At 68.3% G+C, this 111,836-nt stretch carries 107 protein-coding genes (2 of these 107 only partly in view); 49 read left to right on the top strand and 58 right to left on the bottom strand.

All coding sequences use genetic code 11. The features are described from left to right. The 9 genes from AC3WOH_RS08760 to apbC all read right to left on the bottom strand — a co-directional run. Positions 1-1,248 carry the 5' portion of a 4Fe-4S binding protein gene (locus AC3WOH_RS08760; RefSeq protein ID WP_492229006.1) on the bottom strand. It extends 822 nt beyond the left edge of the window, so only the first 1,248 of its 2,070 coding nucleotides appear in the window; the start codon lies at positions 1,246-1,248; the stop codon falls past the left edge of the window. Then, positions 1,208-1,879 (bottom strand): DUF3306 domain-containing protein, encoded by a 672-nt coding sequence (locus tag AC3WOH_RS08755; RefSeq protein ID WP_492228972.1) that lies wholly within the window; start codon positions 1,877-1,879, stop codon positions 1,208-1,210. Before AC3WOH_RS08755 ends, AC3WOH_RS08760 begins: the two co-directional genes overlap by 41 nt. Next, positions 1,872-2,426: a DUF3305 domain-containing protein gene (locus AC3WOH_RS08750; protein WP_492228971.1), complete on the bottom strand. Its 555-nt coding sequence runs from the start codon at positions 2,424-2,426 to the stop codon at positions 1,872-1,874. Before AC3WOH_RS08750 ends, AC3WOH_RS08755 begins: the two co-directional genes overlap by 8 nt. 53 nt (positions 2,427-2,479) lie before the next feature. Then, positions 2,480-3,379 (bottom strand): formate dehydrogenase accessory sulfurtransferase FdhD, encoded by a 900-nt coding sequence (gene fdhD / locus AC3WOH_RS08745; RefSeq protein ID WP_492228970.1) that lies wholly within the window; start codon positions 3,377-3,379, stop codon positions 2,480-2,482. Further along, complete coding sequence (locus AC3WOH_RS08740) at positions 3,376-3,678, bottom strand: hypothetical protein (protein ID WP_492228969.1); 303 nt, start codon at positions 3,676-3,678, stop codon at positions 3,376-3,378. The genes fdhD and AC3WOH_RS08740 overlap by 4 nt, the downstream gene beginning before the upstream one ends. Further along, positions 3,675-6,011, bottom strand: a complete 2,337-nt coding sequence (locus tag AC3WOH_RS08735; RefSeq protein ID WP_492229005.1) for an FdhF/YdeP family oxidoreductase — start codon at positions 6,009-6,011, stop codon at positions 3,675-3,677. The genes AC3WOH_RS08740 and AC3WOH_RS08735 overlap by 4 nt, the downstream gene beginning before the upstream one ends. A 139-nt stretch (positions 6,012-6,150) precedes the next feature. Further along, the gene (locus AC3WOH_RS08730; protein ID WP_492228968.1) at positions 6,151-7,827 is read right to left on the bottom strand and encodes an OFA family MFS transporter; all 1,677 of its coding nucleotides are present in this window, start codon (positions 7,825-7,827) and stop codon (positions 6,151-6,153) included. 194 nt (positions 7,828-8,021) lie between these two features. Then, on the bottom strand, positions 8,022-8,966 hold the full coding sequence (locus AC3WOH_RS08725; protein WP_492228966.1) for a LysR substrate-binding domain-containing protein: 945 nt from the start codon (positions 8,964-8,966) through the stop codon (positions 8,022-8,024). Between the two features lie 40 nt (positions 8,967-9,006). Further along, positions 9,007-10,098 carry an iron-sulfur cluster carrier protein ApbC gene (gene apbC, locus AC3WOH_RS08720; RefSeq protein WP_492228965.1) on the bottom strand — a complete coding sequence of 364 codons (1,092 nt, stop codon included), beginning with the start codon at positions 10,096-10,098 and terminating at the stop codon, positions 9,007-9,009. Positions 10,099-10,494: 396 nt separating this feature from the next. Between apbC and AC3WOH_RS08715 the strand changes: the two genes are divergently transcribed. Further along, the gene (locus tag AC3WOH_RS08715) at positions 10,495-11,070 is read left to right on the top strand and encodes a restriction endonuclease (protein WP_492228964.1); all 576 of its coding nucleotides are present in this window, start codon (positions 10,495-10,497) and stop codon (positions 11,068-11,070) included. An 87-nt stretch (positions 11,071-11,157) separates the two neighbouring features. After that, positions 11,158-12,432 (top strand): patatin-like phospholipase family protein, encoded by a 1,275-nt coding sequence (locus AC3WOH_RS08710; RefSeq protein ID WP_492228963.1) that lies wholly within the window; start codon positions 11,158-11,160, stop codon positions 12,430-12,432. Here AC3WOH_RS08710 and AC3WOH_RS08705 read toward each other — a convergent pair. Next, positions 12,419-13,558 (bottom strand): SMP-30/gluconolactonase/LRE family protein, encoded by a 1,140-nt coding sequence (locus tag AC3WOH_RS08705; RefSeq protein WP_492228961.1) that lies wholly within the window; start codon positions 13,556-13,558, stop codon positions 12,419-12,421. The two genes, AC3WOH_RS08710 and AC3WOH_RS08705, sit on opposite strands and share 14 nt — an antisense overlap. Before the next feature lie 111 nt (positions 13,559-13,669). On the opposite strand from AC3WOH_RS08705, the gene metG reads away from it, so the two are divergent. Continuing rightward, on the top strand, positions 13,670-15,751 hold the full coding sequence (gene metG / locus AC3WOH_RS08700) for a methionine--tRNA ligase (RefSeq protein ID WP_492228960.1): 2,082 nt from the start codon (positions 13,670-13,672) through the stop codon (positions 15,749-15,751). Positions 15,752-15,754: 3 nt separating this feature from the next. Here metG and AC3WOH_RS08695 read toward each other — a convergent pair whose 3' ends face one another. The 3 genes from AC3WOH_RS08695 to AC3WOH_RS08685 all read right to left on the bottom strand — a co-directional run bounded on the left by AC3WOH_RS08695 (position 15,755) and on the right by AC3WOH_RS08685 (position 18,532). After that, a complete protein-coding gene (locus AC3WOH_RS08695; RefSeq protein WP_492228958.1) occupies positions 15,755-16,396 on the bottom strand; it encodes a DUF2306 domain-containing protein in 642 nt (213 codons plus the stop codon). Positions 16,397-16,457: 61 nt separating this feature from the next. Continuing rightward, on the bottom strand, positions 16,458-17,876 hold the full coding sequence (locus AC3WOH_RS08690; RefSeq protein WP_492228956.1) for a sensor histidine kinase: 1,419 nt from the start codon (positions 17,874-17,876) through the stop codon (positions 16,458-16,460). After that, positions 17,873-18,532 carry a response regulator gene (locus AC3WOH_RS08685; protein ID WP_492228955.1) on the bottom strand — a complete coding sequence of 220 codons (660 nt, stop codon included), beginning with the start codon at positions 18,530-18,532 and terminating at the stop codon, positions 17,873-17,875. The genes AC3WOH_RS08690 and AC3WOH_RS08685 overlap by 4 nt, the downstream gene beginning before the upstream one ends. A gap of 213 nt (positions 18,533-18,745) precedes the next feature. On the opposite strand from AC3WOH_RS08685, the gene AC3WOH_RS08680 reads away from it, so the two are divergent. Further along, positions 18,746-19,519 carry a MipA/OmpV family protein gene (locus AC3WOH_RS08680; RefSeq protein WP_492228953.1) on the top strand — a complete coding sequence of 258 codons (774 nt, stop codon included), beginning with the start codon at positions 18,746-18,748 and terminating at the stop codon, positions 19,517-19,519. A 4-nt stretch (positions 19,520-19,523) separates the two neighbouring features. Here AC3WOH_RS08680 and AC3WOH_RS08675 read toward each other — a convergent pair whose 3' ends face one another. The 4 genes from AC3WOH_RS08675 to AC3WOH_RS08660 form a co-directional block, all read right to left on the bottom strand. Continuing rightward, on the bottom strand, positions 19,524-20,504 hold the full coding sequence (locus AC3WOH_RS08675) for a Bug family tripartite tricarboxylate transporter substrate binding protein (protein ID WP_492228951.1): 981 nt from the start codon (positions 20,502-20,504) through the stop codon (positions 19,524-19,526). A gap of 85 nt (positions 20,505-20,589) precedes the next feature. Further along, on the bottom strand, positions 20,590-21,579 hold the full coding sequence (locus tag AC3WOH_RS08670) for a tripartite tricarboxylate transporter substrate binding protein (protein ID WP_492228949.1): 990 nt from the start codon (positions 21,577-21,579) through the stop codon (positions 20,590-20,592). Positions 21,580-21,620: 41 nt separating this feature from the next. Beyond that, complete coding sequence (locus AC3WOH_RS08665) at positions 21,621-22,559, bottom strand: hydroxymethylglutaryl-CoA lyase (RefSeq protein WP_492228947.1); 939 nt, start codon at positions 22,557-22,559, stop codon at positions 21,621-21,623. A gap of 10 nt (positions 22,560-22,569) precedes the next feature. Beyond that, positions 22,570-23,766 carry a CaiB/BaiF CoA transferase family protein gene (locus tag AC3WOH_RS08660; protein ID WP_492228945.1) on the bottom strand — a complete coding sequence of 399 codons (1,197 nt, stop codon included), beginning with the start codon at positions 23,764-23,766 and terminating at the stop codon, positions 22,570-22,572. A 166-nt stretch (positions 23,767-23,932) separates the two neighbouring features. Here AC3WOH_RS08660 and prpR point away from each other — a divergent pair, with 166 nt between their 5' ends. After that, positions 23,933-25,873 carry a propionate catabolism operon regulatory protein PrpR gene (gene prpR / locus AC3WOH_RS08655; RefSeq protein WP_492228943.1) on the top strand — a complete coding sequence of 647 codons (1,941 nt, stop codon included), beginning with the start codon at positions 23,933-23,935 and terminating at the stop codon, positions 25,871-25,873. On the opposite strand, the gene AC3WOH_RS08650 is transcribed toward prpR, so the two are convergent. After that, positions 25,867-26,508: a YitT family protein gene (locus AC3WOH_RS08650; RefSeq protein ID WP_492228942.1), complete on the bottom strand. Its 642-nt coding sequence runs from the start codon at positions 26,506-26,508 to the stop codon at positions 25,867-25,869. The two genes, prpR and AC3WOH_RS08650, sit on opposite strands and share 7 nt — an antisense overlap. A gap of 186 nt (positions 26,509-26,694) precedes the next feature. Between AC3WOH_RS08650 and AC3WOH_RS08645 the strand changes: the two genes are divergently transcribed. Then, entirely contained in the window at positions 26,695-28,344 is a 1,650-nt protein-coding gene (locus AC3WOH_RS08645; protein WP_492228941.1) for a SulP family inorganic anion transporter, read from the top strand. 18 nt (positions 28,345-28,362) lie between these two features. On the opposite strand, the gene AC3WOH_RS08640 is transcribed toward AC3WOH_RS08645, so the two are convergent. Continuing rightward, the gene (locus tag AC3WOH_RS08640) at positions 28,363-28,875 is read right to left on the bottom strand and encodes an outer membrane protein assembly factor BamE (protein WP_492228940.1); all 513 of its coding nucleotides are present in this window, start codon (positions 28,873-28,875) and stop codon (positions 28,363-28,365) included. A 43-nt stretch (positions 28,876-28,918) separates the two neighbouring features. Here AC3WOH_RS08640 and AC3WOH_RS08635 point away from each other — a divergent pair, with 43 nt between their 5' ends. From AC3WOH_RS08635 to bioF, 9 genes are all read left to right on the top strand, one after another. Then, positions 28,919-29,125 (top strand): DUF3460 family protein, encoded by a 207-nt coding sequence (locus AC3WOH_RS08635; protein ID WP_184862933.1) that lies wholly within the window; start codon positions 28,919-28,921, stop codon positions 29,123-29,125. A gap of 75 nt (positions 29,126-29,200) precedes the next feature. Further along, the gene (locus AC3WOH_RS08630) at positions 29,201-30,046 is read left to right on the top strand and encodes a segregation and condensation protein A (RefSeq protein ID WP_492228939.1); all 846 of its coding nucleotides are present in this window, start codon (positions 29,201-29,203) and stop codon (positions 30,044-30,046) included. A 73-nt stretch (positions 30,047-30,119) separates the two neighbouring features. Beyond that, positions 30,120-31,709 carry an L-aspartate oxidase gene (gene nadB / locus AC3WOH_RS08625; protein ID WP_492228938.1) on the top strand — a complete coding sequence of 530 codons (1,590 nt, stop codon included), beginning with the start codon at positions 30,120-30,122 and terminating at the stop codon, positions 31,707-31,709. Positions 31,710-31,721: 12 nt separating this feature from the next. Beyond that, the gene (gene queE / locus AC3WOH_RS08620) at positions 31,722-32,360 is read left to right on the top strand and encodes a 7-carboxy-7-deazaguanine synthase (protein ID WP_492228937.1); all 639 of its coding nucleotides are present in this window, start codon (positions 31,722-31,724) and stop codon (positions 32,358-32,360) included. Between the two features lie 20 nt (positions 32,361-32,380). After that, a complete protein-coding gene (locus AC3WOH_RS08615) occupies positions 32,381-32,755 on the top strand; it encodes a 6-carboxytetrahydropterin synthase (protein WP_184862926.1) in 375 nt (124 codons plus the stop codon). 77 nt (positions 32,756-32,832) lie between these two features. After that, positions 32,833-33,213 carry an aspartate 1-decarboxylase gene (gene panD / locus AC3WOH_RS08610; RefSeq protein ID WP_492228936.1) on the top strand — a complete coding sequence of 127 codons (381 nt, stop codon included), beginning with the start codon at positions 32,833-32,835 and terminating at the stop codon, positions 33,211-33,213. 2 nt (positions 33,214-33,215) lie between these two features. Further along, positions 33,216-34,559 (top strand): adenosylmethionine--8-amino-7-oxononanoate transaminase, encoded by a 1,344-nt coding sequence (bioA, locus tag AC3WOH_RS08605; RefSeq protein ID WP_492228935.1) that lies wholly within the window; start codon positions 33,216-33,218, stop codon positions 34,557-34,559. Continuing rightward, positions 34,559-35,233, top strand: a complete 675-nt coding sequence (gene bioD / locus AC3WOH_RS08600; RefSeq protein ID WP_492228934.1) for a dethiobiotin synthase — start codon at positions 34,559-34,561, stop codon at positions 35,231-35,233. Before bioA ends, bioD begins: the two co-directional genes overlap by 1 nt. Continuing rightward, positions 35,230-36,450 carry an 8-amino-7-oxononanoate synthase gene (gene bioF, locus AC3WOH_RS08595; RefSeq protein ID WP_492228933.1) on the top strand — a complete coding sequence of 407 codons (1,221 nt, stop codon included), beginning with the start codon at positions 35,230-35,232 and terminating at the stop codon, positions 36,448-36,450. The genes bioD and bioF overlap by 4 nt, the downstream gene beginning before the upstream one ends. Before the next feature lie 6 nt (positions 36,451-36,456). On the opposite strand, the gene AC3WOH_RS08590 is transcribed toward bioF, so the two are convergent. After that, entirely contained in the window at positions 36,457-37,215 is a 759-nt protein-coding gene (locus tag AC3WOH_RS08590; protein WP_492228932.1) for a carbonic anhydrase, read from the bottom strand. 294 nt (positions 37,216-37,509) lie between these two features. Here AC3WOH_RS08590 and AC3WOH_RS08585 point away from each other — a divergent pair, with 294 nt between their 5' ends. The 5 genes from AC3WOH_RS08585 (at position 37,510) to AC3WOH_RS08565 (ending at position 41,762) form a co-directional block, all read left to right on the top strand. After that, positions 37,510-38,115, top strand: coding sequence for a response regulator transcription factor (locus tag AC3WOH_RS08585; RefSeq protein WP_492228931.1), 606 nt, complete (start codon positions 37,510-37,512; stop codon positions 38,113-38,115). Beyond that, positions 38,116-39,900 (top strand): ATP-binding response regulator, encoded by a 1,785-nt coding sequence (locus tag AC3WOH_RS08580; RefSeq protein ID WP_492228930.1) that lies wholly within the window; start codon positions 38,116-38,118, stop codon positions 39,898-39,900. 103 nt (positions 39,901-40,003) lie between these two features. After that, a complete protein-coding gene (locus tag AC3WOH_RS08575) occupies positions 40,004-40,405 on the top strand; it encodes an MAPEG family protein (RefSeq protein WP_492228929.1) in 402 nt (133 codons plus the stop codon). Then, positions 40,393-41,313: an alpha/beta fold hydrolase gene (locus AC3WOH_RS08570; protein ID WP_492228928.1), complete on the top strand. Its 921-nt coding sequence runs from the start codon at positions 40,393-40,395 to the stop codon at positions 41,311-41,313. The genes AC3WOH_RS08575 and AC3WOH_RS08570 overlap by 13 nt, the downstream gene beginning before the upstream one ends. Positions 41,314-41,402: 89 nt before the next feature. Then, positions 41,403-41,762: a 5-carboxymethyl-2-hydroxymuconate Delta-isomerase gene (locus tag AC3WOH_RS08565; RefSeq protein WP_492228927.1), complete on the top strand. Its 360-nt coding sequence runs from the start codon at positions 41,403-41,405 to the stop codon at positions 41,760-41,762. A 177-nt stretch (positions 41,763-41,939) separates the two neighbouring features. On the opposite strand, the gene AC3WOH_RS08560 is transcribed toward AC3WOH_RS08565, so the two are convergent. From AC3WOH_RS08560 to nadC, 4 genes are all read right to left on the bottom strand, one after another. After that, positions 41,940-43,004 carry a porin gene (locus AC3WOH_RS08560; protein WP_492228926.1) on the bottom strand — a complete coding sequence of 355 codons (1,065 nt, stop codon included), beginning with the start codon at positions 43,002-43,004 and terminating at the stop codon, positions 41,940-41,942. 258 nt (positions 43,005-43,262) lie between these two features. After that, entirely contained in the window at positions 43,263-45,050 is a 1,788-nt protein-coding gene (locus AC3WOH_RS08555; protein WP_492228925.1) for a chorismate-binding protein, read from the bottom strand. 42 nt (positions 45,051-45,092) lie between these two features. After that, a complete protein-coding gene (gene nadA / locus AC3WOH_RS08550) occupies positions 45,093-46,235 on the bottom strand; it encodes a quinolinate synthase NadA (protein ID WP_492228924.1) in 1,143 nt (380 codons plus the stop codon). Next, the gene (gene nadC, locus AC3WOH_RS08545; protein ID WP_492228923.1) at positions 46,232-47,104 is read right to left on the bottom strand and encodes a carboxylating nicotinate-nucleotide diphosphorylase; all 873 of its coding nucleotides are present in this window, start codon (positions 47,102-47,104) and stop codon (positions 46,232-46,234) included. The genes nadA and nadC overlap by 4 nt, the downstream gene beginning before the upstream one ends. A 99-nt stretch (positions 47,105-47,203) precedes the next feature. Between nadC and panB the strand changes: the two genes are divergently transcribed. Both panB and panC read left to right on the top strand, forming a co-directional pair. Continuing rightward, on the top strand, positions 47,204-48,082 hold the full coding sequence (panB, locus tag AC3WOH_RS08540; RefSeq protein ID WP_492228922.1) for a 3-methyl-2-oxobutanoate hydroxymethyltransferase: 879 nt from the start codon (positions 47,204-47,206) through the stop codon (positions 48,080-48,082). 57 nt (positions 48,083-48,139) lie between these two features. Then, positions 48,140-48,982: a pantoate--beta-alanine ligase gene (gene panC, locus AC3WOH_RS08535; protein WP_492228921.1), complete on the top strand. Its 843-nt coding sequence runs from the start codon at positions 48,140-48,142 to the stop codon at positions 48,980-48,982. A gap of 90 nt (positions 48,983-49,072) precedes the next feature. On the opposite strand, the gene AC3WOH_RS08530 is transcribed toward panC, so the two are convergent. The 6 genes from AC3WOH_RS08530 to rpsP form a co-directional block, all read right to left on the bottom strand. After that, positions 49,073-50,059: a CobD/CbiB family protein gene (locus AC3WOH_RS08530; protein ID WP_492228920.1), complete on the bottom strand. Its 987-nt coding sequence runs from the start codon at positions 50,057-50,059 to the stop codon at positions 49,073-49,075. Between the two features lie 83 nt (positions 50,060-50,142). Then, a complete protein-coding gene (locus AC3WOH_RS08525; RefSeq protein WP_492228919.1) occupies positions 50,143-50,838 on the bottom strand; it encodes a CoA pyrophosphatase in 696 nt (231 codons plus the stop codon). 121 nt (positions 50,839-50,959) lie between these two features. After that, on the bottom strand, positions 50,960-51,346 hold the full coding sequence (rplS, locus tag AC3WOH_RS08520; RefSeq protein WP_492228918.1) for a 50S ribosomal protein L19: 387 nt from the start codon (positions 51,344-51,346) through the stop codon (positions 50,960-50,962). A 152-nt stretch (positions 51,347-51,498) separates the two neighbouring features. After that, a complete protein-coding gene (trmD, locus tag AC3WOH_RS08515) occupies positions 51,499-52,257 on the bottom strand; it encodes a tRNA (guanosine(37)-N1)-methyltransferase TrmD (protein WP_492228917.1) in 759 nt (252 codons plus the stop codon). Positions 52,258-52,276: 19 nt separating this feature from the next. Beyond that, positions 52,277-52,840, bottom strand: a complete 564-nt coding sequence (gene rimM, locus AC3WOH_RS08510) for a ribosome maturation factor RimM (RefSeq protein ID WP_492228916.1) — start codon at positions 52,838-52,840, stop codon at positions 52,277-52,279. A 77-nt stretch (positions 52,841-52,917) separates the two neighbouring features. Next, positions 52,918-53,169, bottom strand: coding sequence for a 30S ribosomal protein S16 (rpsP, locus tag AC3WOH_RS08505; RefSeq protein ID WP_110533007.1), 252 nt, complete (start codon positions 53,167-53,169; stop codon positions 52,918-52,920). A gap of 193 nt (positions 53,170-53,362) precedes the next feature. Between rpsP and AC3WOH_RS08500 the strand changes: the two genes are divergently transcribed. Beyond that, positions 53,363-53,884, top strand: a complete 522-nt coding sequence (locus tag AC3WOH_RS08500) for a GNAT family N-acetyltransferase (protein ID WP_492228915.1) — start codon at positions 53,363-53,365, stop codon at positions 53,882-53,884. Between the two features lie 8 nt (positions 53,885-53,892). Further along, positions 53,893-54,339 (top strand): TM2 domain-containing protein, encoded by a 447-nt coding sequence (locus AC3WOH_RS08495; protein ID WP_492228914.1) that lies wholly within the window; start codon positions 53,893-53,895, stop codon positions 54,337-54,339. 75 nt (positions 54,340-54,414) lie between these two features. Here AC3WOH_RS08495 and AC3WOH_RS08490 read toward each other — a convergent pair whose 3' ends face one another. Then, the gene (locus AC3WOH_RS08490; RefSeq protein ID WP_184863203.1) at positions 54,415-55,425 is read right to left on the bottom strand and encodes an inorganic phosphate transporter; all 1,011 of its coding nucleotides are present in this window, start codon (positions 55,423-55,425) and stop codon (positions 54,415-54,417) included. A gap of 18 nt (positions 55,426-55,443) precedes the next feature. Beyond that, positions 55,444-56,091, bottom strand: a complete 648-nt coding sequence (locus tag AC3WOH_RS08485) for a DUF47 domain-containing protein (protein ID WP_492228913.1) — start codon at positions 56,089-56,091, stop codon at positions 55,444-55,446. Between the two features lie 278 nt (positions 56,092-56,369). Here AC3WOH_RS08485 and AC3WOH_RS08480 point away from each other — a divergent pair, with 278 nt between their 5' ends. Next, a complete protein-coding gene (locus AC3WOH_RS08480) occupies positions 56,370-56,981 on the top strand; it encodes an outer membrane beta-barrel protein (protein ID WP_492228912.1) in 612 nt (203 codons plus the stop codon). A gap of 67 nt (positions 56,982-57,048) precedes the next feature. Here AC3WOH_RS08480 and AC3WOH_RS08475 read toward each other — a convergent pair whose 3' ends face one another. From AC3WOH_RS08475 to AC3WOH_RS08455, 5 genes are all read right to left on the bottom strand, one after another. Then, entirely contained in the window at positions 57,049-57,777 is a 729-nt protein-coding gene (locus tag AC3WOH_RS08475) for an ABC transporter ATP-binding protein (RefSeq protein ID WP_492228911.1), read from the bottom strand. Between the two features lie 2 nt (positions 57,778-57,779). Then, complete coding sequence (locus tag AC3WOH_RS08470) at positions 57,780-58,562, bottom strand: ABC transporter ATP-binding protein (protein ID WP_184863196.1); 783 nt, start codon at positions 58,560-58,562, stop codon at positions 57,780-57,782. Positions 58,563-58,585: 23 nt separating this feature from the next. After that, positions 58,586-59,665 carry an ABC transporter permease subunit gene (locus tag AC3WOH_RS08465; RefSeq protein WP_492228910.1) on the bottom strand — a complete coding sequence of 360 codons (1,080 nt, stop codon included), beginning with the start codon at positions 59,663-59,665 and terminating at the stop codon, positions 58,586-58,588. A 10-nt stretch (positions 59,666-59,675) separates the two neighbouring features. Further along, complete coding sequence (locus AC3WOH_RS08460) at positions 59,676-60,605, bottom strand: branched-chain amino acid ABC transporter permease (RefSeq protein ID WP_409954828.1); 930 nt, start codon at positions 60,603-60,605, stop codon at positions 59,676-59,678. A gap of 321 nt (positions 60,606-60,926) precedes the next feature. After that, on the bottom strand, positions 60,927-62,270 hold the full coding sequence (locus AC3WOH_RS08455) for a replication-associated recombination protein A (protein ID WP_492228909.1): 1,344 nt from the start codon (positions 62,268-62,270) through the stop codon (positions 60,927-60,929). A 220-nt stretch (positions 62,271-62,490) separates the two neighbouring features. Between AC3WOH_RS08455 and AC3WOH_RS08450 the strand changes: the two genes are divergently transcribed. Together AC3WOH_RS08450 and AC3WOH_RS08445 are read left to right on the top strand one after the other, a co-directional pair. Continuing rightward, positions 62,491-62,949: a hypothetical protein gene (locus AC3WOH_RS08450; protein WP_492228908.1), complete on the top strand. Its 459-nt coding sequence runs from the start codon at positions 62,491-62,493 to the stop codon at positions 62,947-62,949. A gap of 41 nt (positions 62,950-62,990) precedes the next feature. Further along, positions 62,991-63,359: a hypothetical protein gene (locus tag AC3WOH_RS08445; RefSeq protein ID WP_492228907.1), complete on the top strand. Its 369-nt coding sequence runs from the start codon at positions 62,991-62,993 to the stop codon at positions 63,357-63,359. 13 nt (positions 63,360-63,372) lie between these two features. Here the strand turns inward: AC3WOH_RS08445 and lolA are convergent, their stop codons facing one another. From lolA to AC3WOH_RS08430, 3 genes are read right to left on the bottom strand one after another with little or no spacing between them, the layout of a single operon-like run. Beyond that, complete coding sequence (lolA, locus tag AC3WOH_RS08440) at positions 63,373-64,005, bottom strand: outer membrane lipoprotein periplasmic chaperone LolA (protein WP_492228906.1); 633 nt, start codon at positions 64,003-64,005, stop codon at positions 63,373-63,375. A gap of 44 nt (positions 64,006-64,049) precedes the next feature. Next, positions 64,050-66,386 (bottom strand): DNA translocase FtsK, encoded by a 2,337-nt coding sequence (locus AC3WOH_RS08435; protein WP_492228905.1) that lies wholly within the window; start codon positions 66,384-66,386, stop codon positions 64,050-64,052. Positions 66,387-66,442: 56 nt separating this feature from the next. Next, the gene (locus tag AC3WOH_RS08430; protein ID WP_184863180.1) at positions 66,443-67,120 is read right to left on the bottom strand and encodes a Crp/Fnr family transcriptional regulator; all 678 of its coding nucleotides are present in this window, start codon (positions 67,118-67,120) and stop codon (positions 66,443-66,445) included. Positions 67,121-67,307: 187 nt separating this feature from the next. Between AC3WOH_RS08430 and trxB the strand changes: the two genes are divergently transcribed. From trxB to rpmG, 3 genes are all read left to right on the top strand, one after another. Next, a complete protein-coding gene (gene trxB / locus AC3WOH_RS08425; protein WP_184863178.1) occupies positions 67,308-68,261 on the top strand; it encodes a thioredoxin-disulfide reductase in 954 nt (317 codons plus the stop codon). 247 nt (positions 68,262-68,508) lie between these two features. Beyond that, positions 68,509-68,742 carry a 50S ribosomal protein L28 gene (gene rpmB, locus AC3WOH_RS08420; RefSeq protein WP_007859763.1) on the top strand — a complete coding sequence of 78 codons (234 nt, stop codon included), beginning with the start codon at positions 68,509-68,511 and terminating at the stop codon, positions 68,740-68,742. An 11-nt stretch (positions 68,743-68,753) separates the two neighbouring features. Continuing rightward, the gene (rpmG, locus tag AC3WOH_RS08415; RefSeq protein WP_007859760.1) at positions 68,754-68,924 is read left to right on the top strand and encodes a 50S ribosomal protein L33; all 171 of its coding nucleotides are present in this window, start codon (positions 68,754-68,756) and stop codon (positions 68,922-68,924) included. A gap of 138 nt (positions 68,925-69,062) precedes the next feature. On the opposite strand, the gene AC3WOH_RS08410 is transcribed toward rpmG, so the two are convergent. After that, positions 69,063-70,541, bottom strand: coding sequence for an aminotransferase-like domain-containing protein (locus tag AC3WOH_RS08410; protein WP_492228904.1), 1,479 nt, complete (start codon positions 70,539-70,541; stop codon positions 69,063-69,065). A gap of 202 nt (positions 70,542-70,743) precedes the next feature. Here AC3WOH_RS08410 and AC3WOH_RS08405 point away from each other — a divergent pair, with 202 nt between their 5' ends. Beyond that, positions 70,744-71,148 (top strand): hypothetical protein, encoded by a 405-nt coding sequence (locus AC3WOH_RS08405; protein ID WP_492228903.1) that lies wholly within the window; start codon positions 70,744-70,746, stop codon positions 71,146-71,148. A gap of 71 nt (positions 71,149-71,219) precedes the next feature. Here the strand turns inward: AC3WOH_RS08405 and AC3WOH_RS08400 are convergent, their stop codons facing one another. The 4 genes from AC3WOH_RS08400 to AC3WOH_RS08385 form a co-directional block, all read right to left on the bottom strand. After that, complete coding sequence (locus tag AC3WOH_RS08400; RefSeq protein WP_492228902.1) at positions 71,220-73,097, bottom strand: hypothetical protein; 1,878 nt, start codon at positions 73,095-73,097, stop codon at positions 71,220-71,222. A 97-nt stretch (positions 73,098-73,194) separates the two neighbouring features. Further along, positions 73,195-74,409: a DesA family fatty acid desaturase gene (locus AC3WOH_RS08395; protein WP_492228901.1), complete on the bottom strand. Its 1,215-nt coding sequence runs from the start codon at positions 74,407-74,409 to the stop codon at positions 73,195-73,197. A 196-nt stretch (positions 74,410-74,605) separates the two neighbouring features. Further along, complete coding sequence (locus AC3WOH_RS08390) at positions 74,606-75,877, bottom strand: RsmB/NOP family class I SAM-dependent RNA methyltransferase (protein WP_492228900.1); 1,272 nt, start codon at positions 75,875-75,877, stop codon at positions 74,606-74,608. A gap of 59 nt (positions 75,878-75,936) precedes the next feature. Next, positions 75,937-77,793, bottom strand: coding sequence for a M48 family metallopeptidase (locus AC3WOH_RS08385; RefSeq protein WP_492228899.1), 1,857 nt, complete (start codon positions 77,791-77,793; stop codon positions 75,937-75,939). 64 nt (positions 77,794-77,857) lie between these two features. On the opposite strand from AC3WOH_RS08385, the gene AC3WOH_RS08380 reads away from it, so the two are divergent. From AC3WOH_RS08380 to AC3WOH_RS08370, 3 genes are all read left to right on the top strand, one after another. Then, complete coding sequence (locus tag AC3WOH_RS08380) at positions 77,858-78,130, top strand: DUF1653 domain-containing protein (RefSeq protein ID WP_492228898.1); 273 nt, start codon at positions 77,858-77,860, stop codon at positions 78,128-78,130. 206 nt (positions 78,131-78,336) lie between these two features. Beyond that, positions 78,337-79,296, top strand: a complete 960-nt coding sequence (xopAW, locus tag AC3WOH_RS08375) for a XopAW family type III secretion system calcium-binding effector (RefSeq protein ID WP_492228897.1) — start codon at positions 78,337-78,339, stop codon at positions 79,294-79,296. A 170-nt stretch (positions 79,297-79,466) separates the two neighbouring features. Further along, complete coding sequence (locus tag AC3WOH_RS08370; RefSeq protein WP_492228896.1) at positions 79,467-80,021, top strand: hypothetical protein; 555 nt, start codon at positions 79,467-79,469, stop codon at positions 80,019-80,021. A 13-nt stretch (positions 80,022-80,034) separates the two neighbouring features. On the opposite strand, the gene purN is transcribed toward AC3WOH_RS08370, so the two are convergent. Next, positions 80,035-80,619: a phosphoribosylglycinamide formyltransferase gene (gene purN, locus AC3WOH_RS08365; protein ID WP_492228895.1), complete on the bottom strand. Its 585-nt coding sequence runs from the start codon at positions 80,617-80,619 to the stop codon at positions 80,035-80,037. A gap of 24 nt (positions 80,620-80,643) precedes the next feature. On the opposite strand from purN, the gene AC3WOH_RS08360 reads away from it, so the two are divergent. The 4 genes from AC3WOH_RS08360 (at position 80,644) to AC3WOH_RS08345 (ending at position 85,178) form a co-directional block, all read left to right on the top strand. Then, entirely contained in the window at positions 80,644-81,342 is a 699-nt protein-coding gene (locus AC3WOH_RS08360; protein ID WP_492228894.1) for a YceH family protein, read from the top strand. A 46-nt stretch (positions 81,343-81,388) separates the two neighbouring features. Further along, positions 81,389-82,570 carry an acyl-CoA dehydrogenase family protein gene (locus AC3WOH_RS08355; RefSeq protein WP_492228893.1) on the top strand — a complete coding sequence of 394 codons (1,182 nt, stop codon included), beginning with the start codon at positions 81,389-81,391 and terminating at the stop codon, positions 82,568-82,570. A 12-nt stretch (positions 82,571-82,582) separates the two neighbouring features. Then, positions 82,583-83,698, top strand: a complete 1,116-nt coding sequence (locus AC3WOH_RS08350; protein WP_492228892.1) for an acyl-CoA dehydrogenase family protein — start codon at positions 82,583-82,585, stop codon at positions 83,696-83,698. A gap of 79 nt (positions 83,699-83,777) precedes the next feature. Further along, positions 83,778-85,178 (top strand): alpha/beta fold hydrolase, encoded by a 1,401-nt coding sequence (locus AC3WOH_RS08345; RefSeq protein WP_492228891.1) that lies wholly within the window; start codon positions 83,778-83,780, stop codon positions 85,176-85,178. Positions 85,179-85,335: 157 nt separating this feature from the next. Here the strand turns inward: AC3WOH_RS08345 and AC3WOH_RS08340 are convergent, their stop codons facing one another. After that, positions 85,336-85,893, bottom strand: coding sequence for an HNH endonuclease (locus AC3WOH_RS08340; RefSeq protein ID WP_492228890.1), 558 nt, complete (start codon positions 85,891-85,893; stop codon positions 85,336-85,338). 169 nt (positions 85,894-86,062) lie between these two features. Between AC3WOH_RS08340 and AC3WOH_RS08335 the strand changes: the two genes are divergently transcribed. The 10 genes from AC3WOH_RS08335 to AC3WOH_RS08290 all read left to right on the top strand — a co-directional run bounded on the left by AC3WOH_RS08335 (position 86,063) and on the right by AC3WOH_RS08290 (position 98,250). Further along, positions 86,063-87,115, top strand: coding sequence for a bifunctional riboflavin kinase/FAD synthetase (locus AC3WOH_RS08335; protein WP_492228889.1), 1,053 nt, complete (start codon positions 86,063-86,065; stop codon positions 87,113-87,115). A gap of 112 nt (positions 87,116-87,227) precedes the next feature. Beyond that, positions 87,228-90,083, top strand: a complete 2,856-nt coding sequence (gene ileS, locus AC3WOH_RS08330; RefSeq protein WP_492228888.1) for an isoleucine--tRNA ligase — start codon at positions 87,228-87,230, stop codon at positions 90,081-90,083. Continuing rightward, positions 90,083-90,589, top strand: coding sequence for a signal peptidase II (gene lspA / locus AC3WOH_RS08325; RefSeq protein WP_492228887.1), 507 nt, complete (start codon positions 90,083-90,085; stop codon positions 90,587-90,589). The genes ileS and lspA overlap by 1 nt, the downstream gene beginning before the upstream one ends. A gap of 129 nt (positions 90,590-90,718) precedes the next feature. Next, positions 90,719-91,711: a LacI family DNA-binding transcriptional regulator gene (locus AC3WOH_RS08320; protein WP_492228886.1), complete on the top strand. Its 993-nt coding sequence runs from the start codon at positions 90,719-90,721 to the stop codon at positions 91,709-91,711. A gap of 38 nt (positions 91,712-91,749) precedes the next feature. Beyond that, a complete protein-coding gene (locus AC3WOH_RS08315; RefSeq protein WP_492228885.1) occupies positions 91,750-92,763 on the top strand; it encodes an ABC transporter substrate-binding protein in 1,014 nt (337 codons plus the stop codon). A 5-nt stretch (positions 92,764-92,768) separates the two neighbouring features. After that, positions 92,769-93,584 carry an ABC transporter permease gene (locus AC3WOH_RS08310; RefSeq protein ID WP_492228884.1) on the top strand — a complete coding sequence of 272 codons (816 nt, stop codon included), beginning with the start codon at positions 92,769-92,771 and terminating at the stop codon, positions 93,582-93,584. Positions 93,585-93,591: 7 nt separating this feature from the next. After that, the gene (locus AC3WOH_RS08305; RefSeq protein WP_492228883.1) at positions 93,592-94,392 is read left to right on the top strand and encodes an ABC transporter permease; all 801 of its coding nucleotides are present in this window, start codon (positions 93,592-93,594) and stop codon (positions 94,390-94,392) included. Further along, a complete protein-coding gene (locus tag AC3WOH_RS08300; protein WP_492228882.1) occupies positions 94,382-95,446 on the top strand; it encodes an ABC transporter ATP-binding protein in 1,065 nt (354 codons plus the stop codon). The genes AC3WOH_RS08305 and AC3WOH_RS08300 overlap by 11 nt, the downstream gene beginning before the upstream one ends. 15 nt (positions 95,447-95,461) lie before the next feature. Further along, a complete protein-coding gene (locus AC3WOH_RS08295; protein WP_492228881.1) occupies positions 95,462-96,289 on the top strand; it encodes a phosphodiesterase in 828 nt (275 codons plus the stop codon). A 305-nt stretch (positions 96,290-96,594) separates the two neighbouring features. Next, positions 96,595-98,250, top strand: a complete 1,656-nt coding sequence (locus AC3WOH_RS08290; RefSeq protein ID WP_492228880.1) for a Na/Pi cotransporter family protein — start codon at positions 96,595-96,597, stop codon at positions 98,248-98,250. Here the strand turns inward: AC3WOH_RS08290 and AC3WOH_RS08285 are convergent. Both AC3WOH_RS08285 and AC3WOH_RS08280 read right to left on the bottom strand, forming a co-directional pair. Continuing rightward, positions 98,237-99,085, bottom strand: coding sequence for an NUDIX hydrolase (locus AC3WOH_RS08285; protein ID WP_492228878.1), 849 nt, complete (start codon positions 99,083-99,085; stop codon positions 98,237-98,239). The genes AC3WOH_RS08290 and AC3WOH_RS08285 overlap by 14 nt on opposite strands. Further along, the gene (locus tag AC3WOH_RS08280) at positions 99,082-100,065 is read right to left on the bottom strand and encodes a quinone oxidoreductase family protein (RefSeq protein ID WP_492228877.1); all 984 of its coding nucleotides are present in this window, start codon (positions 100,063-100,065) and stop codon (positions 99,082-99,084) included. Before AC3WOH_RS08280 ends, AC3WOH_RS08285 begins: the two co-directional genes overlap by 4 nt. A gap of 90 nt (positions 100,066-100,155) precedes the next feature. Here AC3WOH_RS08280 and AC3WOH_RS08275 point away from each other — a divergent pair, with 90 nt between their 5' ends. Continuing rightward, complete coding sequence (locus AC3WOH_RS08275) at positions 100,156-101,055, top strand: DMT family transporter (protein WP_492228876.1); 900 nt, start codon at positions 100,156-100,158, stop codon at positions 101,053-101,055. A 49-nt stretch (positions 101,056-101,104) separates the two neighbouring features. Here AC3WOH_RS08275 and guaD read toward each other — a convergent pair whose 3' ends face one another. The 9 genes from guaD to AC3WOH_RS08230 all read right to left on the bottom strand — a co-directional run. After that, positions 101,105-102,412: a guanine deaminase gene (gene guaD / locus AC3WOH_RS08270; protein ID WP_492228875.1), complete on the bottom strand. Its 1,308-nt coding sequence runs from the start codon at positions 102,410-102,412 to the stop codon at positions 101,105-101,107. A gap of 58 nt (positions 102,413-102,470) precedes the next feature. After that, entirely contained in the window at positions 102,471-103,592 is a 1,122-nt protein-coding gene (locus tag AC3WOH_RS08265; RefSeq protein ID WP_492228874.1) for a BMP family ABC transporter substrate-binding protein, read from the bottom strand. Positions 103,593-103,691: 99 nt separating this feature from the next. Next, positions 103,692-105,266 carry a methyl-accepting chemotaxis protein gene (locus tag AC3WOH_RS08260; protein ID WP_492228873.1) on the bottom strand — a complete coding sequence of 525 codons (1,575 nt, stop codon included), beginning with the start codon at positions 105,264-105,266 and terminating at the stop codon, positions 103,692-103,694. A gap of 171 nt (positions 105,267-105,437) precedes the next feature. Continuing rightward, positions 105,438-106,490, bottom strand: a complete 1,053-nt coding sequence (locus AC3WOH_RS08255) for an adenosine deaminase (protein WP_492228872.1) — start codon at positions 106,488-106,490, stop codon at positions 105,438-105,440. After that, a complete protein-coding gene (locus tag AC3WOH_RS08250; protein ID WP_492228871.1) occupies positions 106,490-107,467 on the bottom strand; it encodes an aromatic ring-hydroxylating dioxygenase subunit alpha in 978 nt (325 codons plus the stop codon). Before AC3WOH_RS08250 ends, AC3WOH_RS08255 begins: the two co-directional genes overlap by 1 nt. A 132-nt stretch (positions 107,468-107,599) precedes the next feature. Then, a complete protein-coding gene (locus AC3WOH_RS08245; RefSeq protein ID WP_184856839.1) occupies positions 107,600-108,772 on the bottom strand; it encodes a BMP family ABC transporter substrate-binding protein in 1,173 nt (390 codons plus the stop codon). A 180-nt stretch (positions 108,773-108,952) separates the two neighbouring features. Then, entirely contained in the window at positions 108,953-109,873 is a 921-nt protein-coding gene (locus AC3WOH_RS08240) for an ABC transporter permease (RefSeq protein ID WP_492228870.1), read from the bottom strand. Positions 109,874-109,923: 50 nt separating this feature from the next. After that, positions 109,924-110,997, bottom strand: a complete 1,074-nt coding sequence (locus AC3WOH_RS08235) for an ABC transporter permease (RefSeq protein ID WP_492228869.1) — start codon at positions 110,995-110,997, stop codon at positions 109,924-109,926. Then, positions 110,990-111,836, bottom strand: the 3' portion of a protein-coding gene (locus AC3WOH_RS08230; RefSeq protein WP_492228868.1) for an ABC transporter ATP-binding protein. The gene runs 746 nt beyond the window's last position; only the last 847 of its 1,593 coding nucleotides appear in the window; its start codon lies beyond the right edge, outside the window; the stop codon is at positions 110,990-110,992. Before AC3WOH_RS08230 ends, AC3WOH_RS08235 begins: the two co-directional genes overlap by 8 nt.

Below are 111,836 nucleotides of genomic sequence, written 5' to 3'. Positions count from 1 at the left end.
CACAGGGATCACGTTGGCAGGCACCCCCTGGGCACGCCGCAGCTGGGCAGCGCGGCCCAGTGCATCGACCAGGGCCTGGCCGCGTTCCTGGCTGTGCAGCAGCAGCACGGCATCCTTGCCCCCTGCGGCCGCGTAGGTGGACAACAGGGTCTTGAAGCGCGCGCCCTGGTCCGTGGCACCCGGGTAGGCAAAGGACAGCGCCCCCGTGGGGCAGACCGTGCTGCAGGCGCCGCAGCCCACGCACAGGTGGGGGTTGACCTGGATCTGCTGGCGGCCCTTGTCGCTGGAAATGGCCTCGGCCGAGCAGATATCGATGCAGGCATGGCAGCCCACGGTCTCGTTGCGGCTGTGGGCGCAGAGCTTTTGCTTGTAGGCGAAGAAGCGGGGCTTGTCGAACTCACCCACCAGCTCGCGCAGCTTGAGCAGCACGGCCATGTCGCGCCCATCGCTGCGGAAGTAGCCTTGCGGCAGCGCGTGCAGGGTGAAGCCGGGCAGTGCCGTGGCCGGGCGCAGGTCCAGCACCAGGTCGAAGCGCTCCTGCTGCACGCTGGCCTCGCGGCCGAAGTCGATGGCACCGGCCACCTGGCAGGCGCGCACGCAGGCGCGGTGGGCGTCGCAGGCCGACATGTCCACCTGGTAGTCCAGGCCGATGGCGTTCTCGGGGCAGGCCACGATACAGGCATTGCAGCGCGTGCACAGGTCCAGGTCGATGGGGTTGTCGGCAGACCACTGCACGTCGAAGGCCCCGAGCCAGCCCGACAGGCCCGTGAGGCGCCCCCCCAGCACGGGAAAGCGCCGCGTCTGGGCACCGCCGGCCTGGCCCGGGCCCTGCGCGAACAGGGTCACGTCGAGCACATCGGCCACCAGCGCGGCGGCCTGCTCGGCGGCGTCGAGCGGGCCGATGACCATCAGGCGGCCCTGGCTCTTGTAGGTGACGGTGGCCACCGGCGGCGGCTCGGGCAGGCGGGCGGCGGCCAGCAGCGCGGCGATCTTGGGGCCTGCCGCGCGGGCGTCACGGCTCCAGCCCCCGGTCTCGCGGATGTTCACGAAGCGCACCGGCGAAACCGCGCCTTCGGTCTGCGCGCCGAGTTCGCCGAACAGGCGCTGTTCCTGGGTGCAGGCCACCACCACCTCCTGGCCGGTGCGGATGGCGCCCTGGAAGGCGCCGGCCTCGCGCCGGCACAGCGTGGAATGGAGCGTCAGATCCTCATGCAGGGCCGCGCCCAACGCCTTCGCGTCGAGGGGCATCGTCTGGTTGCAATCGCAGATCAGCGTGGTCATGTTCGGTATGGCTGGCTACCCTGGCCGCGCCGTCCCCTTGCGGGGGCGTTGCAGTCAGTACTGGCGAGCTAGGAATGGCGGTGCATACCCCGGACTGTGCCACGTCTGGCGGCGCAGCCGACTCCGCATCATCCCGAGGCTGAGCATCCTGCTGGGCCATTGCCGGCGCGGGCGTGCCGGCGGCCTCTTTTTCGTGGTCGAAGAAGCCCATGAAATGGGCGCTGGCCATCTGGCGCAGCATGCCTTCGGGCAGCGGGTCGGGCTTGGAATAGTCATCGATGTAGATGTCCAGGCCGTCCATGGCATTGAAATGGGGGTCGGCAAACAGCTTCTTCATGGCCGTGTTGCGCACCTCGGGCGCCACGCCGCGGCCCATGAAGGGCTTGAAGTCGGATGCGGGCGTCAGCGCCTGGGCGTCGGCCAGGGTGGGCGGTTCGGGCTCCACGGCGGCGGGCACGGGCTGCTGCTCTGCGGCAGGGATGGCCACCGGCGATGCCTGCACCTCGGGCGCGGGCGGAAGTTCCGACTCCTGCTCGGTCCGGCCTGCCGCCACCTCTTGCTTGCGGCGCGACCAGCGCGCGAGAAAGCCGTCAGCCATGCTGCGGCCCGCCCCGGCCACCGCGCTGCTTGTCGGTGGACACCGATGCCGGGTTGCCGAAGCGGTCGGTCAGCGACTGGAAGCTGTCGGGCCGCCGGCGGCGCTTGGGCTCGGGCGCGTAGTGCGCGTCGACAAAGGCCTGCAGCAGCGCCAGCACCTCCGGCGGCGCGGGCACCTGCTCCACCGTTTCCTGGGCATCGAGCCAGCGGCCGGCATCGTGGTAGCTCAGGCTCACAGCCACGGGGCGGGCCAGCGGCTCGCTCCCGGTGCCGTCTTCGTCCAGGCGCCACAGCACGAACCAGCAGGGCGCGGGTGCCGAGAGGTTCAGGTGGTAACCCTCGCCATCGTCCTTGAACAGCTCGACCACCAAGCCCGGGAACAGCCACAGGGCTTGGTCCGCGTCCTCGCGCAGCAGGCGCGGAGCCCCGCCGAAGGCGGCTTGGGCGGGCACCACATCGTCGAGCACCCAGCGCCAGGGCTGCCAGCGGTTGTCCAGGCGCTCGCGGCGCATGGTGACGGCGACTTCGAGGGTGGGGCGCTGGAACATGGCCCGACTGTACCCCGCAACCGGGCACCCGCACAGGCCGCGGGGCCCGGGTTTTACCCGGCTGCCTGCGCCCCTGGCGCATACAGCACCGCACGCGGCGCGCGGCACAGGCCCCACAGACGCAGGCCTGCGAGCTCGGCCACCTGCACGCCGGTGGCCGTGGGGGCCGAGATGGTGGCCAGCGCCGACAGGCCCACGCGCGCGCACTTGCGCACCAGTTCGTGGCTGCCCCGGCTGCTGAGCACAACAAAGCCGGGCTCGCCCAGGCGAGCGCTGCGCGACAGCCAGCCGATGAGCTTGTCCAGGGCGTTGTGCCGGCCCACGTCTTCGCAGACCCGGGCCAGGCGCCCGTCCAGCGTGGCCCAGCCGGCGGCATGCAGCGAACCCGACTGCGCGTTGTGCGGCTGCAGCGCCTTGAGATCGGCAAAGGCGCTCAGCACCGTGGGCAGGTCCACGCGCCCGATCCAGTCGCGCGCTGGCAGGCGCTCGGGCGCCAGGTCGAGCGCGGCAAAGCTCTCCACACCGCACACGCCGCAGCCCGTGCGGCCGGCCATGCTGCGGCGCCGGTCCTTGAGGCGCTCGAAGCTGCGCGCCGAGATCTCCAGGTGCACCTCGACCCCCGGCACGCCGGGCGGCAGGTGCGCGGCACTGGCGTCCGCCAGCTGCAGCGTGCTGCTGCGGCAGTCCTGCGCGTGGTCGAGGATGCCCTCGCTCAGCGCAAAGCCGAGTGCAAAATCTTCGAGGTGCTCGGGCGTGGCCATCATCACCGCGTGCGAGACGCCGTTGAACACCAGCGCCACGGGAATCTCCGCCGCCAGGGTATCGGAGCGCAGGGCCCCGTCCTGCGGCACGCCGGCCTCACCGAACACCCGCACGGGCCGCTGGGCCAGCGCCGGCAGCTCCAGGGCCACATCGGCCTCGCCGTCGGGCAGGGAGAACGGCTGCGCGCTCACGAGGCCTCCTCCCCCGCCGCCGGCAGTTCCCGCGCCACGGCGCGGCCGGCGTCGGTCAGGTGGGCCACCCAGCGCTCGCCGGCCTGCTCCACGCGCACCCAGCCGGGGCCGCGCTGGCCGCCCACGGCGGCATCGCTCATCAGCGTGAGCTCGCGCAGGAGCACGCTCACGCCCTGCCCCAGGCGCTTGCCCAGGCGCGGCAGCGACACGCCGGGCGCCACCACCCCATCCTGGCCGCCCGATTCTTCGGCCAGCGCACGCAGGATGGCGCAGGCCAGGGTTTCCTGCACTGCGCTCATGGCGCCTCGGCCTGCGCCGCCACCGCGGCGCCCGCCAGGGCCGCTCCGCCCGGCACGTGCGGCAACAGCAGCACCGGGATGGACTTGGAGGTGGGCGTGCCCGCCGTATCGGCCACGGCCGACAGCGGCACCAGCGGATTCGTCTCGGGGTAGTAGGCCGCGAGGTTGCCGCGCGGAATGTCGTAGGCCACGAGCTTGAAGCGCTCGGCACGGCGCTCCTGGCCGTCGCTCCACACGGTCTGGATGTCGACCCAGTCGCCATCCTGCATGCCCAGGGCGCGGATGTCCTTGTCGTTGATGAACACCACACGGCGCTGGCCGTAGACGCCGCGGTAGCGGTCGTCCATGCCATAGATGGTGGTGTTGTACTGGTCGTGCGAGCGCGTGGTCAGCAGCGTGAACACCACCGCGTCCTTGTAGCGTTCGCGCGCGATGTGCGAGGGCGTGTCACGCGGCACGGCATGGGCATGGAAGCTGGCCTTGCCCGAGGCCGTGGCCCAGACGCGCTCGCTGGCCGTGTTGCGCAGGCGAAAGCCGCCAGGCACGGCCACGCGCCGGTTGAAGTCCTTGAAGTCGGGGAAGACCTTTTCGATCTGGTCGCGGATGCGCGCATAGTCCTCCACCAGCCAGAGCCAGGGCACATTGCTGCGCGCGCCCAGCGTGGCCGCGGCGAGCCGTGCCACGATGGCCGGCTCGGACAGCAGGTGCTCGGAGGCAGGCGGGTTGATGCCCACCGAGATGTGCACCATGCTCATCGAGTCCTCCACCGTCACGCCCTGCGGGCCGCCGGCCTGCACGTCGATCTCGGTGCGGCCCAGGCAGGGCAGGATCAGCGCCTCCTTGCCGTGCACGATGTGGCTGCGGTTGAGCTTGGTGGTCACGTGCACCGTGAGGTCGCAGCGCTGCAGCGCCTTCCAGGTCTCGTAGGTGTCGGGGGTGGCGGCGGCGAAGTTGCCGCCCAGGGCGAAGAACACCTTGCCCTTGCCGTCCAGCATCTGGCGGATGGCCTCCACCGTGTCCACGCCGTTCTTGCGCGGCGGCTCGAAGCCGAACACGTCGCGCAGCCGGTCGAGCAGCGCCGCCGGGGGCTTCTCCCAGATGCCCATGGTGCGGTCGCCCTGCACGTTGCTGTGGCCGCGCACCGGGCAGGGGCCCGCGCCCTCCCTGCCGATGTTGCCGCGCATCATGAGCAGGCTGACGATGCCCTGGATGGTGGCCACCGCGTGCTTGTGCTGGGTGATGCCCATGCCCCAGCAAGCAATCACGCTCTTGGCGCCGATGTAGATGTCGGCGGCCGAGCGCATCTGCGCCTCGGTCAGGCCCGACTCCTGCTCCAGCAGTCCCCATGACTCGTCGCGCAAGTCGGCCGCCAGGGCGTCGAAGCCGGTGGTGTGCTCGGCGATGAAGGCGTGGTCGAGCACGCCGCCGCGGGCGTCCTCCTGCTCCAGCACATGCTTCATCATGCCCTTGACGGCCGGCAGGTCGCCGCCCACGCGCAGCTGGAAGTAGTGCGTGCTGATGGGCGTGGAGCCCAGGGTGGCCATCTCCAGCTTGTCCTGCGGATCGGCAAAGCGCTCCAGCCCGCGCTCGCGCAGCGGATTGAAGCTCACAATGCGCGCGCCGCGCTTGTGCGCCTCGCGCAGCTCGCCGAGCATGCGCGGGTGGTTGGTGCCCGGGTTCTGGCCGAAGATGAAGATCGCGTCGGCGCACTCGAAGTCGTGCAGGGTCACCGTGCCCTTGCCCACGCCGATCTGCGGGCGCATGCCGCTGCCGCTGGGCTCGTGGCACATGTTGGAGCAGTCGGGGAAGTTGTTCGTGCCGTACTGGCGCACGAACAGCTGGTACAGAAAGGCGGCCTCGTTGCTGGCCCGGCCCGAGGTGTAGAAGATGGCCTGGTTGGGGTCGGGCAGCGCGTTCAGGTGGCGCGCGATCAGCGCGAAGGCATCGTCCCACGCGATCGGGCGGTACTGGTCGCTGGGCGCGTGGTAGACCATGGGCTGGGTCAGCCGGCCCTGGTCTTCGAGCCAGAAATCGCTCTGCTCGGCCAGCTCGGCCACCGTGTACTGGGCGAACAGGCTGGGGCCGGCGCGCCGGGCCGTGGCTTCGGCGGCCACGGCCTTGACGCCGTTCTCGCAGAATTCGAAGGTGGAGGCATGGTTGCGGTCGGGCCAGGCGCAGCCGGGGCAGTCGAAACCATCGGGCTGGTTGGCCGAGAGCAGTGTCTTGGCGCCCTTCAGGGGAATGTCCTGGCGCAGCAGCGCATTCTTGACGCTGTTGAGCGCACCCCAGCCACCGGCCGGGCCTTTGTAGAACTCGATCTTTTCTTGCTTCATCATGGTCTCCTGGGCGGGAGCTGCCTCCGGTTGGACTGTGCCACGCGCCGGGCGTTCCCGGCCCCCCGCCCTGCGGGGGGCATGGACATGGCGGCGGCGGCGTGGTCCGCCAGGCCCCGCCCCATGCCATCCAATGCCTTTACTGGAAGAACTTGGCGGCGCTCACCAGGGTCTTGTAGATGCCCCAGATCAGCGGCAGGCCCACGGCCAGCCAGGCGAAGGCCACCAGCGCCGGGCTGGTCGTGCCGCCGCTGCTCGGGCCACCGCCCACTTCGGCCGCCACACTCTTCTCGTGGGCCAGCTTCTTCTCGTGCGCCAGTTCCTCGTCGCTCATGAACCACTTGTCGGCCAGCGGGCGCACCATGAGGTTGGCGATCAGGCCGATGACCAGCATGCCCACGAGGATGTACATGGTCTGGTTGTACACCTGTTCGCGCGGCAGGCCCAGGCCCAGCTGGTATTCACGCATGTAGTTCACGACCACCGGGCCCAGGATGCCGGCTGTGGCCCAGGCCGTCAGCAGGCGGCCATGGATGGCGCCCACGAACTGCGTGCCGAACAGGTCGGCCAGGTAGGCCGGCACCGTGGCGAAGCCGCCGCCGTACATCGACAGGATCACGCAGAAGGCGCCCACGAACAGGAGTTTGCTGCCCGCACCGGCCGAGCTCGGGATGCTGGCGTACATCAGGCCGCCCAGCACGAAGAAGATCACGTAGGTCATCTTGCGGCCGAACTTGTCGGACAGGCTGGCCCAGAAGAAGCGGCCGCCGATGTTGAACAGCGACAGCAGCGCCGTGAAGCCGCCCGCCACGGCCGCGATGGCCGCCAGCTGGGTCTTGTCGAGCTCGCCGAACTTCTGCGACACGCCGATCAGGCCGCCGCCGAAGACCTCCTGCAGCATGGGCGAGGCCATGCCGATCACGCCGATACCGGCGCTCACATTCATGCACAGCACGATCCAGATCAGCCAGAACTGGGGGATGCCCCAGACGCGCTTCACGTGCACGTGGCGCTGGGTGATCATGGCATTGGCCGAAGGGGGCGGCGGCGTCCAGCCGGCAGGCTTCCAGCCCGTGGGCGGCACGCGGTAGCCCAGGGCACCGGCCATCATGAACACGAAGTACACCAGCGCCATGACCACGAAGGTCTGCATCACGCCCACATCGGTGGGGCTGGAAAAGTGCTTCATCAGGTCCACGGCCAGGGGCGAGCCGATCATCGCGCCGCCGCCAAAGCCCATGATGGCCATGCCGGTGGCCATGCCGCGCCGGTCGGGGAACCACTTGATCAGCGTGGACACGGGCGAGATGTACCCAAGCCCCAGCCCGATGCCCCCGATCACGCCCGAGCCCAGGATCATGAGCCAGAACTGGTGCAGGTGGATGCCCAGTGCCGACAGCAGCATGCCGCCGCACCAGCACACGGCCGAGACCACGCCGGCCTTGCGCGGGCCGGCACGCTCCAGCCAGCCGCCCCAGATGGCGGCCGAGCAGCCCAGGAAGACGAAGAACAGGGTGTACATCCAGCCCAGCGTGGCCACGCGCCAGTCGCAGCCGCTGGCGAACAGCTCGGCGAAGAAGCTCATGTCCTTGGCACAGGCCGCGCCCGTGCCGGCCGTGCTCAGAGCCTTGGACAGCGGCAGCCAGAACACCGAGAAGCCATAGGCCATGCCGATGCACAGGTGGATGGCCAGGGCGGCCGGCGGCACCAGCCACCGGTTGAAGCCCGGTGCGGCAATGATGCGTTCCTTGTCGAGGAACCCGGGGGATGGCATGGCTCCGGGCGCCAGCACGGCGCCCGCTGATGAAGCTGTCATGTGTTCTCTCTCCTTGGATGGTGCGCAAGCGCTGTTGTTCTTGACCTCGGTCAATCGCGGACGGGAGTGTCCGAACAGGAGAGGGATAGCGTCAAATTGAATCGGCACATGCTGCGATTCAACAATTGAATGACGCGAATGGAAATCAGTCTCAGCCCAGCCAAAGGGATGGCAGGAAAGCTCTCGAAGGAGGATCAGTCCTTCAACTCTCCACAGTGCTGAGCGACGTGGTCACGCCATTCGGGCAGGTCCAGCAGCTCGAGCGCCGCCTCGAGCGCCCGGGACACGCGCGGGCCGCGCTGGGTCATGAAGCCGATGGGGGTGCGCACCTCGGGCGAGACCAATGGCAGGGCCTCCAGGCCACGCTCGCTGCGCGCGGCCGCCACCATGGCGCCTGGCAGCACGCTGAACACCTCGCCCGACAGCACCGACAGCACCAGGGTGAGCACCGAATTGGTCTCGATGGCCGGCGGCACGGGTGCGCCCGCCTCGCGCAGGGCCTCGTCGATGATGAAGCGGTTGTGCATGTCGGGGGTGAGCAGGCACAGCGGCAGTTGGCCGGCGTCCTTCCAGCGCATGGGGGGGCCGATGCGCAGGCGGTCCGGGTCGGGCGTGCGCGCGCGGCGCAGCAGGTAGTAGTGCTCGTTGCACTGCGGCCAGGAGCGCAGGTTCACGCGCTTGGCCTGCATGCGCTCGCTGTAGCCCACGGCCAGGTCCAGTGACAGGTCTTCGAGCCGCTGTTCGAGCTCCTGCGAGCTCATGGACAGCACCACGGGCAGGATGCCCGGGTGGCGCGCCTGCAGCATGGCGGCAAAACGCGAAAGAATCGGCACGGCCGTGGGCGTGGACGCCATGCGCAGCCGCCCCTGCGGCGCGATTTCGGTGCTGCGCAGCTCCTGGCGCAGCACCTCGTTGTCGCGCAGCATGCGCTGCGCCGTGGCCAGCACGGCCTCGCCCTCGTGGGTCAGGCCCACGTAGGTGCGCGCGCGCTGCACGATGACGACGCCGAACTCCTCCTCCAGCGCCCGCAGCGCGTTGGACAGCGCCGGCTGGGTGATGTGGCAGGCCTGCGCCGCCCGGCCGAAATGGCGGTGCTCGTCCAGCGAGACGAGGTAGCGCATGGCAGCCAGCAGGTTCATCGCAGACCCGCCCCGCTCCGTGCTGCGCGGGACGCTGCGCTCATGTGTCCTTGCTGACCGAGATGGTCGGGAACTTGGACGAGAAGTCCTTGGCCTGCTGGGCGATCTTCACGGCCACGGTGCGCGCCACCTTCTTGTAGATCTGCGCCACGTCGCCATCGGGGTCGGCCACCACCGTGGGCTTGCCGCTGTCGGCCTGCAGGCGGATCTGCATGTCCAGCGGCAGCGCGCCCAGGTAGTCCATGCCGTAGTCGGCCGCCATCTTCTTGCCGCCATCGGCGCCGAAGATGTGCTCCACATGGCCGCAGTTGCTGCACACGTGCACGGCCATGTTCTCGACGATGCCCAGGATGGGCACCCCCACCTTCTCGAACATCTTGATGCCCTTCTTGGCGTCGAGCAGGGCGATGTCCTGCGGCGTGGTGACGATCACCGCGCCCGTCATGGGCACGCGCTGCGACAGCGTGAGCTGGATGTCGCCCGTACCGGGCGGCATGTCGATGATGAGGTAGTCGAGGTCCTTCCAGTTGGTCTGGCGCAGCAGCTGCTCCAGCGCCTGCGTGGCCATGGGGCCGCGCCAGATCATTGCCTCGTCCTGGTCGACCAGGAAGCCAATGGACATGACCTGCACGCCGTAGTTCTCCAGCGGCTCCATGGTCTTGCCGTCCTCGCTCTCGGGGCGGCGGCTGATGCCCAGCATCATGGGCTGGCTCGGGCCGTAGATGTCGGCGTCGAGCACGCCGACGCTGGCGCCCTCGGCCGCCAGCGCCAGGGCCAGGTTGGCGGCCGTGGTGCTCTTGCCCACCCCGCCCTTGCCCGAGGCCACCGCAATGATGTTCTTCACCTGGGGCAGCAGCTGCACGCCGCGCTGCACCGCGTGGGCCACCACCTTGGTGGTGATGTTCACGGAGACGTTGTCCACCCCGGCCATGCCCTTGGCCGCGGCCACCAGGCTGCGGCGCAGCTCGGGCACCAGGCTCTTGGCCGGGTAGCCCAGTTCCACCTCGAAGGCCACGTCGCCACCACTGATCTGCACATTGCGCAGCGCACGCGTGCTGACATAGTCCTTGCCCGTGTGCGGGTCTTGTACGCTGGAAAGTGCGGCCAGAAGGCCTTGTTCGGTGACTGCCATCAATTAACTCCGGTAAGGCGGGTAGTCTATCTAAGAGCCTGTTCATAGTCTTTTTGAAGCCGCGCAAGCCCCTTTTCGGGATGGCATGCAAGGCGCGGTGCGCAGTTGATAGCTCGGCTATCAACAAGCGCCGCAACGCCGCAGACCGCCCGAAAACCAAAGGTTTCGCCGAAGGCAAAAGGCACTTGCCCGAAGGGTTGGGGCGAAATCGGGCGATTGGACGCCCCGGCTGCTTGCATGGGCATGAGCCCATGCGGCGCATCCGAAGCATCCACTCATCCCGATTGCGCCCCAACGCGGCTGCAAAAAGACTATGAACAGGCTCTCGGCCCCGCCCCGCGTAAGTGCGGGACAATGCGCGTTTCCCCCTCTGTTACAGACTCCCGAAAGCCCCCCGTGAAATTCAAGATGGCCGAGAAATCCCTGTTCGCCGTACTGCTGCGCTCGCCCTGGTGGGTCAGCTTCCTGGTGGTGGGGGTGATCGCACTGGCCGCCGGCGCGCTGCTGCCGCGCGAGTACGCCTATGTCGGCGCCGTGGGCACGCTGCCGATCTTCGTGGTGGGCTGCATCGCGGCCTGGCGCCAGCTCCGGGCGCCGAGCCCGGCCAAGGTCGAGGAAATGCTGGGTGCCGTCAACAGCATGCCCTGGCGCCAGTTTTCCGATGCGCTGGAGGCTGCCTGGGTGCGCGATGGCTGCACGGTGGAAAAGCCCAAATCCGGCCCCGTGGACCTGCGCGTGGCCAAGGGCGGCCAGGCCACCCTGGTCAGCGCCAGGCGCTGGAAGGCCGCCACCCATGGCATCGAGCCGATCCGCGAACTGCATGCCGCCATGCAGGCCGAAGGCGCCGCCACGGGCATCTACGTGGTGACCCAGGGCCAGCTCTCCGACAACGCCCGCCTCTTCGCGCGCGACAACGGCATCACGGTGCTGCAAGGCCCGGGCGTGGCCAACCTGCTCCTGACCAAGGCCTGACCGAGGCCAGTCGCCATGCGGGTTTCCCCAAGTGGCGGCACACGGGCAACGCAGCACACTGTGGCCTGATCCACAGCCTTGCCGCCGATGCAATCACCCGACAGCCCCGTCCCGCCCTCTGCCCCCGCCACGGGCCTGCTGCTGACAGGCGGCGGCGCCCGGGCCGCCTACCAGGTGGGGGTGCTCGAAGCCATTGCCGACCTGCGCCAGGCCTGTGGCGCGGGCGACGAGCCCAACCCGTTTCCCATCATCACCGGCACCTCGGCCGGTGCCATCAACGCGGCGGCGCTGGCCTGCGGGGCCGACAACTTCGACCGGGCGGTGCGCCGCATCGCCCGCGTGTGGCGCGATTTCCATGCGCAGCAGGTGTACCGCGCCGACTCGCTGAGCGTGCTGCGCAGCGGTGCGCGCTGGCTGTCGCTGCTGTCGCTGGGCTGGGCCCTGGCGCGCTGGCGCCGCATGCGGCCGCGCTCGCTGCTGGACAACTCGCCGCTCGAAAAACTGCTGGTGCGGCTGGTGCCGCTGGTGCGCCTGCCGCGCCTGCTGAAAAAGGGGCACCTCACGGCGCTGGCAGTCACGGCGTCAAGCTACAGCTCGGGCGAGCACGTGACCTTCTTCGAGACCAACGCCCCGCTGCAGCCCTGGGTGCGCTCGCAGCGCAAGGCGGCGCGCGACCGCATCACGCACGAGCACCTGCTCGCCTCCTCGGCCATTCCCTTCGTGTTTCCGGCCAAGGCCATCAGCATGGGCGACCACATGGAGTTCTTCGGCGACGGCTCCATGCGCCAGTCGGCGCCCATCGCGCCGGCCATCCACCTCGGAGCCGAGCGCATCCTGGTGGTGGGCGCCGGCCGCATGCACGAGCCCAAGGGCGACGCCTCGGCCAACCCCACACCGACCTACCCCTCGCTCGCACAGATCGCGGGGCATGCGCTGTCCAACATCTTCCTCGATGCACTCTCGGTGGACGTGGAGCGCGTGCAGCGCGTGAACCAGACACTCTCGCTGATCCCGCCCGAGGTGCGCGCCAAGAGCGCCCTGCGCCCCATCGAGCTCTTGGTGATCGCCCCCTCGCAGCGCCTGGACGCCGTGGCCGCCCGGCATGTGGGCAACCTGCCCACGCCCGTGCGCGCCATGCTGGGCGCCCTGGGCGTCACCTCCAACATGGCCGACGTGCGCGGCGCGGCCCTGGCCAGCTACCTGCTGTTCGAGTCGGGCTACACGCGCGAACTCATGGCCCTGGGCCGCGAGGACACGCTGGCCATGCGCGCCGAGGTCTGCAAATTCTTCGGCTGGACCGACACCGGCGCCGAGGTGCAGACCCGATTCCACACGACGGACACCGAGCCTACGGAGCCTTGAGCACATCCTTGGGCAGCCAGCCCAGGCCCTTGGCATGCAGGCTTTGCACATACAGCCGGTCCGCCGTCTCGGTGATGGCCGTGGTCTCGGGGTAGGCGCCCGCCGGGTCCTGCAGGTCGGCCACGACCTGGCCGTCGTCGGTGAAGGCGATCACATGGCCATAGGGCTGGGGAATCGGCCACAGCACACGCGGCAGGCGCAGCGTCAGGCTGCGCAGCCAGGGCTTGCCGGCCATGTTGTCGATGGCGGCGCCGCGTGGCTTGGCAAAACCCAGCCAGATCCGGCCGTCCTGCCCGCGCATCAGGTTGTCCGGGTAGCCGGGCAGGTTGTCGAGCAACACCCGCGCCTGCGCGGCCGCAGGTGCGTTGCCAATATCCAGGGCATTCGCGTCCACCGCGATCTTCCACACCCGGTACTTGCCGGTCTCGTTGACGAACAGGCTCTTTTCGTCCTGGCTCAGCGCCACGCCGTTGGCAAAGCTGATGCCGCGGGCCACCACGCGCGTAACGCGGGTGGCGGGGTCGTATTCGAGCACGCGGCCGGTGCTGGCCTGCTCCAGGATGTCGAGCACGCTGGCCTCGAAGGTGCCGCCCCAGTCCTTGGGCGCAAATCGGGTGGAGGCATCGCTCAGGTACATCCTGCCGCTTTTCGCCACCACCACGCCATCGGCGTAGCGGATGGGGTCGCCCGCGCCCACCTGGTCGGTGAGCAGGCTCACCTTGCCATCGGGGGCGATGGACAGCAGGCCCTTGACCGCATCGGCCGCGATCAAATGACCCGCCGCGTCGAAGTCGAAGCCCAGCACGCGCCCGCCGGTGTTGGCGAACACCTGCTGGTCCGAGCCATCGGGGTTCATGCGCAGGATATTGCCGCTCAGCACGGCGGCGTAGAGCCTGCCGTCACGGCCCAGGGCAATGTGCTCGGGGCCGATCTCGCCCTTCAGGTCGATCATGCGCAGCCCCGCCAGGCGCTGGTTGGGGGCATGCACGCCCTGGTAGCCGGGCGCCGCAGGCGCCGTCCAGGCCACCGGCGCGATGGGCACCGGCCACCAGGCCAGGTAGGCCGCGCCCGCCAGCACCACAATCCCCAATCCCCCTCCCAGCCTGCCCCAGCGCATCTTGGCCATGCCCGTCTCCCCCGTTGTTCTTGAGCCTGGCATTGTGGCATCTGCCCCCAGCCGGCGGCGGGCCGCTCCAAACGCCTAAAATCATGGGTTCCGCCTGAGAAAGTACGACCCATGACGTCATCCGCACGCAAGCTCTTCGTCACCACCGCCCTGCCGTATGCCAACGGCAACTTCCATATCGGCCACATCATGGAATACATCCAGGCCGACATCTGGGTGCGGTTCCAGCGCATGCAGGGCAACGCGGTGAACTTTGTGGGTGCCGACGACACGCACGGCGCACCCATCATGATCGCGGCCGAGAAGGCCGGCAAGACGCCCCAGCAGTTCGTCGCCGACATCGCGGCCGGCCGCAAGCAGTACCTGGACGGTTTTCACATCAGCTTCGACAACTGGCACAGCACCGACGGCCCGGAAAACCACGAGCTGGCACGCCAGATCTACCGCGACCTGCGCGACCGCGCCGACGGTTCGCTGATCGAGACCCGCACCATCGAGCAGTTCTTCGACCCCGAGAAGAACATGTTCCTGCCCGACCGCTTCATCAAGGGCGAGTGCCCCAAGTGCCACGCCAAGGACCAGTACGGCGACAACTGCGAGGTCTGCGGCTCGGTGTACGCGCCCACCGACCTGATCAACCCGTTCTCGGCCCTGTCGGGAGTGAAGCCCGAGCTCAAGAGCTCGGAGCACTTCTTCTTCAAGCTCTCGGACCCGCGCTGCGTGGAGTTCCTGGAGCGCTGGACCCAGGACGGCAAACTGCAGCCCGAGGTGGCCAACAAGATCAAGGAGTGGTTCACCGTCCGCACCAACCCGGACGGCACGATCAGCGAAGGCCTGGGCGACTGGGACATCTCGCGCGACGCACCCTACTTCGGCATCGAGATCCCCGATGCACCGGGCAAGTACTTCTACGTCTGGCTCGATGCGCCGGTGGGCTACCTGGCCTCGCTCAAGAACCTCCTGGAAAAGCGCGGCGAGAGCTACGACGCCTACATGGCCGACCCGGCCCTGGAGCAGTACCATTTCATCGGCAAGGACATCGTCACCTTCCACACGCTGTTCTGGCCTGCGATGCTGCATTTCAGCGGCCGCAAGACGCCCGACAACGTGTTCGTGCACGGCTTCCTCACCGTGAACAACGGCGAGAAGATGAGCAAGAGCCGCGGCACCGGGCTGGACCCGCTCAAGTACCTGGGCCTGAAGATGAACCCCGAGTGGCTGCGCTACTACCTGGCGGCCAAGCTGTCCAACCGCAACGAGGACATCGACTTCAACGCCGACGACTTCATGGCGCGCGTGAACAGCGACCTGATCGGCAAGTACGTGAACATCGCCAGCCGTGCGGCGGGCTTCCTGACCAAGCGCTTCGACGGCAAGCTGACCACGCAGTTCGGCACCGACGGTGCGGCCCTGCTGGCCGAGATCCGCGGCGCGGGCGACGCCCTGGCGCAGATGTACGAGGCGCGCGAGTTCGGCAAGGCCACGCGCGAGATCATGCTGCTGGCCGACAAGGTCAACGCCTACGTGGACCAGAACAAGCCCTGGGACCTGGCCAAGGATGCCGCCAACAACGAGGCCCTGCACCAGGTGTGCTCGGTGCTGATCAACGCCTTTGCCGTGCTCACGCGCTACCTGGCGCCCGTGCTGCCGGGCCTGGCCCGTGCGGTGGAAGCCTTTGTCGGCAGCGACATGCAGCGCTGGGCCGTGGCCGGCGACGTGCAGGCCATCGCCCCCTACCAGCACCTGATGCAGCGCGTGGCACCCGAGCAGCTCGACGCGCTGTTCGAAGCGCCCGCCCAGCCCGTGGCTGCAGCCCCCGAAGTGGCGGCGCCCGGCGGCGAAGAACTCGCGCCCACGATCGGCATCGACGACTTCACCAAGATCGACCTGCGCATCGCGCTGATCGTGAACTGCGAGCCCGTCGAAGGCTCGACCAAGCTGCTGCGCCTGACGCTGGACGTGGGCGAAGGCCGCACGCGCAACGTCTTCAGCGGCATCGCCAGCGCCTACCAGCCAGCCGACCTGATCGGCAAGCACACGGTGATGGTGGCCAACCTGGCACCGCGCAAGATGAAGTTCGGCGTCTCCGAAGGCATGGTGCTGGCCGCCAGCCATGGCGACGAGAAGGCCAACCCCGGCATCTACGTGCTCAACCCCTGGCCGGGCGCCACGCCGGGCATGCGCGTGCGCTGACCCTTACTGGAATCGCAGCGTCTGGGGGCGCTGCTTTGGATCCTTGCGCCGCAGATACCACTCTGCGGCCAGGGCATTGGGCACCCAGCACAGCCAGGCGATGAAGGGATAGGTCAGCGCTTCGTCGATGTCGGCTGCCATGCTGGCGCCCAGGTAGATGCGCAGCGTGATGGCAGCCGTCGTGAGCGCAAAGCTGCGCAGCATCCAGCGCCGGTGCTCGGCAAAGCGCCGCTGCAAGGCGAACGCCAGGCCCATACCGGTGGTCACGATCCATGCGGCGCCCAGTGCGAAGAAGCCCAGGGCCGCCACCCACCCTGACATCGCGTCCCATGCCAGGGGGAGCGAGCTCAGCCAGGCGACCGCGATGGACAGCACATAGGCTCGCCCCACCCAGCGGTGCAGCGCGGGAAACCGGCTGCGCCATGCCGGCACGAACTGCAGCGGCCCCAGCATCAGCGCCAGCGAGGCGCTGACCGCATGCACGACAAAGGGCTTTGGCCAGCGCTCCAGGCTGGGCAGGTCCGACGGGAAGGGCATGCCGGGCAGCGCGTAGCGCAGCGAAAACAGGCCGATGGCCAGCGCAGACAGGGCCAGAAAGGCCCAGGACCAGGCCAGGGCGGGGGAAGAGAAGAAGCGTGTCGTCATCGCAAAAACCTTGGGGAGGATGGAAGTCCATCCACTCTAGGAAGCGCGACTCAGCCCCGCATTAGCCCTCACTTACGCCAGCATGAGCAAGGTGCACCCTTGCCACCAGGCCCGTTGCACCGTCGTCCCGCGCCCGCAACTCCACCCGCAGCCCATGGCGCAGCGCCGTCGCCCGGGTGATGGCCAGGCCCAGGCCGCTGCCGTCGGCCGCGGCACCAGGCACGCGAAAGAAGCGGTCGAACACCCGCTCCAGCAGCTCGGGTGGAATACCGGGCCCGGTGTCGACGATGTCCACCACCGGCCCCTCGCCCAGTGCATGCAGGCGCACCTCGACGCTGCCGCCTTCGGGCGTGTAGCGCAGCGCGTTGTCCAACAGGTTGTCGAACACGCTGCGCAGGTCGCTGGCCACGGCCTCGACCTGCACGGCGCAGGTGCCGCTGAAACCCACCTCGATGCGCCGCTGGTCCGCCAGCGGCATGAGCTGGCCCACGCTCTCGCGCAGCAGCGCCGTGATGTCCACCGGCTCAGCCGCCAGCCCCGTGGAGGCCGGCGCCTCCTGGCGCGAGAGCCGCAGCAGCTGGCCGATCAGGTGCCGGGCGCGGCGCATGCCGGCATCGAGCTGGGCAAACTGCTGCTGAGCCTCGCCCGCGGGCAGCAAGGGCTGCAGGTTCTCCATCTGCAGCGCCATGGCGGCCATGGGGGTGCGCAGCTCGTGCGCGGCGTCCTGCACAAAGCGGCGCTGGGCGGCAAAGGCCTCGTCCAGCCGCCCGAGCAGGGCATTGAACGAGCCGACCAGGGGCACGATCTCCTCAGGCACGCGGCCCATGGGGATGGCGCCCAGGCTGCGGTCGTTGCGCTGGGCCACCTCGTCGGCCACGGCGCGCAGCGAGCGCGACGCGCGGCCCACCACGCGCCACAGCGTGAACAGCAGCGCAGGCACCAGCAAGGCCAGGGGCACGATGGCGTACAGGGTGCGCACGGCCACCTCCTCCTGCAGGAACTGCTCGCTTTGCAGCACCTGCACGCGGTGCTGCCCGGGGCCGGCCAGCGGCGTGGTGTAGGTGCGCCAGCCGGGTGCCCAGGCATCGCCGGTGCGCAGGCGCTGGTGGCCGGGAGCAGCCTGCAGGGGCACGCTGATGTCCGGGCCGGAGGTGGCGAGCAAACGCCCATCGGCCGACCAGACCTGCACGACGAAGGCACCCCATTCCACGATGTGGGTGCGGCTGAGCGGGGGCAGCGGCTCGGCCGCAGCCTCCGCCGGGCCTGCCCGCACCGGCCCGCCGGCCAGGTGCGAACGCGCCAGTATCTCCATCTGGTACTGCATGAAGGTGTGGATGAGCGCGCTGTAGCTGGCCCAGAAGGCCCCGCCCGCCACCACGGCACCCGCCAGCACCCACGGGGCCAGCCAGAGCACGATCTGCCCGCGCAGCGAGCGCGGGCGGTACCAGCGGGGCGCCGCCTCGGGCGCTGCGCCCGTCATGGTGCCGCCACCCGCCAGCCCAGGCCGCGCACGTTGCGGATGGCGTCGGGCCCGAGCTTGCGGCGCATGCCGTGGATGAGCACGTCCACGGCATTGCTGCTGACCTCCTCGCCCCAGCCGTAGATGCGGTTTTCGAGCTGCTCGCGCGAGAGGATGGCCCCGGGCCGCTCCAGCAGCGCATGCAGCAGGGCGAATTCGCGTGCCGTAAGGGCGCCGCGCACACCATCCTGCAGCACCTCGCGCGTGGCCAGGTCCAGTTGCACGGCGCCGTTGCCCAGCAGCGACTGGGCGGCACCGCTGCGCCGGCGCACCACGGCGCGCATGCGCGCCAGCAGCTCGCTCATCTCGAAGGGCTTGAGCAGGTAGTCGTCGGCCCCGGTATCGAGCCCGTTCACGCGGTCCTCGACCCCGTCGCGCGCCGTGAGCACCACCACCGGCGTGAGGTCGCCGCGTGCCCGCGCACGGCGCAGCACCTCGGTGCCGTCCAGCCCGGGCAGGCCCAGGTCCAGCAGCACGCAGCTGTAGTCGCCGTCGGCCAGGGCGCTGTGGGCCAGCTCGCCATTGCGCACCCAGTCCACCGACCAGCCCGCACCCTTGAGCGCATGCGTGAGGCCGCGCCCGATCATGTCGTCGTCTTCCACCAGCAATGCGCGCAACGGGGGTCTCCTTGAGGGAAATGGGGCAGCGCAAGCCTAGCGCGGGATTCTTAGCCGGCCGTGAGCAGCGCCATGCAGGGTGGCTAACGGCAGGCTAAGAAAGCCTTCCTACAGTCCACCGGCCTGCCGCGGCAAAGCTACCACCGCGGCGGCCCCCTGTCCACGCAGGTCCGCCCTGCCCCGCATCCCATTCTTCCTGTGGAACTTGAGACCATGACGCTTCGCCTCCCGCATCCATCCATCCGCCTCCTGGCGGCACTGGCCGCCACGCTGCCCTTGCTGGCGCCTGCCAGTGCCCAGGCGCAGGAGGCAGGTGCCTCCACCTGGGGCCTGGGTCTGGCCGTCAGCGCCGACCGCAAGCCCTACCGCGATTTCGACGACAAGCTGCAGCCGCTGCCCCTGCTGACCTACGAGAACCGCTGGATCAGCATTGCCGGCCCCGGGGTGGATTTCAAGCTGCCCTTGGCGGGACCCGTGGGCCTGCGGCTGCGCTCGCGCTTCGGCTTCGAGGGCTACGAGGCCGAGGACTCGCCCTGGCTGGCCGGCATGCACGAACGCAAGGGCAGCCTGTGGCTGGGCGCCGCCGCGACCTGGGACACGGGGCCGGTACAGCTCTCGGCCGAGCTGCTGGCCGATGCCTCGGGCCACAGCAAGGGGCGCCAGTTCACGCTCAAGGCCGAGCGCCGCTTCCAGCTGGGCGCCTGGGATGTGACGCCACGCCTGGCGCTGCAGCAGCAGGACCGCAAGACGGTGGACTACTACTACGGCGTGCAGGCCAGCGAGGCCCGGCTGGGCCGCCCGGCCTACGAGGGCAGCTCCACCGTGAACCTGCAGGCCGGCGTGCGCGTGGGCTACACGCTGGCGCCGCGGCAGTGGATGTTCGTGGACGTGAGCGCCACACGCCTGGGCAGCGCCATCAAGGACAGCCCGCTGGTCAACCGCAGCAGCCAGCCGGCCGTGACGGCCGGCTTCCTCTACCGCTTCTGAGCGCTCATTCGGCGCGGATGTTGGCCGCCTTCACCACCTCGCCGTACTTGCGCAGGTCGGCCTCGATCTCGCTGCGGAACTGGGCCGGCGTGTTGCCCGAGGCGACGATGCCCAGAGACGCCAGGCGCTCCTTGATGTCGGGCGACTGCACCACGGCATTGAGCTCGCGCTGCAGGCGCTCGACGATGGCCGTGGGCGTCTTCGCGGGCGCAAGGATGCCGATCCACGAATTCACTTCGAAGCCCGGCACGCCCGACTCGGCCACCGTGGGCACGGCCGACAGCGAGGGCAGGCGCTGCGCGGTGGACACCGCGATGGCCTGCACCTGGCCGCGCTGGATGAAGGGGTAGGCGCCCGCCACGGCGGTGTAGAGCATGGGCAGCGAGCCGCCCACCACGTCGGCCAGGGCCTGGCCGCCACCCTTGTAGGGCACGTGCACGAACTTCGCGCCCGTGCGCACGCGCAGCAGCTCGCCCGCCAGGTGCGGCGTGCTGCCCGTGCCCGCGCTGCCATAGGAGATGCCGCCCTCGGTGGCCTTGGAATGCGCGACCAGCGCCGCGAAGTCCTTGGCCGGCACCGAGGGGTGGGTGACGATGACCAGCGCCGCATCGCCGATCTTGCTGACCGGTGCGAAATCCTTGAGCGTATCGAAGGGCACCTTGGCGAACACATGGGGGTTGATGACCATGGTGCCGTCGAAGCCGACGACCAGGGTGTAGCCATCGGGCGCCGCTGTGGCGCCCATCTGCGTGCCGATGTTGCCCGAGGCGCCGGGCCGGTTGTCCACCACCACCTGCTGGCCCAGGCGGGCCCCCAGGCGCTCGGCCACCACGCGGGCGCCGGTGTCGGTCACGCCGCCCGGCGCAAAGGGCACGATGAGGCGGATGGGTTTGTTCGGGTAATCCTGGGCCAGGGCTGGCCCGGTCAGCAGGCACAGCGCGGCCAGGCCAGCGGCGGCGCGCCGCGACAGCAGTCGATTCGTCATGATTTTGTCTCCTTGGTTTTTTTAAAAAGGCCAACGTGCCCTGCGCTCTGGTGGCGCATGGTGCGGGCACGTGGCGTTGTCGGCCTTACTCGGCGCTGATACCGCCACGCTGGGCCACCTGGGCCCACTTGCGGGTCTCGCCCTCCACGAAGCGGCGGAACTCCGCGGGCGGCGTGAGCACGATGCTGGCGCCCTGATCCTGCATCTGCTTGGTCACGGCCGGGTCGGCCGCCACCTTGCGCAGGTCCTGGTTGATGCGCTCGACCACCGCGTCGGGCAGGCCGGCCGGGCCGAACATGCCGTACCAATTGAGCGACTGCACGCCGGCCAGGCCCGCCTCCTTGAAGGTCATGGCCTCGGGGAAGATGCCCATGCGCTGCTCGGCCGCCACGCCCACCACGCGCAGCTTGCCCGAGTGGATGTGCGGCAAGGCCGTGAGCACGCTGGTCACACCGGCCGGCAGGTGGCCGCCGATGATGTCCACCATAATGGGCGCGCCGCCCTTGTAGGGCACGCCCGTGATCTGCAGGTTGCCCGACTGGCGGATGAGCTCGCCGGTCAGGCGCGTCTGGCCTTCCGAGTAGCCCACGGCGACCTCCTTCTCGCGCGCCACCTTGAGCAGGTCGGGCAGCTGCTTGTAGGGGCCATCGGCCGCCACCACCAGCACCATGGGCGAGTTGGCGATGTTGGTCACCGGGGTGAAGGCCTTGGCCGTGTCGTAGGGCAGGCTCTTCATGAGCACGGGGTTGATGGCGTGCGAGCCCACCACCAGCAGCAGGGTGTGGCCGTCGGGCGCGGCCTTGGCGACGTAGCTCGAACCGATCACGCCGTTGGCGCCGGTGCGGTTGTCCACGATCACCGACTGGCCCCAGACCTCGGACAGGCGCTGCGCCATGAGGCGGCCCACGATGTCGGTGCCGCCGCCGGCCGAGTACGGCACGACGATGGTCACGGGCTTGCTGGGGTACTTGCGCTCCTGGGCATGGGCGCCGATGAGCGGGCTGGCGCCAAAGGCAGCGATGGCGGCCAGGGCCGCGCGGCGGTTGGTGCGTGAGAAGGGGGCTTGCATGTCCATGCGGTTTGTCTCCGGGTGTAGTTTGAATGGAATGGTCGGTTTCAGGCGGGCACTGGCTCGGCCTCGCGGCGCTTGTCACGCTGGCGCCGCAGCCAGGCGATGGAGCGGCCGCCCAGGGGGCGCTGCAGTTGGTCCTGCGCGAAGTCCACGGCCGTGAGCAGCCCGTCGAGCGACAGGCCGGTGGCAAAGCCGCTGCGCTCGGCCAGCAGCACCAGGTCCTCGGTCGCCAGGTTGCCGGCGGCGCCGGGCGCAAAGGGGCAGCCGCCGATGCCGCCCACGCTGGCGTCGAAGCGGCGCACGCCGGCCTCCAGCGCGGCCCAGGCGTTGGCCGCACCCATGCCGCGCGTGTCGTGCAGGTGCACGGCCAGGCGGTCCACGGGCACCACGCCACGCAGTGCCGCAAAGCGCTCCTTGACCATGCCCGGCGAAGCCGAGCCGATGGTGTCGGCAACCACCACCTCGCCCGCACCGGCCGCATGCATCCGCGCGGCCAGGCGCAGCACCTCGGCCAGCGGCGTCTCGCCCTCGAAGGGGCAGTCGAAGGCCACGGCCACATAGGCCCGCGTGCGCAGGCCCAGCGCCTGGGCCGCGGCCAGGGTCTGCTCGCTCACATCCAGCGCCTGGGCCAGGCCCATGTTGATGTTCTTGCGGTTCATGGTCTCCGTGGCGGAGAGCACCACGGCAATCTCTTGCGCCCCGGCGGCATGGGCGCGCTCCAGCCCCTTGAGGTTGGGCACCAGCACCGAGGTGCGCAGTTGCGGCCAGCGCGCGGCGATGCGCGGCACCAGCTCGCCCGCGTCGGCCATCTGCGGCACGGCCTTGGGCGAGACGAAGCTCGTGGCCTCCACGCTCTGCACGCCGGCCTCGGCCAGCAGGGCGATGAGCTGGAGCTTGGCATCGGTGGACAGGTGCACGGCCTGGTTCTGCAGGCCGTCGCGCGGGGAGACGTCGGTGATGTGGATGCGTTGGTGATCGCTCATGCTGCGGGCCTCACGCGATCACACCGTCTTCGCGCAGGCGCGTGAGGCGCTCGGCCGGGTAGCCCAGCCAGCCGCCCAGCACCTCGCTGGTCTGCTCGCCCAGCCGCGGCGGCGGCGTGAAGGCCCGGGGCTGCGCGGCCGACAGCTTGACCGGGTTGCCCGGCATACGCATGGCTTCACCGCTGGGCAGGGGCACCGTCACCACCATGTCGCGCGCCAGCACCTGCGGATCGGCCAGGGCCTGGGCGAAGTTGTTCACCGGCCCGCAGGGGATGCGTGCGGCGCGCAGCACCTCCAGCCAGTGCCCGGTGCTCTGCTTGCGCAGCTCGGCACCCACCAGTGCGTCGATCTCGGCCTTGGCCGCGAAGCGCACGGGCTGCTGGCGGTACTCGGGCTTGCGCAGGGCATCGAGGCCGATGCATTCGACAAAACGCTCGAAAAAGGCATCGCCGATGCAGGCGATGATGATGTGGCCGTCGGCCGTGGGGTAGCTGTTGTAGGGCACGTGCACGAAGTGGCCGTTGCCTATGCCCTCGGGCACATGGCCCGACATGAAGTACATGGTGGCCATGTAGTTGAGCAGCGAGATCTGCGCGTCCAGCATGGAGATGTCCACATGCTGGCCGCGCCCGGTGTGGTCGCGCTCCACCAGCGCAGCCAGCACGCCCACCGCGCCGAACATGCCGCCGCCCAGGTCGCCGATGGGAATGCCGCTGCGCGTGGGGCCGGTGGCCGGCGTGCCCGTGATGGACATGCCGCCGCCCATGGCCTGCACCACCTGGTCGAAGGCCGGGCGCTGGGTCTGCGGACCGGTCTGGCCGAAGCCCGTGACCGAGCAGGTGACGATGCGCGGGTTGACCTGCGACAGCGCCTTGTGGTCGATGCCCAGCCGCTCGGTCACGCCCACGCTGAAGTTGTCGAACACCACGTCGGCCTGGCGCACCAGGTCCAGGAACACCTCGCGCCCCGCGGGGGACTTGAGGTCCACGCACACGCTTTGCTTGTTGCGGTTGAGCGTGAGGTAGTAGGCGCCCATGCCTTCGCGCGAGTAATCGGGGTCGTTCTCCAGCAGGCGGCGCGTGCCTTCGCCGCTGCCGGGCGGCTCCACCTTGATGGTGCGGGCCCCCAGGTCGGCCAGCAGCATGGTGCCGTAGGGGCCGGACAGCATGTGGGTCAGGTCCAGCACGGTGATGTGTTCGAGTGCCACGTGGTGTGTCTCCTTGGTCGTTGAATGCCTCCCCTGTTTGCACAGGGCGTGCCAGCCTGGTGAAACGATGCAAGTGCTTGATTTCATTGAAATTCACAGAACCGATGCAGCGACAAAACGTTTCATGCGACACTCATGAAACAATCATTCGTTTCAGGAGACACGCGTGGCACTGCCCCCGTTTACGCCCACCGGCCTGCCGCGCCTGTGCTTCCTCAGCTACCGGCAGATCCGCGAGTTCGCCATGCCGGTGGTGGCCGAGTACGCGGGACGCGCGCAAATCGAGGTGGTGGACGGCACCTTCGGCGGGGCGCTGGCGATTGCCCAGGACCGGGTGGAGCGCGGCGTGGTGGACGCCTTCGTGAGCGCGGGCTCCAACGCCAGCATCCTGCGCGCCGGGCTGCGCGCGCCGGTGGCCACCATCCAGCTCGGTGGCTTCGACCTGCTGCAGGCACTGATCAAGGCCCGGCGCATCGCGGGGCGCGTGGGCGTGGTGATGTACGGGCAGACCATCCCGGAGCTCGACGCCGTGAAGGACCTGCTCAACATCGAGATCAGCCAGCACGCCTACCAGACGCCCGACGACGCGCGCCAGCGCTTCGAAGCGCTGCGGCGCGAGGGTTTCACGGTCATCGTCGGCTCCAGCCTGGTGGTGGAGCTGGCCGAGGAGGCGGGCCTGGTGGGCCTGTTGGCGTATTCGCTGGCCAGCATCCGCAAGGGCTTCGACGATGCGCTGGAGCTGGCGCGCGTGGCGCGGCTGGAGGCCGGCCGCTACGAGCAGCTGCACAGCGTGCTACACAACCTGCAGGAGGCCGTGGTCGCCGTGGACCGGCAGGACCGCATCATCGCCGTGAACCCGCCCATGCAGCAGTTGCTGGGCGGCCCTGGCCTGCGCGTGCAGGGCCAGGCGCTCGATGCACTGCAGCCCGCACTGTCGCTGCGCGCCACGCTGGACAGCGGCCTTGAGGAGCGTGCCGTGGCCCAGCGCTTCGCGCAGCGCGACTGGGTGGCCCACCGCACGCCCATCCGCGAGCATGGCGAGATCGTGGGCGCGGCGCTCACGCTGTACGACGCCGGCACCATCCAGGCGGCAGACACCAGCCTGCGCATGATGCAGCGGCGCCAGCAGCATGCGGCGCGCCACGGCTTCGGCAGTCTTGCAGGCACCAGCCCGGCGCTGCAGCGCGCCATCGCCAGCGCGCGGCGCTTTGCGCGCACCGACCTCGGCGTGCTGATCACGGGCGAGAGCGGCGTGGGCAAGGAGCTTTTCGCCCAGGCCATGCACAACGACAGCAGCCGCGCAGGAAGGCCCTTCGTGGCGGTGAACTGCGCGTCCTTCCCCGAATCACTGCTGGAGAGCGAGCTCTTCGGCTACGAGGAAGGCGCCTTCACCGGCTCGCGCCGCGGCGGCAAGCGCGGGCTGTTCGAAGCGGCGCACACGGGCACCCTGTTCCTGGACGAGATCGGCGACATGCCGCTGCCGCTGCAGACGCGCCTGCTGCGCGTGCTGCAAGAGCGCGAGATCATGCGCCTGGGCGCCACCGCGCCCATCCCCATCGACGTGCGCGTGATCGCCGCCACGCACCAGCCGCTGGCAGAACTGATCGCGGCGCAGCGCTTCCGCCAGGACCTGTACTACCGCCTGAACACGCTGCGCCTGGCCCTGCCCGCGCTGCGCGAGCGGCGCGAGGACATCCCCGCCATCGCCACGCCGCTGGTGGCGCGCTGCCTGACCCGGCTGGGCTCGCCCCTGGATGCGGCCAGCGCCCTGGCACCGCTGCTGCCGCTGCTCACTGCCTACGGCTGGCCGGGCAATGTACGCGAGCTGGAGAACCTGGCCGAGCGCATCGCCGTCTTTTTGCTGCAGTTCGACCGGGTGGGCGATGTGCGCTACGCCGAGCTGGCGCACGACTGCCCGGAACTGTTCGCGCAGCCCGGCGCAGCCGCAGGCAGCACGGACCAGCCGCTGGCCGAGCGCGTGGCCCAGGCCATGGAACTGGCAGGCGGGCGCCGGGCCGAGGCCGCGCAGCGCCTGGGCGTGAGCCGCTCCACGCTGTGGCGCTGGCTGCGCGAGCTGGAAGGTACGGAGCCGCCCACCGGTCAGTGACCGACGTAGCGCCCGGGGCGGTGGCTGATCCAGAGAAAGCCGCTCATCACCAGCACCGCGAGCACCGAGTACGCCACCCGCTCGGGCGGCACGATGAACAGCGCCATCAGCACCACGGCGCCGTCGATGCCCATCTGCACCTTGCCCGCGCGGATGCCGTAGCGGTCCTGCATGTACAGCGACAGCACCGTGGCGCCGCCCAGGCTGGAGCGGTGGCGTGCCAGGAACAGGCAGCCCGTGCCCAGCAGCAGGCCACCGAGCAGCGAGGCGAACAGCGGATTGAGGTAGTCCACGTGCATGACATGCGGAAACAGTTCGGTGAGCCCCGAGAGCAGCGCCACCGAGACAAAGGTCTTGAGCGTGAACTCGCGCCCCATGCGCGTCCAGGCGAACCAATAGAACGGCAGGTTCACCAGGAAGAACAGCTTGCCGAACGACACCCCGCTGACGTAATGCGCGAGGAAGGCGATGCCCGCCGTGCCGCCCACCAGCAGGCCGGCCTGGTTGAACAGCATGAGCGCCATGGCCACGAACAGGGTGCCCGCGAAGATGGCCTGGGCGTCCTCGTAGGTGCCGTGGCGCAAGGATTCGGGGGTGTCGGTTTCGGCAAGGGGCGAAGTGGAAGGGTCGGGCATGGGTCGGTGCATCAGCATACAGCGGCTATCGGACAACGGGAGTCTGCACGGGCACAAGCAAGCACCGCGCCAAGGGCCGGCACAGGAAATGCTTGCATTGCCGACACCTTCCACCCACCCCTGTGCGACACCGTGGCATGGTATTGCGCCTGCGCCGCCGGGGACTACACTGTTGCCCTCCTTGCCATGCAGCTGTCCTTCGCCTTCCACCCGCGGCTGATCGATGCCCTGAGCGGCTACAACCGCAGCCGTTGCCTGGCCGATGTGGGCGCAGGCATCACCGTGGGCATCGTGGCCCTGCCCCTGGCCATGGCCTTTGCGATCGCCAGCGGCCTGCCGCCCGGGGCCGGGCTGTGGACGGCCATCATCGCGGGTTTCCTGATCTCGGCGCTGGGCGGCACCAATGTGCAGATCGGCGGGCCTGCGGGGGCCTTCATCGTCATCGTGTACGGCATCGTCGAGCGCTATGGCGTGGCCAACCTGCTCATTTCCACCGCCTGCGCGGGCGTGCTGCTGGTGCTCTTGGGCCTGTTCCGCCTGGGCACGCTGGTGCGCTTCGTGCCGGTGAGCATCGTCATCGGTTTCACCAACGGCATCGCCGTGCTCATCGCCTTGTCGCAAGTCAAGGACTGGCTGGGCCTGTCCATCGCACGCATGCCGGGCGATTTCTTCTCGCAGGTGGGCACGCTGGCGCGCCACATCGACAGCTTCAACCCCTACGCCTTCGGCCTGGGCACGGCCTGCGTGGTGGGCCTGTTCGTGTGGCCGCGCCTGTTCATGAAGGGCTCGCCCGTGGTGCGGCTGATGGACGGCTACAGCGTGCGCAGCTTCGCGCGTGTGCCCGCCCCGGTGGTGGCCCTGGTCACGCTGAGCCTGCTGGCCTTTGCGCTGGAGTTTCCGGTGGAGACCATCGGCTCGCGCTTTGGCGGCATTCCGCAGGGGCTGCCGGCCTTCGAGCTGCCCGATTTCTCGTGGGAGACGGTGCGCCTCCTGGTCACGCCCACGCTCACCATCGCCCTGCTGGGGGCCATCGAATCGCTGCTGTGCGCGCGCGTGGCCGACCAGCTCGCCACTGACGCCCACCACCGCAAGCACGACCCCAACCAGGAGCTCATGGCCCAGGGCGTGGCCAACCTGGTCGTGCCCTTCTTCGGCGGCATGCCGGCCACGGGCACGATTGCGCGCACAGTCACCAACATCCGCTCGGGGGCGACCTCGCCGGTGGCCGGCATCGTGCATGCGGCCACGCTGGCCGTGATCGTGCTGGCCGCCGCCCCGCTCGCGCTGCACATCCCGCTGGCGGTGCTCGCGGGCATATTGCTCTTCGTGGCCTGGAACATGGGCGAGTGGCATGAGTTCGCGCGCCTGCGCCAGTTCAGCAACCACTACCGGCTGCTGATGCTGGGCACGTTCTTCCTCACCGTGGTGTTCGATCTCACGGTGGCGGTCGAGGTGGGGCTGCTCCTGGCCTGCGCGCTGTTCGTGCGGCGCATGAGCGGGCTGTTCAAGGCCGAGCTGCAAGCGCCGGCAACGGTGGCACCCGGCCGCCCCACCCAGACCTGGCGCCTGCACGGCGCGCTGTTCTTCGGCGCGGCGGCCAAGATCGACCCCATCGTGCAGGCGGTGGAGGCCAGCCCCGCGGGCACGGACGTGGTGCTCGATGCCAGCGAGCTCGTGGCCCTCGACACCACGGGCCTGGATGCGCTGGGCCAGGTCCTCAAGGCGGTGGAGCAGCGTGGCGGAACGCTGCGCATCGTGCACCTGCACGAGCAGCCGCGCTCGCTCATGGAGCGATCAGGTTTTGCCGCCCGGTGCCAGGCCAGCGGAGGGCCATGACGGCCCTTGGCTGGCGGCCTACTTGCCGCCCTTGAGCTCGGGCGCGTCCGTATCGGGCCCGGTCTCGGTGCGCAGCACCAGGGCGCCCGGCCCCTGGACCACGGTGAACACCTGCGGCTCGTTGCGCGCATTGGCAAAGCGCCACTGCACATGGATTTCATCCTTGAGCGGGTAGGGCACCACCTTGGCGGCCTTGCCCAGCAGGCGGCGCACGGCATCCATGGGCATGCCGGGCTGTACCTTGGCGAAGTTCTCGGGCGTGAGCACCTGGCGCACGGCAATCAGCTTGCCATCGGCCCCGATGGCGATCATGTAGTTGACCTGGCCGGCCGGCTGGCGGTTGTACTCGAAGGTGCGGCTGCCATCGGCTTCGTTCCAGGTGTTTTCGGGCACGCCGAAGCGGTCGCGCACGTCCGCCTCGGTGGACACGCCGGGCTGCAATTCGCTGATGCGCTGGGGGTCGCAGCCTGCGGCGGCGAGCAGCGCCAGGGTGGCGATGACCGCGGCGGCGGCACGGTGAAAAGAGGGCATGGAGAGCATCCCGGTAAAATCAGGGAAAAGAGGTTACCAGTCCATGTCCATTTTCCGCCGCCCCGACTACCAATCCGACGCCACGCAGTTCATCAACCAGCTCAAGGCGAGCCGGCCCGAACTCGATGCCCAGCAGCAAGCCGGCCGCGCCCTGCTGTGGGACAAGCAGGTGGACCGCAAGATCTGGGGCGACTACCGCGCCGGCCAGGTCGAGCAAAAGCCCTACGTCTACCAGACCAACGCCGACTGAGCGTATTTTCCGCATGAAAATGGCTTTGATCGCTTGTACCAAAAGCGTTCGAAGCTCTCCATTTCATAGCAATCGATGAGCAGCAGCGCGAGCGAAGCCGATGCCGCGGTCGAAGACCAGGGCATGCCCGACGTGGTGGACCAGGTCGCCCTGGCGCGCCTGTACGGCGAGCCCCTGTTCGCCCTGCCCACCGACCTGTACATCCCGCCGGATGCGCTCGAAGTCTTCCTCGAAGCCTTCGAAGGCCCGCTGGACCTGCTGCTGTACCTGATCCGCAAGCAGAACTTCAACATCCTCGACATCCCCATGGTGGGGGTGACGAAGCAGTACCTGGCGTATGTGGACGAGATCCGCAGCCGCAACCTGGAACTGGCCGCTGAGTACCTGCTCATGGCGGCGATGCTGATCGAGATCAAGTCGCGCATGCTGCTGCCGCCCAAGAAGCAGGAGGGCGGCGAGGAACCCGAAGACCCGCGCGCCGAGCTGGTGCGCCGCCTGCTCGAGTACGAGCAGATGAAAATGGCCGCAATGCGCCTGTCGCACCTGCCGCAGTACGGGCGCGACTTCCTCAAGGCCCAGGTCTACATCGAGCAAAGCCTGCAGCCGCGTTTTCCCGACGTGCACGTGGTGGAGCTGCAGGAGGCCTGGCGCGACATCATGAAACGCGCCAAGCTGGTGCAGCACCACAAGATCACGCGCGAGGAACTCTCGGTGCGCGAGTACATGAGCATGGTGCTCAAGACGCTGCAGGGCCGCCGCTTCGTGGAGTTCGAGGAGCTGTTCGAGCCCGAGCGCGGCAGCACCGTGCTGGTGGTGACCTTCATCGCCCTGCTGGAGCTGGCCAAGGAAACCCTGATCGAGATCACCCAGGCCGAGGCCTTTGCGCCGATCTACGTGCGCCTGGCGTACACGCCCGCCTGACAACGACGACCGCCACCCGATTTTCCGGCCATGGCGGGCGGCCATGGCCCTCCCACAACCTGCTCTGGTAGCCATGGCATCTCACGACTTCGACGTTCTCATCGTAGGCAGTGGCCTCGCCGGTCTCTCGGCTGCACTGCACCTGGCGCCCACGCACCGCGTGGCCGTGATCACCAAGCGCCAGCTGAACGACGGTGCCAGCGCCTGGGCCCAGGGCGGCATTGCCGCCGTGCTGGCCGAGGGCGACAGCTTCGGCGCCCATGTGGACGACACCCTGGTCGCAGGGGCCGGCCTGTGCGACCTGGCAGCCACCCGCTTCGTGGTGGAAAACGCGCCCGAAGCCATTGCCTGGCTGCAACAGCTGGGCGTGCCGTTCTCGCTCGAAGACGGGGCCCTGCACCTCACGCGCGAGGGCGGCCACAGTGCGCGGCGCATCGTGCACGCCACCGACGCCACGGGCGCGGCCGTGCAGCGCACCCTGATCGACGTGGTGCGCGCCACGCCGGGCATCACGCTGTTCGAGCAGCACACGCTGGTGGACCTGATCACCGCGCGCAAGCTCGGCGCCAAGGGCTCCGACCGCTGCCTGGGCCTGTATGCGCTGGACGAGGCCACCGACGAGGTGCTCACCTTCCGTGCGCCGCAGACCATCCTGGCCACGGGCGGCGCGGGCAAGGTCTACCTGTACACCACCAACCCCGACACCGCCACGGGCGACGGCATCGCGGCTGCGTGGCGTGCGGGCTGCCGCGTGGCCAACCTGGAGTTCATCCAGTTCCACCCGACCTGCCTGTACCACCCGCACGCCAAGTCCTTCCTGATCACCGAGGCCGTGCGGGGCGAGGGCGGCCTGCTCAAGCTGCCCGCTGCGGCCGGCGGCACGCGCTTCATGCCCCAGCACGATGAGCGCGCCGAACTCGCGCCGCGCGACGTGGTGGCCCGCGCCATCGACTACGAGATGAAGCGCCATGGCCTCGATTGCGTGCACCTCGATATCTCGCACCAGAGCCCGGCATTCCTGCAGGAGCACTTTCCCAACATCCTCGCGCGCTGCGCCGAGCTGGGGATCGACATCACGAAGGAGCCCATCCCCGTGGTGCCGGCCGCGCACTACACCTGCGGCGGCGTGCTCACCGACCTGGCAGGCCGCACCGACCTGCCCGGCCTGTTCGCCATCGGCGAGACGGCCTGCACCGGCCTGCACGGCGCCAACCGCCTGGCCAGCAACTCGCTGGTCGAATGCATGGTGTTCGCACGCGCGGCGGCCCAGGCCATCGCGGCCGCCCCAGCGGCCGAATTGCCCGCCCTGCCCCAATGGGACGACAGCCGCGTGACCGATGCCGACGAGTGCGTGGTCATCTCGCACAACTGGGACGAGCTGCGCCGCTTCATGTGGGACTATGTGGGCATCGTGCGCACCAACAAGCGGCTGGACCGCGCGGCCCACCGCATCACGCTGCTGCAGGCGGAGATCCAGGAGTTCTATGCGCACTTCCACGTCACGCGCGACCTGCTGGAGCTGCGCAACCTGGTGCAGGTGGCCGATCTCATCGTGCGCAGCGCGCAGATGCGCCGCGAAAGCCGGGGCCTGCACTACAGCCGCGACTACCCCGAGCTGGCAGCCCCGGCCGCGCCCACCATCCTGGTGCCACCGGTGGCCTGACGAGGGGTACCTATGACCTACAGCGTCAAGGAAATCTTCTACACCCTGCAGGGCGAGGGCGGCCAGGCGGGCATGCCCGCCGTGTTCTGCCGCTTTGCCGGCTGCAACCTGTGGACCGGCCGCGAGGCCGACCGCGCCAGCGCCATCTGCCGCTTCTGCGACACCGATTTCGTGGGCACCGATGGCACGCTGGGCGGCAAGTTCGGCACGGCCGATGCCCTGGCCGAGCGCATTGCCGCCCAGTGGCCGGCCCACGACGCGGCGCACCGCCTGGTGGTGCTCACGGGCGGCGAGCCCCTGCTGCAGGTGGATGCCGCGCTGATAGCCGCCCTGCACGCACGGCAGTTCCGCATTGCCGTGGAGACCAATGGCACGGTGGCCGCACCGCCGGGCATCGACTGGCTGTGCGTGAGCCCCAAGGCCGGCGCACCCTGGGTGCAGCAGCAAGGCCAGGAGCTCAAGCTGGTCTGGCCCCAGGCCGGCATGGACCTGGCGGCCATCGCCGCCACCGGGCAGTTCACCCACCGCTTCCTGCAGCCCATGGACGGGCCCGACCAGGCCGCCCACATCGCCCTGTGCATCGCCACCTGCATGGAGCAGCCCGCCTGGCGGCTGAGCCTGCAGACCCACAAGATCAGCGGCATCCGCTGATTGCTTTCCCTCCTTCTGCCATGCAGTTCACGATTTCCCAGCGCTTCTTCTTCGACGCGGCCCACACCCTGCGCCGCGAGATCGAGGCCGAAGGCAGCCGCCGCATCCACGGCCACACCTACCACGCCGAGGTCTCGCTCAGCGGCCCGCGCGACCCTGCCACCGGCATGGTGCTGGACCTGGGCCTGCTGCGCCGCGGGCTGGACCTGGTGCGCGAGCAACTCGACCACCACATGCTCGACGAGGTGCCCGGGCTGGGCATCCCCACGCTCGAGAACCTGTGCCTGTTCATTGCCCAGGCCCTGCCCGCCGAACTGCGACCACGCGTGAGCCGCGTGCGCGTATGGCGCGAGGCCCTGGGCGACAGCTGCGCGCTCGATTTCACGCCGCCCTGAGCGAGCCCCCCCGCTCCCGCCTGCCATGGCAGGCCGCTGCCAACACCCACCTGACTTCAACCCGAGGAAGAAGACCGATGTTCCGCACCCTGCTCAAATCCAAGATCCACCGCGTGGCCGTGACCCAGTGCGAGCTGCACTATGAAGGTTCGTGCGCCATCGACGAGGACCTGCTCGATGCCGCCAACATCGCCGAGAACGAGCAGATCCACATCTGGAACATCAACAACGGCGAGCGCTTCGTCACCTATGCCATCAAGGGCCAGCGCGGCAGCGGCATGATCTCGGTGAACGGTTCGGCCGCGCGCCGCGCCAGCCAGGGCGACCTGGTCATCATTGCAGCCTTTGCCCAGGTGCACGAGGAGCAGGTGGCCAGCCACGTGCCGCAACTGGTGTTCGTGGACGCGCACAACCGCCAGACCGCACTGCGCCACGCGGTGCCCACGCAGGCGCTGTGAGCATGACCGCCGCGCCCCCCATGGCCGCCGGCGGGGACCTGGTCGCCCGCAGCCTGGCCCATGTCTGGCACCCCTGCACGCAGATGAAGCGGCACGAGGCCCAGCCGCCCGTGGCCATCGCCCGCGCGCAAGGCCCCTGGCTCTACGGCAGCGATGGCCGGCGCTACCTCGACGGAATCAGCTCCTGGTGGGTCAACCTGTTCGGCCACAGCCACCCGCACATCAAGGCCGCGCTGGCCGACCAGATGGAGCGGCTGGACCATGTGATGCTGGCCGGCTTCACCCATGCGCCGGTGGTCGAGCTGTCGGAGCGCCTCTCTGCGCTCACGGGCCTGGGCCATGCCTTCTATGGCAGCGATGGCGCGACGGCCACCGAGATCGCGCTCAAGATGAGCGCCCACTACTGGCGCAACACCGGCCGCCCGGGCAAGAGCCGCTTCGTGGGCCTGGCCGGCGGCTACCACGGCGAGACCGTGGGCGCGCTGGCGGTGACCGACATCGCGCTGTTCCGCGAGGCCTATGCGCCGCTGGTGCGCCTGGCCGCCACCGTGCCCAGCCCCGATGCGCGCGCAGCAGCACCGGGCGAGACACCCGCGGACGTGGCCCGGCGCAGTGCCGCGGCACTGGAGGTTTGGCTGGCCGAACACCATGCCGACACCGCGGCCCTGATCGTGGAGCCCCTGGTGCAGTGCGCGGCCGGCATGGCACTGCACGACCCCGAGTACCTGCGCCTGGCGCGCGCGCTGTGCGACCGCTACGAGGTGCACCTGGTGGTCGACGAGATCGCCACGGGCTTCGGCCGCACGGGCAGCCTGTTCGCGCACCAGCAGGCCGGCATCCGGCCCGACTTCATCTGCCTGTCCAAGGGCCTCACGGGCGGCACTCTGCCCCTGTCGGCGGTGCTGACCACGGACACGGTGTACCAGGCCTTCTACGCCGACGAGGTGGCGCGCGGCTTTCTGCACTCGCACTCGTACACCGGCAATCCCCTGGCCTGCCGCGCGGCCCTGGCCACGCTGGAGCTGTTCGACCAGCTCGATGCGCTGAACACCAACCGGGCGCTGGCAGAGCGCATCGACGCCGCCTGCGCGCCCCTGGCCCGGCACCCGCGTGTGCGCCACGCGCGCCGCCTGGGCATGGTCTGGGCCTGGGACATCGAAACCACCCTGCCCGACTTTTCGCGCCGCTACCACCAGCAGGCCATGGCCCATGGCCTGGTGCTGCGCCCCATCGGCAACACGCTGTACGCCATGCCGCCCTATGTGCTCGACGCCGAGGCCATCAACTGCCTGGCCAGCGGCGCGCTCGACGCACTGAACGCCACCCTGAACGAGGAGACCTGCTGATGGCGATAGCCTGTTTTGTGACCGGTACCGACACCGGCGTGGGCAAGACCCTGGTGTCCGCCGGCCTGCTGCATGCGCTGGCACGGCACCACCGCCGCGTGGTCGGCATGAAGCCCGTGGCCGCCGGTGTGGTGCCCTGGGGCAGCGACGTTGCGAGCGAAGACGCCATCGTGCTGCGCGCGGCGTCCACCGTGGCCGTGCCCGCGGCGCTGGACAACCCGGTGCTGCTGCCCGACCCGCTGTCGCCCCACATCGCGGCGGCGCGCGCCGGGGTACAGATCGACATCGCGGCCATCGTGCAAAGCTACCAGGCCCTGGCAGACCAGGCCGATGCGGTGGTGGTCGAAGGTGCGGGCGGCTTCCATGTACCGCTGTCGGACACCACGACCGGCGCCGACCTGGCCCAGGCCCTCGCCCTGCCCGTGGTGCTGGTGGTGGGCCTGCGCCTGGGCTGCCTGAACCATGCGCTGCTCACGGCCGAGGCCGTGCGCGCGCGCGGGCTCACACTGGCCGGCTGGGTCGCCAACCGCGTCGACCCCGCCATGCTCGCCGCAGACGAGAACATCGCCTACCTGCGTGCCCGGCTGCAGGCGCCCTTGCTGGCCGAGGTGCCGCACCAGGCCGCGCCCGATGCACGCACGCTGGCCTTCGACCTGCCGGAGCAATGGCGATGAGTACGGTGCCTGCTTCCTGGCTCGATGAGATCCCGGCCCGCCTGGCCGACATCGAACGCGCCCACCTGCTGCGCCGCCGCCGCGTGGTGCAGCCCGCGGGAGGTGCCCGGCTGCTGGTGGACGGGCAGCCCATGCTGGCCTTCTGCAGCAACGACTACCTGGGCCTGGCCGGCCACCCCGCGCTGGCCGAGGCCGCACGCGAGGCCACCCGCAGCTTTGGCGTGGGCTCGGGCGGCTCGCCCCTGGTCAGCGGGCACAGCGCGGCCAATGCGGCGCTGGAGCAGGAGCTGGCCGCCTTCGTGCAGCTGCCGCGTGCCCTGTACTTCTACGCCGGCTATGCCACCAACACCGGCATCATCCCGGCGCTGGTGGGCGACGGCGATGCGCTGTTCTCCGACGCGCTCAACCATGCCTGCCTGATCGACGGCGCCCGCCTGTCGCGCGCCAGCATCCACCGCTACCCGCATGCCGACCTGGCAGCACTGGAGGCGGCCCTGGCTGCCAGCACCGCGCGGCGCAAGCTGGTGGTCAGCGACGCCGTGTTCAGCATGGACGGCGACCTCATCGACATCCCGGCGCTGCTGGCGCTGTGCGAGCGCTTCGATGCCCTGCTGCTGCTCGACGACGCCCACGGCTTCGGCGTGCTCGGGCCCCAGGGGCGCGGCAGCCTGGCGCAGGCCGGCCTCACCGGGGCCGGCGCCTCGCGGCGCGTGCTCTACATGGCGACGCTGGGCAAGGCGGCTGGCGTGGCCGGTGCCTTCGTGGCGGGCGACGATGCTCTGGTCGAATGGCTGCTGCAGAAGACGCGCACCTACATCTTCGCCACCGCGGCGCCGCCGCTGCTGGCCAGCGCCCTGAGCACCAGCCTCTCATTGATCGAGGCCGCGGACGATCTGCGCCAGCACCTGGCGGCACGCATCGCGCAATTGCGCGCCGGGCTGGCCAGCCTGCCGCCTGCACTGGGCTGGCAGCTGCTGCCGTCGGACACCGCCGTGCAGGCGCTGGTGATCGGCAGCAACGAGGCTGCGCTGGCGGTGATGGAGAGCTTGCGGATGCAAGGCTTGTGGGTGCCGGCAATCCGGCCACCCACGGTGCCAACTGGCACGGCGCGACTGCGCATTGCGCTGTCGGCCGCGCACACCGCAGAGGACGTCGATCAGCTGCTGCAGGCGCTGCACCGGCACGCAGCGGAGTGCACGGCAACAGCGCAGGCCTGACCGGGGTCAGGTGCTTTCTTTAATTACCCGGCCATTGAGCGGCTGCAGCGGCCGCGCATTGGCGCTGTAGACCTTGCGGAAGGCCTTGATCTGCTGGGCGCTGAGCTTGACGGGCTCCTTGAGCACCATCCACTGCACGCCTTCCGAGCACGGGGGCGTGGTCAGCGAGCCGGCAAAGCTGTAGTAGCCGCGCTTTTCCGGCAGCAGGGCGGCGGGCTGCAGCGACAGGCCGTCGACCGTGACCTGCTCGCCCACGCGCGGCAGGTGCGCGAAAATCGGCTCCCAGGCCTCGTTCTTCTTGCTGCCCGGCTGGAGCAACACGGCCACCACGCCCAGGCCACCGTCTTCGGCCTTGTGCACGAAATGCGCCACCATGGCGGCACGCTTGCCGCCCAGGGCCTCTTCGCTGGGGGTGTGGAAATGGAACTGCAGCAGCTCCAGCGCCTTGCCATCCACCACCAGCTTGCTGCCGGCGGCCACGTTGACCTGCACGGTATGGCCGTTGTTGACGATGGTGGGGGCCCCGGCGGCGTACTGGAAGTCGAGCGCCGGCAGGGCTTCCTTCACGGTCTTGCGGATGTCGATCGGGCTTTGCGTGCTGCCGCGCGCACAGGTTTCGAAGCCCGTGTCCAGCGCGCCCCAGTGGGCGGCACCGTGCTTGCCCTTGTACTCCCAGTGCGCGTGCGGTCCCTGGGCATTCGCCAGGGTGGCGCACAGCGCGAGGCAGGCAAAGGTCACGCGTCGAATCAATTTCTGGTATGTCATGTTTGTATTGAAGACGAGGGTGGTTGGTAGATACCGCGGCCGCCCGATGCAAGTGTGCGCACACCTTCAGCGTGATTCGGGGGAAACGGGCAGCCGGGCGGAACGTGGGGGAAAACAACGCAAAGAGGCATGCGCAGCCAGCCTGGAGACCGCACCAGGCTGCCGCGATTCTGTACAGCAACGCCCGGTTGCAAAACTCCAATTTGGAGAGCCCCTTGCCCCATGTCAGGCTTAGGACAACACCCGCCAGCGCCCCCTGCAGGTCTGGCGCGGGCTTGCCACACAATCCGCACCATGCCCCAACTGCTGCTGGTGGACGACCACCCCCTGTTCTGTGTCGGTTTTGCCCATGCGCTGGCCCACGCCTGGCCAGGCGCCAGCGTGGATACGGCGTCCACGCTGGAGGCGGGCCTTGCGGCGGCCGCTGCCCAGCCAGGGCTGGACATCGTGCTGCTCGACCAGCGCCTGGGTGCCCACACCGGGCTGCAGGGCCTGGCGCTCTTTGCCCGGCAGTTCCCGCTGGTGGCGCGCGTGCTGATCTCGGGCGATGAGGACCCGGCCCTGCAGGCGGCGGCGCGCGAGGCCGGTGCCAGCGGTTTCCTGGGCAAGTCGCAGCCCGTGCACGCCATGGCCGCCGCACTGGCCACCATCGCGGCGGGCGGCCTGGTGTTCGGCCCGCAGCCCCTGGCCGTGCCCCAGGGGGTGCCAGCCGGCCCCACGGCGCGGCAGATGGAGGTGCTGCAACTGGTGGCCCAGGGCCAGCCCAACAAGCGCATCGCCCAGGCGCTGGGCATTGCCGAACGCACCGTCAAGCTGCACGTCACGGCGCTGCTGGGCGCGCTGCAGGCGCGCAACCGCACCCACCTGCTGGTGGTGGCGCGCGAAAAGGGGCTGCTCTAAGTGGGCGCCGCACCCGGCACCCTGCCCGACACCCAGGCGCTCGACACCCTCTACCGGGGCGCGCCGCTGTCCGCCCTGGTGGGGGTGGTGGAGGCCTTCTTCCTGAGCGTGCTGTTCTGGCGCGAGGTACCGGCCAGTGCCATCGCGCTGTGGCTGGCCGCGTTTGCGGCCGTGCGCGGCCTGCGCATCGCCCTGGGCATGGCCTACCGCCGCCGCGCCGCAGCGCCCGGCACGCGCCCCACCTTCTGGGCACGCGGGGTGGTGGCCAGCGCGCTGGCGCAGGCCCTGGCCTGGGGCATCGGCAGCTGGGTGCTGCTGGCGCCGGCCAATCTGGTGGCCGAAATGGCCCTTCACATCGGCCTGGCCGCCGTGGTGCTGGGCAGCGTGGCCCAGCTGGCCCACCACCTGCCGGCGCTGGCTGCCTATGCGGCGGGCGTGTTCGGCCCGCTGGCCGCGCGCGACCTGCTCGTGGCCCAGCCGCTGCACTATGTGCTGGCACTGGCTTCGGTGCTGATGGCGCTGTATGTCTGGCATGCCGGGCGGGCCCAGGCCCGCACCATCGCCCGGGCCGCAGCCCAGCAGCGCGAACGGCAGGAACTGATCGCCGCCTTGCAGCGCGAGAACGAGGCCACGCGGCTGGCGCGCCAGGAGGCCGAGGCCGCCCATGCCTCCAAGGCACAGTTCCTCGCCGCCGTAGGCCATGACCTGCGCCAGCCGCTCAATGCCATGCAGTTGCTGGCCTACACGCTGCAGCAGCCCGCATCGCGCGACCGGGTGGAGCACCTGTCGGCCAGCCTGATGGAGTGCGCGAGCAGCATGGGCGCGATGGTGGAGGGGCTGCTGGAGCTGTCGCGGCTGGATGCCCGTTCCATCACACCCCGCCCCACGCGCTTTGCGCTGCAGGCGCTGCTCGACGAAATGGCAGGCACCTTCGCGGTGCAGGCCCAGGCCAAGGGCCTGGTGTTCAGCGCGCAACCCAGCAGCGCCTGGGTGGAGGGTGATCGCGCCCTGCTGGCGCGGGTGCTGTCCAACCTGGTCTCCAACGCCATCCGCTATACGCCGGCCGGCTTTGTGCGGCTGCAGGCCCGCACGCAAGGCACGGCGGTCGAAGTCAGTGTGGAGGATTCGGGCGTGGGCATCGCTGCCGCCGAGCTGCCACGCATCTTTGACGAGCACTACCAGATCGACCACCCGGGCCGCGATCACAGCCAGGGGCTGGGCCTGGGCCTGGCGACCGCCAGGCGCCTGTGCGCCTTGCTGGGCCTGGACCTGGGCGTGCAGTCGAAACCCGGCCAGGGCAGCCGCTTCAGCCTTTGCCTGCCGATAACGGCCGATGCCCCAGAACCTGCGCTTGGCACCACCGAGACCATCGGCGCAGACGACGCCGCGAGGAAGCCACCAGTGCAGCCCCTGCAAACCGTGCAGCGGGTGCTGGTGCTGGAGGACGACGCCGGCTCGCGCACCGCCCTCAGCGAGGTCCTGCAGGGCTGGGGCTGCGAAGTCATGGCGGCAGCCAGCCTGCGCGAGGCGCTGCGCCAGGAACCCGGGCCCCAGCGGCCCGACGCCCTGGTAGTGGACTGGAACCTGCCGCACGGCGTAGACGGGCTCATGGCGGTCGCGGCCCTGCGCAGCGCCATCGGCCATGCCGTGCCGGCCCTGCTGGTCACGGCCGAGGCGACGCCCGAGCTGCAGGCCCGTGCAGCCGCCGCCGGCCTGCCTCTGCTGCCCAAGCCCATCGCACCCATGAAGCTGCGCGCCTTCCTGCAAAGCCACCCAGCTACCTGAATCGGGGCCGATGCCGGCACCTGCCCTTTGGTGCTATTGGCACCCGTCCCGCAGCTTCCTAAGCTTGGGCGAACCACTCCCTAGCGCTTGCGCCGCCCTTGACATGCCCTCTCCCGCCCTCACCATCGCCTCGGCCACCCTGGCAGCATTGGCCCTGCTGCTCACCGCCCTGTCCCTGCAGGTCTCGCGCCTGCGCATGCGCCACCGCCAGACCTGGGGCGATGGCGGGCACAAGGACCTGGCCCTGGCCGTGCGCACGCACGGCAACACGCTGGAGCAGTCGCTGCTGTTCGGCCTGCTGGTGCTGGCGCTGGCCCAGGTGGGCGGCACGGCGACGGCGGCAGCACTGGCAGCGGTCTGCAGCGTCTTTGTGCTGGCCCGTGTCCTGTACTGCACGGCCGCTTTCAGCCGCCGCCTGCCCTGGCGCCAGGCGGCCCACGCGCTGACCCTGCTGTGCCAGCTGGCAGCCACCCTGCTCCTGGTGCGTGCAGCATGGAGCCACTGACCCCCGCCCTGCAGCGCTGGCAGGAGCAAGGCCGGTTCACCACCGTACAGGGCCGGCGCCTCTTCGTGGCCGAAGCCGGCCAGGGCAGCACCTTGCTGCTGGTCCATGGCTACCCCACGAGCTCCTACGACTGGCATGGCGTGTGGAACGCGCTGGCGGCGCGCTACCACGTGATCGCCCCCGACCTGCTGGGCATGGGTTTTTCGGACAAGCCGCTGGGCCACGCCTACCGCCTGCAGGACCACGCCGACCTGCTCGACGCCCTGCTCGCGCAGCGGGGCGTGCAGCGCTGCCACGTCGTCGCCCATGACCTGGGTGTGAGCGTCGCACAGGAAATGCTGGCGCGCCGGCTCGAGCAGCCGCAGGCGGGCTGCCGCATCGCATCGCTGGTGTTGCTCAACGGCGGTGTCTGCCCCGAAGCGTATGCACCACGCCCGATACAGCACCTGCTCTCGTCCCCGCTGGGCCGCTGGATCGGGCCGCGCATTCCGCGGCGCGCGTTCGAGCGCACGGTGGCGGGCCTGTTCGGGCCGCGCACGCAGCCCCCGGATGGACTGCTCGACGACTTCTGGGCCCTGCTCAACCATGGCCAGGGGCGGCGCATCTCGCACCAGGTGGGGCGTTTCTACATCGAGCGCATGGCGTTGCGCGATCGCCTGGTGGCACCGCTGGTGGCCCGGGCCGTGCCCGTGCGCCTGATCAATGGCAGCGCCGATCCCAACTCGGGCGCCCACATGGCCCGGCGCTACCGCGAGGTGGTGCCCCATGCGGACGTGGTGGCGCTCGACGGCATCGGCCACTGGCCGCAGATCGAAGCCCCCATGGCCATGCTGCAGGCCTTGCACGGCTTCGTGCAGTCCATCGAAGCGCCAGCGCAGGACGGAGCCACCGCCACGATAAGCCGATAAACTGGCGGATCCTGCGCTGCGCACCCCGTGGCGCCTTCGCCCACCGCACCGGCCATCTGCCGGGTGCACCGATTCTTCGTGGAACCACCATGCCCCATCTCATCGTCGAGTACTCCGGCAACCTGCCGCACTACCCCGAGGCCGAAGCGCTGAGCGCGCTCAATGCCGCGCTGTGCGCCCATCCCCAGGTGCTGGACGAGTTGGACCTCAAGACCCGCTTCGTGGTGGCCGACAGTTTCGAGATCGGCACGGCCCCGGCGCAGCGCGCCTTCGTGCATGCGCAGCTGCGCGTGCTTTCGGGCCGCACGCCCGAGGCCAAGAAGGAGCTGTCGGACCTGATCGCCGGCGTGCTGCGCCAGCTCACCCCCCGACCCCAGGGTGTGCTGGTGCAGCTGAGCGTAGAAATCGTGGACATGGACCGCGGCTCATACGCCAAGGAAAAGCTGTAAGCCCTGCCGAATGCGTCCACAAAAAAGCCGCCCTGGGCATGCCCGAGGCGGCTTTTTTCTTTGGGAACGGCGACCCCGTGCTGCGCCCCCCTCGCATCCCCACCAGGTGTGGAAGGCGCACAGCACGGCCCGCAAGCCCGAGCACCCGCTGCAACAGGGTCCCGGGCCTGTGCGCCGTCAGAAGGTGTGGCGCACGCCGAACTCGTAGCCCGTGACGTCGTTGCCGGCGCCAATGGTCGGGCTGCTCAGCGAGGACGAGGACACCGCCAGGCCGCGCGTGGCTGCACGGTCATTGCTCATGCGCGCCACAGTGGCGTACAGCTGCGTGCGCTTGGACAGGTTGTGGCCGTAGCCGATAGCGAACTTCTGCGAGTCGGCGTTGTTCGCATCCTTGCGCTTGAAGTTGACGTACGAAGCGCGCAGCTCGCCCACGCCCAGTGGCACCGTGGCGCCCAGGGTGAACATATCCACGCGGCGGCCGGCACCGCGCTCGGTGGCAAACAGGAACATGGGCTTGACCACGCCGAAGCTGTAGGACACGCCGACGTTGCTGGCCTTGTAGTCCACCGAGCTGGCCGTAGCGGCACCACCGCGCGTTTCGCCGAAGGCCAGGGCCACATTCAGGGGCCCGTTGGCGTAACCGGCGCGCAGGGCCAACGAGTTGCCCATGCGTTTGTTGACCTGGTTGGACGGCTGCTCGCCAAGGGCGTACTGCAGCTGGCCGTAGAAGCCGCCCATCTCGGGCAGCAGGTAGTTCAGGCCGTTGCTGGTGCGCTTGGGGGCGCTGCCTTCGGGCGTGCCGGCGGCCGAGCTCGCGCTGCCCACCATGTTGGCACCGTTGTTGCCACCCACACCCGAGTCGCCGAAGGGGTCGAAGGTCTCGATGTTCAGGTAGGCGGGCGACTTGTCGCGGCCCAGGCGCACTTCACCGAAGCCGCCCGAGATGCTCACGGTGGAACGGCGGTCGAAGCGGAAACCGGCAGCCGTACCATTGTCGGTGGTGATACCGCCTTCGAGCCAGAAGCCGGCCTTCAGGCCACCGCCCAGGTCTTCCACGCCACGAAAGCCCAGGCGGCTGCTGGACTGGCCGCCGCTGGACAGGCCGGTGACGCTGTTGGTGTCGCTGGACATGCGCACCAGCGAGGCATCGACCACGCCAAAGAGGGTGACGCTGGACTGCGCCTGGGCACCGGCGACGGCAGCAAGGGTCAGGGCCGCGAGGGCAAGGGGTTTGAGTTTCATGGATTTCTCTTTTTCGAAATGGGCTGATCACCGGCGGCATGGCGTGCGGCACGGCACGCATTCCACCGATCGGCGCCCCGTGGTGGGGAGCTGCGCCCATTAGAAAAAGCCTGTGTGACAGTGCTGGGGTAAACCCTTGCACACCCGGCGGAAAATAAGCATGCATAGCAACGCCGCCGCGGCTTGGTGTATATGCACGGGCGCGCCCGAGCGCGGTGGCGGGTGCGCGGTGCGCGCAGGCGCGTGCCGCCCTGCGGCTCAGTTCGTCAGTTCGGCAGGGAGCCAGCCGCGCAGGCTGTTGATGAAGGCCCAGCCGTCCACGCGCGGCAGGTCTTCGATCCGCACCACGGCCTCGGCCACGCGCCCCTCGCGCAGGGCCACGGCACGGCCCACACCAGGCAGCAGGCCGCAGGCCAGTGGCGGCGTGACCCAGTGGCCGTCCAGGCGCATGGCGATATTGCCGAAGGTGCCCTCGGTGATCTCGCCCGCGCGGTTCCACAGCACTGTGTCGAACACGCCGGGGGCCGTGGGCGCGAAGGCCGCGTAGTGCGCGCGGCGCGTGGTCTTGTGGCGCACGAACTCGCTGTCGGCCTCGTCGAAGGCACGGTGCGCCAGGCGCAGGCGCACCGGGGTGGGCGTGGGCTGCAGCGCAAAGGCCTCGGCGCGTGGCGCGCCCCGGCTGTCCAGCAGCAGGCGCACGCGCCAGGCCCCCTGGGCGTGCTGCGCCGCCAGCGCCTGCAGGCAGGCCTGCACGCGGGCGGCATCCCAGGGGTAGCCGAAGTGCACAGCGGCCGCCGCCATGCGCGCCAGATGGTCCGCCAGGTGGCGGAACTGTCCACCATCGAGCGCCAGGGTTTCGAGCAGATCGAACGCGGCGCTGGCGCGCTCCACGAAGGCGCGCTTGTGGCGCCATTCGTGCCATTCGGCCTCGGCCTCGGCACCCGAGGTGATGCCGCTGCCGATGCCGCAGGTGGCCTGCACCACGGCAGCCTGCACTTGCAGCACCACGGTGCGGATGGGCACATTGAAGGTCGCGGCCACGCCGCCCTCGCCGGGTGGCCCGTGCGGGCGCACCACGCCCATGGCGCCGCAGTACACGCCGCGCGGCGCGGGCTCGAGTTCGCGGATCAACTGCATGGCGCGCACCTTGGGCGCACCCGTGACCGAGCCGCAGGGGAACAGCGCCGCGAACACATCCGCCAAGGTGGTGCCGGCCCGCGTGCGCGCCTGCACATCGGAGGTCATCTGCCACACCGTGGGCAGGGCCTGGGTGTGGAACAGGCGCGGCACGCGCACGCTGTGCGGCTGCGCGATGCGCGAGATATCGTTGCGCAGCAGGTCCACGACCATCACGTTCTCGGCCCGCTCCTTGGGCGCCGTGCGCAGGTGCTCGGCCTGTGCGGCATCGGCCTCTGGCGTGGCACCGCGCGGCGCCGTGCCCTTCATCGGCCGCGCCAGGATGTCGCCGCCCGCGGCATCGCTGGTCCAGTCGAAGAACAGTTCGGGCGAGACCGACAGCACCTGGGTGCCGCCGGCATCGATGTGCGCGCAGTAGCCCTCGGGCTGGGTACGGTGCAGCGCGGCGAACAAGGCGTCGGCACTGCCCTGCAGGGCCCCATGCAAGGGCGCGGTGTAGTTGACCTGGTAGACCTCGCCATCGCGGATGGCCTGCTGAATGCGGTCCAGGGCTGCATCGAATTGAGCACGCGGCAGGCCGGGTGCCCATGCCACCTCGGCAGGCGCATCGGCCCCCAGGGCATCAGGCCACGGCAAGGCCTGGTCGTGCACCGAGAACCAGGCCAGCGGCCCCTCGGCAGCGTGGGTCTGCAGGGCCGTATCGAAGGCCGCCGCCGCTTCATAGCGCACATAGCCGATGCACCAGGCACCGGCCTGTGCGGCTGCATGCACGGCATCGAGCACACCGCGCACCTCGTGCAATCCACGGGCCACGAGCACTTCGCGCGGCGGACCGAAGGCATGGCGCAGGCGTGCACCAGCGCCCCCTTGCGGCAGGGTGAAATCGATGCGGGAATGGGCGGTGGTCACGGCAATCGCGCCGCCCCAGGGGCGGTCAGGTCAGGGGAACGGTCAGGCAGCGCCCAGGTGCGGCACCAGCCCCGCCGCGGGCTGCTGTCCGCTCTTGAGCGCTGCGGTAAAAGCCAGCATGCGATCAATGGGCTGGCGCGCGCGCGGGATCAGCGCCGGGTCCACATGGACCGCATTGGCCCCGGTTTCGAGCACGCGCGCCACGTCGGCCAGGCCGTTCATCGCCATCCAAGGGCAGTGCGCGCAGCTCTTGCAGGTGGCGCTGTTGCCCGCGGTAGGGGCTTCGTAGAAGACCTTGCCAGGGTTGAGCATGCGCAGCTTGTGCATCATGCCGTTGTCGGTGGCAACGATGAACTCGCGCGCATCCATCTCGCGCGCGGCCTTGAGGATGGCCGAAGTCGAGCCCACCGCATCGGCCAGGGCCACCACGTCGGCGGGGCTTTCGGGGTGCACCAGCACCTTGGCGCCAGGGTGCTCCTTCTTCAGCGCTTCGAGCTCGAAGGCCTTGAACTCGTCGTGCACGATGCAGGCGCCGTTCCAGAACAGCATGTCGGCCCCGGTCTCGCGCTGGATGTAGGCGCCCAGGTGGCGGTCGGGCGCCCACAGGATCTTGTGGCCCGCCGCCTTGAGCGCACCGACGATCTCGAGCGCGCAGCTCGATGTCACGAGCCAGTCGGCGCGCGCCTTCACGGCAGCGCTGGTGTTGGCGTAGACCACCACCGTGCGGTCCGGGTGCGCATCGCAGAAGGCGCTGAATTCGTCCACCGGGCAGCCCAGGTCGAGCGAGCAGGTGGCATCGAGGTCGGGCATGAGCACGGTCTTCTCGGGCGAGAGGATCTTGGCCGTCTCGCCCATGAAGCGCACGCCCGAGACCACCAGGGTCTGCGCCGCATGGTCGCGGCCAAAGCGCGCCATCTCCAGCGAATCGCTGACCAGGCCGCCGGTCTCCTCGGCCAGGTCCTGCAGGTCCGGGTGCACGTAGTAGTGCGAGACCATGACCGCGTTCTTTGCCTTGAGCAGGCGGCGGATGCGCTCCTTGAGCGCGGCGCGCTCGGCCTGCGAGGGCTCGGGCGGCACGCGCGCCCAGGCGTGCTTCGTGGAACAGATGGCACCACCATCCTCCAGCACCGTGAGCGGCTGGTCGTACTCGACGTCGATGCGGTTCAGCGCCATCGCCTCGGTCATGACAGCTCCTGCAGGCGCATCGAGAAATCGGTGGCCTTCACGTCCTTGGTGAGCGTGCCGATGGAGATGCGGTCCACGCCGGTCTCGGCCAGTTCGCGCAGGCCGTCCAGCGTAACGCCGCCCGAGATTTCGAGGATGGCGCGGCCGGCGTTGAGGCGCACCGCCTCGTGCAGCATGGCCAGGGGCATGTTGTCGAGCAGCACCATGGTGGCACCGGCGTCGAGCGCTTCGGTCAGTTGCGCGAGCGTCTCCACCTCGATCTCGATGAAGGCGGCGCGCGCGCCCACCTGCTGCTGCGCGGCACGCAGCACGGCCGTCACGCCGCCAGCAGCAGCGATGTGGTTTTCCTTGATGAGCACGGCGTCGTGCAGGCCGATGCGGTGGTTGGTGCCGCCGCCCACTCGCACGGCGTACTTCTGCGCCAGGCGCAGGCCGGGCAGGGTCTTGCGCGTGTCGACGATGCGCGCGCGCGTGCCCGCCACCACGTCCGCATAGGTGGCCGTCTTGGTGGCCACGGCCGACAGCAGCTGCAGGAAGTTGAGCGCCGTGCGCTCGGCGCTGAGCAGCGCGCGGGCGCTGCCCTCGATCTCCAGCACCACCTGGTCGGCGCCGCAGCGCTGGCCTTCGGCCACATGCCAGGTGAGCTGCACGCCGGGGTCGAGCGCACGCAGGGCTGCCTCCACCCAGGGGCTGCCGCAGATCACGGCGGATTCGCGCGCCAGGATGCGCGCACGCGCGCGGCGCGCGGGGTCGATCAGGCCGGCGGTGAGGTCGCCGCTGCCCACGTCTTCGGCCAAAGCACGGGCCACATCGGCACGGGCCAGGGCTGCCACGTCGGCACTTTTTTCATCGTCGCTGGGATGGGTCATGGGGCGCGAGCATAGCGACTTCTGGAACACGAATTTGGGACACCGCTGTCCCGGCCGCAAAGGACCTAGACTCCCGGCAATTTTGTCCAGGGACGCCCCATGACCGATCCAATGCCTTCCGCCACGCCCTACGGCACGCTGCCACCGGCATCGCCGCTGCCGCAGCGCCGCCCCCTGAGCCTGCCGCGCCTGGCGCAAATGCGCGCAGCGGGCGAGAAGATATGCATGCTCACGGCCTACGACGCGACCTTTGCGGCCGTTGCCGATGCGGCCGGCGTCGAGTGCATCCTGGTTGGCGATTCGCTGGGCATGGTCTGCCAGGGCCTGCCCAGCACCGTGGGCGTCACCCTGGACACCATGGCCTACCACACGGCCAGCGTGGCGCGCGGCCTGCACCGCGTGCAGGGCACGGCCTGGCTGGTGGCCGACCTGCCGTACGGCACGTATGCCGAGAGCCGCGAACAGGCGCTGCGCAGCGCCTGCGTGCTGATGCAGGCGGGGGCCCACATGGTCAAGCTCGAAGGCGGCGGCTGGACTGCGCCCACGGTGGAGTTTCTGGTGCAGCGCGGCGTGCCGGTCTGCGCCCATCTGGGCCTGACGCCGCAGACTGTGCACGCCCTGGGCGGCTACCGCGTGCAGGGCCGCAGCGACGATGCCGCGCGCACGCTGCGCAAGGAGGCACACGAACTGCAGGACGCGGGCGCCGCCATGCTGGTGCTGGAGATGGTGCCCGCCGTGCTCGCCGCCGACCTCACGACCGAGCTGCCGCACTGCCACACCATCGGCATCGGCGCGGGCAACGGCACGGCCGGCCAGGTGCTGGTGTTGCACGACATGCTGGGCATGAACCTGGGCAAGAACCCGAAGTTCGTCCACAACTTCATGCAGGACGAGGGCAGCGTGCGCGGCGCCATCGGGGCCTATGTGCGCTCCGTCAAGGAAGGGCGTTTTCCCGACAACGCCCTGCATGCCTGGTAGCTGTCGACCGCCTCCTGCACCAGGCCATCCATTTTCTTTTCTTTTTTCTCTTTCCCCATGCTCATCGCCCACACCATCGACGACCTGCGCCAGGCCCTGGCGCCCTACCGCCGCCCGGCCTTCGTGCCCACCATGGGCAACCTGCACGACGGCCACATCGCGCTGGTCGAGCAGGCCAGGCCCCTGGGCGACGTGACCGTGGCCAGCATCTTCGTGAACCGCCTGCAGTTCCTGCCGCACGAGGACTTCGACAGCTACCCGCGCACCTGGGAGGCCGATTGCAACCGCCTGCAGGCTGCGGGCTGCGATGTGCTCTTCGCCCCGCGCGAGGCCGACCTCTACCCCGAGCCCCAGACCTTCAAGGTGCAGCCCGACCCGGCCCTGGCCGACCTGCTGGAAGGCCATTTCCGCCCTGGCTTCTTCACCGGCGTGGCCACTGTGGTGATGAAGCTGTTCGCCTGCGTGCTGGGTGCCAGCGGCGGCACGGCGGTGTTCGGCAAGAAGGACTACCAGCAGCTCATGGTGATCCGCCAGATGGTGCGCCAGTTCGCGCTGCCCATCACCGTGGTGGCCGGCGAGACCCGCCGCGCGCCCGACGGCCTGGCCCTGAGTTCGCGCAATGGCTACCTGGGCCTGCAGGAGCGGCAGGAAGCCGTGGCCTTGTCGCAGGCCTTGCGCCAGTTGGCTGTGCGCTGGGAGCAGCAGCCAGGGGCGGTGCTGGCACTGGAGCAGCAGGCGATGGATGGCTTGCGAGCGCGGGGGTGGCAGCCAGACTATCTGACGGTGCGCAGGCGGGCGGACCTGCGGCAGGCAACGGGGGAAGATGCGCCGGGGGCGCTGGTCGTGCTGGGGGCTGCGCGGTTGGGAGGCACGAGGTTGATTGACAACTGGGAGTTCTGACTTTTCGCGCAGCATGCCCGGGTTGAAGACAAAGGCCGGGGTGTGCACCCGGCGCCGCATGCGCCCTCTTGCCTGCGGCGTGCCCCGCGATCAGCCCAGCAAGCGCGCCAAAGTCAGCAAGGCCAGCAGCAGCATCCACACCACCACCGACCGCCACACCAGACCCACGACACTGCGCAGATGCCCGACTTCAGGCTCGCGCCCGGGGGTGGAGTCACTGTCCCCCATGTCCGCATCGATTTCCAGCCCTTGTGGTGTGTGCAGCACCGATCGCGCCTTGAGCGCCTCGCCGCCCAAGCGAACGTTGATGGCGCCGGCAGTCGCGGCCAGGACCACTCCATCGTTGTCGTTGGGAAAGCGCTGGGCGTGGAAGCGCCAGCCTTCGATGGCCTCCTCGAAGCTTCCCACCACGGCAAAACTCAGCGCCGTCATGCGCGCAGGCACCCAGTCGACCACCGTCCAGGCCTGGGCCGAAGCGCGCTGCAGGGACTCACTGGCAGGCTGGGCCCCCATGCGCTGTCGGTAATGCCAGTAGCGCGAGGCAAATTCGGCCAGGCGGTACAGCACCGCCCCCGTGGGGCCCAGCCCCAGGGCAGCCAGCACCGAGAACCAGGCCAGCACGCCGAACACATGGCGGTGGGCGGCCAGCACCGAGTACTCGATCACGTGGCGCACGATCTCGCTGCGCGGCAAGAGGCCGACGTCCACCTGCTGCCAGTGCGCCAGGCGCTCGCGCGCCGCGTCTTCGTTGCTCTCTTCCAGCGCATCGCGGATGCCCGTGAAATGGTGGCTGAACTGCCGGAAACCCAGGGTGATGTAGAGCACCGCCACGCTCCAGAGCACGGCGAACGGCCAGCCCAGCCCCCACAGCAGCAGCCAGTGGATGGCCAGCACCACCAGCGAAGGCACGAGCACCGCCAGGCCCCAGGCCACCCAGCCATGGTGCGACTTGCCGGCGTCGAAATTGCGGCTCACCGACAGCGCCCAGGCGCGCAGGCCGGCGTGGATGGGATTGCTGCGGGCCAGCGGGCGGGCCTGCTCGATCAGCAGAGCGAACAGGATGGCGAAGAAACTCATGGGCGCCAATGATACTGGCGCCAGGCCCCCGGAGTACCCGGCAGCACCCTAAGCCGGACCGGCGCCGGCTGCCTCCGGCAGCATCAGGCCAGCATGAAGCGGTAGAAATTGCGCAGCATGCCCGCCGTGGCACCCCAGATGTGGTGGTTCTTCTCACCGTCCTGGTAGGGCATGGAGAACCATTCGCGGGCCAGGCCCTGCCACTCCAGCCGGTGGCGCTGGTGATTCGCCGGGTCGAGCAGAAAGGCCAGCGGCACCTCGAACAGGTCCGCCACCTCGTAGGGGTTGGGCGTGAGCACGCAGTCGGGCTGCACCAGCGCGACCACGGGCGTGATGATGAAGGACGTGCCGGTCACATAGGTGGGCAGGGTGCCCAACACCTCCACGTAATGGCGCTCGAGCCCCACTTCCTCGAAGGCCTCGCGCAGCGCGGTGTCCGCCGGGTCGGTGTCCTCGGGGTCGGCCCGCCCGCCGGGAAAGGCGATCTGCCCCGAATGCGTGGACAGGTGCGCCGTGCGCTCGGTCAACAGCACCATGGGCTGCTCGCGCAGCACGATGGCCAGCAGCACGGAGGCATGGGCCGGCTCTCGGTTGGTGAACTTGCGCTCCAGTACCACTTCGGGCTCCCACTGCGGCGGGTGGGCAAAGCGCAGGCGCAGGGCCTCGGGGGTCTGCGCAGCCAGCGCAACCGCAGGCAGGTGTGCATCCACACCCACCACAGGCACTTTGCGCGGATCGAAATCGGGCAGCGTGGACAGGGGCGGGATGACGGAGGACACAGGGCTGATCGGTGGTTTCACTGGGCGGGTAGTGGCTGGACGGATGGACGACGACAGGGCCGTGAAAAGCAAAAAGCCGCTACAGGCAGGCTGTAGCGGCTTGTCTGGTCGGGGCCAGTCCTCAGGCTGCGGTAGCGGCTGCAGCCTTGGCGCGCGAAGGCAGCTTTTCCTTGATGCGTGCCGACTTGCCGCTGCGGTCGCGCAGGTAGTACAGCTTGGCACGGCGCACGTCACCGCGGCGCTTGACTTCGATGCTGGCGATCAGCGGGCTGTAGGTCTGGAACGTACGCTCCACGCCTTCGCCGCTGGAGATCTTGCGCACGGTGAAGCCGCTGTTCAGGCCGCGATTGCGCTTGGCAATCACCACGCCTTCGTAAGCCTGCACGCGCTTGCGGGTACCTTCCACCACGTTCACGCTCACGATGACGGTGTCACCAGGGGCGAATTCGGGGATGGTCTTGTTCAAGCGGGCGATTTCTTCCGCTTCCAGGGTTTGAATCAGGTTCATCTTTACATCCAACGATCATGTCCGCGCCAAAAATGGCAGCGTCGGGATTGACGTCTCAGTGTTTCGCACAAGCGGCGGGAGCCTGCATGCCCCACACCCTTTTCCAGCAAAACGGCCGGCCAGAGGATCGAAAAGCCTTTGATTATAGCAAGTCAGCGCAATTTGGCCAAGACGGCCTCGTCGGCGGTGCTGATGCGGCCTGCGCTGCGCGCGGCAGCGATGAGTTCGGGACGGTGGCGGGCCGTGATGGCCAGGCGCTGGTCGCGACGCCAGCGCTCGATCTGGGCGTGGTGGCCGGACATCAGTGCGGCCGGCACGGCCTGGCCCGCCCATTCCTCGGGCCGGGTGTAGTGCGGGCAGTCCAGCAGGCCATCGAGCGCGGGGTTGAAACTGTCGAGCTGGTGGCTGCCCTCGTCATTGAGCACGCCGGGCTGCAGGCGCGCCACGGCGTCGAGCAAGGCCATGGCGGCGATCTCGCCACCCGACAGCACGAAATCGCCCAGGCTGATCTGCGCGTCCACATGGGCGTCGATGAAGCGCTGGTCGATGCCCTCGTAGCGCCCGCACAGCAGCACGGCCCCGGCGCTGGCAGACCAGCGCTCCACGGCCGGATGGTCCAGGGTGGCGCCGATGGGGGAAAACAGCACCAGCGGCGCACGTGCCTCCTGCGGCTCGGCGCGCTCGGCGCGGATGGCCGCCAGGCACTGCGCCAGGGGCTCGGCCAGCATCACCATGCCCGGGCCGCCGCCAAAAGGCCGGTCGTCAACACGGCGGTAGTTGCCCTCGGCGTGGTCGCGCGGGTTCCACAGGCGCACGTCGACCTGGCCGCCGGCGTAGGCGCGCCGGGTCACCCCTGCAGCCAGGAAGGGCGCAAACAGCTCGGGAAACAGGGTGATGACGTCAAAGCGCATGGCAAGGGCGCGCGGCGGCTCAGTAGTCGGCCTGCCAGTCGACGGTGATGCGCTTTTCGGGCAGTTCGACCTTGTCGACGAAGTGGGAGACAAAGGGGATCATGCGCTCCTGGGCTTTGCCGCCCTCTGCGTAGTCGATCACCAGCACCGTCTGCGGGCCGGTGGAGAGCAGTTCGCGCACGGTGCCCAGAGCCACGCCCTCGCGATTGACCACGGCCAGGCCGATCAGGTCAACCCAGTAGAACTCGTCGGTGGCGGTGGAGGGGAAACTCGAACGCGGCACGAAGATGCGCGCGCCGCGCAGCGCCTCGGCGCCGTTGCGGTCGTCGATGCCCTGGGCCCAGGCCACCACGGTGTCCGAATGGTCCTTGGCCTGGCGGATGGGCAGCAGCACCGTGCCGGTGAAGGTCTTGGCGCCCCGCTCGGACGGCTGCAGATACCAGCGCTTGGCAGAAAACAGGGCCTCGGGGTTGCTGCTGTGCGGCACCACCTTGAACCAGCCCTTGATGCCCCAGGCATCGGCAATGCGCCCCACTTCGATGGCATCGGCGGGCAGCTCGGCGGGCTCAAGGGTCAGGTTCATGGCATGGGATCTCGGAAATAGGAAAAGGGCGGGTCCCGCCAGGCAAGCCGACGGAACCCGCCCTTTCCGGGGAGCTATCAGGCTGCCTTCTTGGCGGCTTGCTTGATCAGGCGGTCCACGGTAGGCGAGGACTGGGCGCCCACGCTCTTCCAGTACGTCAGGCGGTCCTGGGCAATGCGCAGGCCTTCTTCGGTTTCCTTGGCGGTGGGGTTGTAGAAGCCCAGGCGCTCGATGAAGCGGCCATCGCGGCGCACGCGCTTGTCAGCAACGACGATGTTGAAAAATGGACGGCCCTTGGAGCCGCCGCGGGAGAGTCGAATGACGACCATGATTTATCCTTCGGGTGGTGGACTTGGGCGGTATTGCCAAAAGCCACAGTGTTCGCAACCATATTCGCAACGCTTGAGACACGCGACATGGCCACCCGGCCAGCGACACGCTGCAAAGCCCGCGATTATATCCCTTTCCCCGAAAAGCGTGCCATACACTTTGATGGCCCCGCACAACGCGCCTTTTGCAGCAATGCCCACCATCCGCCCGAGCACCGACGCCGACCTGTCCGCCATCACCGCCATCTACGCCCACCACGTGCTGCACGGCACGGGCACTTTCGAGATCGATCCCCCGTCCGAGGCCGACATGGCGGGCCGCCGCGCCGACGTGCTGGGCCGCGGCCTGCCCTGGCTGGTGGCCGAGCAGGACGGGCTGGTGCTGGGCTTTGCCTACGCCAACTGGTTCAAGCCGCGCCCGGCCTACCGCTTCTCGGCCGAGGACTCCATCTACGTGGCCGACAGCGCCCGCGGCATGGGCCTGGGCCGGCAACTGCTGGCCGAGCTCATCGTGCAGGCCGAAGCGGCCGGCGTGCGCAAGCTGCTGGCGGTGATCGGCGACTCGGCCAACGCCGGCTCCATCGGCGTGCACCGCGCCCTGGGCTTCAGCGAGGCGGGCGTGCTGCGCTCCATGGGCTGGAAGTTCGGCGCCTGGCGCGACATCGTGCTCATGGAGAAGACCCTGGGCGCGGGCGACACCACTTCCCCGGAATAATCCACCCCATGAAAAACAAGACCCTGGCCGCCTGGCTGGCCTTTCTCGGCGGCCCCCTGGGCCTGCACCGCTTCTACCTGCACGGCATGGGCGACATGCTGGGCTGGCTGCTGCCCATTCCCACGGCGCTGGGGCTGTACGGCATCCAGCGGGTGCAGCAATTCGGCCAGGACGACCACTACAGCTGGATGCTGATCCCGCTGCTGGGTTTCACCATCGCGGGCTGCGCCCTCAGGGCCATCCTCTACGGACTGATGACACCCGAGCGCTGGAATGCGCGCTTCAACCCCTCGGCCGCCCAGGAGGCCCCCGCCGGCCAGACCCGCTGGCTCACCATCGGGGCCATCGTGGTCTCGCTGCTGCTGGGCACCACGGTGCTGATGGCCAGCATCGCCTTCAGCTTCCAGCGCTACTTCGAGTACCAGATCGAGGAAGCGCGCAAGATCTCGCAGTAGCCGCCACGGGCGCAAGGGCCCAGCAAAAAGCCGCCGAGGACTTGCGTCCTGGCGGCTTTTTTTACAGGCGCCGGCTCAATAGAGTTGCAGACTCACCCAGTAGGCGATGGCGGCCACGAAGGCGCTGGCCGGTATGGTGAGCACCCAGGCCCAGACGATGTTGCCGGCCACCCCCCAGCGCACGGCACTGGCGCGCTGGGTGGAGCCCACGCCCACGATGGCACCGGTGATGGTGTGCGTGGTGGACACCGGAATGCCCAGGGTGGTGGCCAGAAACAGGGTCAGCGCCCCGCCGGTTTCGGCGCAGAAGCCGCCCACGGGCTTGAGCTTGGTGATCTTCTGGCCCATGGTCTTGACGATGCGCCAGCCGCCGAACATGGTCCCCAGGCCGATGGCCACATAGCAGCTCACGATGGTCCAGGTCGGGGGCGAGGCATCGGTCGTCGACGCGTAGCCGGTGGCGATCAGCAGCAGCCAGATGATGCCGATGGTCTTTTGCGCATCATTGCCGCCGTGGCCCAGGCTGTAGGCGCCCGCGGAGACCAGCTGCAGGCGCCGGAACCATTTGTCCACCTTGCTCGGCCGGGAGCGCCGAAAGATCCAGGCCACAGCCACCATCATCAGCGAGCCGAGTGCAAAGCCCAGCAGCGGTGAGACGAAGATGAAGGCCACGGTCTTGAGGATGCCGGTGGAAATCAGCGCGCTCGCGCCGGCCTTGGCGATCACCGCGCCCACGATGCCGCCGATCAGCGCATGCGAGGAACTGCTGGGGATGCCGTAGTACCAGGTGATGACGTTCCAGGTGATGGCGCCCACCAGGGCGCCGAAGACCACGTGCGTGTCCACGATGCCGGGCTGCACGATGCCCTTGCCCACGGTGGCCGCCACGCTCAGGTGGAACACGAAGATGGCCACGAAATTGAAGAATGCCGCGAACAGCACCGCTTGCGCGGGCTTGAGCACGCCGGTGGAGACCACCGTGGCGATCGAGTTGGCGGCATCGTGGAACCCGTTCATGAAGTCGAACAGGAGAGCGAGCGCCACGAGCAGGACGACAACCCACAGGGCTGCTTGTACGGTTTCCATGCTGCTGAGCCCTGCCGATCAGGAATTCTCGAGGACGATGCCCTCGATGCAGTTGGCCACGTCCTCGCACTTGTCGGTGATGGTTTCCAGCAGTTCGTAGATCGCCTTGAGCTTGATCACTTCGCGCACATCGGGCTCCTCGCGGAACAGCTTGCTCATGGCGCTGCGCATCACGCGGTCGGCGTCGGATTCGAGCTTGTCGATCTCTTCACAGGTCTTGAGGGCGGCTTCGGCCACCGAAGGATCGGCGATCTTGTCGAGCAGCTTCACGGCGTCGCGCAGGCGCTCGCAGCACTTGAGGCTCAGGTCTGTGAGGCGCGAGATCTCGTCGGTCATGTGGCGCACGTCGTACAACGCCATGGTTTCGGCCGAATCCTGGATCAGGTCGGCCACGTCGTCCATGGTATTGATGAGCGTGTGGATCTGCTCGCGATCGATGGGGGTGATGAAGGTCTTGTGGATGGCCTTGTTGACCTCGTGCGTCACGCGGTCGGCCGCGCGCTCGGCGTTGTCCACGTCCTGGTTGTACTTGTCGCGCAGGTGGGGGTCGTTGTAGTTCGCCACCAGTTGCGAAAAGGCGCGAGCCGCTTCCACGATGCGGTCCGCATGCTGGTTGAACATTTCGAAAAAGTTGCCTTCGCGTGGCAACAGCTTGGCAAACAGCATGGAAGAGGCTCCTGGAACGGGGGTGGGATTTCTTGGAAATGACGACGCCATGACAAACCCATGACGCCAACGTGACTGCCGCGAGTTTAACCGGCGGGCCGTTGCAGGCCGGCCCCAGGCCCATGGCAACGGCTTCGCCCAGGGCTGTCAGGCACGGGGCAGGCCTACCCGCCAGCCACACCACGTCCTACAGGGCCGGGAGGGCACGCGCCTTAGATTGGGCGTTCGCCTCGGGGGTGCCCTCACCCGCCGAACCACCCCACTCCAAGGACATCCCCATGCCATCTTCACCTCTCAGAACGATCCCCTGGCTGCTGGCGGCCGCCTGTGCCGCCACCGGCGTGCAGGCGCAGACCAGCAGCCAGCCACCAAAGCAGCGCGACTCCGTCATCCCGTACACGCAGCAAGGCTACATCGGCCTGAGCGGCGGCCGCTCCAACTACGATCTGAATGCAGGCCCGGCAGGCACCGGCCTGGGCTTCGATGACTCCGACTCGGCCTGGAAACTCTCCACCGGCGGCTACTTCCACCCCAACGCGGGTGTGGAGCTGAGCTACCTGAACGCCGGCAAGGCCCACCGCCTGGGCGGCACGACCCGGGCCCAGGGGGTCAACCTGAGCCTGATCGGCCGGGCCCCGCTCAACGAGCAATTCGATCTCTTCGGCAAGGTGGGCACCACCTACGGCCGCACGCGCACCACGGGCTTCTCCGGCCTGGGCGTCAACACGGGCAAGGACAGCGGCTTCGGCCTGTCCTATGGCCTGGGGGCGCGCTGGAATTTCAACCAGCAATGGGCCGCCGTGGTGGAGTGGGAACGCCACAAGTTCCACTTCTCGGACGAGAACTCGGGCGTGAAGATGACGACACTGGGCGTGCAGTACAAGTACTGAGGACCTGCGCCCCGCCCATGAAAAAAGCCGTCCCAAGGGACGGCTTTTTGCTGGGGCAGCAAGAAGCTTACTCGCCCAGGTAGGCAGCACGCACCTTGGGATCGCTCAGCAGGTCCTGGCCCGGACCGGTCATGGTGATCAGGCCGGATTCCATCACGTAGCCGCGGTCGGCGATCGCCAGCGCACGGCTGGCGTTCTGCTCCACCAGCACGATGGTCACGCCCAGGGCGTACACGTCGCGTACCACCTCGAAGATCTTGTCCACCATGATGGGCGACAGGCCCATGGAGGGCTCGTCCAGCAGCAGCACCTTGGGCTGGCTCATCAGCGCACGGCCCATGGCCAGCATCTGCTGTTCACCGCCCGACATGGTGCCGGCCAGCTGGTCCTTGCGCTCGCGCAGGCGCGGGAAGATGGTGAACATCTTCTCGATGTCGGCCAGGATGCCGGCCTTGTCCTTGCGGATATAGGCGCCCATCTGCAGGTTCTCGGTGATGGTCATGCGCGCGAACACGCCACGGCCTTCGGGCACCATGACCAGACCTTCCTTGACCAGGTCCCAGGCGCCCTTGCCCTTGATGCTCTTGCCCAGGTATTCGATGTCGCCATCACCCATGGGCAGCGTGCCCGTGATGGCCTTCATGGTGGTGGTCTTGCCGGCACCGTTGGAGCCGATCAGCGAGACCAGCTCGCCTTCGCGCACCTCGAAGTCCACGCCCTTGACGGCCTGGATACCGCCGTAGGCCACCTTCAGGCCCTTGACCTGCAGCAGTACCTTGTTGGATTTTTCGGCCATTCTCAGTGTCCTCCGGTGCCCAGATAGGCCTCAATCACTTTTTCGTTCTTCTGCACTTCGGCAGGGTTGCCTTCGGCAATCTGCTTGCCGTAGTCGAGCACGGTCACGCGGTCGCACAGGCCCATCACCAGCTTCACATCGTGCTCGATGAGCAGGATGGTGCGGTTGTCGTTGCGGATGCGGTCGATCAGCTCGCGCAGCTGCACCTTCTCGGTGGCGTTCATGCCGGCAGCGGGCTCGTCCAGCGCGATCAGCTGGGGGTCGGTGGCCAGGGCGCGGGCGATTTCCAGGCGGCGCTGGTCGCCATAGCTCAGCGTGCGCGCCTTGTAGTCGGCAAACTTGCCGATGCCCACGTAGTCGAGCAGTTCCTGCGCGCGCTTGGCGATGGCGGCTTCTTCTTCCTTGAAGCCCTTGGTGCGGAACACCGCGCCCACCAGGCCGGACTTGGTGCGGATGTGGCGGCCCACCATCACGTTCTCGAGCGCCGTCATCTCGGCGAACAGGCGGATGTTCTGGAAGGTGCGGGCAATGCCCGCCTTGGCCACTTCGTGCACGGCCGTGGGCTCGTAGGGCTTGCCCGCGAGCTCGAACGTGCCGCTGTCGGGCGTGTACAGGCCGGTGATCACGTTGAAGAAGGTGGTCTTGCCTGCGCCGTTGGGGCCGATCAGGCCGTAGACCTGACCGCGCTCAATGGTGATGCCCACGTCGGAGAGGGCCTGCAAGCCGCCGAAGCGCTTGGAAATGCCGGCGACCTTCAGCACCACATCGTTGGATTTCTCTGCCATGTTCTAACTTTCTGCGGTGTTCATCAGGACTTCTGAGCCAGGCTCTTGCCGTGCTCAGGTGCGGGCCACAGGCCACGGGGACGCATCAGCATGATGACGATCATCGCCACGGCAATCAGGAACTGGCGCAGGATGGCGGAATCGAGGCGGCCATCGGTCATGGCCTGCAGCGGGCCGGCCACATAGCGCAGCACTTCGGGCAGGGCCGACAGCAGCACGGCGCCCAGGATCACACCGGGGATGTGGCCGATACCGCCGAGCACCACCATGGCGACGATCATGACCGACTCCATCAGGCTGAACGACTCGGGCGAGACGAAGCCCTGGAAGGCACCGAACATGGCACCCGACACGCCGCCGAACGAGGCGCCCATGCCGAAGGCCAGCAGCTTGAGGTTGCGGGTGTTGATGCCCATGGCCTTGGCGGCGATCTCGTCTTCGCGGATGGCCATCCAGGCACGGCCGATGCGCGAATCCTGCAGGCGGTAGCAGATGATGACGCTGATGATCACCAGCGCCAGGAACAGGTAGTAGTACAGCGTGACGGAGTTGATGTCGAAGCCGAACACCTCCAGGCGCTTGCCCAGGTCCAGGCCGAAGATCTTGACCGAGTCGATCTGGCCCAGGCCCTTGGGGCCGTTGGTCAGGTTGACGGGGTGGTCCAGGTTGTTCAGGAAGATGCGGATGATTTCGCCGAAGCCCAGGGTCACGATGGCCAGGTAGTCACCGCGCAGCTTGAGTGTCGGCGCCCCCAGCAACGCCCCGAACAACGCCGCTATCAACGCCGCCAGCGGTATCACGATCCACAGCGAGGTGTGCAGCCCGTTGGGGAACATGGCGGCGAAGGCCGCGAAGGTGTCGGCCAGATGGGGCGATGCCATCAGCGCGAACAGGTAGGCCCCCACGGCGTAGAAGGCCACATAGCCCAGGTCGAGCAGGCCGGCGTAGCCGACCACGATGTTCAGGCCCAGGGCCAGCATCACGTACAGCAGGGCCAGGTCGGCGATGCGCACCCAGGCGTTGCCGAAGGATTGCAGGATCAGCGGGAGGATCAGCAGTGCGATGCCGCCCACGACCCATTTGGCAAGGTTGTTGTTCTTCATGACAGGGTCCTCAGGCTCGGTCGGCCACGCGCTCACCCAGCAGGCCCGAAGGACGCAGCGTGAGGATGATGATCAGCACGATGAATGCAAAGATGTCGGTGTAGTGGCTGCCCAGCAGGCCGCCCGTGAGGGTGCCGATGTAGCCCGATCCGATGGCCTCGATCAGGCCCAGCAGGATGCCACCGACCACGGCGCCGGCCAGGTTGCCGATGCCACCGAACACAGCGGCCGTGAAGGCCTTGAGGCCGGGCAGGAAGCCCATGGTGTGCTGTGCCGTACCGTAGTTGGAGGCGTACATGATGCCGGCGATGGCCGCCAGCACGGCGCCGATGATGAAGGTGGCCGAGATCACCATGTCGGGCTTGACGCCCATGAGCGAGGCCACGCGGGGGTTCTCTGCCGTAGCGCGCATCGCGCGGCCCAGGTTGGTATGGTTCACCAGGTAGACCAGGGAAGCCAGGGCGATCGCGGTCACGCCCAGGATCAGGATCTGCGTGGGGGTGATGAAGGCGCCGCCGATCTGGAACGGCGAGCTCGGCAGCATCGTCGGATAGGGCTTGTAGTTGGGCTTCCAGATGATCATGGCCAGCGTCTGCAGCAGGATGGACATGCCGATCGCGGTGATCAGGGGGGCCAGACGCGGGCTGCTGCGCAGCGGCCGGTAGGCGACTTTTTCAATCACGAAGTTCAGGGTGGCTGCGACCACGCAGGCGATGATGGTCGCCAGCAGCAGGATCAGCCAGCCGGGCGCGCCGGGCATGGCCCCTTGCATCAGGCCAATACAGCTCCAACTGGTGAGTGCACCGATCATGAGCACCTCGCCGTGGGCGAAGTTGATCAGTTGAATAATGCCGTACACCATCGTATAGCCCAAGGCTATCAAGGCGTACATGCTGCCGAGAACCAGACCGTTGATGATCTGTTGCAGCAAAATGTCCATAAGAGAAGTCCTTCGTTTGTAACGCACCCCAAGCGCAGGCACCGGAATCGGTACAGCCTTGTGGGCCCGACTGCCATCTAGCAAAAAACCCGCCAGAGATGCAGCTGTGCGGGTTTGTGGACGGGATTGTAGCCAGTAGTGTCAGGAGGCCTTCTGCGGCTTTGGGGGGGTTTTCCCTCGGGTTCGCAAGTCCATCAGTGACCGCCCGGGTACATAAGTTATTTTGATGCACGCAAGAATATTGCTGAGCAAACTTATTACCAAGGTGATGCAAAATCGGCATAAACGCAGTTTCGGGCGCAGCATACGCCCGTACCGCGATCACTCCTCGGGAAGGATGGCGTCGTCGGCCGCTGCGTTGCGTTCGCGCAGTTCACGCAGTTTTTGTGCGATCTTGATTTCGAGCCCGCGCTCCACCGGCTGGTAGAAACCGGGCTCCGCCATGCCCTCGGGCAGGTAGCTTTCTCCTGCCGCGAAACCACCCTCCTCGTCGTGCGCGTAGCGGTAGCCCTTGCCGTAATCGAGCTCTTTCATGAGTTTGGTCGGTGCATTGCGCAGGTGCATGGGCACCGGACGCGTGCCATCTTGCTTCACCCAGGCGCGGGCGGCGTTGTAGGCCTTGTAGACGGCATTCGACTTGGGCGCCACAGCCAGATAGACCACGCATTCGGCCAGCGCCAGTTCGCCCTCGGGCGTGCCCAGGCGCTCGTAGACCTCGGCGGCATCGAGCGCCAGGCGCAGCGCGCGCGGGTCGGCCAGGCCGATGTCCTCGCTGGCCATGCGCACCAGGCGCCGCGCCATGTAGCGCGGGTCGGCCCCGCCATCGAGCATGCGCACCAGCCAGTACAGCGCTGCATCGGGGTCCGAGCCGCGCACGGATTTGTGCAGCGCGCTGATGGTGTCGTAGAACTGCTCGCCGCCCTTGTCGTAGCGGCGCATGCGCTCGCCCAGCACCTTGAGCAGCCATGCATCCGAAATCTCGGCCAGCTTCTCCTGCGCGGCCGCCATGGCCAGGGTTTCCAGCGTGTTGAGCAGGCGCCGCGCATCGCCGTCGGCATAGGCCACAAGCCGGTCGAGGGCCGCCTGCTCGATCGCAGGCAGGGCCTTGTGCGACTGCGTCAGCGCCACGAGCTGCTGCAGATCCTCGGCCGACAGCGGCTGCAGCACGTAGACCGCGGCACGCGACAGCAGTGCCGAGTTGACCTCGAACGAGGGGTTCTCGGTGGTCGCGCCGATGAAGGTGAACAGCCCGCTTTCCACATGCGGCAGGAAGGCGTCCTGCTGGCTCTTGTTGAAGCGGTGCACCTCGTCGACGAAGACGATGGTGCGCTGCTGCATGAGGCCGTCGCGCGCGAGCTCGGCGCGCTCCACGGCTTCGCGGATGTCCTTGACCCCGCCCAGCACGGCGCTGATGCTGATGAACTGCGCATCGAAGGCATCGGCCATCAGCCGGGCGATGGTGGTCTTGCCCACGCCGGGCGGCCCCCACAGGATGCAGCTGTGCGGGCGGCCCGATTCGAAGGCCAGGCGCAGCGGCATGCCCGGCCCGAGCACCTGCTGCTGCCCGATCACCTCGCCCAGCGTGCGCGGGCGCAGGCGCTCGGCCAACGGCTGGTGGGCGGCGCTTGCGGAAGAAGGGGACGAAAGGCTGCGCGAGGAACTCATGGAAGAAACAATGGTGAAGCAGGCATGCAAGAGGGGCACCGCCCACAGATGGAGGCCGGTCGGCCTGCTGCAAGCCGCAAGCGGGCCACGCCTGCCCCGATTCCAACACAGGCCCGCACCGCAAACGCCAACAATGTCACGAAATGCCGCGGCCGCTGCCGGAAATGCGCCCGCCCCGCGCCTATAAAGCGGGGCTGACAACCGCCCAGAGACCTTCCGCATGGCACATCCACTCCACCCCCTCGCATGGCTGCGTCCGTTCGCACTGGCCGCCAGCCTCGCCTTCTGCGGCCTCGCCCTGCCCATGCTGCAGGCCCACGCGCAGAGCACGCCAGCCGCCGCGGGCGCAGTCGCCCAGGATACCGCCACGGCCTTGCAGGGCTGGTGGGAAGAATATTCGCCCTCGTCCAACATCGTGCAATTCCTGCCCGACGGCACGGTGAAGCTCTACCTCAAGAAGGGCGAGATCGACGAGCTGCGCAGCCTGGACGGCACCTGGAAGATGGAGAGCGACGGCAAGACCATCGAAATGCTGTTCACCGTGCGCGGGCGCACCCTGACCCGGCGCGCCGAAATCTCCTTCGACGGCGCCGAAATGGTCATCAACGAGAAGAAGGCGGCACGCCCTACCCGCCACCGCAGGCATTCCGGGCAGTTGCCCGAGGCCTACCTCTGGTGAGCACGCGCTGCCGAATGCCCACGTCCCCTACCATGGCACCCATGACCATTTTTTCCAAGCCATCTTCCTTTTCCGGCCTGCTCCTGGGCCTGTCCCTGGCGCTGCTGGGCACCGCCGCCCACGCCGACGTGACCGAGGCCGAAGCCATCGAAGCCCAGCTGGGCTCGGCGCTCGCATCGGCCGATTTCGCGGCCAAGAACTGCCCCAACCTCAGCATCAACGACGACAAGGTGCAGGAACTGCTCAAGCGCATCAAGAAGAGCGCGGCCGACCTGCGCGCCGGCGAGGACTACGATGAGCAGCGCACCGTGGTCCAGCAACTTGAAAAGCAGCAGGGCCGCGCCATGATCTGCATGGTGCTGCCCTCGGCGCACGGCGGCTACGCGCGCGGCGTCATCCAGAAGAAATAAGCGGCGGCGCCGCTCACTGCTTGACCACATCCGCCCCGGCGGGCGGCTTGAACTGGAAGGTTCCGGACGGCAGCGCGGCATTGGCCTGCATGCCGCTGAAGCGGATGGCCGAACGCTGGCCAAAGCTGTCCAGGATGTCGAGGGCGGCCAGTTGCTCGCTGGCAAAGCCCACGCGCACGCTCTGCAGTTGCCCGTCCTTGGCCTTGGGGCGTGCCAGCACCCACTGCAGGCCATCGGCATCGGGCGCCGATTCGAGCGTGAAATCGGCCTTGAGGGCCGACAGGTCGGGGGCCGAAGCCAGCAAGGCTGCCGGTGTGGTGCCCAGGGCCTGGGCCTGGGCGCGCTGCGTGACCTGGTTCAGGTCCACGTCATGCAGCCACAGGGTCTGGCCATCGGCCACGATGGTCTGCTCGAAAGGCTTCTTGTAGACGAACTTGAAGCGGTTTGGGCGCTGGAACTCGAACGAACCGCTGGAATTCTTGGTGCGCGCCGTCTGGCCCTCCTTGGCCGGCGAGGTCACCACCTGGGTGAAATCAGCACGGCCCGTCTGGGTGCTCTTCATGAAGGATTCGAGGCTCTTGAGCCCATCCGCGCTGGCCCAGGGGGCGCAGGCCGCGATCACCATGGCTGTCACAATCTTTTTCAAACAATGCTCCTTGTGCTGGCAGGCGTCACAGGCCTGCCCGGCGTTCATTCAGGGCGTGCGGGCACCAGCACTTCGCGCTGGCCACTGGCGGTGAGACCGCTGACCAGGCCGGCCTTCTCCATGTCCTCGAGCAGGCGCGCCGAGCGGTTGTAGCCGATGCGCAGCTTGCGCTGGACGTAGGAGATGCTGGCCTTGCGGTCCTTGAGCACCACTTCCACGGCCTGGTCGTACATGGGGTCCTTTTCGCCCCCTTCACCACCACCGCCGTCCCCTGACAGATCCCCATCGCCGTCCACAGTTCCGCCTTCGAGCACGCCCTCTATGTAGTCCGGCTCCCCTTGTTCCTTGAGGTAATGGACGACACGGTGCACTTCCTCGTCCGAGACGAAGGCACCGTGCACCCGGATCGGCAGGCCCGTGCCGCTGGCCATGTAGAGCATGTCGCCCATGCCCAGCAGGGCTTCGGCGCCCATCTGGTCGAGAATGGTGCGGCTGTCGATCTTGCTGCTCACCTGGAAGGCGATGCGCGTGGGGATGTTGGCCTTGATCAGGCCGGTGATCACGTCCACGCTGGGGCGCTGGGTGGCCAGGATCAGGTGGATGCCGGCGGCGCGGGCCTTTTGCGCCAGGCGTGCGATCAGCTCTTCGATCTTCTTGCCCACCACCATCATCAGGTCGGCCAGTTCGTCGATCACCACCACGATGTGCGGCAGGCGCTGCAGCGGCTCGGGTTCTTCGGGCGTGAGGCTGAACGGGTTGTAGATGAACTCCTCGCGCGCCTTGGCCTCGTCGATCTTGGCGTTGTAGCCGGCCAGGTTGCGCACGCCGAGCTTGCTCATGAGCTTGTAGCGGCGCTCCATCTCGGCCACGCACCAATTCAGGCCATGGGCGGCCTGCTTCATGTCGGTGACCACAGGCGCCAGCAGGTGCGGAATGCCTTCGTAGACCGACATTTCCAGCATCTTGGGGTCGATCATCAAGAGGCGCACGTCGCGCGCCTCGGCCTTGTACAGCAGCGAGAGGATCATGGCGTTGATCCCCACCGACTTGCCCGAACCGGTGGTACCGGCCACCAGCACATGCGGCATCTTGGCCAGGTCGGCCACCACCGGGTTGCCCACGATGTCCTTGCCCAGGCCCATGGTGAGCAGGCTCTTGGCCTCGTGGTAGACCTGCGAGCCCAGGATCTCGGACAGGCGGATGGACTGGCGCTTGGCGTTGGGCAACTCCAGCGCCATGTAGTTCTTGCCGGGAATGGTCTCCACCACGCGGATGGACACCAGGCTGAGCGAGCGCGCCAGGTCCTTGGCCAGGCCCACGATCTGCGAGCCCTTCACGCCCGTGGCGGGCTCGATCTCGTAGCGCGTGATCACCGGGCCGGGCATGGCCGCGACCACGCGCACCTCCACGCCGAAGTCCTTGAGCTTCTTCTCGATGAGGCGGCTGGTCATCTCCAGCGTCTCGGGCGCCACGGTCTCCTGGCGCTGCTGGGCGCCGTCGAGCAGATCCACCAGGGGCAACTTGCTGTCGGGCATGTCGGTGAACAGGGGCTTTTGCCGCTCCTTGACCACGCGGGTGCTCTGCGGCACGTCGACCAGGATGGGCTCGATGATCTGCACCGGCTGCGGGTGCTGCTCCTCGCTCTCGGTCTTCTCCTCCTGCACCACCACGGCGCGTTCGCGCGCAGCCTTGCGGCCCACGGCCACGTCCTTGGCCACCTCGCGCTGCGTGCGGCGCGATTGCACCAGCGCATCGATGCGCCCACCCAGCACCTCGGCCACATGGCCCCAGGAGAAGCGGAAGGCCAACGCCGCACCCAGCACGGCGAGCACGAAGCACAGCAGGGCCGAGCCCGTGAAGCCCAGCCATTTGACGCTGGCCGGGCCCGTGATGTAACCCAACACCCCGCCGGCGTGGCCGGGCAGCAGCGACTCGAAACGGTACAGGCGCGACCATTCGAGCGCGGTGCTGGCGCACATCAGCAGCACCAGGCCACCCCAGAACAGGCCACGGCGCACCAGGGGGCTTGCGGCACCGGGCGGCACCTCGCCGCCACGCATCCAGCGCGCCAACGACGACAGCCAGGAGCGCACGCCCGCTGCCACGCACCACCAGACCGAGAAACCCAGGGCAAAGTAGCTGCCATCGGCCAGCCAGGCGCCCAGGCGGCCGGCCCAGTTGGCGACAGCACGCGCATCCGAAGGGCCGGAGGATGACCAGGCGGCGTCCTGCGCCGAGTAGCTGACCAGCGCCAGCAGCCAGAACACCAGGGCCAGCAGGCCGATCAGCAGGCCGATTTCATGCCCGAAGCGGGCCGCGCCCGAGCGGGGCGGCGACTTCGCGGCAGAGGATGCATTCAGGGTATTGAGTGAATAAGTCATAAGCGCCGGGCAAGCTTACCCCATGCCCCACCCCCTGGGTGCGGCCCCGGGAAAGCTCAGCCCAGGGCGTCCAGCCGGTCCTTGAGCACGGTGGCCCCGGTGGGCAGCACCTCGATGAAACCACGCTCTTCCAGGTCTTTCATGACACGGCTGACCATTTCGCGCGAAGCGCCCACCATCTTGGCCAGGTCCTGGCGCGAGATCTTGTCGCGGATGACGCGCTGGCCCTGCGCATCGGTGGAGGCGAAGTCCAGCAGCGCGTGGGCCACGCGGCCGTACACATCGAGCAGGGCCAGCGATTCGATCTTGCGGTCGGCGTGGCGCAGGCGCTTGACCAGGCCGCGCATGACCACCAGCGACATGGAGGCGTTCTCGGTCAGGCAGCGCGCGAATTCCGTGCGCCCGAGCATCAGCACGTCGGTCTGCACCTCGGCGCGCACGGTGGCCGAGTGGGGTTCGTTGTCGATGATGCTCATCTCGCCCAGGTAGTCGCCCTGCGACAGGGTGGCCAGGATCACCTCGCGCCCGCGGCTGTCGGCCGTCATCACGCGCGCCCGCCCGGTGAGCAGGATGAACAGCGTGTTGGACCGCTGCCCCTGCTCAACCAGCGCCTCCCCGCGCTTGAAGCGCTTCTTGACCACGGCACCGCTGATCACCTCGGCCTGCGGCATGGTGAGCAGCGAGAACAGTGGCACCCGGCGCAGCAGGTCCAGGTTGGACAACATCGTTGACATGGAAACTTCTCCTCTCGAAAGGCGCGGCTCCACCGGTGCCGCATCGGGTTATTGATCGGTTCTTACAATCGCCGTGATTGAAATTGGGGCCGCGTGCGAAGACCGAGCGCGGTTGATACTTGGCGCCCCGCCCCCCAGCTTTCCCAACAGCGCCCCGTGTAGCGGGCGCAAAACACAGGCTTTTACCATGTCTACCACCCAACACGCGAAAGTTCTGATCCTCGGCTCCGGCCCGGCCGGCTATACCGCAGCGGTCTATGCAGCGCGCGCCAACCTCAATCCGGTGCTGATCACCGGCATGTCCCAGGGCGGCCAGCTGATGACCACGACGGAAGTCGACAACTGGCCCGCCGACGTGAACGGCGTGCAGGGCCCCGAACTGATGCAGCGCTTCCTGGAGCACGCCGAGCGCTTCAAGACCCAGGTCATCTTCGACCACATCAACCAGGTCGACTTCAGCAAGCGCCCCTTCACCCTCATCGGCGACAGCGGCACCTACACCTGCGACGCGCTGATCCTGGCGACCGGCGCCTCGGCCAAGTACCTGGGCCTGCCCTCCGAAGAGGCCTTCATGGGCCGCGGCGTGTCGGGCTGCGCGACCTGCGACGGTTTCTTCTACCGCGACAAGCCTGTGGCCGTGGTCGGCGGCGGCAACACGGCCGTCGAAGAAGCGTTGTATCTGTCCAACATCGCGAGCAAGGTCACCGTGGTGCACCGCCGCGACAAGTTCAAGGCCGAGCCCATTCTGGTGGACAAGCTCAACGAGAAGGTCGCCGCCGGCAAGATCGAGCTCAAGCTGTTCAACACGCTGGACGAGGTGCTAGGCGACGCCACCGGCGTGACGGGCATCCGCATCAAGAGCACCAAGGACGGCAGCACCGAGGACATCACCCTGCACGGCTGCTTCATCGCCATCGGCCACTCACCCAATACCGACATCTTCAAGGGCCAGTTGGAGATGGAGGGCGGCTACCTCATCACCCAGGGCGGCCTGAAAGGCTTTGCCACGCAGACCAGCGTGCCCGGCGTGTTCGCCGCTGGCGACGTGGCCGACCATGTATACCGCCAGGCCATCACCAGCGCCGGCACGGGCTGCATGGCCGCGCTGGATGCCCAGCGCTTCCTCGAACAGCAGGAGTGAAGCCACCGCCCGGGGCGGCGATTTGACGCCCCGACGCGCGGGTCGCTATAATCCAAGGCTTTCCTGAATTCAGGCGGGTATCTGCTACCCGTTTTCTTGCAGGCAAAAATCCAAATCGGGCCTCTTTTTCTGGGATGCCCGGGGTTACCGCCACCCTTTCTGGCGAGGTGAGGCCGCAAGCCAAGCCCTTGGGAAATCCCCCAGGGGCACCGGGCGAACGGCCGTTGAACAGTATCGGAGTGTCCTCATGGCACGCGTCTGCGACGTAACGGGCAAGAAGCCCATGGTCGGGAACAACGTTTCCCACGCCAACAACAAAACCAAGCGCCGGTTCCTGCCGAACCTGCAATACCGCCGTTTCTGGGTCGAGACCGAAAACCGCTGGGTTCGCCTGCGTGTTTCGAGCGCTGCCCTGCGTTTGATCGACAAGAACGGTATTGACTCGGTGCTCGCAGACCTGCGCGCACGTGGCCAGGCTTAAGGAGAATCACCATGGCAAGCAAAGGCGGACGCGACAAGATCAAGCTGGAATCCACTGCGGGTACCGGCCACTTCTACACGACGACCAAGAACAAGAAGACCATGCCCGAAAAGATGCTGATCATGAAGTTTGATCCCAAGGCACGCAAGCATGTGGAATACAAGGAAATCAAGCTGAAGTAATTCGACCTGGTTGTCCCCCGAAAGCCGCCCGGCTCTGCGCCCGGCGGCTTTTTTCATGGGCACCCATGCCCTGCCCGCTCAGGCGTGGCGCACCGCCACCGGCCCCTCAGGCCAGGGTGGCACAGGCCCACGGGGCGCCTACCCCAGTTGCGCATGCGCCAAGCGCCCCACTTCGGCACACGCCCACTCCACCGTGCCGTCCACCGGCAAACCACAAGGCAGCCGCAGGCAACGCTCGTACAGCCCGGTGTTGGAAAACATGGAGCCCGGCGCCAGGCGAATCCCCCTCTCCAAAGCCTCGGTGAACAATTGCTCCGTGGAGATGCCCTGCGGCAACTCCAACCACAGGCACAGTCCGCCCGGTGGCAGCGACAGGCGTGTACCCAGAGGAAAGTAGCGCGCAACCAGGCGTGCCATGGCTTCGCGCTGGCGGCGCAACTGCACCCGCATGGCCTGCAGGTGGCGTTGGTGCGTGGGCGAGCCCACGCAGATCGCGGCCAGCTGTTGCGCAAAGGGCTGGGTATGGCGGCTTTGGGCGAACTTGAGCATCTGCAGCCGGCCATGCCACTGCCCGCCCGTGACCCAACCCTGGCGCAGGCCCGGAGCGGTGCTCTTGTTGAATGACTCGCAATAGATCACACCACCTGCGGTGTCCCAGGCCTTGAGCGGTCGCACGGCCTGGGCCGATTCGGAAAACAGGCCGTAGGAGTCATCCTCGACCAGGGCAACACGGTGCGCAGCACACAATGCCACCAACCTCGCCTTGTGCGCATCGGGCATGCAGGTGCCCAGCGGCATCTGCAATTCGGGCACGACGACCACGGCGCGCAGCCGTGGCTGGGTGCGCAGCGCCAGCTCCAGCGCCTCGATCGACAGGCCCGTGCGCGGGCTGCATGGAATCTCCAGGGCCTGCATCTGCATGGAGTCGATCACCTGCAGCAGTCCATAGTAGGTGGGAGACTCCACTGCCACCACATCACCCGGCTGCGCCACCGCCCCCAGGGCCAGGGTCACGGCCTCGGAATTGCCCGTGGTCGACAGAACCTCTTCGGGCCCCACCAACATGCCCGCAGCCAGCGCGCGGCGTGCCATGGTGCGTTGGAAATCGGGGTGTGTGCCCAGCATGGAACGCCCCAGCGTCAGTACCAGCGGATCGGAACGCAACAGGCGCTGCGCGGCCTGCTGCAGTTGACGTGCGTCGAACAGCTCGGGCGAGGGCGTGGCGCCCCCCAGGTCGACCCGGACATCGGCCTGGCGACCACGGGCCAGCAGCAGCGAAATGCGCTCATTGATGCCGGTGAACTGCTGGCCATCGGGCGCACACAGCGGACGGCTCATGTCGGGCTCAACCGGCCGCTCCAGGGCCGACGCCTGCGGGTCGCGCACGAAATACCCCACACGCGGCCGCGCCTCCAGCCGGCCTTCGTCCTCCAATTGGCGCAGCAACTGCAAGGCGGTGGACAGGCTGACACCGTGGCGCCGCATCAGATGGCGCACCGAGGGCATGCGCTCGCCCGCACGCAGTGCGCCGCGCTCCATGGCGCTGCGGTAGTCACTGGCCAGACGCCGGTACAGCGGCAAGGGGGAATGGGTGGAATCGTCGGAGAGGGCAATCATGCGCACAGTTCCGCCACAACGGCGGGCACCCATCATCGTCCAAGCCACTGTACCGCAACAGATACAGTCCACTGAAAAAATCAGGGTAACAGGCACGCGGCATTCCCACTGCTGCGGCCCGGTAGCGCACCTGCTATGCCTGTTGTGCCAAGGCGCTGTGCCGGACCATGGAGGCCCTTACACCTCCCCCGAAAGGCCTCCCATGGCGATCACCACGGCCGCCCACCCCACCGAATTCCTGCACCTGCCACGCCATGGCGAGCTGGCCCTCGACCTGCAGGCCGACGACGAACTGCTCTGCCTTGCCGGGCACGTGCGGCTGACAACGCCAACGCTGTACCAAGACCCGGGCAGTGCCCCCGCCCCGAGCCTTGCCACGGGTCGGGGTTGGCGGGCCCCCGCCGCGTGCCGGGTCTCCGTCGCCGCCACTGGGCCGGCGCCCGCACGCCTGCAGCACCGGAGAGCCCCCACAACACCGACCTTCCCAGCGGAGCAACATGGCGGAGCCCCGTCAACCCTGGCACTGCCACAGCACGCCCATCGCCCAAGGCTCGCCTGGTTCAACGCCGTCTTGCGCTGGCTTTCCATGGGCATGGCGCGTGGCTGAGGTGGGGCACCATCGACAAGCCGCCAGCGGCTTGGCCATGATGCGCACCGCCCACATGGAACGAAACGCTCCTACGGCTGCGGACAGCCGACGCGCATCAACCGAACGCCCCCATGCTCATGGATGATGCGCAGCGAGCCTTCACGCTGCGAAGATTCAATCGTGGGCGACAGGATGAAGCTGTGCAGCAGCAGGTAACGAACCGGCATGAATTGGGGCGCGATGGCCACCAGCTCGCACCAGGGCCGCCCCTGCGCCACCGCCTGGTGCAACGCGGGAGGCAGCGCGTAGGGACCGTCCCCGAACAAGATCGTATGGCGCTTGAGCTCGTCGATGAACAGCATGGGGGCATAGGTCCCCATGACCACACCGTCGAAGCCCGGGTTGCGTGCATAGTCGAGCAGATAGCGATTCAGCTCCGGATCGACGGCCTCCCTTTGCAGCGTCGCCTGGCGCAAGCGGAGGTCGTCGGTGCTCCAGGGCGCCAGCCATGCCAGCAGGGCGACGAGCGCCAGCCCCCCCACAGGCAGCCATCCGCGGAGCCAGGGCCGGGTGGGAATGCGCTCCTCCGGCACCGCCGCAGCAAGCGGCGGGACCCTGGTGAGCAGGTCGAAGACACTGCGCACCCCCATGCCCAATGCCCATGCGAGAGGCACGACCACCGGCAGGATGTTGCGGTTGTCGTAGGAAAACAGGCTGGCCCAGAGCAGCAGATAGGGCAGGCATACACCGAAGACCACGCGCCTTCCATCCGCGCTCCTGCACGCCATCGCCAACAGCGCGCCGATGGCAGCAGCCGCCATGGCTGCCGAGCCGAAGCCTGCGAGCGCCTCCATGAGCGGCCCTTGCAAAGCGTGGCCGATGCGCTGCCCCCAACTGCGTCCTGCATGGATGGAGCCGACGAGGTAGTCGATGTTCGTGGTATCGAGACCCGCCCAGATCCGCCAGGCCACCCAAAGGTACCAGGGCGCAGCAAGCACCAGGAACAGCGAGGCCTTGGCCAGAGCCGAAGGCCAGGACAGTTGCCGGCGCAGCAGCCAGGCCGCCGCCATGCCCAGCCACAGCAGCCACGCGATGCCGCCCGGCTGCTTGGTCAAGAGCGCTGCCGCAGCGCCGACAGCTGCCAGCGCCAAGGCCATGCCAACATCCACGCCGCGGCACCCCAGCAGCAGCAGGTAGGCCGCCACCGCAACGAAGCAGGCCACCGGCACGTCGGCATACCCGGAATCGGCCATGCCCCGGAAGGCAAAGCGCAGCAACACCAGCCAGGCGGCACATCCCCAGAGAAAGGCATCGTCGCGCCAGCGCCGGTAACCATCCACGAAAAGCAGGCAGGGCAATGCAGAAAACAACAACAGGAACAGCCGGGCCACCGGCTCCGCAGCCCGCGGGTCCATCCATGCATACAGAGCGGCCAAGGCCGCAGGCAGCAGTTGCGGGTAGCCGGCCGTATTGGTCGGCAAGGCCTGGCGATGCCATTCCATCGCCCAGCGGTTCCAGCTGCTGACGGTGTCCCACGCATCGAACACGCCAGGATGGGAAAAGGCAATATCCTGGGCAAAGAGGGCAAGGGCCACAGCGACTGCAGCCATGCCGATGGCGTCCCGATACCAGGGACTCTTGACAGGGAGGTCTGGCGTTGCCCGTGGGGCATGGCGAAAACAGCGCACGAGCCCAACCCAGGCCAGCACCGTCAACGCAGCAGCCCCCGCTGGCAGCGACCAGGCAGGCCATCCGCCCCGGCCTGCAGCCACCGCCACAAAAAAGACCTGGAAGTTGGCCAGCAGGCCAATGCACACCCCCACACACAGGGTCGGCAAAAAGCCCAGTTGCCGACCGACCGCTGTCGTGGCCAGCCAGGGCCACAGCAAGGGCGTAAATCCCAACCACTGGAGCAGCGCCAACAGCGCTGCGAACGCTGCGTGGGCGTGGAAGGCGTCTACATGCATCGGCCAGACCAGGGAACGGCCGCTGCGTGCCGGGGCCTCCCCGTGGCACGCAGGGGGTGCAGGGCTTGCCTTGCGCAAGCCATTTCAGAGGACAGCGTCAGGCGCGCGCAGCCCGCAGGCTGATCGAGAAGTCGCGCAGGGCGGCAATGCCGCTCTCTTCGGCACGGCGGCACCAGGCCTGCAGGTCGGCCGTGAGCTGTTCGCGCGACTGCGTGGTGTTGAGCCACATCTGGCGCAGTTCTTCGCGCATGGTGACCATCTTGTCCAGGGCCGGGTGCGCGGCACGCGCCTGGGCCAGCTGGGACTGGGCATTCGCCGGCACCTTCTCGGCGTCGCGGTGCAGCCAGCGCTTGGCGGCCTTGAGCACCGAAGCATCGGCCTGGCGCGCCTGCAGGGCGGCAATCTCTTCCTTGCAGGCCTGGCGCACGCCGCGGGCGTAGCCGGCCATGACCTCGTAGCGGTTGGCGATCAGCGCTTCCAGCGTCTTCTCGTCGGCCACGGGCTTGACGTCGCCGCGCTGCAGCTTGGGCGGCACCTTCTTCACGGTGGCCCAGCCCACCTTCTTCATCAGGCTGATGTAGACCCAGCCGATGTCGAACTCATAGGGCTTGACCGAGAACTTGGCCGAGGTGGGGTAGGTGTGGTGGTTGTTGTGCAACTCTTCGCCACCGATGATCACCCCCCAGGGCGAGAGGTTGGTGCTGGCGTCCGTCGCCTCGAAGTTGCGGTAGCCCCAGTAGTGGCCCACGCCGTTGACGACGCCGGCTGCCCAGAAGGGGATCCAGAGCATCTGCACGGCCCAGACGGCCGCACCGATGGCACCGAACAATGCCAGGTTCAGCACCAGCATCAGGCCCACGCCCTGCCAGGGGAAGCGCGAGTAGACATTGCGCTCCACCCAGTCGTCGGGCGTGCCATGGCCGAACTTCTTGAGCGTCTCGGCGTTCTTGGCTTCGGCACGGTACAGCTCGGCGCCACGCCACATCACGGTGTCGAGGCCGCGCGTCTGCGGGCTGTGCGGATCATCAGCGGTCTCGCACTTGGCGTGGTGCTTGCGGTGGATGGCGACCCATTCCTTGGTCAGCATGCCGGTACCGACCCACAGCCAGAAGCGGAAGAAATGCGAGGGGATCGCATGCAGGTCCACCGAACGGTGGGCCTGCGAGCGGTGCAGGAAGATGGTGACGGCCGCAATCGTGATGTGGGTCGTCGCCAGGGTGTAGAGCACGATCTCCCACCAGGCGATATTCCACAGCCCGTGGCCCAGCCAGTCGATGGCCGCGTTCAGAACAACCCAGTCGGGTAACAACATAGTGAGAAAAACCTTGTGCAAAATACCCGGCCACCAGCGATGGCAGGTACCCGAATTTTAAAGGGCGACCCCTGTTTGGGATTAGAGGTTATCCACAGTATCCACGGTGAAATAGCCTCTGCGTCGCTTGCGCGACAAGGCTATGCAACCGCCGTGCCAACACAACTGGCGAAGACCGCGAAGCGGGTCAGGGGCCTTACTTCCTCACCCAGGCGGCAGCGAAGAAGCCGTCCGTTTGGTGCAAATGGGGCCACAGGCGCAGATAACCAGTACCCGAGGCACCGCCGCTGCACAATTTTTCAGCACCCTCGACCTTGAGCTGGGCCAGGGTTTCGCCTGCATCCAGGGGCACGAAGTCGGGGTGGGCGGCGCTGAAGGCCTCAGCGATCGCCTCGTTCTCCTGCGGCAGGATGCTGCAGGTGGCATACACCAGCCGGCCGCCCGATTTCAGCAAGCGCGCGGCGCTGGCGAGAATGGCGGTCTGCTTGGCCGTGAGCTCTTCCACCGACTTGGGCGACTGGCGCCACTTGAGGTCAGGGTTGCGGCGCAGGGTACCGAGGCCCGAGCAGGGAGCGTCGACCAGCACACGGTCGATCTTGCCGGCCAGGCGCTTGACGCGCTCATCGCGCTCGTGCGCAATGGCGGCCGGGTGCACGTTAGACAGCCCGCTGCGCGCCAGCCGGGGCTTGAGCGCATCGAGCCGGTGGCCCGAAACGTCGAAGGCGTACAGTCGCCCGGTGTTGCGCATGGTGGCGCCGATGGCCAGGGTCTTGCCGCCCGCACCGGCGCAGAAGTCGACCACCATCTCGCCGCGCCTGGCGTCGAGCAGCAGGGACAGCAGCTGGGAACCCTCGTCCTGCACTTCCACGGCACCGCGCGTGAAGACGTCGACCTTGGCCAGCGCCGGCTTGCCATCGATGCGCAGGCCCCAGGGGGAATACGGAGTGGGCAGGGCCTTGATGCCGGCCTTGGCCAGTTCCTTTTGCACGTCGGCGCGCTTGTCCTGCAGGGCATTCACGCGCAGGTCCAGAGGCGCAGCGTTCGACAGGCTTTCCACCAACGGCCAGAAGCCCGTGCCCAGTTGTTCCTTGAGGGGCTGGACCAGCCACTCGGGCAGATTGTGGCGGTGGCGCTCCATGAGGTCGTCGGCCGTCACGGCATCGCACTGGGCAAGCCACTTCTTTTCCTGCTCGTTCAGCGCGCCCTGCAGGAAATCGCGCGGGCCGTAGAAGCCCAGGATGGCCAGGCGCCGCTCCTTGGGGCCCGAGCCCGAGGGGGCCATGTGGTCGAACAGCAGCTTCTTGCGCAGCACGGTGTAGACCGTTTCGGCCAGCGTGGCGCGTTCACGAGGCCCCAGGCCCCGGTTGTCACGGAAAAAGCGCGACACCACCGCATCGGCGGGGTGTTCGAAAGTGAGGGTCAGCCTGACCAGTTCGGCACAGGCGTCGAGAAGAACTTTGGGATGCATATCCCCTCCATTGTCCCACTCTGGCCCACAAACCCTTGATTTCGGCTTTCGCCGGCCTTTCAACGGGTGAATACCGGATCGAACGCCGAGCGCTGGATCTCTTTCAGCGTGGGCGACTCGCCCGCCCACAGCACCAGGGCCGGGCCGGGCAGACTGAGCTGGCGCTCCATGGCCCGGCACAGCTGGTAGCGGCTGCCGTCGTCCAGGTCGGGCAGGTCCACGAAGACCAGGTAGGCGCGGCGCTGGGGGTGCTCGCGCAGGTTCTTGCGCACCAGCCAGCAGCGTTCCACATCGGAATAGCGCACCAGCTCGGCCTGCAGTTCCTCCAGCTCGAAGGGGCTCAGGTCATGGCGCGTGGTCTGGCTGAAGAAGGAGGTGCCCGAGAGCTCCTCCCAGGCACGCTCCTCGGACTCCTGGGCGCGTTCGAGCCGCTTACGCCACTGCTTGAAGGCCGCGGCATCGTGGTCATAGCCCAGGCGCGGGGTTTCCAGTTCGGCCAGCGCGGTGCGTGCCGTCCAGTAGCGGTCGCCGCTGCCGGCTTCCCACAGGCGGTGCAGCAGCGCCATCTTGCCTTCGCGGTCCTCGGGCGCCAGGCACTGCACCAGACCGCGCAGCGCCCCCGGGTGGTCGGTGCTGCGCGCCAGCGCCGTCTCGTAGAGGCCACGCACGTCGGCACGCGGGTCCAGGTGGCGCTGCAGGCGCGCCAGCTCCACCAGTTCCGTAGCACTGGCCTGGGGCATGCCGGCCTGCAGGACCTGCGCACGGTCGCGCACCCGGCCCAGCCAGCCATGGTGGCGCTTCCATTCGCCGGCATTGTCGCGGCACCATTGCTTGTCGAAATGCGCCACCCAGCGCTTGGCGTCGGAGCCCAGCAAGGCCAGGGCACCACCGCGCGACCACTCCGCCGGCAGGGTGGGCACGGCATCCAGCGCTTCGAGGCGGTCGCGCAGGCCGGGATGCGTGTCGTCCACATTGCTGATGCGCTTGAGTGCCTGGCGCAGTGCGTCGTTGGCAAACGCGGCCTCGGGCACTTCAGCCAGACGCTTGCGCATAGCCCGGTAAGGCCCCACAGGCAAGGGATTGCCGGCAGCCTCGCTCCAGTGGCCGCCCCAGAAGTTGTCGTTCAGCCATTCGCCACGCACCTCGATCTCGATCAGCGCAGCCGCGGTGACATCGCGCCCCAGCAGCTTGCCGGCGATGCGGTCGGCTTCGTACTCGTCCTGGCGCGCCAGCGCGAAGGTCTTGGCCACGAAACGGGGGAAATACCAGCGCATGAAGGCCTGGGTGGCCACGGCCACCGCGCCCTCATCGTCCTCCAGGCTGCTGTTCAGGCGCATCCAGGACAGCCGGGTGCGGTAGATCCACGCGGCAAACCGGCCATGGTCGCCACGCAAGTGGCCGTACTCGTGCGCGAGCACGGCCAGAAAGCGTGGCCGGTCCAGCGCCAGCAGCAGGGGCAGGCCGATGGTGAGGTAGTTCTTGGCACCACCCAGCAGCCCGTAGCGCGGCAGTTGCTGGATGCTGGCGTTGAACTCATCGTTCAGGTAGACATGGTGGATGGGCGGGCCCTTGATCTTGCGGCGCATGCGCTCCAGGGCCTCGAACAGCTCGGGCGCCTCCAGCGCGGTGATCTCCATGCCCTTGGGCTCGTCCACGCGCACCCAGAGGGCGCGTATGCTCACCCACACCAGGCCCGCCGAGCCCACGAGTGCCATCACCAGCGCCAGCCGGAAGCGTCCGTACAGCAGCTGGGGAATGACCCAGGCAAGCAGCCCTGCCCCCAGCGCCAGGCAACCGAGCACCCAGGCGTAGCCGAGCGCGGCGAAGGCCGCCACGCCGATCCGGTAGCGGCGGCTGTTGTCGGCGCTGTCGTGCTCGCTCATGCGCACCAGGTGCACAAAATCTGCCTGATCCACTGGATTTTTCCCCTCAACTCTGTTCTTAGAACCTGTTCAAGGTCTTAACTGACCGACATACTAAATGACCGACGACGACCTGCCCTCTTTCACCCCCACCCCACCCGGCCTCTACCGCCACTACAAGGGCATGCTCTACGAGGTGATCGACACCGTGCGCCACAGCGAGACCCTGGAGCCCATGACGCTATACCGCGCACTCTACGGGCAGCGCGGCCTCTGGGTCCGGCCGGCGGCCATGTTCGCCGAAAACGTGCTGATCGAGGGCCGCCTGCGCCCACGCTTCGAGAAATGCGCCGACGACGAGGCTGCGCCACCGGCCCCGGGCGCCCGCTGAATCCGCCCCGGCCGGGCAAAGCGCCGAATTGAAGGGCAAACCCCCGCCAGTTCACACCATCGCCTGCGCCATTGTGTCCGCCCGGACACAAACCGTACAAACCGCAGTGACCGGCACTTCCAAGAATGGGATGCGGGCCGCTGCCGGCATGGATCGCCGTTTCGGGGAACACAGGCCGCGGCCCAGAACCCTTGGAAGGAACGACGATGACGAGCATCACAAGCAGCGTCAGCAGTGCCTGGTCCAGTGCGAGCATGCAGCGGGCGCAACGCCCGGGGCCCTCGCCGGAGCGGCTGCTGGCCAAGATGGACGCCGACGGCAGCGGCGGTGTGAACGAGGCCGAGCTGCAGGGCCTGCTGGACGACGTGGCCAAGAAAACCGGCGTGGGCAGCCAGACCAGCGCCGCCGACCTGGTCAAGCAGTACGACAGCGACGGTGACGGCAGCCTCAATGCCGATGAGCTGGGCAAGACGATGCAAAGCGTCCTGCCCCCGCCCCCCTCGACCATGGCCTTTGCGCAGTCGCGCAGCGAGGGCGCGGGCACCACGGGCCAGGCCGGGGACGACCTGTTCGGCAAGGTGGACACCGATGGCGACGGCGGCGTGAGCCAGACCGAGCTGCAGGCCTTGCTGGAAAAGATGTCCGGCGGCACCGCCAGCAAGACCGGGGTGGACAGCGATGAACTGTTCAGCCAGCTCGATGCCGATGGCGATGGCAGCCTCTCGCAAGCGGAATTCGATGCCGGCCGCCCCTCGGGCGGGCCCGGCGGCGGCACGGTGGGCGGCATGCCCCCGCCGCCCCCGGGGGGCCCCGGCGGCCCGGGTGGCGCCTCGGCCAGCAGCGGCACGACGTACGACCCGCTGGATACCAATGAAGATGGCGTGGTCTCTGCCTCGGAACAGGCAGCCGGCGCAGCACAGGCCGACGCCATCACGGCGCTGTTCAAGACCATCGACACCGACGGCGACAGCAGCATCAGCAGCGGCGAGGCGCAGTCCTTCATCGCGCAGTTGACCCGCCAGTTCGGCAACGCGACCGGCAGCCAGGCGCAGGACAGCGGGCCGACGATGGACCTGGGGCAACTGGCCCAGTTGGCACGCAGCCGGTACGAGGCTGCCGCCGGCACCGGGTCGCCATCGGGCAGCACGCTGAGCGCACTGGCCTGACGGCCGCGCTGGCGGGCCAGTGTGCAGGGCCTGAACTTGCGCCGGCACGCCACCACGTCCTACAGCCCGGACCCGCGGTCCGGGCTATCGTCAAAGCCATGATCCACACGCCCCGGGCCGACCACGCAAGGCCGCTGCCAGTCCCAGCCGGGCGCACCACGGAGCACGCCATGGACTATTTGCTGCAAGGAATGGGGGGAGAAAAATCGCTGGCCAAGGTCGTCGGGATGTTTGCCCGTGAGGCCGAGGCAGACATTGCCGTGCGCCGCCTGCTGCGGCTACCCGGCATGCGGCGGGGGCAGATCCGGCTGCTCGGGCCCCAGCACGCCGGGCTGCGTGCCCGGGACCTGCTCAGCGAAGCCCTGGAACCAGAGCCCCGCGGCCCGGTCACCACCCTGCTTGTCACGCATGCGGTGGCCGGCATCGCTGGCGCCATGCTGGGCCTGCTGGCCTTTGGCTACCTGATCGCCACCAGCGAACCGTCAGTTCTCAACAGCCCTCTGCTGGCCTTCATGGCCATCGTGGGCTTTGGAACCACCTCCGGCCTCATGCTGGGGGCCATGGCAGCCCTGCGCCCGGACCGCGTCTGGGTCATCCGCCGGGTGCGCTCCGCGCTGCGCAAGCGCCAATGGGTGGTGGTGGCACATCCCACCGATGCCCACCAGACCGCGCTGGCCCAGGACCTGCTGGACAGCAGCGAGGCCCAACTGGTGCGTACCCTGTAGCCCGGAGGGGGCGCTACGGCTGCGCCGCGATGAAGGCCCGCACGGCCCGTGGGTAGATCACATGCTCCTGGGCCTGCACACGGGCCGCCAGCGTCTCGGCCGTGTCCCCCGGCAGCACGGGGACCGCCGCCTGGTCGAGGATGGGACCCACGTCCAGTTCATCGGTGACCTGGTGCACCGTGACCCCGGCGACCTTGCAACCGGCGTCGATGGCCCGCTGGTGGGTATTCAGCCCCGTGAAAGCGGGCAGGAGCGAAGGATGGATGTTGATCAGCCGACCCGCATAGCGCGCCACGAAGCCCGGCGTCAGAATGCGCATGAAGCCGGCCAGCACCACCAGGCTGGGCTGGTAGCGGTCGATCGCCTGCGCCAACGCGGTGTCGAACGCCTCGCGGCTGTCAAAGGCCTTGTGGCTCAGCGCCTCGGTGGCAATGCCTTCGGCGCGCGCAAACGCCAGCCCTGCGGCATCGGCCTTGTTGCTCAGCACGGCGGCCACGCACGCACCATGGCGCCGGGCCCAATCTTCCTGCCGCGCGGTGCGCACGATGGCAGCCATGTTGGAACCGCTGCCGGAGATCAAAATCACGATGTTCTTCATAAATTGCCACGGATTATCCCAGCCATGCCCTTCGACCCCGCCAACCGCCCCCTGACCGCGAACGAGGCCCGCGTGCTCGCCACCCTGATGGAGAAGGCCCGCACCGTGCCCGACAGCTACCCCATGTCGCTCAACGGCCTGGTCACCGGCTGCAACCAGAAGACCAGCCGCGACCCGGTGATGAACCTGAGCGAGGCCGAGGCCCAGGAGGCCCTCGACTCCCTGCGCCAGCAGACGCTGGCCTTCGAGACCAGCGGCAACCGCACCACGCGCTGGGAGCACAACTTCCAGCGCGGCGTGGGCGTGCCCGAGCAGTCGGCCGTGCTGCTGGGCCTCTTGATGCTGCGTGGCCCGCAGACCGCGGGCGAGCTGCGCATCAACGCCGAGCGCTGGTACCGCTTCGCCGACATCTCCTCGGTGGAGGCGTTCCTTGACGAGCTGCAGGAGCGCAGCGCCGAGAAGGGTGGGCCGCTGGTGGTGTTGTTGCCCCGCGCCCCGGGCGCGCGCGAGCCGCGCTGGACCCACCTGCTGTGCGGGCCCGTGGACACCACCGCTGCGACGGCCTCCGCCGCCACGGGAGGTGGGGCACCCTCGGCGCTGCAGGCCCGGGTGGCCGCGCTGGAGGCCCAGGTGGCCGGCCTGCAGGCCACGGTGGAGCGGTTGTGCACCGAGCTGGGCATCGCGCCGCCTGCGGCCCCGATGTCGCCACCCGGACAGGAATAAAACGAACGACCGTGCTACAAACAGGACTTCTCAGGAGACAAGCCGTATGGACCTCGCATTCACCCCCGAAGAGCAGGCCTTCCGCGACGAAGTTCGCGCGTGGGTCCGCAGCAATCTGCCCCCCGAAATTTCCCACAAGGTGCACAACGCCCTGCGCCTGACCCGTGACGACATGCAGGGCTGGGCCAAGATCCTGGGCAAGAAGGGCTGGCTCGGCTTCGGCTGGCCCAAGGAGTTCGGCGGCCCCGGCTGGACGGCCGTGCAAAAGCACCTGTTCGAAGAAGAGTGCGCCCTGGCCGGCGCACCGCGCATCATCCCCTTCGGCCCCGTGATGGTGGCCCCGGTGATCATGGCCTTCGGCAATGCCGAGCAGCAAAAGCGTTTTCTGCCCGGCATCGCCAGCGGCGAAGTCTGGTGGAGCCAGGGCTACAGCGAGCCGGGCTCGGGCTCGGACCTGGCCTCGGTCAAGACGCGTGCCGAGCGCGTGGGCGACAAGTACATCGTCAACGGCCAGAAGACCTGGACCACGCTGGGCCAGCACGGCGACTGGATGTTCAACCTGGTGCGCACCAGCACCGAGGGCAAGCCGCAGACCGGCATCTCCTTCCTGCTGCTGGACATGAAGTCGCCCGGCGTGACCGTGCGCCCGATCAAGCTGCTCGATGGCGAGTGCGAGGTCAACGAAGTCTTCTTCGACAATGTCGAAGTGCCGGCCGAGAACCTGATCGGCGAAGAGAACAAGGGCTGGACCTATGCCAAGCACCTGCTGAGCCACGAGCGCACCAACATCGCCGACGTGAACCGCAGCAAGCGCGAACTCGAGCGCGTCAAGCGCATCGCCAAGGCCGAGGGCATGTGGGAAGACACACGCTTTCGCGACCAGATCGCCCTGCTCGAAGTGGACATCGTGGCGCTGGAAATGCTGGTGCTGCGCGTGCTCTCGGCCGAGAAGTCGGGCAAGAACTCCCTGGACATCGCCGGCCTGCTCAAGATCCGCGGCAGCGAGATCCAGCAGCGCTATGCCGAGCTGATGATGCTGGCCGCGGGCCCCTTCGCCCTGCCCTTCATCGAAGAGGCCATGGAAGCCGGCTGGCAGGGCGATTTCCCTGGCGGCGAGGTGGCCAATGCGCCCCTGGCATCGACCTACTTCAACCTGCGCAAGACCACCATCTACGGCGGCTCGAACGAAGTGCAACGCAACATCGTGGCGCAGACCGTTCTGGGCTAAGGAGACAAGACCATGGATTTCGATTTTTCCGACGACCAGGAACAGCTGCGCGATGCCGTGCGCAAGTGGGTGGACAAGGGTTACAGCTTCGAGCGCCGCCGTGCGGCCGTGGAGGCCGGTGGCTTCTCACGCGGTGCCTGGAACGAGCTGGCCGAGCTGGGCCTGACGGCCCTGACCGTGCCCGAGGCCCATGGCGGCCTGGGCCAGGGCGCCATCGATGCAATGGTGGTGGCCGAGGAACTGGGGCGCGGCATGGTGCTGGAGCCCCTGGCGCAGGCCTTCATTGCGAGTGCCGTGCTGTCGCAGTTCGGCGCTGCCGAGGTGCAGGGCGCCTGGCTGCCGCGCATCGCCAGTGGCGAGGCCCTGGTGGTGCTGGCCCAGCAGGAGCGCAAGGCGCGCTACCGCCTGGATGTGTGCGATGCCAAGGCCACGGCAGCCGCCGGCGGCCACAGCGTGAGCGGCACCAAGAGCGTGGTCGCTGCGGGCGACCAGGCCGATGCCTTCCTCGTGCCCGCCCAGCTCAATGGCAAGATCGCACTGTTCCTGGTGGAACGCTCGGCCAGTGGCGTCACCACGAAGGGCTACGTCACGCAGGACGGCAGCCGCGCCGCCGAAGTGCAACTGGCCAATGCCCCCGCCACCCTGGTCACCACCGACGGCCTGGCCGCGCTGGAACTGGCCGTGGACACCGGCATTGCCGCCACCTGCGCCGAGGCCGTGGGCGTGCTCGACAAGACCGTGGCCGCCACGGTCGAGTATATGAACCAGCGCAAACAGTTCGGCGTGCTGATCGCAAGCTTCCAGGCCTTGCGCCACCGCGTGGCCGACATGAAGATGCAGCTGGAGCTGGCCCGCTCCATGAGCTACTACGCCAGCCTCAAGCTGGGCGCCCCCGCGGCCGAACGCCGCGCCGCCATGGCCCGCGCCAAGGTGCAGCTGGGCCAGGCCATGCGCTTCGTGGGCCAGCAGTCGGTGCAGCTGCACGGCGGCATCGGCGTGACCGACGAGTACATCGGCAGCCACTACTTCAAGAAGCTCACGCAGCTGGAGATGGCGTTCGGCGACACCCTGCACCACCTGGGCGAAGTGTCGGCCCGCATGCAGGACACGGCCGGCGTCTTTGCCTGACGCAGGCGCGTAACACCCGCAGGACATGCTCGTGGATCACCCGGTCCACGGGCATTTTTCATTTCCGGAGAAGAACACGATGACGAAGACGATGATGATTTCCCTGCCACGCCGCACCGCCCTGGTGGCTGCCGTCGCCGCCGCGGCCCTGGCCCTGGGGGGCTGCGCCAGCCAGGCGCCCTCGCAGGACAGTTTCCCGCCCATCGTCTTCGTGCATGGCAATGGCGACACGGCCGCGCTGTGGCAGACCACGGTGTGGCGCTTCGAGTCCAACGGCTGGCCGCGCGAGCGCCTGCATGCCATCGACCTGCCCTACCCCCTGAACCGCGACGACGACGCCAAGCCCCAGCCCGGGCGCACCTCGGCGGCCGAGCACATGGCCTACCTGAAGGCCGAGGTGGACAAGGTGCGCAAAGCCACGGGCGCCAGCAAGGTGGTGCTGATCGGCAACTCGCGTGGCGGCAACGCCATCCGCAACTACATCCTGAACGGTGGTGGCGAGCAGACCGTGGGCCATGCCATCCTGGGTGGCACGCCCAACCACGGTGTCTGGGCGATCCCGGGCTTCCGTGAAGGTAACGAGTTCGCAGGCACTGGGCCCTTTCTCAAGGGCCTGAACGCGCCCAAGAACGCCGCGGGCGATGAAGTCACCGGCCCCGTGCGCTGGATGACCATCCGCTCGGACAATAACGACAAGTTCGCCCAACCCGACGGCCTGTGGATCGGCCAGAAGGGCACGGCCACAAACGTCACGGCGGCCGGGCCCGAGCTTAAGGGCGCCACCAACGTGGTGATCCCGCGCATCGACCATCGCGAGACCTCGTACTCGCCGGCTGCCTTTGCGGCGGCCTACCAGTTCATCACCGGCAAGGCACCGGCGGCGGCCACCATCGCCGGCGAACCGCGCGTGGCCCTGTCGGGCAAGGTGACCGGCCTGGGTGTGGACCCGCTCGATGCCAAGACCGGCAACTTCAGCAACAACCTGCCCCTGCCCGGCGCCCAGCTGGAGGTGTATGCCACCGACCCGGCCACCGGTGCCCGCACCGGCAACGCGCTGCTGCGCACCACGGTGGCGGCCGACGGCCAGTGGGGCCCACTGGTGGTGCCCACCGGCGCACCGCTGGAATTCGCCATCAGCGCCCCCGGCTACGCCACCACCCACATCTACCGCAGCGGCTTTCCGCGCAGCAGCGCCATCGTGCACCTGCGCGCCGAGCGCATCGCCGACGCCGACAAGACCGCCCCCAGTGTGGTCAGCATGACCCGGCCGCGCGGCTACCTGGACCCGGCGCGCGACCAGATGCTGCTGGACGGCGCCCCACCCGCGGGCGTGCCCGCCGGCGCCGGTGTGGCCTCGGCCAAGATCAAGCCCGAAGGCCCCCAGCGCAGCGTGTCCGCACAGTTCAATAGCGAGCGCGTGGTGGGCCAGACCTGGCCAGCCGCCGGCGGACACTTGGTGTTTCTGGAACTGACGTACTAAAGAAATAGGCGCGGCGCGGTATTCCGTATTCCGCGTCGCACACCACCAAGAGTGGTCAAGACGGCCCCGAAGGCTAGGCGCTCCGTCGCAGGCAGTACTTTTAGTACGGCAAGACGGAGCAACGACGCCAGCGGGGTCGTATTGGCCGCTCCGCCAACTAAGCCAGCAGACGAGAGGATTTGGGGACGTGGGCCATCAAAAATTCCATTTGATCGGCCAGGATGCGGCGGTTGCGCAGGATGAAATCTTCCCAGAGGCTGGGCACGTAAGGCGCGTAGAGCAGCGGCATGTGCGCCTGCTCGGGGGTGCGTGGGCCCTTGCGGTGGTTGCAGGGCCGGCAGGCCGTGACCACGTTCATCCAGTGGTCCTGCCCGTTGCGGGCAAAGGGCACGATGTGTTCGCGCGTGAGGTTGTCTTCGTGGAAGTGGCCGCCGCAGTAGGCGCACACGTTGCGGTCGCGGATGAAGAGCTTGCTGTTGGTCAGGCCCGGCTTGAGGTCGAAGGGGTTGATGGTGGGCACGCCCTTGGTGCCGATGATGCTGTTGACGGCGATCAGCGACTGCTCGCCCGTGACAGCGTTGTGGCCGCCGCGGAACAACGCAACCTCGCCGCCGGACTCCCAGCGCACTTCGCCGGCCGCGTAATGGGTGACGGCCTGCTCCAGCGATATCCACGACTGGGGCAGCCCCTGGGCTGACAGCTTCAAGACCTTCAAAACACGCCTCCTGGAACAAGAATGAACACAAGGAATCGGAACGCGGATGTCTCGCGGACCCGGCTGTGCAGCAGGGCCCGTGGTACACAATATACTCTGTTTTCATGACAGATTGGCGTCCGGTGCTTTACCCATATGCCCAAGCTGCTATCAAAAAGATAACAAATCAATGAAGATCTTCCGCGGATTCCACCACCCCGGCATCGCCCCCGCCTGCGCGCTGACCATCGGCAACTTCGATGGCGTGCACCGCGGCCACCAGGCCATGCTGGCGCTGCTCAACAGCGAGGCCGCCCACCGGGGAGTGGAAAGCTGCGTGCTGACCTTCGAGCCGCACCCGCGCGACTACTTTGCCGGGGCCCTGCACAAGCCCGAGCTGGCGCCCGCCCGCGTGGGCACCCTGCGCGACAAACTCACCGAGCTGGCGCGCTGTGGCGTGCAGCAGACAGTGGTGCTGCCCTTCGACGCGCGGCTGGCCGCCCAGTCGCCCCAGGCCTTCATCGACGAGGTGCTGATTCGGGGCCTGGGGGCACGCTACGTGCTCGTGGGCGACGATTTCCGCTTCGGCGCCCAGCGCGCGGGCGATTACGCCCTGCTCGACGCCACGGGCCAGGCCCAGGGTTTCGACGTGGCACGCATGAACAGCTACGAAGTGCATGGCCTGCGCGTGTCGAGTTCGGCCGTGCGCCAGGCCCTGGGCCAGGGCGACATGGAAGCCGCCGCACGGCTGCTGGGCCGGCCCTATGCCATCTCGGGCCATGTGGTGCATGGCCGCAAGCTCGGGCGCGCGCTGGGCGCCACGGCCGAGGGGGCGGGCGACGGCTTTCGCACGCTGAACCTGCGCTTTGCCCACTGGAAACCCGCCGCCAGCGGCATCTTTGCCGTGCTGGTGCACGGCCTTTGCGAAACCCCGTTGCAGGGGGTAGCCAACCTGGGCGTACGCCCCTCGCTGGACCCCGACGACGTCAACGGCGGCCGTGTGCTGCTGGAGACGCATTGCCTGCAATGGCCCGCCGAACTGGGGGCCGAAGGGGCGTACGGTAAAATCGTCCGGGTGGAACTGCTGCACAAACTGCACGACGAGCTCAAATACGACGGTCTGGATGCCCTGACAACAGGCATTGCCAAGGACTGTGCGGATGCGCGCGCCTACTTTGCGTCGGCCCACGCACCCACCAACCACACCGAGACCCGGCGCCAGACCACGCGCGACCGAATTTAGGGGGCTGCCTGCGCAGCGCCTGCCCTGCAGGCCGGATACCTTCCCACCCTCCTTGTTGCTTCCCGCATTTGCTCCGGGCCTGCCCCGGAATGCCCCGTTTTAAGGCTCCCCCATGTCCGACAACGCCAGCCCCGAATCCACCGCACCGGATTACCGCAGCACCCTGAACCTGCCCGACACCCCCTTCCCCATGCGCGGCGACCTGCCCAAGCGCGAGCCGGGCTGGGTCAAGGAGTGGGAGGACAAGGGCCTGTACAAGCGCCTGCGCGATGCGCGCTGCGGCGCGCCCAAGTTCATCCTGCACGACGGCCCGCCCTATGCCAACGGCCAGATCCACATGGGCCACGCGGTCAACAAGATCCTCAAGGACATGATCACCAAGGCGCGCCAGCTCGAAGGCTTCGACGCGCTGTACGTGCCCGGCTGGGATTGCCACGGCCTGCCGATCGAGAACGCCATCGAGAAGAAGCACGGCCGCAACCTGAGCCGCGACGACATGCAGGCCAAGAGCCGCGCCTATGCCACGGAGCAGATCGCCCAGCAGATGGCCGACTTCCAGCGCCTGGGCGTGCTCGGCGAGTGGGACAACCCCTACAAGACCATGAACTTCGCCAACGAGGCGGGCGAGATCCGTGCGTTCAAGCGCGTGATGGAGCGCGGCTTCGTGTACCGCGGCCTCAAGCCCGTGTACTGGTGCTTCGACTGCGGCAGCTCGCTGGCCGAGTTCGAGATCGAATACGCCGACAAGAAGAGCACCACGCTGGACGTGGCCTTCAAGGCGCACGAGCCCGCCAAGCTGGCCGCCGCCTTCGGCCTGCCCGCGCTGGCCAAGGACGCCTTCGTGGTGATCTGGACCACGACCGCCTGGACCATCCCCGCCAACCAGGCGCTGAACCTGAACCCTGAGATCAGCTACGCGCTGGTGGATGCCGGCGAGCGCCTGCTGCTCGTGGCCGAGCCGCTCGTGGCCTCGTGCCTGGAGCGCTACGGCCTGACCGGCCAGGTGCTGGCCACCACGGCGGGCAAGAACCTGGGCGGGCTCGAATTCGAGCACCCGCTGTACGACGTGGATGCCGGCTACCGCCGCCTCTCGCCCGTGTACCTGGCCGACTACGCCACGGCCGACGACGGCACGGGTATCGTGCACTCCTCGCCCGCCTACGGCCTGGAAGACTTCAACTCCTGCCGTGCCCATGGCCTCGCGCTCGAGGACATCCTGAACCCCGTGCAGGGCAACGGCACCTATGCGGCCGATTTCCCGCTGTTCGGCGGCCAGCACATCTGGAAGGCCGTGCCGGTCATCATCGAGGCGCTGCGCAATGCCGGCCGCCTGATGGCCACCAAGGACATCACCCACAGCTACCCGCACTGCTGGCGCCACAAGACGCCGGTGATCTACCGCGCAGCCGCGCAGTGGTTCATCCGCATGGACGAGGGCGAAGGCGTGTTCACCAAAGCCGGTGAGAAGCCCGCCAAAACGCTGCGCCAGATCGCGCTGGACGCCATCGAGCACACCAGCTTCTACCCCGAGAACGGCAAGACCCGCCTGCACGACATGATCTCCGGGCGGCCCGACTGGTGCATCTCGCGCCAGCGCAGCTGGGGCGTGCCCATCCCGTTCTTCCTGCACAAGGACTCGGGCGAGCTGCACCCGCGCACCATGGAAATCATGGACCAGGCGGCCGACATCGTCGAGAAGGGCGGCATCGAGGCCTGGAGTCGCGTGACGCCCGAGGAGATCCTGGGCGCCGAGGACGCAGCCTGCTACACCAAGAGCACCGACATCCTGGAGGTGTGGTTCGACTCCGGCTCCACCTTCTTCCACGTGCTGCGCGGCACGCACCCCAACGTGCACCACGACACCGGCCCCGAGGCCGACCTGTACCTGGAAGGCCATGACCAGCACCGCGGCTGGTTCCACAGCTCGCTGCTGCTGGCCAGCGCGCTGGAAGGCCGCGCGCCCTACCGCGGCCTGCTGACCCACGGCTTCACCGTGGACAGCCAGGGCCGCAAGATGAGCAAGTCGCTGGGCAACGGCATCGACCCGCAGGAGATCAACAAGAAGCTGGGCGCCGAGATCATCCGCCTGTGGGTGGCCGCCAGCGACTACTCAGGCGACATCGCGGGCGACGAGAAGATCCTCGCGCGCGTGGTGGACGCCTACCGCCGCATCCGCAACACGCTGCGCTTCCTGCTGGCCAATGTGAGCGACTTCGACCCGGCCACCGATACCGTGCCGTTCGAGCAGATGCTGGAGATCGACCGCTATGCCCTCACGCGCGCGGCCGAGTTCCAGGCCACGGTGCTCGCGCACTACAAGGTCTACGAGTTCCACCCCGTGGTGGCCAAGCTGCAGCTGTACTGCTCGGAAGACCTGGGTGGCTTCTACCTCGATGTGCTCAAGGACCGCCTGTACACCACGGCGCCCAAGAGCCTGGCGCGCCGCAGTGCGCAGACCGCGCTCTACCAGATCACGCACGCCATGCTGCGCTGGATGGCACCGTTCCTGTCGTTCACGGCCGAAGAGGCATGGAAGGTGTTCGGCAGCTCGGAATCCATCTTCGTGGAGACCTACGGCTCCATCGCCGGCGCCGACGAAGGCCTGCTGGCCAAGTGGTCGCGCCTGCGCGAGATCCGCGACGCGGTGAACAAGCAGATCGAGGTGCTGCGCGCCGAGGGCCAGGTGGGCTCGTCGCTGCAGGCCAATCTGGTGCTCACGGCCGCGCCCGAGGACCACGCGCTGCTGGCCAGCCTGGGCGATGACCTGCGCTTCGTGTTCATCACCTCGGCCGTCGAGCTGGCAGCCGGCGATGCCCTGCAGATCCGCGTTGCGCCCAGCACCGATGCCAAGTGCGACCGCTGCTGGCACTACCGCGCCGACGTGGGCCAGGACCCGGCCCACCCAACGATCTGCGGCCGCTGCACGAGCAACCTGTACGGAGCCGGCGAAAGCCGAGCGCACGCGTGATGGCAGCGGCAAGCGGCACCTCCACCTCGGCGCTGGGCCGCATGTGGCCCTGGCTGGCCTGGGCCGTGGTGATCCTGGTCGCCGACCAGGTCACCAAGTCGCTGATCCTGGACGCCTACCGCCTGGGGGATGCCACGCCCATCACCAGCTTCTTCAACATCGTGCGCGCGCACAACACGGGCGCGGCCTTCTCCTTCCTGGCCGACGCCGGGGGCTGGCAGCGCTGGGCCTTCACCGGCATCGGCGTGGCTGCAACCATCTTCATCGTCTGGCAGCTGCGGGCGCACCCGGAGCAAAAGCTGTTCTGCTTTGCACTGTCCAGCATCCTGGGCGGCGCCGTGGGCAATGTGGTGGACCGCATGATGCATGGCTACGTGGTCGACTTCCTGGACTTCTACGCACGCGGCTACCATTTTCCGGCCTTCAACCTGGCGGACTCGGCCATCACCGTGGGCGCTGTGTGCCTGGTGCTCGACGAGCTGCTGCGGATGAAGAAAGCGAAGTAACCCCCTCGCTCCCGCACTCCTGAACGGCCCCTCGAGGGCCGTTTTTCATGCCCCGGCCCTGGCGCCCCGGTCACACGTACGTCACACGGCTTCGCTCCAATGTAAACGTTTACATTGCAACGAGGTTCCATGAGCATCCAGGACGTGGCCCGCCAGGCGGGGGTCTCGGTCGCCACCGTGTCGCGGGTCTTCAACCTGCCCGACAAGGTGACGCCCGCCACGCGCGAGCATGTGGAGCAGGTGGCCCAGACCCTGGGCTACCTGCCCAACGCCAGCGCGCGCACCTTGCGCACCCAGCGCAGCCGCGTGATCGGCGTGGTATTGCCTACCCTGCTCAACCCGGTGTTTGCCGAATGCCTGCAGGGCATCGCCCAGGCGGCAGTCAGCGCTGGTTACGCAATCTTGCCCTTTGCCTCCGAATACCTGCTGGCGCAGGAAGACCGTGCCGTGCACCTGCTGCTGGCGGGCAATGTGGACGGCATGATCCTGGTGGTCTCCGACCCTGCCACGTCGATCGCACTGCAGCGCCTGGCCGAGGCCGGCCTGCCCTATGTGCTGGCCTACAACCGGCACCCGGACCACCCCTGCGTCTCGGTGGACGGCGAGCAGGCCGTGGCCGAACTGGTGGCCCACCTGGCAGCGCTCGGGCACCGGCGCATCACCATGGTCAGCGGGCAGTTTTCGGCGTCCGACCGCGCCCAGCAACGCTGGCGCGGCTTCCAGCGCGGCATGGCTGCGGCCGGCCTGGCCGATGCTCCGGTGCTCGAAGTCCCCTTCGTCGAGACCGCCGTGCAGGACATCACCGCCGTGCTGCAGCAGCGAAGCCGGCCCACCGCCCTGGTCTGCTCCAACGACCTGCTGGCCTTTCGCAGCATCCGCGCCGCGCACCTGGCCGGGCTGGCCGTGCCGCGCGACCTGAGCGTGGCGGGCTTCGACGGCATCGCCCTGGGCGAAGACCTGACCCCCATGCTGAGCACCGTGGCCCAGCCCAACGCCGACATCGGCCGCTGCAGCGTGCAGCTGCTGGTGCAGGCCATGGCCAGCGGTGCGCCGCTGGCGCCCGATGCCGGACTGACCCTGGCCCACCACCTTCGCACGGGCGAGTCCTGCGCGCCCGCCTGATCCCCTCGCCCCACCCCCTTCGTCCACAGGAGTCTTCGATGAAACACACGCTCACCCGTTCCATGCGCGCCGCCGCGCTGGCCCTAGGCCTGACTGCCGCCGGCTCGGCCATGGCGCAAACAGCCATCTGCTACAACTGCCCGCCCGAATGGGCCGACTGGGGCAGCCAGATCAAGGCCATCAAGGCCAAGACCGGCGTCACCGTGCCGCCCGACAACAAGAACTCCGGCCAGTCGCTCGCGCAGTTGGCGGCCGAAAAGGCCAGCCCCGTGGCCGACGTGACCTACCTGGGCGTGACCTTCGCCATCCAGGCGCAGAAGGACGGCCTCGTCGCCCCTTACCAACCGGCCGCATGGAAGGACATCCCCGACGGCCTCAAGGACCCTGCCGGCCACTGGTTCACCATCCACTCGGGCACGCTGGGTTTCATGGTCAATGTGGACGCGCTCAAGGGCAAGCCCGTGCCGCAATCGTGGGCCGACCTGCTCAAGCCCGACTACAAGGGCTTGATCGGCTATCTGGACCCGGCCTCGGCCTTCGTGGGCTACGTGGGCGCCGTGGCCGCCAACCAGGCACGCGGCGGCACGCTGGAGAACTTCGGCCCCGGGATCGACTACTTCAAGGCCCTGCAGAAGAACGAACCCATCGTGCCCAAGCAAACCTCGTATGCGCGCGTGCTGTCGGGCGAGATCGCGATCCTGCTGGACTACGACTTCAATGCCTACCGCGCCAAGTACAAGGACAAGGCCAACGTGCAGTTCGTGATCCCTGCCGAGGGTACGCTGGTGGTGCCTTACGTGATGAGCCTGGTGGCCAACGCGCCCCACGCGGCCGATGGCAAGAAGGTGCTGGATTTCGTGCTCTCCGACGAAGGCCAGGCCCTGTGGGCCAACGCCTACCTGCGCCCGGTGCGCGCCAGCGCCATGCCCAAGGAGGTGCAGGCGCGCTTCCTGCCCGCCAGCGACTACGCACGCGCCAAGACGGTGGACTACGGCCGCATGGCCGCCGTGCAGAAGGCGTTCTCCGACCGCTACCTTGCTGAAGTCAAGTAATCGCCATGCGCCACGGCTTCGCTCCCTCGCGCACGCTGCTGCTTGCCTGCGCCGCGCCGGCCGTGGGTTTCTTCGCGGCCTTCTGGTTGCTGCCTGTGGCCCTGCTGCTGGCCTTGCCGGCCGGCAAGGGCTGGGCCACCTATTTCGCGGTGTTGACCAACGCCCGCTACCTGCAGAGCCTGCTGCAGACGCTGGGCCTGTCGCTCACCGTCACGCTGGCCACCCTGGTGCTGGGCGCGCTGGTGGGCATCACGCTGGCGCGCCAGCGCTTTCGCGGGCGGCAGTTGCTGCTGTCGCTGCTTACGCTGCCGCTGTCCTTCCCCGGTGTGATCGTGGGCTTCTTCATGATTTTGCTGGGTGGGCGCCAAGGGCTGGTGGCCGACCTCTCGGATGCGCTGGGCCAGGGCCGCACCACCTTTGCCTACGGGCTCACCGGCCTGTTCCTGGCCTACCTGTATTTCTCGCTGCCGCGCGCCATCGCCACCTACACCGCGGCCGCTGGTGCCATGGATGCGGCGCTGGAAGAAGCCGCCCGCTCACTCGGTGCCTCGCGCTGGCGCGTGGCGCGCGACGTGTGGCTGCCCGAACTGGCCGCCACCACGCTGGGCTGCGGCGCCATCGTCTTTGCCACCGCCATGGGCGCCTTCGGCACGGCCTTCACGCTGGCCAGCAAGTTCGAGGTGCTGCCCATCACCATCTACAACGAGTTCACCAACTACGCCAACTTCGCGCTGGCGGCCAGCCTGTCGATCACGCTGGGGCTGATCACCTGGCTGGTGCTCTGGGCCGCGCGCCGCGCATCCGGCACCTCGGCCTTCTGAAGCATCCATGATGAGAAACGCACGACAAGCCCCCTGGTCCCTGGTGGCGCTGACCGCGCTGGTGGCCCTGTTCATGTTGGCGCCTATTGCGCTGTCGGTCATGGCTGGCCTGGTCAACAACTACAGTGCCGGCCTCAAAAGCGGCCTCACGCTGCGCTGGCTCGGCGAGGTGTGGGAGAACTACGGCGGCACTGTGGGTGCCTCGCTGCTGCTGGCACTGCTGTGCGTGCTGGGCAACCTCGCCATCGGCGTGCCCTGTGCCTATGCGCTGGCGCGCAGCCGCTCGCGCTGGGCACGGCTGCTCGAAGAGCTGCTGACCCTGCCCGTGGCGGTGCCCGGCCTGGCCAGCGCGCTGGCGCTGATCCTGGCCTACGGCACGCTCAAGGGCTTCCGTCAGAGTTTCGCTTTCATCCTCGTCGGGCACATGGTGTTCACGCTGCCCTTCATGGTGCGCACCGTGGGCGCCGCCTTCCAGAAGGACGAGCTGCGCTCGCTCGAGGAGGCCGCGCGCTCGTTGGGGGCCAGCTTCATGCAGCGCTTCCTCGGGGTGCTGGTGCCCGCCGTGCTGCCGGCCATCGTGGCGGGCAGCCTGATGGTGTTCACGCTGTCGGTGGGCGAATTCAACCTCACCTGGATGCTGCACACCCCGCTCACGCGCACCCTGCCCGTGGGCCTGGCCGACAGCTATGCCTCCATGCGCATCGAGATCGGCTCGGCCTACACGCTGGTCTTCCTGATCGTCATCCTGCCCGTGCTGTGGGGCCTGCAGGCCCTCGGCAGCCTCATCGAGAAACACCATGGAACTTGAACGCACGCGCGTGGACGTGGTCCACTGCGCCAAAACCTATGCCGACGGCACGCGCGGCCTGCAGCCCACGGACCTGACCGTGGAGCCCGGCGAGGTGCTGGCCCTGCTGGGCCCCTCGGGCTGCGGCAAGACCACGCTGCTGCGCCTGATCGCGGGCCTGGAAGCGCCCGATGCGGGCAGCCGCATCGCCTTCGGCGGCACGGACGTGACGCAACTGCCCATCGAGCAGCGCGGCATCGGCATGGTGTTCCAGCACTATGCATTGTTCCCGCAGATGACGGTGGCCGCCAACATCGGCTACGGCCTGCGCATCCGCGGCACCGATGCCGCCGAGCAGCGCCGCGTGGTCGGCGAACTGGTGGACCTGGTGCGCCTGAACGGGCTGGAATACAAGCGCCCCGCTGAACTCTCGGGCGGCCAGCGCCAGCGCGTGGCCCTGGCACGTGCCGTGGCCGTGCGGCCGCGTGTGCTGCTGCTGGACGAACCGCTCACGGCGCTGGACGCCAAGCTCAAGGAATCCCTGCGCGACGAACTGGCCGAGCTGCTGCGGCGCCTGCACATCACGGCCATCCACGTCACGCACGACCAGCAGGAGGCCCTGGCCATTGCCGACCGGCTGGCAGTGATGCAGGCCGGGCGCATCGTGCAGGTGGGCGACGGCGAGACGCTGTACCGCGCGCCGGCCCACCCCTTTGTGGCCAGCTTCCTGGGCCGGGTGAACCGGCTGCAGCGCGACGAAGCGGCGCGCCAGCGCCAGGTGCTGCCCCTGGGCAGCACCGAACTGCCCTGCCCTGCTGCGTGCGCCGCCGACACCGTTCTGCTGGTGCGCCCCGAGGACATCGAGGTGCAGGCCGGTCCTGCTGGCGAGGGCTGGAGCCGCGCCGAGGTGCTGCGCCGCAGCTTCCTGGGCGAGCGCGTGCAGCTCACGCTGGCCGTGGCGGGCCAGGAGCCCCTGCAGGCCGACGTGGCCCGCGATCATCCGGCCCGCCAGGGTGAGGGTGTGGCCATCCGCATCCACCCCGAACGCCTCATGCCCAGCCACCAGACCCTCTGAGATTTTCCAGAACCCATGACCACCCTGCTGCTGCAACTGTCCGACCTGCACATCCGCGAGCCCGGCCGCCTGGCCTACGGCCGCATCAACACCGCCCCCTACCTGACCCAGGCAGTGCAGACCATCCTGCGCCTGCCCCAGCAGCCCACCGCCCTGGTGGTCACCGGGGACCTCACCGACTTCGGCCGCGCGGCCGAGTACGAGCACCTGCGCGGCCTGCTGGCGCCACTGGGCGACCTGCCCACCTACCTGCTGCCCGGCAACCACGACGAGCGCCAGCAACTGCGCGCCAGCTTCCCGGACCACCATTACCTGGGCGAAGAAGGCTTTGTGCAGTACAGCGTGCCCATCGGCGCGCTGACCCTGATCGCACTGGACACCGTGGTGCCCGGCGCCAGCGAGGGCGGCCTGTGCGCCGAGCGCCTGGCCTGGCTGGCGCGCGAGCTGGAGACGCACCGTGCGCGGCCCGTGGTGATCGCCATGCACCACCCGCCTTTCCGCACCCTGATCGGCCACATGGACAACATCGGGCTGCTGCAAGGCGCGCAGGAACTGGAGGCCCTGGTGGCGCGCTACCCGAATGTGGAGCGCATCGTCTGCGGCCACCTGCACCGCAGCATCCAGGTGCGCTTTGGCGGCACCCTGGCCATGACCGTGCCCTCACCCGCCCACCAAGTCTGCCTGGACCTGGCTCCGGACGCCGCCTCGGCCTGGACCCTGGAGCCGCCCGGCTTCGCCCTGCATGCGCTGCCAGAAGGAGGGCGCCTGGTCAGTCACCTGGCGGCCAGCGGCAGCCACCCAGGCCCCTTTCCCTTCCACGACGGCGGGCAACTGATCGACTAGCAGCGTCCATGGCGCGCAACACACCTGCCGCCTCATGGGCATGCTTCCCGCGCTATGGATTCAGGAGTATGCTTGAGCGTCCGTTATGTGTCATTTTTATGACAATGGCGGGTGCCCTTATTGTCTGCGAGCGCCCACTCCATACAGGAGTCGCTCTGCGCCGCAGCCCTTCTCGCGCCCGCCCCAGGGTGCGGCAGCGCCCTGTAATCCCGCAATGTGGAAATGAACGGATGGAGCCGGCCCGACTTCGGGCACGGTGCATGCTTGCCAGTGCACGTCACAAGAAGAAAAGTTAGCGTTTACTAATGAAGCATCTCCTGAATCTGTTGGCAGCAGTCGCGCTGCTGGTGTGGGGAACCAACCTCGTACGTACCGGCGTGCTGCGCGTATTCGGCGCCAACCTGCGGACCCTGCTGGCCCGCAGCATGGGCAACCGCTTCACGGCCGCCCTCTCCGGCATGGGTGTCACCGCGCTCGTGCAGTCGAGCACGGCCACCTCGCTCATGACCTCGTCCTTCGTGGGCCAGGGGCTCATCACCCTGCCTGCGGCCCTGGCGGTGATGCGCGGGGCCGATGTGGGCACGGCGCTGATGTCGGTGCTGTTCTCGTTCGATCTGTCCTGGCTGTCGCCCCTGTTCATCTTCGTGGGCGTGGTGCTGTTCATCTCGCGCCAGGCCAGCACGGCCGGGCGCGTGGGCCGGGTGTTGATCGGCCTGGGCCTGATGCTGCTGGCCCTGGAGATGGTGGTGCAGGCCAGCGGGCCCATGCTGGCTTCGCCCATCATCAAGGCCATGCTGGGCTCGCTCAACAGCGACATCGTGCTGGAGATCTTCATGGGCGCACTGCTGGCGGTGCTGGCCTATTCCAGCCTGGCCATCGTGCTGCTGCTGGCCGCCATGGCCGCCTCCCAGGTGGTGCCGCTGGACGTGGCCCTGGGCCTGGTGCTGGGTGCCAACCTGGGCAGCGGGCTGCTGGCCGTGCTGACCACGGCCAAGTCGGCCATCGAGGTGCGCCAGGTCACCGTGGGCAATCTGGCCTTCAAGCTGCTGGGGGTATTGCTGGTCGCCCCCTTCATCGGGCTGTGGCTCAAATACGTGCAACCGCAGTTGCCGGGCGCAGGCCCGGGGGTGGTGTTGTTCCACCTGGGCTTCAACGTGGTCATCAGCGTGGGCTTCATCGGCTTTACCCACTGGGTGGCCGACTGGGTCGCGCGCCTGCTGCCGCGCGACAAGGCGCAGTCGGCGGCCGGGCGGCGGCCCCAGCACCTGGACCCGTCCGCACTGGCCACCCCGTCGCTGGCCATTTCGTGCGCGGCCCGGGAGGCCCTGCACCAGGCCGATGTGGTCGAATCCATGATGATCGGCCTGCACACCGTGATCCGCACCGACAACCTGCAACTGGCCGAGGAGCTGCGCAAGCTCGATGACGAGGTGGACGGCCTGTACTCGGCGATCAAGTACTACATGACCAAGATCTCCCGCGAGGCCCTGGACGAGCGCGAGGGCCGGCGCTGGGCGGACATCATCAGCTTCACCATCAACATGGAGCAGATCGGCGACATCATCGAGCGGGTGCTGATCGACATCGAGGACAAGAAGATCAAGAAAGGCCGCCAGTTCTCCGAGGCCGGCATGGAAGAAATCAACGAACTGCACGCCCGCCTGCTCGACAACCTGCGCCTGGCGATGAGCGTGTTCCTCAATGGCAATGTGCGCGATGCGCAGAAGCTGCTGGAGGAAAAGGCGCGCTTTCGCGACCTGGAGCGCGCCTACTCGACCACCCACCTGATGCGCCTGTCGGACAAGACGGTGCAGAGCATCGAGACCAGCTCGCTGCACATCGACCTGATCAGCGAACTCAAGCGCATCAACTCGCTGCTGTGCTCGGTGGCCTACCCGATCCTGGAGTCGGCCGGCGCGCTGGCACCCAGCCGCCTGCGCGCTGCGGTCACCCCGGAGTGAGGCGCTGCTGTGCGTTGGCCGCGGTCGAATCCAGGTAGCCCCCGATCACCAGCCCGGCCTCTTGCGTGAACTCGCCCTGGGCCACCTGGCGCTGCACCGCGTCCAGGTCCAGCAACTCGAAGCGCTCCACCTCGCCATCCTGGTTGGCGGGCTCCATGCCCCCAGGCACCGTGGCGCTGAACCAGTCGATGCGCTCGACCATGTAGCCGATGCCGCCGCCTTCGCGGCTGGGCCGGGAAAAGAGCACATGGCCGCCATGGGCCACACCGGACAGGTGGGCCGTGTGCAGCCCGGCTTCCTCCCAGGTCTCGCGTGCGAGGGCCTGCTCCAGCGTATCGACGGCCGCAACCATGCCGCCCATCAGCGTGTCCCACATGCCGGGGTTGTTGGGCTTGGTGCGCGAGCGCAGTTGCACCCACATGCGCCCGTCGGGCGCCAGGCCCACCAGGTGCACGGCCCGCGTGGCAATGCCCAGCACACGCACGGCGCCGCGCTCCACGGTGGCGACCACTTCGCCCTGGGCATTGGGCACGGCCAGTTGCTCATTGCGCCAGGGGCCGCACCGGTCTTGCGCACGCAGCACAGCGGCCAGTGCGTTGAGCGCAGCCGTGGCCTCGCCCGGCGCCACGTCCAGGTGCCAGCCCTGTTCCTGTCTGTGCAGGCGATGGCCGCCTCCTTCCAGACCAGGGGCCACAGCATCCAGCACGCCTTCGGCCACCGAGCCCACGAGCTGCCCTGCCACCGACAGCGGCAAGCGCAGTTGCGCCGGGGCCTGCTGCGCGGCCACCCGGGCCGCGGCCAGCCAGCCGGCCCAAGTCTGTGCCTGCGTGCTCACAGCGTGAGGATGGTGCAGCCGGTGGTCTTGCGCGCTTCGAGGTCGCGGTGCGCCTGCTGCACCTGGGCCAGCGGGTAGCGCTGGTCGATGTGGATCTTCACCTGGCCGCTGGCCACCACGGCAAACAGGTCGTCGGCCATGGCCTGTGTGCTCTCGCGCGTGGCGATGTGGGTGAACAGGGTCTGGCGCGTGACGTAGAGCGAGCCCTTGGCCCCGAGCGCGCCAGGCGCAAACGGTGGTACCGGGCCCGAGGCATTGCCGAAACTGGCCATGAGGCCGAAGGGGCGCAGGCATTCGAGCGACTTGTCCCAGGTGTCCTTGCCCACGGAGTCGTACACCACCTTCACGCCCTGGCCACCGGTGATCTCCTTGACGCGCGCCGCAAAGTCCTCGGTGTTGTAGTTGATGGCATGGGCTGCGCCGTTGGCCAGCGCCAGCTGGCACTTGGCGTCGGTGCCGGCCGTGCCGATGAGCTTGAGGCCCAGGGCCTTGGCCCACTGGCTGGCGATCAGGCCCACGCCGCCGGCGGCCGCGTGGAACAGCACGTGGTCGCCGGCCACGAGGCCCTGCACGGGCAGCGTCTTCTTGAGCAGGTACTGTGCCGTCAGGCCCTTGAGCATCATGGCCGCGCCGGTCTCGAAGCTGATGGCATCGGGCAGCTTGCAGACGCATATGGCGGGCATCACACGCAGCTCGCAGTAACTGCCGGGTGGCTGGCTGGCGTAGGCCGCGCGGTCGCCCACCTTCAGGTGCGTGACGCCCTCGCCCACGGCCTCGACCACGCCCGCGGCCTCCATGCCGATGGTGGCCGGCATGGAGAGGGGGTACAGGCCCGTGCGGTGGTACACGTCGATGTAGTTCAGGCCGACGGCATGGTGGCGAATGCGGATCTCACCGGGGCCGGGCTCGCCCACAGTGACATCGGCAAGGTGGAGTTCTTCGGGGCCGCCATGCTGGCGGATCTGGACGGCGAGGCTCATGGTGCGGGTCTCCTGGTGGCTTGGAACAATCGGCGGCATCGTGCCATGAATCTGCAAGGCTTGCCCAGTGCGGGCCGATACATTAGCGGGATGACACAAAGACTCACGCCCGGCACGGCGGCGATGCTGGTGGTGCCGCCGATGCTGTGGGCCGGCAATGCCGTGGTCGGCCGGCTGGTGCACGACCTGATCCCGCCCCTCACCCTCAATTTCATCCGCTGGGTCCTGGCCTTTTTCATCCTGCTGCCGCTGGCGCACCACGTGCTGCGCAAGGACAGCCCGCTGTGGCCGCAATGGCGCCGCTATGCGCTGCTGGGCCTGCTCGGCGTGGGCCTGTACAACGCGCTGCAGTACATGGCGCTGCAGACCTCCACCCCGATCAACGCCACGCTGGTGGGCTCCAGCATGCCGGTCTGGATGCTGGCCGTGGGGGCCCTGTTCTTCAAGGCACCGGTCACGCGCCGCCAGGTGGCGGGCGCCTTCCTGTCCATGTGCGGCGTGCTGCTGGTCCTGTCACGCGGCGAATGGGGCCAGCTGCTGGCCCTGCGCCTGGTTCCGGGCGACCTGTTCATGGTGCTGGCCACCATCTCCTGGGCGTTCTACAGCTGGATGCTGTCAGGCACGCGCGAGCCGGCCGCCATCCGCGGGGACTGGGCGGCTTTTCTGATGGCGCAGATGGTGTTCGGCCTGGCCTGGTCGGGCAGTTTTGCCGGGCTGGAGTGGGCCAGCGGGCGCACGCACATCGCATGGGGCGGGCCGCTGTTGGCCGCACTGGCCTTCATCGCCGTGGGGCCCGCCGTGCTGGCCTACCGCTTCTGGGGCGTGGGCGTGCAGCGCGCAGGCCCTGCGCTGGCGAGCTTCTTCGTGAACCTCACGCCGTTGTTCGCCGCGCTGCTGTCAGCGGCCTTCCTGGGCGACACGCCGCAGCTGTTCCACGGCCTGGCTTTCGCCCTCATCGTCGGCGGAATCGTCGTGTCGTCGCGGCGCTGACGAAGCCCTCCCGGGCTTCGCGCCACCACCCAGCCTCTGGGTCTAGGTATCAGATACCGGCAGCCCGCGCCCCAGGCAGCGATTGGCTGATCACCGTGCGCTCGACCAGGCGGTCGTCGCCCAGCACGATCATCGCGAACAGCAGCTCGTCCAAGTTGCTGGCCTGGGCCGTCTTGCGCGCCAGCAGCGGGGTGGCCGCGGGATTGATCACCACGAAATCACCCTCGCAGCCGGGCTGCAGGTTGCCCACAACGCCACCCAGGCCCAGGGCCTTGGCGGCGCCGGCCGTGTGCTGCCACCACAGCTGCTGGGGCGACAGGCTCAGGCCCTGCTTGGTCTGGCCCTCGCGCCCCACGTAGTAGGCGGCCAGCATGGTGCGAAACGGGCTGAAGCTGGTGCCGCCGCCCACGTCGCTGGCCAGGCCGTAGCCAAAACCCACGCGGTCGGCGCCCGCGTAGTCGAAGAAGCCGCTGCCCAGGAACAGGTTGCTCGTGGGGCTGACGGCGGCCACGGTGCCGGTGTCGCGCATCAGCGCGCGGTCGTCGTCGTCGAAGTGGATGCAGTGGGCGTACACCGCGCGCTCGCGCATCAGGCCGTAGTCGCCGTACACGCCCAGGTAGCTGCGCGAGGCGGGAAACAGCTCGCGCGCCCAGCGCACTTCGTCCAGGTTCTCGGCCACGTGCGACTGGATCCATACGTCGGGGTGGCGCGCGGCCAGCTCGCCGGCGCCTTGCAGCTGCTCGTGCGTGCTGGTGGGGGCAAAGCGCGGCGTGATGGCATAGCCCAGGCGGTCCACGCCGTGCCAGCGGCGGATCAGCGCCTCGGTGTCGATCAGGCTTTGCTCGGTCTGGTCGCGCACGCCGTCGGGCGAATGGCGGTCCTGCAGCACCTTGCCGGTGATCAGGCGCAGCTGGCGGTTCTGCGCCTCGGTGAACAGCGCGTCCACGCTGGCCGGATGCGAGGTGGCGAAGGTCAGCGCCGTGGTCACGCCGTTGCGCAGCAGCTCGTCGACGAAGAAGCCGGCCACCTGGGCGCCGTAGGCCGGGTCGACGAAGCGCGACTCGTGCGGAAAGGTGTAGTTCTCCAGCCAGGGCAGGAGGCCCGCGGCCGGAGCGCCGATCACGTCGGTCTGCGGGAAGTGGATGTGCATGTCCGCAAAGCCCGGCGCGATGAGGCGGCCCGGCAGGTGCTCGACCGCCCCCTGCCCGTATTGCGCAGCCAGGGCATTCCAGGCACCTGCGGCCACCACGCGCTGGCGGCCCGCGCCATCGGGGGCGACGGCCAGCAGGCCATCCTCGTCGTACAGGGCCGAGCCATCGTCGGCGAAACGCAATAGGGCAGAACGGTAGACATGCATGGGCGCGAGCTTAGCGGTAGCGGCCCGCTGCTGCATATGCGCGTGCCTATAGTGGGTATCAGTGGCTCAATTTGCCCTGCACGCCTTCGACGAGCCAGTTCATCTTGAGGATCTGCTCGTCGCTGAGCACCTGGCCTGCGGCGATGGCCTCGCGGCCCTCGTTGTCGCGCACCGCCACCTTGCCTGCGCGGAAGGGGTGCAACGTGCCTGCACCCACGGCCTTCTGCGCGGCCAGCACCTCCTGCTGCACGGCCTGGGGCACCTTGGGGCCGAAGTCGCCCACGCGGATCAGACCCTCGCGCACGCCACCCCAGAGATTGGCGCTCTTCCAGGTGCCGGCCTGCACGGCGCGCACGCGCTCGGTGTAGTACCTGCCCCACTGGTGGGTGACAGCGACGATCTGCGCGTCGGGCCCCACGCCACGCATGTCGGAATGGTAGGCCACGGCCATCTTGCCGCGCTCCTGCGCGGCGGCCATCACGGCGGTGGAGCCGGTGTGAAAAGCGATCACGTCCACATCCTGGTTGAACAGCACCATGGCGGCATCGCGCTCCTTGGGCGGGTCGAACCAGGCGTTGAGCCAGACCACCTTGACGCTCGCCTTGGGGTTGACCGAGCGCATGCCCAGGGTAAAGGCATTGATGCCCTGCAGCACTTCGGGGATGGGAAAGCCCGCCACGTAGCCGGCCACTCCGCTCTTGCTCATGCGCCCGGCGGCGATGCCGGCCAGGTAGCGGCCCTCGTAGTAGCGTGCGTTGGCGGCCGCCACGTTGGGCGCCGTCTTGTAGCCGGTGATGGACTCGAACTTCACGTTCGGGTAGTCCTGCGCCACCTTGAGCGTGGGCTCCATGTAGCCGAAGCTGGGCGTGAAGATGATCTGGTGCCCGGTGGCCGCCAGGTCGCGGATGACGCGCTCGGCATCGGCGCCCTCGGCCACGTTCTCGACGAAGCTGGTCTTGACGCCCTTGCCCAGGGCGGCCTCCACGGCCTTGCGGCCCTCGTCGTGCTGCTTCGTCCAGCCCGCCTCGGTGATCGGCGAGACATAGACGAAGCCGGCCTTCACGGGCTCGGCGGCTACGGGTTTGGCAGTGGCCTGGGAAAAAGCGGGGGAGATGGAAACGGCGCCGAACAGCGCACTCACACAGACCGCACGCAGTGCGGTGGCGAGGTTTTTATACATGGTAGTCCTCTACATGGTCCCGATGACAGAAAAAGCAAAAGGCTGCCGGGACAGCAGCCTTTGCGGGCGGTATTGTAACCAGTTGCGCGCTTTTGCCGCTCAATGCAGGCGCAAGGTGCCGGATGGCGCGCCCAGGCGGAACGCGCCCACCACATCCGCCAGGCGCGCGGCCTGGTCCTTGAGGCTCTCTGCCGCTGCGGTGGACTCCTCCACCAGGGCGGCGTTCTGCTGCGTCATCTGGTCGAGCTGGTTCACGGCCACATTCACCTGGCCGATGCCCTGGCTCTGCTCCGATGCGGCGGCGCTGATCTCGCCGATGATGTCGGTCACGCGGCGCACGGAGTTCACGATCTCGTCCATGGTGCTGCCCGCGTTCTGCACCAGCGCGGCGCCCGATTCGACCTTCTCGACCGACTGGCCGATCAAGGTCTTGATTTCCTTGGCCGCCTCGGCGCTGCGCTGCGCCAGGCTGCGCACTTCGCTGGCCACCACGGCAAAGCCGCGGCCCTGCTCGCCGGCGCGCGCCGCTTCCACGGCTGCGTTCAGCGCCAGGATGTTGGTCTGGAAAGCAATGCCGTCGATGGTGCCGATGATGTCGCTGATCTTCTTGCTGCTGGCGTTGATCTCGTCCATGGTGCTGACCACCTGGGCCACCACCTCGCCGCCGCGCTGCGCCACCTGGGCGGCCGATGCCGCCATCTGGTTGGCCTGCACGGCGGAATCGGCGCTCTGGCGCACGGTGCTGGTGAGCTCTTCCATGGAAGCGGCGGTCTCCTCCAGGTTGCTGGCGGTCTGCTCGGTGCGCGCGCTCAGGTCCTGGTTGCCGACGGCGATCTGCGCACTGGCCGTGGAGATGCTGTCCACCACGCCGCGCACCTGCTGCAGCGAACCGTGCAGCGCGCCGCGCATGACGTCCAGCGAGCGCAGCAGGTGGCCGGTCTCGTCGTTGGCGTAGCTCGCCTGGGGGGTCCCGGTCAGGTCCATGTTGGCGATGGACTCGGCAATCGCTTCGGCCTTGCGCAGCGGGCGCGTGATGCTGGTGGCCAGCAGCCAGGCCAGCAGGGCGCCGAGCACCAGGGAGACGGCCGTGCACACATAGAGCAGCAGGGTGGTCTGGGAGCGCAGTTCCTCGGCGCGCTTGCCGGCGGCGTCCAGATCGGAGCGCTGGGCGTCGACCAGCTGCTGCACGCCGGCCAGGTAATCGCGCGAGGTGGGCTCGAAACGCTCCGCGAACACCTTGCCGGCATTCTCGGCATCGCCGGCCTGCTTGAACTTGCTCACCTCTTCGCGGGCGGCCAGGTAGGCCTTGCGCAATTCGCCCACCTTGGTGAACAGCGCTTTCTCGGCGGGCGTGTCCATCTTCGACTCGATGAACTTCTGCAGCTCGTTGGTCTGGCTGATCGACGCGGCCGTGGCGGGTGCGAAGTAGGCGATCAGCGAGGCATCGCTGCTCTTGGCAATGGCCGCGGCGCGCTGAACACCTGAGGTGGTGTGGCGCAGCCAGTCGGCACCGGCCCGTTCGACCTGGATGTTGTCGTTGACCATGGTGTCGATCTCGGTGCCGAGCTGGCCCAGGCGGACCACGGCGACGATGGAACTGAGCAGGAACAGGGCAAGGATCACACCGAGCACCAGGGTCAGGCGCTTGCCGATGGACAGCTGATTGAGAAACATGGAGGGGCTCCGGCCAGGAAAGGGCGTGTGGAATGTGCAAAAAAATACGGCCCAAGGGCCGCATTCAGCAATGCCAGCGCCTCACGACAGGAGCCAACAAATGCTTACATAAAGTTGAATTATAGGGTTTACCCTGAATTCTTGCACTGTCCTGGTGCCTGCGCCCCCGGCTCAGTAGTCGTGCTCCATGAAGCGCTCGAAGCGTTCCTTGAGCTTGTGCTCCCACACCCGCTTGTCTGCATTGCCCGCAAAACTGGCTTCGAAGCTGTTGAAGGCCAGTTGGTAGGCATGGCGCACCGTCATGCCGGTGGCGGCGAACACTTGGGTGAAGTTGTCGTTGATGTAGCCGCCGAAATAGGCCGGGTCGTCGGAGTTGACCGTGGCGGCCAGGCCCGCATCGAGCAGCCGGGCCAGGTTGTGGTCGGCCAGGTTGGGGAACACGCACAGCTTCTGGTTGGACAGCGGGCACACGGTGAGTGCGATGCGGTCCTGGGCCAGGCGCTGCATCAGCGCAGCGTCGTGCACGGCCTGCACGCCGTGGTCGATGCGCTCGACCTTGAGCACGTCGAGCGCGCTCCAGATGTAGGCGGGCGGCCCCTCCTCGCCCGCATGGGCCACGAGGTGCAGGCCCAGTTCGCGGCAGCGCGCGAACACGCGCGCGAACTTCTCGGGCGGGTTGCCGACCTCGCTGCTGTCCAGGCCCACGCCGACGATCTTGTCCAGGTAGGGCTGGGCCTGCTCCAGCGTCTCGAAGGCCGACTCCTCGCTCAGGTGGCGCAGAAAACACAGGATCAGCGTGGCGCTGATGCCCAGGTCGGTCTTCGCATCCACGCAGGCACGGTGCAGGCCGTTGACCACCGTCTCCATGGCCACGCCGCGCTCGGTGTGGGTCTGCGGGTCGAAGAACAGCTCGGTGTGCAGCACGTTGTCGGCCGCGGCGCGCACCAGGTAGGCGCGCGCCATGTCGTAGAAATCCTGCTCGTGCAGCAGCACGCTGGCACCCGCGTAGTAGATGTCGAGAAAACTCTGCAGGTTGGTGAAGGCATAGGCGCTGCGCAGCGCCTCCACGCTCGGGTACGGCAGGCTGAGGCCGTTGCGCTGGGCCAGCGCGAAAATCAGCTCGGGTTCGAGCGAGCCCTCGATGTGGATGTGCAGCTCGGCCTTGGGCATGGCGCGCAGCAGCTCGGGGATGCGCTCGGTGGGGATGGGGGGAACCTTGAACATCAGCAAACTCCAAAGGTGATGCCGCCCGTGCGCAGAAAGCGGCGGTAGGCAGATGATGCCTTGTCGGCAGCGGTATGCAACTCGGCGCGCAGGTCCAGCGGCAGGCGCTGGGGCACCTGGGACTCCAGCACGGGCTGGTCCTGCGTGAAGATGGTGTGCTGGAAGGCCTGCAGCTTCTCGTCGGGCGACTCGAAGTCGGCCACGGCCAGGCGGAACCAGACGCGGCTGGTCTCGGGCGTGAGGGGACAGACGAACAGTGCGATGGACTCGCGCCACCCGGCAAGGGCCGTGGTGCCGGCCTCGGGCACCTTGGTCAGGACCGCCGTGTAGGGGCCCGTGACCTCGTAGGTGTACTCGACCTGAGCCGGCGCCATGGAGTGCAGGTTGGACTGCGGCTGCCAGGCCTTGCAACCCGTGGCGCGCAGGCCCGTGGGCGTGGGCTCGACGCGGTAGTCGTCGATGGCCGTGGCCGCGCGCGTGCCCAGCCAGCCGTCGTGCACGAAGCCGAAGTGCGCCATGTCCAGGAAGTTCTCGATGATGCGCGGCGCGCTGGTGGCCACGTCGTAGGGACCGCAGTGGACCTTGCGCAGCCGCTCGTCGCCCTCGGCCTCGAAGGCCGGCAGCGCGGCGTCGCCCGCATCGATCTGCACCCACACCAGGCCGTAGGCCTCCACCACGCCATGGCGCATGGCGCAGTGCGTGGCGGGCGGAGTGAACTGCGGCAGCGCCGGCACATGCACGCAGCGCCCGCCGGACTCGAATTGCCAGCCGTGGTAGGGGCACTCGATGCGGCCACCGTGCACGCGGCCCAGGGACAGGCGCGCACCGCGGTGCGGGCAGCGGTCCGTGAAGGCCTGCACCCGGCCTTCGCCATCGCGCCAGAGCACCAGGGCGTGCTGCAGCAATTGCACGGCCAGGGGCGCCTGTTCCACGGCATGCGCCAGGGCCACCGGGTGCCAGAGGGTGGTTTCGATCATGGGAATGGTTCTTGTGGTCCAGGGCTCGGCACGCAGCCCTTCCAGACATTCTGTACGGCCCCAACGAAAAAGGGAACGTGCCGCGCACGTTCCCTTTTCGGGATCGGGCCGCCAAGGCCCGATCAATGGGGCTTACTTCTTGTCGCCGCCAGGGATCTTGCCTTCCACGCCCTTGACGTAGAAGTTCACGCCGCTCAGGAACTTGTCGTCGGCCACGGTGTCCTTGGCCACCACTTCCTTGCCGTCCTGGCCCACGATCGGGCCCTTCCAGATCTGGAAGCTGCCGTCGGCCAGGCCCTTCTTGACGGCTTCGACCTTGGCCTTGGTGTCGGCAGGCACGTCTTCGGCGATGGAGACGATGTCGATCGCGCCTTCCTTCACACCCCACCAGCTCTGGCCCGCGGACCACGAACCGTCCAGTGCGTCCTTGGTGGCCTTGATGTAGTACGGGCCCCAGTTGATGATGGCCGATGCCAGGTGGGCCTTGGGACCGTAGGCGGTCATGTCGCTGTCCCAGCCGAAGGCGCGCTTGCCCTTTTCCTGGGCGGTCTTGAGCACGGCGGGCGAGTCGGTGTTCTGGAACAGCACGTCGGCGCCGCCGTTGATCAGCGAGGTTGCGGCTTCGGTTTCCTTGGGTGGGCTGAACCATTCGTTGACCCAGACCACCTTGGTCTTGATCTTGGGGTTGACCGACTGCGCGCCCAGCGTGAAGCTGTTGATGTTGCGGATCACTTCGGGGATCGGCACCGAGCCCACCACGCCCAGCGTGTTGCTCTTGGTCATGGCACCGGCGATCACGCCCGCCATGTAGGCACCTTCGTAGGTGCGGCTGTCGTAGGTGCGCACGTTGTCGCCGGACTTGTAGCCCGTGGCGTGCTCGAACTTCACGTCCTTGAAGTCGGGGGCGATCTTCTGAATGGACTCCATGTAGCCGAAGGTGGTGCCGAAGATCAGCTTGTTGCCCTGGCCGGCCAGGTCGCGCAGCACGCGCTCGGCGTCGGCCGACTCGGGCACGCTTTCGACGAAGCTGGTCACGACCTTGTCGCCGAATTCCTTCTCGATGGCCTTGCGGCCGTTGTCGTGCGCAAACGACCAGCCGCCATCGCCCACCGGGCCGACGTAGGCAAACGCGATCTTCAGCGGCTCTGGCTTGGGCGCGGGGGCCGATGCCACGGGCGCAGGGGCTGGCGCGGCAGCAGGTGCCGGTGCCGGCTCTTCCTTCTTGCCACAGCCCGCCAGCGCGGCGGCCGCAACGGCGGACAGCGCGGCCATCTTGAGCATGGAGCGTTTCTGCAGATCAGTCATGTCGGTTCCTTATAAGAAGAAGGAGGTTTGCAAGGTTGGGGACGAAAACAGCGATTATGGGGCGATCTACCGCGCAGTAACCACAGGTTTTTGGGGGAGGAGGGCGCCGTTTCGCCTGCAGGCCCGGGTGGATGCAAGATCCAAGCCGGGCTGGCAGCCGGGGCCCACGCCCCATTGGCCTCACGAGCCCGGGTAGAACGGCTTGCCCAGCGAGGCCGGCATGTTGATGCGGATCCAGGTCGGGTTGCGCGAGATCAGAGCCAGCACCACGATGGTGGCCACATAGGGCAGCATGCTCAAGAGCTGGCTGGCGACCTGCACGCCCGTGGCCTGCAGGTGGAACTGCAGCATGGTCACGCCGCCGAACAGGTAGGCCCCGAGCAGCACCCGCGCCGGGCGCCAGGTGGCGAAGGTGGTGAGCGCCAGCGCGATCCAGCCGCGGCCGGCGACCATGCCCTCGACCCACAGCGGCGTGTAGACCGTGGAGATGTAGGCGCCCGAGAGGCCGCACAGCGCGCCACCGACGACCACGGCCGCAAGGCGGATGCGGCGCACCGGGTAGCCCAGGGCATGGGCCGACTCGGGCGACTCGCCCACCGAGCGCAGCACCAGGCCCACGCGCGAGCGGTACAGGAACCAGATCAGCGCAGCCACCAGCACCATGGTCAGGTAGACCACCGGATGCTGCTGGAACAACGCGGGCCCGAGCAGGGGGATGTCCGAGAGGCCGGGGATGGCGTACTTGGTGGTCTCGGGCAGCTTGGCCTGCACGTAGCTGATGCCGGCAAAGGCCGAGAAGCCCACGCCGAACAGGCTCAGCGCCAGGCCCGTGGCGTACTGGTTGGTGTTGAGCCAGATCACCAGCACGCCGAAGATGGCGGCCAGCAGCGCACCGGCGGCCATGCCGGCGGCAAAGCCGAGCCAGGTGTTGCCGGTGTGCACCACGGTGGCGAAGCCCGCGATGGCGGCGCACAGCATCATGCCTTCGGCACCGAGGTTGACGATGCCGGACTTCTCGTTGATCAAGAGGCCCAGGGCCGCGATGGCCAGGACGGTGCCCGCGCTCAGCGTGGAGCCCAGGAGCAGTGCATAGGATTCCATGTCTCAAGCCTCCTTCCGGGCCGGGAAATTGATGGTCGTCGGAACGTGGCTCATGCCGCCACCCCCTTCGCACCCACCCAGCGCACGCGGTAGGCGATCAGCGTATCGCAGGCCAGCAGCGTGAACAGCAGCAGGCCCTGGAACACGCCGGTGAGCGACTTGGGCAGGCCCAGGCGCGACTGCGCGAGCTCGCCGCCGATGTAGAACATGCTCATGAGGATGGCCGAGAGGATCATGCCCACCGGGTGCAGCCGCCCGACGAAGGCGACGATGATGGCCGCGAAGCCATAGCCCGCCGGCACGTAGGGCGTGAGCTGGCCGATGGGGCCCGCCACTTCGAGCGCCCCGGCCAGGCCGGCAGCCCCACCGGAGATGAGCAATGCCACCCACAGCGCGCGGCGCGACGAGAAGCCGGCATAGCGCGCCGCCGCCGGTGCCAGGCCGCCCACCTGCTGGGCAAAGCCGGCCCGCGTGCGGAACAGGAAGACCCAGAGCGCCGCCGCGCCGGCCAGGGCCAGCAGCAGGCCGATGGACACGCGCGAGCCCTGCATCAGGCGCGGGATCTGGGTCACGCGCTCGAAGGTCTTGGTCTGCGGGAAGTTGTAGCCCATGGGGTCCTTCCAGGGGCCGTAGACCAGGTAGCCCAGCACCAGCGTGGCCACGTAGACCAGCATCAGGCTGACCAGGATCTCATTGGCGTTGAACTTGTCGCGCAAGAGCGCGGTGAGCCCGGCCCAGGCCATGCCGCCGAGCACGCCGGCCACGAGAATGGCCGGCACGATCCAGGGGCCGGTGGTCTTGTCGGCCATGAGGGCCACGCCACCGGCGACCACGGCGCCAATGACGAACTGCCCCTCGGCACCGATGTTCCAGACATTGGAGCGAAAGCACACGGCCAGGCCGAGCGCGATCAGCAGCAGCGGCGTGGCCTTGACCATGAGTTCGCCGATGGCGTAGGGCGTCTTGATCGGCTCCCAGAAGAAGATCTGCAGTGCCCGCACGGGGTCCTTGCCCAGGGCCGCGAACAGGATGATGCCGATGAGCACGGTGAAGGCCAGCGCCAGCAGCGGCGAGCCGAAGGTCCACAGCCGCGAGGCCTGGGGACGGGGTTCGAGCTTAAGCATGCTGCAGCCCCCCCACGACCGACGCCCTGTGCGCCTGGGCCAGATGGGCCTGCACGTCGGCATGCCACAGGCCGCTCATCCATTCGCCGATGCGTTCCACGGTGGCCTCGGCGCGCGGCACCGAAGGCGACAGGTGGCCCTTGGCCACCACGTGCAGCCGGTCACAGATCTCAAACAATTCGTCCAGCTCCTCACTGACCACGAGCACGGCACAGCCCGCATCGCGCAGTGCCAGGATGGAGCCCCGGATCTGCGCGGCCGCGCCCACGTCCACACCCCAGGTGGGTTGCGAGACGATAAGCAGGCTGGGCTTGGCATCGATCTCGCGGCCCACGATGAATTTCTGCAGGTTGCCGCCCGACAGCGACTTGGCCGCCGAGTGCGGACCGCCCGCCTTGACATTGAAGCGCTCGATGATGGCGCGTGCATGCGCCTCGAGCGCACCCACCTTGATCCAGCCGCCGCCGGACACCGAGTTGGTGCGCGTGAGCAGCAGGTTGTGCGCCAGGCCCATGGTGGGCACGGCGCCGCGGCCCAGGCGCTCTTCGGGCACGAAGTGCAGGCCCAGGGCACGGCGGCGGTTCGGGCCCATGCGGCCCGCGTTCTGCCCCGCCACCTGGATGCTCGCAGCCTCGGCGCGCTGGTCCTCGCCCGACAGGGCGTAGAGCAGCTCCTTTTGCCCGTTGCCCGAGACACCGGCAATGCCGACCACCTCGCCGGCCTTGACCTCGAAGGACAGGTCCACCAGGTCCACGCCGAACTGGTCGGCGCGCGGCAGCGACAGGCCCTGCACGCGCAGGACGGTGGCGCCGGTCTGCACCTCACGGTGTTCCAGGGCC

Source organism: Acidovorax sp. FW305-C-20-28 (assembly GCF_058783375.1).
This window is presented reverse-complemented; position numbering and strand designations above follow the sequence as displayed.

Excerpts from the sequence above, each read along its gene's own strand:
- AC3WOH_RS08755 (WP_492228972.1), bottom strand. The coding sequence starts at position 1,879 with ATGGCTGACGGCTTTCTCGCGCGCTGGTCGCGCCGCAAGCAAGAGGTG.
- AC3WOH_RS08750 (WP_492228971.1), bottom strand. The coding sequence starts at position 2,426 with ATGTTCCAGCGCCCCACCCTCGAAGTCGCCGTCACCATGCGCCGCGAG.
- AC3WOH_RS08740 (WP_492228969.1), bottom strand. The coding sequence starts at position 3,678 with ATGAGCGCAGTGCAGGAAACCCTGGCCTGCGCCATCCTGCGTGCGCTG.
- AC3WOH_RS08735 (WP_492229005.1), bottom strand. The coding sequence starts at position 6,011 with ATGAAGCAAGAAAAGATCGAGTTCTACAAAGGCCCGGCCGGTGGCTGG.
- AC3WOH_RS08730 (WP_492228968.1), bottom strand. The coding sequence starts at position 7,827 with ATGACAGCTTCATCAGCGGGCGCCGTGCTGGCGCCCGGAGCCATGCCA.
- AC3WOH_RS08725 (WP_492228966.1), bottom strand. The coding sequence starts at position 8,966 with ATGAACCTGCTGGCTGCCATGCGCTACCTCGTCTCGCTGGACGAGCAC.
- apbC (WP_492228965.1), bottom strand. The coding sequence starts at position 10,098 with ATGGCAGTCACCGAACAAGGCCTTCTGGCCGCACTTTCCAGCGTACAA.
- AC3WOH_RS08710 (WP_492228963.1), top strand. The coding sequence starts at position 11,158 with ATGCAATCACCCGACAGCCCCGTCCCGCCCTCTGCCCCCGCCACGGGC.
- AC3WOH_RS08705 (WP_492228961.1), bottom strand. The coding sequence starts at position 13,558 with ATGGCCAAGATGCGCTGGGGCAGGCTGGGAGGGGGATTGGGGATTGTG.
- metG (WP_492228960.1), top strand. The coding sequence starts at position 13,670 with ATGACGTCATCCGCACGCAAGCTCTTCGTCACCACCGCCCTGCCGTAT.
- AC3WOH_RS08695 (WP_492228958.1), bottom strand. The coding sequence starts at position 16,396 with ATGACGACACGCTTCTTCTCTTCCCCCGCCCTGGCCTGGTCCTGGGCC.
- AC3WOH_RS08690 (WP_492228956.1), bottom strand. The coding sequence starts at position 17,876 with ATGACGGGCGCAGCGCCCGAGGCGGCGCCCCGCTGGTACCGCCCGCGC.
- AC3WOH_RS08680 (WP_492228953.1), top strand. The coding sequence starts at position 18,746 with ATGACGCTTCGCCTCCCGCATCCATCCATCCGCCTCCTGGCGGCACTG.
- AC3WOH_RS08675 (WP_492228951.1), bottom strand. The coding sequence starts at position 20,504 with ATGACGAATCGACTGCTGTCGCGGCGCGCCGCCGCTGGCCTGGCCGCG.
- AC3WOH_RS08670 (WP_492228949.1), bottom strand. The coding sequence starts at position 21,579 with ATGGACATGCAAGCCCCCTTCTCACGCACCAACCGCCGCGCGGCCCTG.
- AC3WOH_RS08665 (WP_492228947.1), bottom strand. The coding sequence starts at position 22,559 with ATGAGCGATCACCAACGCATCCACATCACCGACGTCTCCCCGCGCGAC.
- AC3WOH_RS08650 (WP_492228942.1), bottom strand. The coding sequence starts at position 26,508 with ATGCCCGACCCTTCCACTTCGCCCCTTGCCGAAACCGACACCCCCGAA.
- AC3WOH_RS08645 (WP_492228941.1), top strand. The coding sequence starts at position 26,695 with ATGCAGCTGTCCTTCGCCTTCCACCCGCGGCTGATCGATGCCCTGAGC.
- AC3WOH_RS08640 (WP_492228940.1), bottom strand. The coding sequence starts at position 28,875 with ATGCCCTCTTTTCACCGTGCCGCCGCCGCGGTCATCGCCACCCTGGCG.
- AC3WOH_RS08635 (WP_184862933.1), top strand. The coding sequence starts at position 28,919 with ATGTCCATTTTCCGCCGCCCCGACTACCAATCCGACGCCACGCAGTTC.
- AC3WOH_RS08630 (WP_492228939.1), top strand. The coding sequence starts at position 29,201 with ATGAGCAGCAGCGCGAGCGAAGCCGATGCCGCGGTCGAAGACCAGGGC.
- nadB (WP_492228938.1), top strand. The coding sequence starts at position 30,120 with ATGGCATCTCACGACTTCGACGTTCTCATCGTAGGCAGTGGCCTCGCC.
- queE (WP_492228937.1), top strand. The coding sequence starts at position 31,722 with ATGACCTACAGCGTCAAGGAAATCTTCTACACCCTGCAGGGCGAGGGC.
- AC3WOH_RS08615 (WP_184862926.1), top strand. The coding sequence starts at position 32,381 with ATGCAGTTCACGATTTCCCAGCGCTTCTTCTTCGACGCGGCCCACACC.
- panD (WP_492228936.1), top strand. The coding sequence starts at position 32,833 with ATGTTCCGCACCCTGCTCAAATCCAAGATCCACCGCGTGGCCGTGACC.
- bioA (WP_492228935.1), top strand. The coding sequence starts at position 33,216 with ATGACCGCCGCGCCCCCCATGGCCGCCGGCGGGGACCTGGTCGCCCGC.
- bioD (WP_492228934.1), top strand. The coding sequence starts at position 34,559 with ATGGCGATAGCCTGTTTTGTGACCGGTACCGACACCGGCGTGGGCAAG.
- bioF (WP_492228933.1), top strand. The coding sequence starts at position 35,230 with ATGAGTACGGTGCCTGCTTCCTGGCTCGATGAGATCCCGGCCCGCCTG.
- AC3WOH_RS08590 (WP_492228932.1), bottom strand. The coding sequence starts at position 37,215 with ATGACATACCAGAAATTGATTCGACGCGTGACCTTTGCCTGCCTCGCG.
- AC3WOH_RS08585 (WP_492228931.1), top strand. The coding sequence starts at position 37,510 with ATGCCCCAACTGCTGCTGGTGGACGACCACCCCCTGTTCTGTGTCGGT.
- AC3WOH_RS08575 (WP_492228929.1), top strand. The coding sequence starts at position 40,004 with ATGCCCTCTCCCGCCCTCACCATCGCCTCGGCCACCCTGGCAGCATTG.
- AC3WOH_RS08570 (WP_492228928.1), top strand. The coding sequence starts at position 40,393 with ATGGAGCCACTGACCCCCGCCCTGCAGCGCTGGCAGGAGCAAGGCCGG.
- AC3WOH_RS08565 (WP_492228927.1), top strand. The coding sequence starts at position 41,403 with ATGCCCCATCTCATCGTCGAGTACTCCGGCAACCTGCCGCACTACCCC.
- AC3WOH_RS08560 (WP_492228926.1), bottom strand. The coding sequence starts at position 43,004 with ATGAAACTCAAACCCCTTGCCCTCGCGGCCCTGACCCTTGCTGCCGTC.
- nadA (WP_492228924.1), bottom strand. The coding sequence starts at position 46,235 with ATGACCGAGGCGATGGCGCTGAACCGCATCGACGTCGAGTACGACCAG.
- nadC (WP_492228923.1), bottom strand. The coding sequence starts at position 47,104 with ATGACCCATCCCAGCGACGATGAAAAAAGTGCCGACGTGGCAGCCCTG.
- panB (WP_492228922.1), top strand. The coding sequence starts at position 47,204 with ATGACCGATCCAATGCCTTCCGCCACGCCCTACGGCACGCTGCCACCG.
- panC (WP_492228921.1), top strand. The coding sequence starts at position 48,140 with ATGCTCATCGCCCACACCATCGACGACCTGCGCCAGGCCCTGGCGCCC.
- AC3WOH_RS08530 (WP_492228920.1), bottom strand. The coding sequence starts at position 50,059 with ATGAGTTTCTTCGCCATCCTGTTCGCTCTGCTGATCGAGCAGGCCCGC.
- rplS (WP_492228918.1), bottom strand. The coding sequence starts at position 51,346 with ATGAACCTGATTCAAACCCTGGAAGCGGAAGAAATCGCCCGCTTGAAC.
- trmD (WP_492228917.1), bottom strand. The coding sequence starts at position 52,257 with ATGCGCTTTGACGTCATCACCCTGTTTCCCGAGCTGTTTGCGCCCTTC.
- rimM (WP_492228916.1), bottom strand. The coding sequence starts at position 52,840 with ATGAACCTGACCCTTGAGCCCGCCGAGCTGCCCGCCGATGCCATCGAA.
- rpsP (WP_110533007.1), bottom strand. The coding sequence starts at position 53,169 with ATGGTCGTCATTCGACTCTCCCGCGGCGGCTCCAAGGGCCGTCCATTT.
- AC3WOH_RS08500 (WP_492228915.1), top strand. The coding sequence starts at position 53,363 with ATGCCCACCATCCGCCCGAGCACCGACGCCGACCTGTCCGCCATCACC.
- AC3WOH_RS08495 (WP_492228914.1), top strand. The coding sequence starts at position 53,893 with ATGAAAAACAAGACCCTGGCCGCCTGGCTGGCCTTTCTCGGCGGCCCC.
- AC3WOH_RS08490 (WP_184863203.1), bottom strand. The coding sequence starts at position 55,425 with ATGGAAACCGTACAAGCAGCCCTGTGGGTTGTCGTCCTGCTCGTGGCG.
- AC3WOH_RS08485 (WP_492228913.1), bottom strand. The coding sequence starts at position 56,091 with ATGCTGTTTGCCAAGCTGTTGCCACGCGAAGGCAACTTTTTCGAAATG.
- AC3WOH_RS08480 (WP_492228912.1), top strand. The coding sequence starts at position 56,370 with ATGCCATCTTCACCTCTCAGAACGATCCCCTGGCTGCTGGCGGCCGCC.
- AC3WOH_RS08475 (WP_492228911.1), bottom strand. The coding sequence starts at position 57,777 with ATGGCCGAAAAATCCAACAAGGTACTGCTGCAGGTCAAGGGCCTGAAG.
- AC3WOH_RS08470 (WP_184863196.1), bottom strand. The coding sequence starts at position 58,562 with ATGGCAGAGAAATCCAACGATGTGGTGCTGAAGGTCGCCGGCATTTCC.
- AC3WOH_RS08465 (WP_492228910.1), bottom strand. The coding sequence starts at position 59,665 with ATGAAGAACAACAACCTTGCCAAATGGGTCGTGGGCGGCATCGCACTG.
- AC3WOH_RS08460 (WP_409954828.1), bottom strand. The coding sequence starts at position 60,605 with ATGGACATTTTGCTGCAACAGATCATCAACGGTCTGGTTCTCGGCAGC.
- AC3WOH_RS08455 (WP_492228909.1), bottom strand. The coding sequence starts at position 62,270 with ATGAGTTCCTCGCGCAGCCTTTCGTCCCCTTCTTCCGCAAGCGCCGCC.
- AC3WOH_RS08450 (WP_492228908.1), top strand. The coding sequence starts at position 62,491 with ATGGCACATCCACTCCACCCCCTCGCATGGCTGCGTCCGTTCGCACTG.
- AC3WOH_RS08445 (WP_492228907.1), top strand. The coding sequence starts at position 62,991 with ATGACCATTTTTTCCAAGCCATCTTCCTTTTCCGGCCTGCTCCTGGGC.
- AC3WOH_RS08435 (WP_492228905.1), bottom strand. The coding sequence starts at position 66,386 with ATGACTTATTCACTCAATACCCTGAATGCATCCTCTGCCGCGAAGTCG.
- AC3WOH_RS08430 (WP_184863180.1), bottom strand. The coding sequence starts at position 67,120 with ATGTCAACGATGTTGTCCAACCTGGACCTGCTGCGCCGGGTGCCACTG.
- trxB (WP_184863178.1), top strand. The coding sequence starts at position 67,308 with ATGTCTACCACCCAACACGCGAAAGTTCTGATCCTCGGCTCCGGCCCG.
- rpmB (WP_007859763.1), top strand. The coding sequence starts at position 68,509 with ATGGCACGCGTCTGCGACGTAACGGGCAAGAAGCCCATGGTCGGGAAC.
- rpmG (WP_007859760.1), top strand. The coding sequence starts at position 68,754 with ATGGCAAGCAAAGGCGGACGCGACAAGATCAAGCTGGAATCCACTGCG.
- AC3WOH_RS08410 (WP_492228904.1), bottom strand. The coding sequence starts at position 70,541 with ATGATTGCCCTCTCCGACGATTCCACCCATTCCCCCTTGCCGCTGTAC.
- AC3WOH_RS08405 (WP_492228903.1), top strand. The coding sequence starts at position 70,744 with ATGGCGATCACCACGGCCGCCCACCCCACCGAATTCCTGCACCTGCCA.
- AC3WOH_RS08400 (WP_492228902.1), bottom strand. The coding sequence starts at position 73,097 with ATGCATGTAGACGCCTTCCACGCCCACGCAGCGTTCGCAGCGCTGTTG.
- AC3WOH_RS08395 (WP_492228901.1), bottom strand. The coding sequence starts at position 74,409 with ATGTTGTTACCCGACTGGGTTGTTCTGAACGCGGCCATCGACTGGCTG.
- AC3WOH_RS08390 (WP_492228900.1), bottom strand. The coding sequence starts at position 75,877 with ATGCATCCCAAAGTTCTTCTCGACGCCTGTGCCGAACTGGTCAGGCTG.
- AC3WOH_RS08380 (WP_492228898.1), top strand. The coding sequence starts at position 77,858 with ATGACCGACGACGACCTGCCCTCTTTCACCCCCACCCCACCCGGCCTC.
- xopAW (WP_492228897.1), top strand. The coding sequence starts at position 78,337 with ATGACGAGCATCACAAGCAGCGTCAGCAGTGCCTGGTCCAGTGCGAGC.
- AC3WOH_RS08370 (WP_492228896.1), top strand. The coding sequence starts at position 79,467 with ATGGACTATTTGCTGCAAGGAATGGGGGGAGAAAAATCGCTGGCCAAG.
- purN (WP_492228895.1), bottom strand. The coding sequence starts at position 80,619 with ATGAAGAACATCGTGATTTTGATCTCCGGCAGCGGTTCCAACATGGCT.
- AC3WOH_RS08360 (WP_492228894.1), top strand. The coding sequence starts at position 80,644 with ATGCCCTTCGACCCCGCCAACCGCCCCCTGACCGCGAACGAGGCCCGC.
- AC3WOH_RS08355 (WP_492228893.1), top strand. The coding sequence starts at position 81,389 with ATGGACCTCGCATTCACCCCCGAAGAGCAGGCCTTCCGCGACGAAGTT.
- AC3WOH_RS08350 (WP_492228892.1), top strand. The coding sequence starts at position 82,583 with ATGGATTTCGATTTTTCCGACGACCAGGAACAGCTGCGCGATGCCGTG.
- AC3WOH_RS08345 (WP_492228891.1), top strand. The coding sequence starts at position 83,778 with ATGACGAAGACGATGATGATTTCCCTGCCACGCCGCACCGCCCTGGTG.
- AC3WOH_RS08335 (WP_492228889.1), top strand. The coding sequence starts at position 86,063 with ATGAAGATCTTCCGCGGATTCCACCACCCCGGCATCGCCCCCGCCTGC.
- ileS (WP_492228888.1), top strand. The coding sequence starts at position 87,228 with ATGTCCGACAACGCCAGCCCCGAATCCACCGCACCGGATTACCGCAGC.
- lspA (WP_492228887.1), top strand. The coding sequence starts at position 90,083 with ATGGCAGCGGCAAGCGGCACCTCCACCTCGGCGCTGGGCCGCATGTGG.
- AC3WOH_RS08320 (WP_492228886.1), top strand. The coding sequence starts at position 90,719 with ATGAGCATCCAGGACGTGGCCCGCCAGGCGGGGGTCTCGGTCGCCACC.
- AC3WOH_RS08315 (WP_492228885.1), top strand. The coding sequence starts at position 91,750 with ATGAAACACACGCTCACCCGTTCCATGCGCGCCGCCGCGCTGGCCCTA.
- AC3WOH_RS08310 (WP_492228884.1), top strand. The coding sequence starts at position 92,769 with ATGCGCCACGGCTTCGCTCCCTCGCGCACGCTGCTGCTTGCCTGCGCC.
- AC3WOH_RS08305 (WP_492228883.1), top strand. The coding sequence starts at position 93,592 with ATGATGAGAAACGCACGACAAGCCCCCTGGTCCCTGGTGGCGCTGACC.
- AC3WOH_RS08300 (WP_492228882.1), top strand. The coding sequence starts at position 94,382 with ATGGAACTTGAACGCACGCGCGTGGACGTGGTCCACTGCGCCAAAACC.
- AC3WOH_RS08295 (WP_492228881.1), top strand. The coding sequence starts at position 95,462 with ATGACCACCCTGCTGCTGCAACTGTCCGACCTGCACATCCGCGAGCCC.
- AC3WOH_RS08290 (WP_492228880.1), top strand. The coding sequence starts at position 96,595 with ATGAAGCATCTCCTGAATCTGTTGGCAGCAGTCGCGCTGCTGGTGTGG.
- AC3WOH_RS08280 (WP_492228877.1), bottom strand. The coding sequence starts at position 100,065 with ATGAGCCTCGCCGTCCAGATCCGCCAGCATGGCGGCCCCGAAGAACTC.
- AC3WOH_RS08275 (WP_492228876.1), top strand. The coding sequence starts at position 100,156 with ATGACACAAAGACTCACGCCCGGCACGGCGGCGATGCTGGTGGTGCCG.
- guaD (WP_492228875.1), bottom strand. The coding sequence starts at position 102,412 with ATGCATGTCTACCGTTCTGCCCTATTGCGTTTCGCCGACGATGGCTCG.
- AC3WOH_RS08265 (WP_492228874.1), bottom strand. The coding sequence starts at position 103,592 with ATGTATAAAAACCTCGCCACCGCACTGCGTGCGGTCTGTGTGAGTGCG.
- AC3WOH_RS08260 (WP_492228873.1), bottom strand. The coding sequence starts at position 105,266 with ATGTTTCTCAATCAGCTGTCCATCGGCAAGCGCCTGACCCTGGTGCTC.
- AC3WOH_RS08255 (WP_492228872.1), bottom strand. The coding sequence starts at position 106,490 with ATGTTCAAGGTTCCCCCCATCCCCACCGAGCGCATCCCCGAGCTGCTG.
- AC3WOH_RS08250 (WP_492228871.1), bottom strand. The coding sequence starts at position 107,467 with ATGATCGAAACCACCCTCTGGCACCCGGTGGCCCTGGCGCATGCCGTG.
- AC3WOH_RS08245 (WP_184856839.1), bottom strand. The coding sequence starts at position 108,772 with ATGACTGATCTGCAGAAACGCTCCATGCTCAAGATGGCCGCGCTGTCC.
- AC3WOH_RS08240 (WP_492228870.1), bottom strand. The coding sequence starts at position 109,873 with ATGGAATCCTATGCACTGCTCCTGGGCTCCACGCTGAGCGCGGGCACC.
- AC3WOH_RS08235 (WP_492228869.1), bottom strand. The coding sequence starts at position 110,997 with ATGCTTAAGCTCGAACCCCGTCCCCAGGCCTCGCGGCTGTGGACCTTC.